117 protein-coding genes and 2 tRNA genes (1 of these 119 running past the window's edge) are annotated in these 115,343 nt (G+C 40.7%); 39 read left to right on the top strand and 80 right to left on the bottom strand.

From position 1 onward, the window contains the following. The first annotated feature begins 323 nt into the window (after positions 1-323). Entirely contained in the window at positions 324-1,109 is a 786-nt protein-coding gene (locus EZJ28_RS01460) for a DUF3050 domain-containing protein (protein ID WP_207388421.1), read from the top strand. A gap of 133 nt (positions 1,110-1,242) precedes the next feature. Here the strand turns inward: EZJ28_RS01460 and EZJ28_RS01455 are convergent, their stop codons facing one another. The 7 genes from EZJ28_RS01455 to trmB all read right to left on the bottom strand — a co-directional run bounded on the left by EZJ28_RS01455 (position 1,243) and on the right by trmB (position 5,906). Beyond that, positions 1,243-1,578, bottom strand: a complete 336-nt coding sequence (locus tag EZJ28_RS01455) for a 2Fe-2S iron-sulfur cluster-binding protein (RefSeq protein WP_131394125.1) — start codon at positions 1,576-1,578, stop codon at positions 1,243-1,245. 83 nt (positions 1,579-1,661) lie between these two features. Beyond that, on the bottom strand, positions 1,662-2,723 hold the full coding sequence (locus EZJ28_RS01450; RefSeq protein WP_131394123.1) for an NAD(P)/FAD-dependent oxidoreductase: 1,062 nt from the start codon (positions 2,721-2,723) through the stop codon (positions 1,662-1,664). Positions 2,724-2,749: 26 nt separating this feature from the next. Further along, positions 2,750-2,992 carry a NifU family protein gene (locus EZJ28_RS01445; RefSeq protein ID WP_131394121.1) on the bottom strand — a complete coding sequence of 81 codons (243 nt, stop codon included), beginning with the start codon at positions 2,990-2,992 and terminating at the stop codon, positions 2,750-2,752. Then, positions 2,993-4,126: an Mrp/NBP35 family ATP-binding protein gene (locus tag EZJ28_RS01440; RefSeq protein ID WP_131394119.1), complete on the bottom strand. Its 1,134-nt coding sequence runs from the start codon at positions 4,124-4,126 to the stop codon at positions 2,993-2,995. Between the two features lie 141 nt (positions 4,127-4,267). Beyond that, complete coding sequence (locus EZJ28_RS01435; protein ID WP_131394117.1) at positions 4,268-4,600, bottom strand: MGMT family protein; 333 nt, start codon at positions 4,598-4,600, stop codon at positions 4,268-4,270. A 1-nt stretch (position 4,601) separates the two neighbouring features. Continuing rightward, positions 4,602-5,225, bottom strand: a complete 624-nt coding sequence (locus tag EZJ28_RS01430; protein WP_131394115.1) for a LysE family translocator — start codon at positions 5,223-5,225, stop codon at positions 4,602-4,604. Positions 5,226-5,231: 6 nt separating this feature from the next. Next, positions 5,232-5,906, bottom strand: a complete 675-nt coding sequence (trmB, locus tag EZJ28_RS01425; RefSeq protein ID WP_131394113.1) for a tRNA (guanosine(46)-N7)-methyltransferase TrmB — start codon at positions 5,904-5,906, stop codon at positions 5,232-5,234. Positions 5,907-5,970: 64 nt separating this feature from the next. Here trmB and EZJ28_RS01420 point away from each other — a divergent pair, with 64 nt between their 5' ends. After that, positions 5,971-7,035: a glycosyltransferase gene (locus EZJ28_RS01420; protein WP_131394111.1), complete on the top strand. Its 1,065-nt coding sequence runs from the start codon at positions 5,971-5,973 to the stop codon at positions 7,033-7,035. On the opposite strand, the gene EZJ28_RS01415 is transcribed toward EZJ28_RS01420, so the two are convergent. Both EZJ28_RS01415 and EZJ28_RS01410 read right to left on the bottom strand, forming a co-directional pair. Further along, positions 6,973-8,052, bottom strand: a complete 1,080-nt coding sequence (locus tag EZJ28_RS01415) for a cell wall metabolism sensor histidine kinase WalK (protein ID WP_131394109.1) — start codon at positions 8,050-8,052, stop codon at positions 6,973-6,975. The genes EZJ28_RS01420 and EZJ28_RS01415 overlap by 63 nt on opposite strands. After that, on the bottom strand, positions 8,052-8,735 hold the full coding sequence (locus EZJ28_RS01410; protein ID WP_131394107.1) for a response regulator transcription factor: 684 nt from the start codon (positions 8,733-8,735) through the stop codon (positions 8,052-8,054). The genes EZJ28_RS01415 and EZJ28_RS01410 overlap by 1 nt, the downstream gene beginning before the upstream one ends. Positions 8,736-9,324: 589 nt before the next feature. On the opposite strand from EZJ28_RS01410, the gene EZJ28_RS01405 reads away from it, so the two are divergent. Both EZJ28_RS01405 and EZJ28_RS01400 read left to right on the top strand, forming a co-directional pair. Next, positions 9,325-9,663: a T9SS type A sorting domain-containing protein gene (locus EZJ28_RS01405; protein ID WP_131394105.1), complete on the top strand. Its 339-nt coding sequence runs from the start codon at positions 9,325-9,327 to the stop codon at positions 9,661-9,663. A gap of 85 nt (positions 9,664-9,748) precedes the next feature. After that, positions 9,749-10,723 (top strand): acyl transferase, encoded by a 975-nt coding sequence (locus tag EZJ28_RS01400; RefSeq protein ID WP_131394103.1) that lies wholly within the window; start codon positions 9,749-9,751, stop codon positions 10,721-10,723. A gap of 174 nt (positions 10,724-10,897) precedes the next feature. Here EZJ28_RS01400 and tyrS read toward each other — a convergent pair whose 3' ends face one another. Next, the gene (gene tyrS / locus EZJ28_RS01395) at positions 10,898-12,193 is read right to left on the bottom strand and encodes a tyrosine--tRNA ligase (RefSeq protein ID WP_207388420.1); all 1,296 of its coding nucleotides are present in this window, start codon (positions 12,191-12,193) and stop codon (positions 10,898-10,900) included. 169 nt (positions 12,194-12,362) lie between these two features. Here tyrS and EZJ28_RS01390 point away from each other — a divergent pair, with 169 nt between their 5' ends. Then, a complete protein-coding gene (locus EZJ28_RS01390; protein WP_131394101.1) occupies positions 12,363-13,385 on the top strand; it encodes an NAD-dependent epimerase/dehydratase family protein in 1,023 nt (340 codons plus the stop codon). On the opposite strand, the gene EZJ28_RS01385 is transcribed toward EZJ28_RS01390, so the two are convergent. Genes EZJ28_RS01385 through EZJ28_RS01375 form a run of 3 tightly spaced genes read right to left on the bottom strand, consistent with a single transcriptional unit; the run spans position 13,382 to position 15,982 of the window. After that, positions 13,382-13,852: a DUF4296 domain-containing protein gene (locus tag EZJ28_RS01385; RefSeq protein ID WP_165499013.1), complete on the bottom strand. Its 471-nt coding sequence runs from the start codon at positions 13,850-13,852 to the stop codon at positions 13,382-13,384. The two genes, EZJ28_RS01390 and EZJ28_RS01385, sit on opposite strands and share 4 nt — an antisense overlap. Positions 13,853-13,907: 55 nt before the next feature. Further along, entirely contained in the window at positions 13,908-15,251 is a 1,344-nt protein-coding gene (locus EZJ28_RS01380; RefSeq protein WP_131394097.1) for a dihydroorotase, read from the bottom strand. Beyond that, positions 15,251-15,982 (bottom strand): polyprenol monophosphomannose synthase, encoded by a 732-nt coding sequence (locus EZJ28_RS01375; RefSeq protein ID WP_131394095.1) that lies wholly within the window; start codon positions 15,980-15,982, stop codon positions 15,251-15,253. The genes EZJ28_RS01380 and EZJ28_RS01375 overlap by 1 nt, the downstream gene beginning before the upstream one ends. A gap of 100 nt (positions 15,983-16,082) precedes the next feature. Between EZJ28_RS01375 and EZJ28_RS01370 the strand changes: the two genes are divergently transcribed. Next, positions 16,083-16,736: a DUF4271 domain-containing protein gene (locus tag EZJ28_RS01370; protein WP_131394093.1), complete on the top strand. Its 654-nt coding sequence runs from the start codon at positions 16,083-16,085 to the stop codon at positions 16,734-16,736. A 24-nt stretch (positions 16,737-16,760) separates the two neighbouring features. Further along, the gene (locus EZJ28_RS01365) at positions 16,761-17,507 is read left to right on the top strand and encodes a uroporphyrinogen-III synthase (protein ID WP_131394091.1); all 747 of its coding nucleotides are present in this window, start codon (positions 16,761-16,763) and stop codon (positions 17,505-17,507) included. Positions 17,508-17,599: 92 nt separating this feature from the next. Here EZJ28_RS01365 and pckA read toward each other — a convergent pair whose 3' ends face one another. Together pckA and EZJ28_RS01355 are read right to left on the bottom strand one after the other, a co-directional pair. Further along, entirely contained in the window at positions 17,600-19,198 is a 1,599-nt protein-coding gene (gene pckA / locus EZJ28_RS01360) for a phosphoenolpyruvate carboxykinase (ATP) (protein WP_131394088.1), read from the bottom strand. Between the two features lie 78 nt (positions 19,199-19,276). Continuing rightward, a complete protein-coding gene (locus tag EZJ28_RS01355) occupies positions 19,277-19,666 on the bottom strand; it encodes a DUF423 domain-containing protein (RefSeq protein WP_131394086.1) in 390 nt (129 codons plus the stop codon). 67 nt (positions 19,667-19,733) lie between these two features. Here EZJ28_RS01355 and EZJ28_RS01350 point away from each other — a divergent pair, with 67 nt between their 5' ends. Beyond that, positions 19,734-21,107, top strand: coding sequence for a saccharopine dehydrogenase family protein (locus EZJ28_RS01350; RefSeq protein WP_131394084.1), 1,374 nt, complete (start codon positions 19,734-19,736; stop codon positions 21,105-21,107). A gap of 49 nt (positions 21,108-21,156) precedes the next feature. Further along, positions 21,157-21,627 (top strand): Lrp/AsnC ligand binding domain-containing protein, encoded by a 471-nt coding sequence (locus tag EZJ28_RS01345; RefSeq protein WP_131394082.1) that lies wholly within the window; start codon positions 21,157-21,159, stop codon positions 21,625-21,627. 47 nt (positions 21,628-21,674) lie between these two features. Here the strand turns inward: EZJ28_RS01345 and EZJ28_RS01340 are convergent, their stop codons facing one another. Next, on the bottom strand, positions 21,675-22,367 hold the full coding sequence (locus tag EZJ28_RS01340; protein ID WP_131394080.1) for a zinc metallopeptidase: 693 nt from the start codon (positions 22,365-22,367) through the stop codon (positions 21,675-21,677). A 200-nt stretch (positions 22,368-22,567) separates the two neighbouring features. On the opposite strand from EZJ28_RS01340, the gene pyrH reads away from it, so the two are divergent. From pyrH to EZJ28_RS01300, 8 genes are all read left to right on the top strand, one after another. After that, entirely contained in the window at positions 22,568-23,275 is a 708-nt protein-coding gene (gene pyrH, locus EZJ28_RS01335; RefSeq protein ID WP_131394078.1) for a UMP kinase, read from the top strand. Positions 23,276-23,299: 24 nt separating this feature from the next. Next, positions 23,300-23,851, top strand: coding sequence for a ribosome recycling factor (frr, locus tag EZJ28_RS01330; RefSeq protein ID WP_131394076.1), 552 nt, complete (start codon positions 23,300-23,302; stop codon positions 23,849-23,851). A gap of 104 nt (positions 23,852-23,955) precedes the next feature. Further along, complete coding sequence (locus tag EZJ28_RS01325) at positions 23,956-26,418, top strand: DUF5686 family protein (protein WP_131394074.1); 2,463 nt, start codon at positions 23,956-23,958, stop codon at positions 26,416-26,418. A gap of 76 nt (positions 26,419-26,494) precedes the next feature. Next, entirely contained in the window at positions 26,495-28,906 is a 2,412-nt protein-coding gene (locus tag EZJ28_RS01320) for an RND family transporter (RefSeq protein WP_131394072.1), read from the top strand. 75 nt (positions 28,907-28,981) lie between these two features. Next, the gene (asnS, locus tag EZJ28_RS01315; RefSeq protein ID WP_131394070.1) at positions 28,982-30,424 is read left to right on the top strand and encodes an asparagine--tRNA ligase; all 1,443 of its coding nucleotides are present in this window, start codon (positions 28,982-28,984) and stop codon (positions 30,422-30,424) included. A 48-nt stretch (positions 30,425-30,472) separates the two neighbouring features. Further along, a complete protein-coding gene (locus tag EZJ28_RS01310; protein ID WP_131394068.1) occupies positions 30,473-31,345 on the top strand; it encodes an RluA family pseudouridine synthase in 873 nt (290 codons plus the stop codon). An 83-nt stretch (positions 31,346-31,428) separates the two neighbouring features. Continuing rightward, on the top strand, positions 31,429-32,886 hold the full coding sequence (gene rpoN, locus EZJ28_RS01305; RefSeq protein ID WP_131394066.1) for an RNA polymerase factor sigma-54: 1,458 nt from the start codon (positions 31,429-31,431) through the stop codon (positions 32,884-32,886). Beyond that, on the top strand, positions 32,886-33,524 hold the full coding sequence (locus EZJ28_RS01300) for a hypothetical protein (protein WP_131394064.1): 639 nt from the start codon (positions 32,886-32,888) through the stop codon (positions 33,522-33,524). The genes rpoN and EZJ28_RS01300 overlap by 1 nt, the downstream gene beginning before the upstream one ends. Here EZJ28_RS01300 and EZJ28_RS01295 read toward each other — a convergent pair. The 13 genes from EZJ28_RS01295 to EZJ28_RS01235 form a co-directional block, all read right to left on the bottom strand. Next, the gene (locus EZJ28_RS01295) at positions 33,487-34,203 is read right to left on the bottom strand and encodes a porin family protein (protein WP_131394062.1); all 717 of its coding nucleotides are present in this window, start codon (positions 34,201-34,203) and stop codon (positions 33,487-33,489) included. The two genes, EZJ28_RS01300 and EZJ28_RS01295, sit on opposite strands and share 38 nt — an antisense overlap. Before the next feature lie 86 nt (positions 34,204-34,289). Then, entirely contained in the window at positions 34,290-34,772 is a 483-nt protein-coding gene (locus tag EZJ28_RS01290; RefSeq protein ID WP_131394060.1) for a biopolymer transporter ExbD, read from the bottom strand. A gap of 34 nt (positions 34,773-34,806) precedes the next feature. Next, positions 34,807-35,415, bottom strand: a complete 609-nt coding sequence (locus EZJ28_RS01285; RefSeq protein ID WP_131394058.1) for a biopolymer transporter ExbD — start codon at positions 35,413-35,415, stop codon at positions 34,807-34,809. A 2-nt stretch (positions 35,416-35,417) separates the two neighbouring features. Next, positions 35,418-35,855 carry a hypothetical protein gene (locus tag EZJ28_RS01280; protein WP_131394056.1) on the bottom strand — a complete coding sequence of 146 codons (438 nt, stop codon included), beginning with the start codon at positions 35,853-35,855 and terminating at the stop codon, positions 35,418-35,420. A 13-nt stretch (positions 35,856-35,868) separates the two neighbouring features. Further along, positions 35,869-36,672, bottom strand: coding sequence for a MotA/TolQ/ExbB proton channel family protein (locus EZJ28_RS01275; RefSeq protein ID WP_131394054.1), 804 nt, complete (start codon positions 36,670-36,672; stop codon positions 35,869-35,871). Between the two features lie 68 nt (positions 36,673-36,740). After that, a tRNA-Ser gene (locus EZJ28_RS01270) sits at positions 36,741-36,828 on the bottom strand. A 64-nt stretch (positions 36,829-36,892) separates the two neighbouring features. Then, a complete protein-coding gene (locus tag EZJ28_RS01265) occupies positions 36,893-37,921 on the bottom strand; it encodes an asparaginase (RefSeq protein WP_131394052.1) in 1,029 nt (342 codons plus the stop codon). Next, positions 37,911-39,047 carry a 1-acyl-sn-glycerol-3-phosphate acyltransferase gene (locus EZJ28_RS01260; RefSeq protein WP_131394049.1) on the bottom strand — a complete coding sequence of 379 codons (1,137 nt, stop codon included), beginning with the start codon at positions 39,045-39,047 and terminating at the stop codon, positions 37,911-37,913. Before EZJ28_RS01260 ends, EZJ28_RS01265 begins: the two co-directional genes overlap by 11 nt. A 49-nt stretch (positions 39,048-39,096) precedes the next feature. Then, positions 39,097-39,864 carry a TatD family hydrolase gene (locus tag EZJ28_RS01255; RefSeq protein ID WP_131394047.1) on the bottom strand — a complete coding sequence of 256 codons (768 nt, stop codon included), beginning with the start codon at positions 39,862-39,864 and terminating at the stop codon, positions 39,097-39,099. 118 nt (positions 39,865-39,982) lie between these two features. After that, positions 39,983-40,435: a ubiquinol-cytochrome c reductase iron-sulfur subunit gene (locus tag EZJ28_RS01250; RefSeq protein ID WP_131394045.1), complete on the bottom strand. Its 453-nt coding sequence runs from the start codon at positions 40,433-40,435 to the stop codon at positions 39,983-39,985. Positions 40,436-40,462: 27 nt separating this feature from the next. Beyond that, the gene (locus EZJ28_RS01245) at positions 40,463-41,374 is read right to left on the bottom strand and encodes a DUF5777 family beta-barrel protein (RefSeq protein ID WP_131394044.1); all 912 of its coding nucleotides are present in this window, start codon (positions 41,372-41,374) and stop codon (positions 40,463-40,465) included. Beyond that, positions 41,371-41,910 (bottom strand): YceI family protein, encoded by a 540-nt coding sequence (locus EZJ28_RS01240; RefSeq protein ID WP_165499012.1) that lies wholly within the window; start codon positions 41,908-41,910, stop codon positions 41,371-41,373. The genes EZJ28_RS01245 and EZJ28_RS01240 overlap by 4 nt, the downstream gene beginning before the upstream one ends. A gap of 123 nt (positions 41,911-42,033) precedes the next feature. Further along, positions 42,034-43,083 carry an NAD(P)/FAD-dependent oxidoreductase gene (locus tag EZJ28_RS01235; RefSeq protein ID WP_131394040.1) on the bottom strand — a complete coding sequence of 350 codons (1,050 nt, stop codon included), beginning with the start codon at positions 43,081-43,083 and terminating at the stop codon, positions 42,034-42,036. Positions 43,084-43,175: 92 nt separating this feature from the next. Here EZJ28_RS01235 and EZJ28_RS01230 point away from each other — a divergent pair, with 92 nt between their 5' ends. Then, on the top strand, positions 43,176-43,949 hold the full coding sequence (locus EZJ28_RS01230; protein WP_131394039.1) for a creatininase family protein: 774 nt from the start codon (positions 43,176-43,178) through the stop codon (positions 43,947-43,949). 3 nt (positions 43,950-43,952) lie between these two features. On the opposite strand, the gene EZJ28_RS01225 is transcribed toward EZJ28_RS01230, so the two are convergent. Continuing rightward, positions 43,953-44,450 (bottom strand): DUF456 domain-containing protein, encoded by a 498-nt coding sequence (locus EZJ28_RS01225; RefSeq protein WP_131394037.1) that lies wholly within the window; start codon positions 44,448-44,450, stop codon positions 43,953-43,955. 177 nt (positions 44,451-44,627) lie between these two features. Here EZJ28_RS01225 and EZJ28_RS01220 point away from each other — a divergent pair, with 177 nt between their 5' ends. The 5 genes from EZJ28_RS01220 to EZJ28_RS01200 all read left to right on the top strand — a co-directional run bounded on the left by EZJ28_RS01220 (position 44,628) and on the right by EZJ28_RS01200 (position 48,780). Further along, positions 44,628-44,993 (top strand): BlaI/MecI/CopY family transcriptional regulator, encoded by a 366-nt coding sequence (locus tag EZJ28_RS01220; RefSeq protein WP_131394035.1) that lies wholly within the window; start codon positions 44,628-44,630, stop codon positions 44,991-44,993. Further along, positions 44,990-46,510 carry a M56 family metallopeptidase gene (locus tag EZJ28_RS01215; RefSeq protein ID WP_131394033.1) on the top strand — a complete coding sequence of 507 codons (1,521 nt, stop codon included), beginning with the start codon at positions 44,990-44,992 and terminating at the stop codon, positions 46,508-46,510. The genes EZJ28_RS01220 and EZJ28_RS01215 overlap by 4 nt, the downstream gene beginning before the upstream one ends. 26 nt (positions 46,511-46,536) lie before the next feature. Next, positions 46,537-47,019, top strand: a complete 483-nt coding sequence (locus EZJ28_RS01210) for a hypothetical protein (protein ID WP_131394032.1) — start codon at positions 46,537-46,539, stop codon at positions 47,017-47,019. A 75-nt stretch (positions 47,020-47,094) separates the two neighbouring features. Next, complete coding sequence (locus tag EZJ28_RS01205) at positions 47,095-48,249, top strand: tetratricopeptide repeat protein (RefSeq protein ID WP_131394030.1); 1,155 nt, start codon at positions 47,095-47,097, stop codon at positions 48,247-48,249. 57 nt (positions 48,250-48,306) lie between these two features. After that, positions 48,307-48,780: a hypothetical protein gene (locus EZJ28_RS01200; protein ID WP_131394028.1), complete on the top strand. Its 474-nt coding sequence runs from the start codon at positions 48,307-48,309 to the stop codon at positions 48,778-48,780. Between the two features lie 96 nt (positions 48,781-48,876). Here the strand turns inward: EZJ28_RS01200 and EZJ28_RS01195 are convergent, their stop codons facing one another. The 3 genes from EZJ28_RS01195 to EZJ28_RS01185 form a co-directional block, all read right to left on the bottom strand. Next, entirely contained in the window at positions 48,877-49,089 is a 213-nt protein-coding gene (locus EZJ28_RS01195; RefSeq protein WP_131394026.1) for a hypothetical protein, read from the bottom strand. 62 nt (positions 49,090-49,151) lie between these two features. Then, positions 49,152-49,445: a YciI-like protein gene (locus tag EZJ28_RS01190; RefSeq protein ID WP_131394024.1), complete on the bottom strand. Its 294-nt coding sequence runs from the start codon at positions 49,443-49,445 to the stop codon at positions 49,152-49,154. Between the two features lie 36 nt (positions 49,446-49,481). Continuing rightward, positions 49,482-50,624, bottom strand: coding sequence for a glycosyltransferase (locus tag EZJ28_RS01185; RefSeq protein WP_131394022.1), 1,143 nt, complete (start codon positions 50,622-50,624; stop codon positions 49,482-49,484). Between the two features lie 96 nt (positions 50,625-50,720). Between EZJ28_RS01185 and ruvC the strand changes: the two genes are divergently transcribed. From ruvC to EZJ28_RS01135, 10 genes are all read left to right on the top strand, one after another. After that, on the top strand, positions 50,721-51,272 hold the full coding sequence (ruvC, locus tag EZJ28_RS01180; RefSeq protein ID WP_131394020.1) for a crossover junction endodeoxyribonuclease RuvC: 552 nt from the start codon (positions 50,721-50,723) through the stop codon (positions 51,270-51,272). A gap of 64 nt (positions 51,273-51,336) precedes the next feature. Continuing rightward, positions 51,337-52,464, top strand: a complete 1,128-nt coding sequence (gene hemW, locus EZJ28_RS01175; RefSeq protein ID WP_131394018.1) for a radical SAM family heme chaperone HemW — start codon at positions 51,337-51,339, stop codon at positions 52,462-52,464. 96 nt (positions 52,465-52,560) lie between these two features. Further along, on the top strand, positions 52,561-53,310 hold the full coding sequence (locus EZJ28_RS01170; RefSeq protein WP_131394016.1) for a cyclase family protein: 750 nt from the start codon (positions 52,561-52,563) through the stop codon (positions 53,308-53,310). Next, entirely contained in the window at positions 53,310-53,660 is a 351-nt protein-coding gene (locus tag EZJ28_RS01165) for a DUF4260 domain-containing protein (RefSeq protein ID WP_131394014.1), read from the top strand. The genes EZJ28_RS01170 and EZJ28_RS01165 overlap by 1 nt, the downstream gene beginning before the upstream one ends. A 1-nt stretch (position 53,661) precedes the next feature. Continuing rightward, positions 53,662-54,288 (top strand): DUF4230 domain-containing protein, encoded by a 627-nt coding sequence (locus EZJ28_RS01160; protein ID WP_131394013.1) that lies wholly within the window; start codon positions 53,662-53,664, stop codon positions 54,286-54,288. 77 nt (positions 54,289-54,365) lie between these two features. Then, entirely contained in the window at positions 54,366-54,725 is a 360-nt protein-coding gene (locus EZJ28_RS01155; protein ID WP_131394011.1) for an MmcQ/YjbR family DNA-binding protein, read from the top strand. Next, entirely contained in the window at positions 54,725-56,503 is a 1,779-nt protein-coding gene (locus tag EZJ28_RS01150; protein WP_131394009.1) for a DNA mismatch repair protein MutS, read from the top strand. Before EZJ28_RS01155 ends, EZJ28_RS01150 begins: the two co-directional genes overlap by 1 nt. 53 nt (positions 56,504-56,556) lie before the next feature. After that, complete coding sequence (locus tag EZJ28_RS01145) at positions 56,557-57,561, top strand: metal-dependent hydrolase (RefSeq protein ID WP_131394007.1); 1,005 nt, start codon at positions 56,557-56,559, stop codon at positions 57,559-57,561. Between the two features lie 74 nt (positions 57,562-57,635). Then, complete coding sequence (locus EZJ28_RS01140; protein WP_131394005.1) at positions 57,636-58,211, top strand: alkylphosphonate utilization protein; 576 nt, start codon at positions 57,636-57,638, stop codon at positions 58,209-58,211. A 74-nt stretch (positions 58,212-58,285) separates the two neighbouring features. Then, complete coding sequence (locus EZJ28_RS01135; protein ID WP_131394003.1) at positions 58,286-58,507, top strand: VF530 family DNA-binding protein; 222 nt, start codon at positions 58,286-58,288, stop codon at positions 58,505-58,507. 348 nt (positions 58,508-58,855) lie between these two features. Here EZJ28_RS01135 and EZJ28_RS01130 read toward each other — a convergent pair whose 3' ends face one another. Together EZJ28_RS01130 and EZJ28_RS01125 are read right to left on the bottom strand one after the other, a co-directional pair. Next, complete coding sequence (locus tag EZJ28_RS01130; RefSeq protein ID WP_131394001.1) at positions 58,856-60,925, bottom strand: dihydrofolate reductase; 2,070 nt, start codon at positions 60,923-60,925, stop codon at positions 58,856-58,858. Positions 60,926-61,059: 134 nt separating this feature from the next. Then, complete coding sequence (locus EZJ28_RS01125; RefSeq protein ID WP_131393999.1) at positions 61,060-62,451, bottom strand: dipeptidase; 1,392 nt, start codon at positions 62,449-62,451, stop codon at positions 61,060-61,062. A gap of 313 nt (positions 62,452-62,764) precedes the next feature. Here EZJ28_RS01125 and EZJ28_RS01120 point away from each other — a divergent pair. Together EZJ28_RS01120 and EZJ28_RS01115 are read left to right on the top strand one after the other, a co-directional pair. After that, positions 62,765-62,846 (top strand) — tRNA-Leu (locus EZJ28_RS01120). Positions 62,847-63,114: 268 nt separating this feature from the next. Then, positions 63,115-63,855 (top strand): energy transducer TonB, encoded by a 741-nt coding sequence (locus EZJ28_RS01115; protein WP_131393997.1) that lies wholly within the window; start codon positions 63,115-63,117, stop codon positions 63,853-63,855. A gap of 16 nt (positions 63,856-63,871) precedes the next feature. On the opposite strand, the gene EZJ28_RS01110 is transcribed toward EZJ28_RS01115, so the two are convergent. After that, complete coding sequence (locus EZJ28_RS01110) at positions 63,872-65,929, bottom strand: ATP-binding protein (protein WP_131393995.1); 2,058 nt, start codon at positions 65,927-65,929, stop codon at positions 63,872-63,874. 272 nt (positions 65,930-66,201) lie between these two features. Between EZJ28_RS01110 and EZJ28_RS01105 the strand changes: the two genes are divergently transcribed. Together EZJ28_RS01105 and EZJ28_RS01100 are read left to right on the top strand one after the other, a co-directional pair. Continuing rightward, the gene (locus EZJ28_RS01105; protein WP_131393994.1) at positions 66,202-67,815 is read left to right on the top strand and encodes a hypothetical protein; all 1,614 of its coding nucleotides are present in this window, start codon (positions 66,202-66,204) and stop codon (positions 67,813-67,815) included. Between the two features lie 116 nt (positions 67,816-67,931). Then, complete coding sequence (locus EZJ28_RS01100) at positions 67,932-69,560, top strand: sulfatase-like hydrolase/transferase (protein ID WP_131393992.1); 1,629 nt, start codon at positions 67,932-67,934, stop codon at positions 69,558-69,560. A 5-nt stretch (positions 69,561-69,565) separates the two neighbouring features. Here the strand turns inward: EZJ28_RS01100 and EZJ28_RS01095 are convergent, their stop codons facing one another. The 35 genes from EZJ28_RS01095 to EZJ28_RS00925 form a co-directional block, all read right to left on the bottom strand. Further along, a complete protein-coding gene (locus EZJ28_RS01095) occupies positions 69,566-70,771 on the bottom strand; it encodes an MFS transporter (RefSeq protein ID WP_242670044.1) in 1,206 nt (401 codons plus the stop codon). Positions 70,772-70,894: 123 nt separating this feature from the next. Beyond that, positions 70,895-71,524 carry a trans-aconitate 2-methyltransferase gene (locus EZJ28_RS01090; RefSeq protein WP_131393990.1) on the bottom strand — a complete coding sequence of 210 codons (630 nt, stop codon included), beginning with the start codon at positions 71,522-71,524 and terminating at the stop codon, positions 70,895-70,897. Positions 71,525-71,658: 134 nt separating this feature from the next. Continuing rightward, positions 71,659-72,297, bottom strand: coding sequence for a fasciclin domain-containing protein (locus EZJ28_RS01085; RefSeq protein ID WP_131393988.1), 639 nt, complete (start codon positions 72,295-72,297; stop codon positions 71,659-71,661). A 242-nt stretch (positions 72,298-72,539) separates the two neighbouring features. Next, positions 72,540-73,496 carry an MBL fold metallo-hydrolase gene (locus tag EZJ28_RS01080; protein ID WP_131393987.1) on the bottom strand — a complete coding sequence of 319 codons (957 nt, stop codon included), beginning with the start codon at positions 73,494-73,496 and terminating at the stop codon, positions 72,540-72,542. A gap of 12 nt (positions 73,497-73,508) precedes the next feature. After that, complete coding sequence (locus tag EZJ28_RS01075; RefSeq protein WP_131393985.1) at positions 73,509-74,228, bottom strand: CPBP family intramembrane glutamic endopeptidase; 720 nt, start codon at positions 74,226-74,228, stop codon at positions 73,509-73,511. 141 nt (positions 74,229-74,369) lie between these two features. Continuing rightward, on the bottom strand, positions 74,370-74,549 hold the full coding sequence (locus tag EZJ28_RS01070; RefSeq protein ID WP_131393983.1) for a hypothetical protein: 180 nt from the start codon (positions 74,547-74,549) through the stop codon (positions 74,370-74,372). A 287-nt stretch (positions 74,550-74,836) separates the two neighbouring features. Beyond that, positions 74,837-76,285: an aminotransferase class V-fold PLP-dependent enzyme gene (locus tag EZJ28_RS01065; protein WP_207388419.1), complete on the bottom strand. Its 1,449-nt coding sequence runs from the start codon at positions 76,283-76,285 to the stop codon at positions 74,837-74,839. Between the two features lie 106 nt (positions 76,286-76,391). Further along, complete coding sequence (locus EZJ28_RS01060) at positions 76,392-77,708, bottom strand: M20/M25/M40 family metallo-hydrolase (RefSeq protein ID WP_131393979.1); 1,317 nt, start codon at positions 77,706-77,708, stop codon at positions 76,392-76,394. Positions 77,709-77,843: 135 nt separating this feature from the next. After that, positions 77,844-78,275, bottom strand: a complete 432-nt coding sequence (locus EZJ28_RS01055; protein WP_131393977.1) for a hypothetical protein — start codon at positions 78,273-78,275, stop codon at positions 77,844-77,846. 102 nt (positions 78,276-78,377) lie between these two features. Beyond that, on the bottom strand, positions 78,378-79,004 hold the full coding sequence (locus EZJ28_RS01050; protein WP_131393975.1) for a chloramphenicol acetyltransferase: 627 nt from the start codon (positions 79,002-79,004) through the stop codon (positions 78,378-78,380). Between the two features lie 23 nt (positions 79,005-79,027). Next, positions 79,028-79,768 carry a subclass B1 metallo-beta-lactamase gene (gene bla, locus EZJ28_RS01045; protein ID WP_131393974.1) on the bottom strand — a complete coding sequence of 247 codons (741 nt, stop codon included), beginning with the start codon at positions 79,766-79,768 and terminating at the stop codon, positions 79,028-79,030. Between the two features lie 57 nt (positions 79,769-79,825). Beyond that, entirely contained in the window at positions 79,826-80,227 is a 402-nt protein-coding gene (locus tag EZJ28_RS01040) for a hypothetical protein (RefSeq protein WP_131393972.1), read from the bottom strand. A 130-nt stretch (positions 80,228-80,357) separates the two neighbouring features. Then, the gene (locus EZJ28_RS01035) at positions 80,358-80,921 is read right to left on the bottom strand and encodes a DUF4256 domain-containing protein (protein ID WP_131393970.1); all 564 of its coding nucleotides are present in this window, start codon (positions 80,919-80,921) and stop codon (positions 80,358-80,360) included. Between the two features lie 22 nt (positions 80,922-80,943). After that, entirely contained in the window at positions 80,944-81,573 is a 630-nt protein-coding gene (locus EZJ28_RS01030) for an intradiol ring-cleavage dioxygenase (RefSeq protein WP_131393968.1), read from the bottom strand. 37 nt (positions 81,574-81,610) lie between these two features. Then, the gene (locus tag EZJ28_RS01025; RefSeq protein WP_131393966.1) at positions 81,611-82,762 is read right to left on the bottom strand and encodes a porin; all 1,152 of its coding nucleotides are present in this window, start codon (positions 82,760-82,762) and stop codon (positions 81,611-81,613) included. Between the two features lie 281 nt (positions 82,763-83,043). Further along, positions 83,044-84,018: an alpha/beta fold hydrolase gene (locus EZJ28_RS01020; protein ID WP_131393964.1), complete on the bottom strand. Its 975-nt coding sequence runs from the start codon at positions 84,016-84,018 to the stop codon at positions 83,044-83,046. Positions 84,019-84,187: 169 nt separating this feature from the next. Continuing rightward, entirely contained in the window at positions 84,188-85,570 is a 1,383-nt protein-coding gene (locus EZJ28_RS01015; protein WP_131393962.1) for a S41 family peptidase, read from the bottom strand. A 198-nt stretch (positions 85,571-85,768) separates the two neighbouring features. Continuing rightward, the gene (locus EZJ28_RS01010) at positions 85,769-86,866 is read right to left on the bottom strand and encodes a permease (RefSeq protein ID WP_131393960.1); all 1,098 of its coding nucleotides are present in this window, start codon (positions 86,864-86,866) and stop codon (positions 85,769-85,771) included. A 185-nt stretch (positions 86,867-87,051) separates the two neighbouring features. After that, positions 87,052-88,188 (bottom strand): S9 family peptidase, encoded by a 1,137-nt coding sequence (locus EZJ28_RS01005; RefSeq protein ID WP_131393958.1) that lies wholly within the window; start codon positions 88,186-88,188, stop codon positions 87,052-87,054. Positions 88,189-88,334: 146 nt separating this feature from the next. Beyond that, positions 88,335-89,867, bottom strand: coding sequence for a glycosyltransferase family 39 protein (locus EZJ28_RS01000; RefSeq protein WP_131394836.1), 1,533 nt, complete (start codon positions 89,865-89,867; stop codon positions 88,335-88,337). A gap of 108 nt (positions 89,868-89,975) precedes the next feature. Then, complete coding sequence (locus tag EZJ28_RS00995; RefSeq protein ID WP_131393956.1) at positions 89,976-90,995, bottom strand: Gfo/Idh/MocA family protein; 1,020 nt, start codon at positions 90,993-90,995, stop codon at positions 89,976-89,978. Between the two features lie 160 nt (positions 90,996-91,155). Next, positions 91,156-92,811, bottom strand: coding sequence for a serine hydrolase (locus EZJ28_RS00990; RefSeq protein ID WP_131393954.1), 1,656 nt, complete (start codon positions 92,809-92,811; stop codon positions 91,156-91,158). 101 nt (positions 92,812-92,912) lie between these two features. Further along, positions 92,913-93,722: an alpha/beta hydrolase gene (locus EZJ28_RS00985; RefSeq protein WP_131393952.1), complete on the bottom strand. Its 810-nt coding sequence runs from the start codon at positions 93,720-93,722 to the stop codon at positions 92,913-92,915. Positions 93,723-93,862: 140 nt separating this feature from the next. Continuing rightward, the gene (locus tag EZJ28_RS00980) at positions 93,863-94,945 is read right to left on the bottom strand and encodes an SMP-30/gluconolactonase/LRE family protein (RefSeq protein ID WP_131393950.1); all 1,083 of its coding nucleotides are present in this window, start codon (positions 94,943-94,945) and stop codon (positions 93,863-93,865) included. Positions 94,946-95,127: 182 nt separating this feature from the next. After that, positions 95,128-95,922 (bottom strand): class I SAM-dependent methyltransferase, encoded by a 795-nt coding sequence (locus EZJ28_RS00975; RefSeq protein ID WP_131393948.1) that lies wholly within the window; start codon positions 95,920-95,922, stop codon positions 95,128-95,130. Positions 95,923-96,309: 387 nt separating this feature from the next. Next, positions 96,310-96,861 carry an SHOCT domain-containing protein gene (locus EZJ28_RS00970; protein ID WP_131393947.1) on the bottom strand — a complete coding sequence of 184 codons (552 nt, stop codon included), beginning with the start codon at positions 96,859-96,861 and terminating at the stop codon, positions 96,310-96,312. Further along, on the bottom strand, positions 96,858-97,334 hold the full coding sequence (locus EZJ28_RS00965; RefSeq protein ID WP_131393945.1) for a hypothetical protein: 477 nt from the start codon (positions 97,332-97,334) through the stop codon (positions 96,858-96,860). The genes EZJ28_RS00970 and EZJ28_RS00965 overlap by 4 nt, the downstream gene beginning before the upstream one ends. A 166-nt stretch (positions 97,335-97,500) precedes the next feature. Further along, positions 97,501-99,756 carry an ATP-binding protein gene (locus EZJ28_RS00960; RefSeq protein WP_131393943.1) on the bottom strand — a complete coding sequence of 752 codons (2,256 nt, stop codon included), beginning with the start codon at positions 99,754-99,756 and terminating at the stop codon, positions 97,501-97,503. A gap of 174 nt (positions 99,757-99,930) precedes the next feature. Beyond that, positions 99,931-100,824 (bottom strand): carbohydrate kinase, encoded by an 894-nt coding sequence (locus tag EZJ28_RS00955; RefSeq protein WP_131393941.1) that lies wholly within the window; start codon positions 100,822-100,824, stop codon positions 99,931-99,933. A gap of 22 nt (positions 100,825-100,846) precedes the next feature. After that, the gene (locus EZJ28_RS00950) at positions 100,847-101,254 is read right to left on the bottom strand and encodes a GNAT family N-acetyltransferase (RefSeq protein WP_131393939.1); all 408 of its coding nucleotides are present in this window, start codon (positions 101,252-101,254) and stop codon (positions 100,847-100,849) included. Positions 101,255-101,320: 66 nt separating this feature from the next. Continuing rightward, positions 101,321-101,764, bottom strand: a complete 444-nt coding sequence (locus tag EZJ28_RS00945) for a DUF4440 domain-containing protein (RefSeq protein WP_131393937.1) — start codon at positions 101,762-101,764, stop codon at positions 101,321-101,323. Between the two features lie 33 nt (positions 101,765-101,797). After that, positions 101,798-102,235 carry a hypothetical protein gene (locus EZJ28_RS00940; protein ID WP_131393935.1) on the bottom strand — a complete coding sequence of 146 codons (438 nt, stop codon included), beginning with the start codon at positions 102,233-102,235 and terminating at the stop codon, positions 101,798-101,800. A 68-nt stretch (positions 102,236-102,303) separates the two neighbouring features. Next, entirely contained in the window at positions 102,304-103,023 is a 720-nt protein-coding gene (locus tag EZJ28_RS00935) for a DUF72 domain-containing protein (protein ID WP_131393933.1), read from the bottom strand. Then, positions 103,023-103,805, bottom strand: coding sequence for an Fpg/Nei family DNA glycosylase (locus tag EZJ28_RS00930; protein ID WP_131393932.1), 783 nt, complete (start codon positions 103,803-103,805; stop codon positions 103,023-103,025). The genes EZJ28_RS00935 and EZJ28_RS00930 overlap by 1 nt, the downstream gene beginning before the upstream one ends. Before the next feature lie 96 nt (positions 103,806-103,901). Then, positions 103,902-105,656: an SLC13 family permease gene (locus EZJ28_RS00925; RefSeq protein WP_131393930.1), complete on the bottom strand. Its 1,755-nt coding sequence runs from the start codon at positions 105,654-105,656 to the stop codon at positions 103,902-103,904. A 177-nt stretch (positions 105,657-105,833) separates the two neighbouring features. Here EZJ28_RS00925 and EZJ28_RS00920 point away from each other — a divergent pair, with 177 nt between their 5' ends. After that, positions 105,834-106,277, top strand: coding sequence for a hypothetical protein (locus EZJ28_RS00920; protein WP_131393928.1), 444 nt, complete (start codon positions 105,834-105,836; stop codon positions 106,275-106,277). Positions 106,278-106,368: 91 nt separating this feature from the next. Here EZJ28_RS00920 and EZJ28_RS00915 read toward each other — a convergent pair whose 3' ends face one another. The 9 genes from EZJ28_RS00915 to EZJ28_RS00875 all read right to left on the bottom strand — a co-directional run bounded on the left by EZJ28_RS00915 (position 106,369) and on the right by EZJ28_RS00875 (position 113,348). Further along, complete coding sequence (locus EZJ28_RS00915) at positions 106,369-106,794, bottom strand: hypothetical protein (protein WP_131393927.1); 426 nt, start codon at positions 106,792-106,794, stop codon at positions 106,369-106,371. 26 nt (positions 106,795-106,820) lie between these two features. Next, entirely contained in the window at positions 106,821-107,732 is a 912-nt protein-coding gene (locus tag EZJ28_RS00910) for an amidohydrolase family protein (protein ID WP_131393925.1), read from the bottom strand. Between the two features lie 156 nt (positions 107,733-107,888). After that, positions 107,889-108,938, bottom strand: a complete 1,050-nt coding sequence (locus EZJ28_RS00905) for a serine hydrolase (protein ID WP_131393923.1) — start codon at positions 108,936-108,938, stop codon at positions 107,889-107,891. A 96-nt stretch (positions 108,939-109,034) separates the two neighbouring features. Then, the gene (locus EZJ28_RS00900; RefSeq protein WP_131393921.1) at positions 109,035-109,547 is read right to left on the bottom strand and encodes an SgcJ/EcaC family oxidoreductase; all 513 of its coding nucleotides are present in this window, start codon (positions 109,545-109,547) and stop codon (positions 109,035-109,037) included. 290 nt (positions 109,548-109,837) lie between these two features. After that, the gene (locus tag EZJ28_RS00895) at positions 109,838-110,827 is read right to left on the bottom strand and encodes a 2-hydroxyacid dehydrogenase (protein ID WP_131393919.1); all 990 of its coding nucleotides are present in this window, start codon (positions 110,825-110,827) and stop codon (positions 109,838-109,840) included. Between the two features lie 222 nt (positions 110,828-111,049). Next, positions 111,050-111,448: a hypothetical protein gene (locus tag EZJ28_RS00890; RefSeq protein ID WP_131393917.1), complete on the bottom strand. Its 399-nt coding sequence runs from the start codon at positions 111,446-111,448 to the stop codon at positions 111,050-111,052. Between the two features lie 173 nt (positions 111,449-111,621). Then, on the bottom strand, positions 111,622-112,149 hold the full coding sequence (locus EZJ28_RS00885) for a GNAT family N-acetyltransferase (protein WP_131393915.1): 528 nt from the start codon (positions 112,147-112,149) through the stop codon (positions 111,622-111,624). A 238-nt stretch (positions 112,150-112,387) separates the two neighbouring features. Beyond that, entirely contained in the window at positions 112,388-112,864 is a 477-nt protein-coding gene (locus EZJ28_RS00880; RefSeq protein WP_165499008.1) for a cupin domain-containing protein, read from the bottom strand. A 16-nt stretch (positions 112,865-112,880) separates the two neighbouring features. After that, on the bottom strand, positions 112,881-113,348 hold the full coding sequence (locus EZJ28_RS00875; RefSeq protein ID WP_165499007.1) for an SgcJ/EcaC family oxidoreductase: 468 nt from the start codon (positions 113,346-113,348) through the stop codon (positions 112,881-112,883). A gap of 300 nt (positions 113,349-113,648) precedes the next feature. On the opposite strand from EZJ28_RS00875, the gene EZJ28_RS00870 reads away from it, so the two are divergent. Continuing rightward, positions 113,649-115,343, top strand: the 5' portion of a protein-coding gene (locus EZJ28_RS00870; protein ID WP_131393909.1) for a family 43 glycosylhydrolase. It continues 111 nt past the right edge of the window; only the first 1,695 of its 1,806 coding nucleotides appear in the window; the start codon lies at positions 113,649-113,651; the stop codon falls past the right edge of the window.

The raw sequence follows: 115,343 nt of genomic DNA, 5'->3' as shown, positions 1-115,343 counted from the left end.
CTTCGGCCACTGAGAGGAGGTAGCGAAGTATTAAAGAAGATCAAAACAGGGGCAGCGCTTACAGCGTTTGCCCTTTTTATATTTTTCGCAGCATTCCTTTTTCAAAGGCTTCGGTTTTTTTGCGACAACGCCATCTACTCTAAGAAAATCCTTGGATTTCTTTGAATAAAAAACAATCACGCCAGCAATATTAGCATTTCCAGATACCATTATTTTAAGTTAATTCAATATGCTGATAATCTGAGTTAAACAAGCATTAAAAACTCCCTAAGATTTTATAATTCCTACTTCAGCTTTTACCTTTGCAAAAAAATTGAATCTGTATGATTAAAGAGATAAACGCAAGTTTAGAACCTCTCACCAGTCAACTCATCCATCACCCCCTTTATAAAAAAATCAGTACTCCTGAGGACCTGCAGATCTTTATGGAGTATCATGTATTTGCAGTCTGGGATTTCATGTCTCTATTGACCGCCCTGCAGGAAAGACTTACCAAAACTACAAATCCGTGGTTGCCGGTTGGAGACCCGGAAACCAGGTATCTCATCAATGAAATTGTATTAGCTGAGGAAACCGATATCAACATACATGGTAATAGGCAAAGTCATTTTGAGATGTACCTTGATGCCATGACTGCCGCGGGAGCAGACAAAAAGAAAATCGAGGATTTCCTACTTCATGTCAATCACGGGACCGATATTTTCCTGATCATTGCCACCAGCAGGCTTCCTATAAGTATCAAGCAATTCCTCAAGAACACCTTTGAGGTGATTTACAGCAATCAGCCTCATAGAATCGCTTCAGCTTTTACTTTTGGGCGTGAAGGTTTGATTCCCGCTATGTTCTCTTCTATTATCGAAAAAGTTCAGGAGAATTTCCCTAAAGAAGACCTTAGCCTTTTTAAGTATTACTTTAACCGACACATCGAACTGGATGGTGACGAACATGGACCTATGGCTTTCAAAATGGTTGAAGACCTATGCGCAAATGATCAGGATAAATGGGATGAAGTTATGGAAACCGCAGAAACATCATTAAAAAGCAGGCTTGATCTCTGGAATGGGATTGAAGCTGAAATTCTGGCGAAAACTGAATTTGTCTCGGTGTAAGATTATTTAATTGAATACTAAAGTCGGCTGTCATCTCCACCAAATGGAGAAATCCCTATCCGGATTTGAAATATAAAGAGATTTCTCAGTCGCTGCGCTTCTTCGAAATGACGAACAAAACTTTAAAAGAGTTTTATTCAGAAGTTGGAGCTATCTTCACTTCAAGACCATCAAGTTCTTCGGTAATAGGGATCTGACAGCTAAGCCTGCTGTTATCATCAACAAAAAAAGCCTGATCCAGCATATCCTCTTCTTCAACACTTTTTTCAGGAAGCATATGCTGAAAGTTAAGCATATAGCACTGACAGGAAGCACACATGGCCATCCCACCACAAATACCTATAGTGCCTTCAGGAGCCAGCTCGTATGAACGAATAACTTCCATTAGGTTCATATTCATATCAGTAGGAGCATCCACAGTATGAGCCTCTCCTTCTCTATCTATAATTGTGATCTTGATATCCGACATAATTCCTCTAATATGGCCCAAATATCGTTATTCTGAATTTCTTACAGAATTTATCGATTATGAAATAAACTGGGATTTAAAATTTACTCTATATTCTTTATTACTTCTCGCTTAGCTTCCTTCCTGCTCCCGTCAAATCCACTAACCCCACTTACAGTCGTGTATTTCATAACGTATTTTTTATCAGGATTGATGCGCTGATACGCACTCTGGCACATAATGGCCGCTTCGTGGAAACCACACAGGATAAGTTTAAGTTTTCCCTTATAGGTATTAACATCGCCAATGGCATAAATACCCGGAATATTAGTCTGGTAATCGTATGAATTATCCACCTTGATGGCATTTTTTTCGATCTCCAGCCCCCAGTTGGCAATAGGTCCCAATTTAGGAGACAGTCCAAAAAGAGGTATAAAATAATCGGTTTCCTTGAGTTCTTCTCCCCGGGCTTCGTCTTTATGTCTTATAAGGACAGATTCCAGTTTATCTTCACCTTTCAAATCCACCACCTCTGCATCTGTCACCAGATTTATCTTTCCTAACTTAGACAATTCCTCTACTTTTTCTACAGAGTCAAGAGCACCTCTGAAATCCTTTCTTCGGTGCACCAGAGATACCTCTTTTGCTATTTCAGCAAGATAGATACTCCAATCCAGCGCCGAATCCCCGCCACCGGCTATAACAATCTTTTTATCACGGTAGATTTCAGGATCCCTAATAATATAAGCCACCCCTTTATCTTCATAATCTTTTATTCCCGCGATTGGGGGCTTTCTTGGTTCAAAGCTTCCAAGGCCGCCGGCAATTACAATAACCGGAGCATGATGCCTGGTTCCTTTATTAGTGGTAACGATAAAACTTCCGTCTTCCTGCTTATCTATGGTCTCAGCCCTTTCTCCCAGCGTAAAGCCAGGCTCAAATGGTTTTATCTGTTCCATAAGATTATCAACAAGATCACCCGCCAGAATTTCAGGAAAACCCGGGATATCATAGATAGGCTTCTTAGGATAGATCTCAGAACACTGACCTCCCGGCTGAGGAAGAGCATCGATAAGGTGACACTTGAGTTTCAACAAACCTGCTTCAAAAACGGCAAAAAGGCCAGTAGGCCCTGCACCAATTATTAGTATGTCTGTTTTAATCATGTTTAGAATTAAGTTAAAGACAGGTCTTATTTCTCAATATTTACCACTTCTTCTATCTGTGGTACATATTTTTTGATGGTCATTTCAACCCCGCTTTTCAGGGTCATCTGGTTCACACTGCAACCCACACAAGCACCTTCAAGCTGAACCATGACCCGCCTGTCGTCTTCGATAGACACCAGCGAGATATTACCCCCATCACTTTCCAGAAATGGACGAATCTCTGCCAGAGCCTTTTCAACATTCAATTTTATTTCCTCGCTTGTCATCTATTTTTTATTAACAGCACTGCATCCTGCCATTGTTGTGATCTTTATAGCTTCGGTAGGAGGCAGATTCTTGTTTCTGTTCACGGTTTCCTGAACCATATTTCTGGTGATATTCTCAAATGCTGTTTCTAAAGGAGTGGCCGTTTGTAAAGCAGCCGGCCTTCCTATATCGCCGGATTCCCTCAGACTTTGTACCAAAGGAATTTCACCAAGGAATGGAACATTAAGATCTTCAGACAGATTTCTGGCTCCTTCCTTACCAAATATGTAATATTTATTATCAGGCAGTTCTTCCGGCGTGAAATACGCCATGTTCTCTACAATTCCAAGTACTGGTACGTTGATACTTTCCTGCTGGAACATCGCGACCCCTTTCTTCGCATCTGCAAGAGCTACATTCTGCGGTGTACTTACTATCACAGCACCTGTAACAGGCAGAGACTGCATAATGGAAAGGTGAATATCCCCCGTGCCAGGAGGCAGATCTACAAGCAGGAAATCCAGTTCTCCCCAGGCTGCATCAAATATCATCTGATTCAGTGCCTTTGCTGCCATGGGGCCTCTCCAGACCACAGCCTGGTTAGGTTTGGTAAAGAATCCAATAGAAAGTATTTTCACCCCGTAGTTCTCTACCGGTTTCATCTTGGACTTACCATCTACCTGCACTGAAAGAGGTCTTTCAGCTTCCACATCGAACATGATGGGTGCAGATGGTCCATAAATATCGGCATCAAGAATACCTACCTTGAATCCCATTTTACTTAGAGTAACGGCAAGGTTGGCAGTCACTGTTGACTTACCTACACCTCCCTTACCGGAAGCGACAGCGATCACATTCTGAATTCCAGGGATGGATTTTCCTTTGATCTCAGGTTTCTTCTCCGGAGCCTGTACTTTAACATTGACCTTCACCTTGGCTTTCGCATAGACCTTTTCATGAATCACCTTCATCACGTCTACTTCAGCTCGTTTTTTAATATGAAGGGCAGGGTTCTGGAGTACCAAATCCACTACCACTTCATCGCCAAAGGTCATTACATTCTGTACCACGCCGCTTTCTACCATATTCTTTCCTTCACCCGCAACAGATATGGTTTCCAGGGCTTTTAATATATCTTTTCTATTTAATTTCATAGTGCAGTTTTAAGCAGATTTCAGCTTATATAGATTGATTCTAAATGCAAATATAATTGGAAAAGCTAAGAATACGAAGAAATTAGTATTATTAGATTTATAGCTTAATAACAGGAAATTATAGAAATTCAAATCCTGAAATCAGGTGAGTTCCTTCCCCGGATCCCAGAAATATTTATTGAAATCCTGAACCTGCAGATTCTTGACAGGAACTCCTTCTTCCTCCAAGAGCTGCTGCATGGCATCACTGCCTCCAAAATGACTTTTACCTGTAAGTAGCCCATTGCGGTTAACAACACGGTGAGCAGGAACATCATCCATATTCCCGGAAGAGTTCATTGCCCAGCCAACCATACGGGCACTACGGGCTGCGCCCAGATATTTTGCAATGGCACCGTAAGATGTCACCCGCCCCTCAGGAATAAGCCTGCATACCTCATAAACCCTTTCAAAGAAACCCTCGTTAGCCTTCATCCTAAAGATTATACATCCTTACAAGAGTAATAACAATAAGAACCATCATAAGGCTTGCCATGAAGTAATTGGAATACTTTGCAAAAGAATCTACTTTCTCCTCAATTTTAGCAAACGAAACCACGTACAGGTACAGGGTTGAAAAACTCCCCAGGGCAGCCGCTAATGAAAATGAAATAATCATGGACCAGTCATAAGTGACCGTATTTGTGAGGTCCATAGCTCCTGCAATGGCAACAAAATAAGGAATGGGGAAAAGATTGAGAACAGCAACCAGCATACCTTTCCAAATGCTATGTGCATTGGCCTGTTTTGCGGAATGTTCGAATTTTTTCTTTTTCCTGGCCTTCAGGAAGAAATACACGAAAAGAATTGAGAAAATAACCAATCCCGCCCGTAAAAGCATCCTTCTTACAAACGGATGTTCAAAAATATACTTGGCAAGCAATGCGGCTATGATTGCCTGGATTAAAACCACGATGGCAGCTCCAAATGCCACATACATCCCATTTTTCTTGCCTCGCTCCACACAGGTCTTAGCCACCGTCATGTTCACCAGACCCGGAGGAACCACCCCCAGGAATGCAGCAAAGTAAGTTATCAGGAATAGTTTTGTTTCTTCCAATACCCCTTATTTAATCTTGAACCGAATATACGTAATAGGTTTTCCTTTTTCAAGATACTGTTTTTCATAGAAAGTCTGTATCCCTGTCACCTCTTTTGGTGAATATTCATTTCTATAGATATCATGATGCGCATACAACACTTCGTGCCCCTCACCATGCAGAAGACCAAGAGTATAACCATGCATGAATTCCGAATCGGTTTTAAGATGTACCACTCCGTCCTCTTTCAGAATGTTCTTATATCGCTGAAGGAAATCAGTATTGGTGAGCCTGTGCTTGGTCCTTTTGTATTTAATCTGCGGATCGGGAAAAGTTATCCAGATTTCATCCACCTCCCCGGTTTGAAACACATGTTCAATAAGTTCAATCTGTGTTCTTACGAACGCGACATTGTCAAGGCCGTCTTCCAAAGCAGTCTTCGCCCCGCGCCAGAATCTGGCACCTTTTATATCAACTCCAATATAATTTTTATTTGGATCCTGTTTTGCGAGTTCAACGGTATACTCTCCCTTTCCACAACCAAGTTCGAGGATCACAGGTTTATCATTTTTAAAGAATTTCTCCCTCCACTTACCTTTAAGTTCAAATGATCCATCCAGCAATTCCTCACGGGAAGGCTGGATCACATTTTCAAATTTTTCGTTTTCCTTAAAGCGTCTGAGTTTGTTCTTACTTCCCACAAAAATTAATATTTTGGTAAAATTAAAGAAAATCGAACACCTGTAGACAAGAAAACGGGCTATTATGCAAAAGAAGAGAATACTGGTAGCTGCGTTAAACTGGGGACTGGGACATGCAACCCGATGTATCCCCATCATCAGAAATCTACAAAAACATGATTATAAACCCGTTATAGCCTCAGATGGGGAAGCCGGCGAACTGTTGCAAAAGGAGTTCCCTCATTTAACCTATATAGAACTTCCCTCCTATAATATTCAGTATTCCACAAATGGAAAGTCTTTAAAATGGAAACTGATGATGAGGACTCCCGGAATCATCAGGACCATTAAGGCCGAGAAAAAATTAACTGAGAGGCTGGTAGATACCTATGACCTGGCCGGCATCATTTCAGACAACCGATGGGGAGTAAAAAGCACAAAATTCAAAAAGAACATTTTTATAACCCACCAGTTAAATGTACTCAGCGGCAGCACTTCTTTCCTGAGCAGCTTTCTGCATCAAAGCTATATAAGGAAATTTGATGAATGCTGGGTACCCGACCTGGAAGGGGAAAAAAATCTCAGTGGTCGTTTAGGCCATCTTGAGAAGAAACCTGAAAATGTAAAATATATTGGGCCGCTTAGCCGATTTAAAAAAACAAAAGCCTCCCAAATCTATGATTATCTAGTATTATTGAGCGGACCCGAACCTCAGCGCAGCATTCTAGAATCCATTTTACTCCGGGAACTGCAACAAACCGAAGCCAGCATACTTTTTGTAAGAGGTGTGATCTCTGAAGAGGTCACGGATATAAATCAAAATCCTAATATCAATATAAAAAACTACCTGTATGGGAGCGCACTTCAGGAGGCTGTAAACTGCAGTAGACTGATAATAAGCAGACCAGGCTATACTACTTTAATGGATCTTGCAAGACTTGAAAAGAAGGCTTTCTTTATTCCGACACCGGGTCAGGATGAACAACAATATCTTGCACAGAGGATGAAAAAGCTGAAAATAGCCCCTTTTTGCCAGCAGGATGATTTCAAATTATCAAAATTAGATGAGATCAAACAATATGATGGGTTAAGGGATCTCGGGGTTCACACTTGCTTCAGGGATCTCTTTGCTTTTTTCGAGGGTGAATGAGAATTCACTGCCTACTCCAAATACACTTTCAACATAGATCTTTTCCCCATGTGCTTCCAGGATATGTTTTACTATAGACAATCCAAGGCCTGACCCCCCTTCTTTGCGTGACCCGCTTTTATCAACGCGGTAGAATCTTTCAAAAAGGCGCGTGATATTCTCCTGTTTAATTCCTTCACCATTATCGGTTACCCGAATAATAACTTTGTTCTTTATCAGGTTCTCTATGCTTATTTCGGTAGTACCACCCTTCTTTCCATACTTTATGGAATTCACGATCAGGTTGGTGAGCACCTGCTGAATTCTTTCCTTATCTGCCCTAACCATGACCGGCTCTACATAGTTCATATCAAAGATTAGCGTAATATTCTTTTTAGCCGCCTTCATTTCAAGCAAATCAAAAGACGCCTGTATAAGCTTTACAATATCGAAACTCTCATGCCTTAAATGAAGATCCCCGGTTTCCAGTTTGGTGATCATATCGAGATCCTTTACTATATAGATAAGCCTCTCAACACCTTTACTTGCGCGGTTGAGATATTTCTTCCGAACCGCTTTGTCCTTATATGCACCGTCCAGAAGCGTAAGTATATATCCCTGGACGGTAAAAAGAGGAGTTTTAAGTTCATGTGATACATTTCCCATAAACTCTTTCCTGTAAGCCTCCCTCACTTTTAAGGTTTCGATCTCGAGCATCTTATCTTCTGCAAATTTTTTCACCTCCCTGGTAAGGCTGGACATATCTGTAGTGATCTGGTTAGGACTGAGCGTCTTAGAATCCAAAAGGGAAACATTATCGTAAACCTTTTTGATGCGCCGGTATATGAACCTTTCTACTCTATACTGAATGATAATGAAACAGAAAAAATAACAGAGCAACACAAAAAGAATAAGCCATGTAGCCGAAAAATCGAGATCCAGATACATAAAGACACTCACGAGCCCTCCCAGAAAGATACTAATGTATAAGGAGGTTCGTAAAGCAAATCTATATGAGCGCCTTAACTTTTCTGACATTAAATTACAAACTTATAACCTACTCCTTTAATGGTCTTTATTTTCTCGTTACCAATTTTTTCGCGTAGTTTTCTGATATGTACATCAATAGTTCTTCCTCCTACCACGATATCATTTCCCCATACTTTACCAAGGATATCTTCTCTTTTGAAAACCTTACCTGGCTTTGAGGCCAGCAAAGAAAGCAATTCAAATTCCTTTCGGGGCAGGGCCTTTTCCTCTCCTTCCTGAACGATTTTATATTCTTCGTGATTAATGGTAATATCTCCTAATTTAACGATATGAGAAGAAGCGGAATCTTCCCTGTAACGACGAAGTAAAGCTTTAACCTTACTCACCAGTACTTTTGGCTTAATTGGCTTGGTGATATAATCATCTGCTCCGGCATCGAATCCGGCCATCTGTGAATAATCTTCGCCCCGGGCTGTAAGAAAAGTGATGATGGTATCTTCCATATCCGGAAGTTTCCTGATCTTTTCACAGGCCTCTATTCCATCCATCTCGGGCATCATCACATCCAGAATGATCAATTGCGGCTTCTTTTTTTTTGCCAGTTTAACTGCCTCTGTCCCATTGTTGGCCGTTATAACCGTATAACCTTCTGAAGAGAGATTATAACCAACAATTTCCAGGATATCTGGCTCATCATCAACCAGCAAAATTTGAATGTCCTTTTTTTTCATAGTGATCCACGCTATGTTAAGCGCCATAAAATTAACCATTAATTTCAATTTAAAGGCCTTCTTACAAATAGTAACCTTAAGCTAACATTATAATGACAAAGGATTAATCTTAAGGTAATCCAGGCTTTATACCATTGGGAACTTCTCTACTGCAATTGAGGTTAACGGAGAAAACAGGAATCCAAGTATCGTTAACCTCACTGCTGTTTCTGAAACCAGGGGGACTGCCATTCAATTCAAGAAGAATTCAGGCGCCACCATTACGAGGCTACCCCTTAAAGGCTACGATACGGTACTCGATATTGATGATGAAAACAGAACTGATCTTACCGAAATTAAGATAGTAAGGTGTTACTCCTTCTTTGGAAGCCACCTACGAGGTGGACGCTACTGTAGACTTGGGCACATTTAACAGGGCAAACCAACAGTAGAATTACTCTAATAATTTGAATTTCAGCCAATAGACCAAAACCGGGTTTTTAGTATCAGTCCGGTTTTTTATTTATATAATTTTTAAACTTTATAGTTTTTTATTGGCAGGATTTTTGAAATTTTATTTGTAAGTTTGTTGAAATCTCTATTGCGAAGAATGAAGAAAAAGTACTTAATAACTTTTTTACTTGTTGGTTTTCTGATGGTTGCGGCTCCCGCAGTTGCTCAGGAATCTTCGCGTGTTCCACAGCGAACAGAGACTCCTATAGAAGGTCTATCCATTTATCCTAACCCGGTTACCGGAGGAAAAGTTTATATTTCTTCGTCGAAGAATCAGGATAAGGTGATCGAGATTTTCAATGTACTTGGTAAATCTGTTTACAAGACCCGGATCAGGGGAAGAGAGATGGACGTATCATCCTTAACTCCAGGTATTTATATACTTAAAATTCAGGAAGGAACAGCTAAAGCTACCCGAAAGCTGGTGGTAAAATAAACCTGTATTCCTTCTTATTTTTAATCAGCTTCTGTTTCAGAGGCTTTTTTATTGCTTAATTTTGGAATAAACTTGCTTCTCCTCTATGCTTCAAGAACAAATTTTCCGGATCTCCAATGAAGATGAATTCGAAGGCCTGTGCATGGAGGTATTTCGATACCAGTACAATAATAATAAGGTCTATAACCAGTTCTGTGCGCTTCTCCAAAGAACTCCCGACTTAGTGAATTCTCTGGCAGAAATACCCTTCCTTCCCATAGAGTTCTTCAAAAACAAGACAATTATTTCAGGGAATCAGCCTTCACAGATCACTTTTACAAGTAGTGGTACTACCAGCGCAAATACCAGCAAGCATCATGTTACCGATCTTCGGCTTTACGAAAAGAGTTTTCTAACTGCTTTCCATAACTTTTATGGTGACCCCCGGGAATATATATTTCTGGCGCTACTTCCGTCTTACCTTGAAAGAGAGGGCTCTTCCCTTATCTATATGGTGGATTCGCTTATTAAAAATTCTGACAGTCCTGAAAGCGGATTCTACCTTCACAACCTTCACGAACTTGCAGAAAAATTAAGAGAACTGGATAAAAAGGACAAAAAGGTTTTCCTAATAGGGGTATCTTTCGCCTTGCTGGATCTTCTGGAAGAGAACACCTTTCACCTAAAGAATACTATTGTAATGGAAACGGGAGGAATGAAAGGCAGGCGCAAGGAAATGATAAGAGCAGAACTCCATCATCACCTTAAAAAAGGCTTTGGAATAGACGCCATACATAGCGAATATGGAATGACCGAATTGCTTTCGCAGGCGTATTCCAAAGGAAATGGTGTTTTTGAGTGTCCTCCATGGATGAGGATCCTTATCCGGGATCCGGAAGACGCACTGTCGTTTCAGGACGAAGGAAGAACCGGAGGTATAAATGTGATAGATCTAGCCAATATAAATTCGTGCTCATTTATTGCCACCCAGGACCTTGGAAGAAAAAAAAATAAAGAAATTGAAATCCTCGGAAGGTTTGATAATAGTGACATTAGAGGTTGTAACTTGCTTTTATTATAATTTTTTAAAAAAATTATTTAGAACGATTGTAAAGAAGAAATGATTTTTACGACACAAAAGATGCAGATATCAATGATGCACAGATCATTATCTGCAGGCTAAGTGAAATTTTTCATATTAGATTGGTTAGTTAGTTGCAAACCCCTTAGGCGCTCGCTTAAGGGGTTTTGTATTTTATACCGCTCTGATAATGTAAGTATTCTTTTTACCCTTGTTCAGGATCACATATTTATCATTAATAAGGTCTGAAGTGGTGATGGTGTAATCTTCCTTAACTTTTTCCTTATTTACCGATACCGAATTCTCCTTCAGTGCTCTCCTGGCTTCCCCATTGGAATTCAAAAACCCGGTTTTGGCAGCAAGTGCGCCTATCATATCCAGACCGTTCTCTATCTCGTGCTTTTCAACCTCAGCCTGAGGTACTCCCTCAAAAACATCTAAAAAAGTAGCTTCGTTCAGTTTCCTGAAATCATCTGCCGTACTCTTTCCAAACAAAACTTCTGAAGCGGTCACGGCGTTCTCATATTCCTCTTCATTATGAACAGTTATAGTAACCTCCTTTGCCAGTCGCTTTTGAAGTTTTCTCTCATGAGGCGCCTCCTTATGCTCAGCAATAAGACCCTCTATTTCTTCCTTATCGAGAAAAGTAAAAATCTTGATATATTTTTCAGCATCCTCATCGCTCGTATTCAACCAGTACTGGTAAAACTTATATGGGGAGGTGCGTTTTGCATCAAGCCAGATATTTCCGTCTTCACTTTTACCAAATTTACTGCCATCGCTCTTTGTGATCAAAGGACAGGTAAGCGCATAAGCCTTACCTCCTGCTTTTCTTCTAACCAGTTCGGTTCCCGTGGTTATATTTCCCCACTGGTCACTACCTCCCATCTGTAAAGTACAATCCATCTTATCAAACAAATGATAAAAATCGTAGCCCTGCACCAGCTGGTAAGTAAACTCCGTAAAAGACATACCTTCGGTTCCCTCTCCGGAAATACGGTTCTTTACCGAATCTTTGGCCATCATATAATTTACGGTAATGTGCTTACCCACATCACGAATAAATTCAAGGAAACTGATCTCTTTCATCCAGTCATAGTTATTCACCATCACCGCATCATTCTCTTTCCCGCTTTTGAAATCAAGAAATTGAGAAAGCTGATCCTTTACACATTCCTGATTATGCCTTAAGGTTTCCTCATCAAGCAAGTTTCTTTCACTGGACTTTCCACTGGGATCTCCTATCATACCGGTTGCCCCCCCCACAAGGGCGATAGGCTTATGACCGCTTCGCTGCAAATGTGCCAGCAGCATAATGGGCACCAGGTTCCCAATATGTAAAGAATCGGCAGTTGGATCAAAACCAACATATGCCGCTCTCATTTTTTCGTTTAGATGTTCTTCGGTTCCGGGCATGGCATCGTGTAACATTCCACGCCATCTAAGTTCTTCCACCAGATTCTTAATCATATTTCTATATTTTCCTTACTTCGGCTTATATCCTCAACCCGGTGAAAATCTTCATTTTCTGAAAGATTTCACCGCTATTTGATTCATAAAAACTCAATTCTTTTTAAAAACAGCCGTAAAGATACCATAAAGCTTTATTTTTCCTAAGTGCTTTAGCTATATTTACTGCATGATTCTGGTAACAGGCGGAACAGGTTTAGTAGGCACCCATCTCTTATATGAACTCGCACGAAAAAACGAAAATATTCGGGCGACCATACGTCCATCCAGTGATATTAGGGAGGTTAGAAAGGTGTTTGGATATTATTCTGAAAAGGCAGAAGCAGATAGACTTTTCAATAAGATAGAGTGGGTAACGGCAGATATAAATGATATCCCGGCTCTTACCGAAACCTTCAAAGATGTGGACTTCGTTTATCATTGTGCCGCGCTCGTTTCATTTGATCCGGCCGACGAAAAAAAACTCCGGAAGATAAATATTGAAGGAACAGCCAATGTTGTAAACCTTTGCATCGCCAAAAAGGTTAAAAAGCTTTGCTATGTAAGTAGTGTGGCCGCCATAGGCACTGGCCAGGGAAATGCTGAAATAGACGAAAATGCAAAGTGGAATCCCGAAGAGAATCATAACGACTATGCTATCTCAAAATACGGAGCAGAGATCGAAGTGTGGCGTGGCACCCAGGAAGGTGTCAATACGGTGATCGTAAACCCGGGAATAATCATAGGCCCTGGTTTCTGGAACACTGGAAGCGGAAAAATTTTCACACGAATTGATAAAGGCTTAAAATATCATTTCCCTAAAGTCAGCGGATTTGTTGCCGTACAGGATGTTGTCAAGGCAATGCTCCTGCTTATGAGTTCAAACATCAGCAATGAACAATTTATCCTGGTAGGAGAAAATTTAAGTTTTGAGCATGTTTTAAAGACTACGGCAGAATTTATGGATAAACCCAAACCATCCAGGCCATTAAAAAAATGGATGGTGAAAATGGGCTGGGTAGTTCAGAAAATTGGCAGCTTTTTTGGCATGAAAAGAGCCATTACAAGAGACTCCGTCAAAACTCTTTATACCAAAACCTACTACCGGAATTCTAAAATTCAGGAAGCAACAGGCATGGAGTTTACTCCAATTTCCCGCGTGCTTAAAGAAAGTTCAGATCTATATTTAAAAGAGACCGGACAGAAGAACTAATTCATCGAGTCCATCTTTTTCCTCATTAAAGCGGGAGGAGGTAAAAGACTATCTGCTCTCAGCTTCTTTTTTTCCTTGATTTCAGATCTTAACGAATCAGTGTCTATACCCAGAGAATCCAATACTTTCAGGGAATCTTTTTCAGCCATTTTAATACTGTCCTCCCTTTTAACCTCCACTTCCCTTAACGAATCCAGCCGAGTTTTCATTCTCTGTATCCTCACTTTTACACTATCATAGATACGCTCGTAATCGGTATATTGCTCTGCATAAAAGTTATTACTTCTTTCAAACTGGAGGCTGTCTATATTAAATTTCTCGTAAATATATTCTTCCGGTCTTATCCCTGTTTCCTCAAGCTTGGACCTGTTATAATTTCGTGCTGCATGAAGAAGGGATAATTCAGTAAGCACCTCTATCATCTTATCTTCGGGGATAAGATCATCGGGCTTCTCTGTCTTTTTCAAGTCCTGACAGGATACTGAAAAAACCACTAACAGTAAAAGAATAATATTTTTAGCCTTAACGATCAAAAGTGAGTCTTTCTGCAGTGTTAGAAAACGGCTGATGTTTAAAGTTCTTGTACACCAATCTACCATTCACAAAAGTATGGGTAACCCTGGATTTAAAGGTTGTTCCTTCAAACGGAGACCATTTACATTTGGAAAAAATATTATCGGGTTGTACTGCCCAGGGAGAATTAAGATCTACCAGTACCAGGTCTGCCTTATATCCCTCTCTTATAAATCCTCTCTTCTCTATCTGGAAAAGGATCGCCGGGTTATGACAGGCTTTTTCCACAATCTTTTCAAGAGAAATCTTGCCCTGATGATACATCTGAAGAAGAGCCGGAAGAGCGTGTTGAACCAGCGGACCGCCACTCGGCGCCTTGGTGTAAGGATTTTTCTTCTCTTCCTTAGTATGAGGAGCATGATCTGTCGCAAGCACATCAAGATGGTTGTCCAGAAGACCCTGTAATAAAGCTTCCTGATCCTTTTTCGTTTTTACCGCAGGATTCCATTTAATTAAAGTACCTTTTTTCGCGTAATCGGAATCATTGAACCAAAGGTGATGAATACATACCTCGGCAGTGATCTTCTTATCTTTTAAAGGTTTCTTATTGTTAAAAAGACTGAGTTCCTTTGCTGTGGAAATGTGGAAGACATGAAGCCTGGCACCGGTTTTTTGTGCAAGTTTAACCGCCTTTGAAGACGATTTATAACAAGCTTCCTCACTTCTAATCTTAGGATGCATCTCAATTGGAATATCATCCCCGTACTTTTCCTTATACTCGGCGAGATTATCCTTTATGGTCTGCTCATCTTCACAATGTACCGCTATTAATACAGGTGATTTTTTAAATATCTGCTCCAGTACCTTTTCATCATCTACAAGCATATTCCCTGTGGAAGAACCAAGAAAAAGTTTCAGGGCAGCTACCTTCTTAGGATCTATTTTCTCTATTTCGGCAAGATTATCATTAGTCCCGCCAAACATGAAAGAGTAATTGGCATAAGATGTTTTGGCCGCGATATTGAACTTATCTTCCAGCAACTCCTGGGTAGTGGTCTGCGGAAGGGTATTGGGCATTTCAATAAAGGAAGTGATCCCCCCGGCCACAGCAGCCATGGAGCCAGTTTCTATACATTCTTTGTGAGTAAGGCCTGGTTCTCTGAAATGAACCTGATCATCAATAAGACCCGGAAGCAGATAGGTACCCTCAGCATCATAGATACTTAAATCGGGTGATTTGGCGCTAATGCTTTCAGACACCTCTGAAATGATGCCATTTTCAATAAATACATCTCCTTCTGTAATCTTTCCTTCGTTAACGATCTTAGCGTTCTTAATTAGTATTTTTCTCATCAGACTTTTATCCTGTTAAACAGACTTTTCAGCTTCATTTTAATTACTCCAAAAGCAGCTTCCGATATTATGGAACTACTCATTTTGGAAGTCCCCCGGGTCCTGTCAGTAAAGATAACCGGTACTTCAACTATTTTATAACCCAGTAAATGGGATTTGAACTTCATCTCTATTTGGAAAGCATAACCTACAAACTGAATCTTATTAAGGTTAATGGCTTCCAGTACTTCTCTTTTATAGCAAACAAAACCGGCAGTGGTATCCTCCACATCCATTCCTGTTATGAACCTTACATATCGCGAAGCCAGCCAGGACATTAACACACGGTTCATGGGCCAGTTAATGACATTTACTCCGGTTATGTATCGCGATCCTATAGCAACATCGGCTCCGTCTCTTTTGCAGGTATTGTACAACCTTACCAGATCATTAGGATTATGGGAAAAATCAGCATCCATTTCAAAGATATAATCGTAATCCCTGTTAAGAGCCCATTTAAAACCATGAATGTATGCGGTTCCCAATCCCTGTTTTCCTATACGCTCTTCAAGGAAAAGACGTTTAGGAAACTCGGCCTGCAAGGTTCTCACCCTTGTAGCGGTCCCGTCGGGAGAATTATCATCTACAACCAGAATATGAAATTTACGCCTTTGAGAGAACACATTTCTTATGATGCGTTCAATGTTTTCAATTTCATTATAAGTGGGTATAATAATTATCCCATTCGTCATTCCCGAAAATTTTGCACAAATGTAGGCAAATTAAATCTTCAAAACTTTATCTGGGGCACCGCTAATAAGGGCCAAAATTTTAAATTTGTAAAAAAAATTTATGCAGGCTGTTGAAAGAATCTCCGAATATCAAGATTGGATCACGTTGGTATTTCTGGCCTGCTTTATACTTTTGGTCTTTGCAAAATTATGGTTCCCTCAGCGCTTTGAAGAATTTATTTCACTTTTGAATTCGGGTAAATTTATAGCCTTTAAAGGAAAGGAGAACAAAGCTTTTCATCCTTTTAACATTTTATTGTTAGGTGTTCAGGCCCTGGCTGTTTCCATCTTTCTTTTTATTACGTACAGGTATTTTGTTGAACTCATTCAGCCGGCCTGGATAGTATTCATCAGGATTTTTACAGCCTACCTTTGCCTTCTACTTATAAAGGCAGGAGTGGAAAAAATCATTGGCAACATCTTTGAAATTGACGAAAAGATCGATTATTACCTTTTTCAGAAATTCAGCTATCGCAATTTCATTTCCCTGTTCCTGCTTTTTGCCTCCCTTTTCCTGATCTACAGCCTGAATCCCACAGCACTGATAATAGGCCTGATAGGAGGTATCGCCATAACCGCTAACTCTATAGCATTATTTATTATTTACAGAAGAAATCAAAGTGTGCTTAGCGCCAATTGGTTCTATTTTATTTTGTACCTTTGCGCACTTGAAATTGCCCCTTATATTATTTTGTACAAGCTTATTACAAACTAAAGAGGATCTAATAAAGTTTTATATATGAAAGTGAAAACAATTTTGGTTTCTCAGCCAGAGCCTAAGGTCGAAAATTCGCCTTATTTTGAGCTGGAGGAAAAGCAAAAAGTAAAAATTGATTTCATACCTTTTATTCATGTTGAAGGCGTGCCGTCTAAAGAAGTGAGACAACAAAAAGTAGATCTCACAAATTATACGGCAATTATACTTACCAGCCGTAATGCTGTAGACCATTTCTTTAGAATTGCAGAGGAAATGAGATATAAGGTGCCCGATACATTGAAATATTTTTGCCAGAGCGAGGCCGTGGCCTATTATCTGCAGAAATATGTGGTTTACCGTAAAAGAAAGATCTATGTGGGCCAGAGAACTTTTGCTGAATTAGCGCCGCTGATCAAAAAATATAAGAATGAAAAGTTTCTTCTCCCATCTTCAGACATGTTGAAGCCGGATGTTCCCAGAACGCTGAACAAACTTGGAGTTGAATGGAAGAAAGCAGTATTCTACCGCACAGTGGTAAGCGACCTTTCCCATCTTAAAGATGTCACTTACGACATCCTGGTATTCTTTAGCCCAAGTGGAATTAAATCCCTTTTTGAGAATTTCCCGGATTTTAAACAAAATAATACAAGGATCGCTGTGTTTGGCAACACTACTATAAAGGCAGCGAAAGAGCATGGACTGGTGGTGAATATCAAGGCTCCAACGCCCGAAACTCCAAGTATGACCATGGCAATCAGTAAATATATAAGCGAGGTAAATAAGAAATAGCAATATCCAGGTGTGGAGATTTGAATGAATAAAAAAATCCGGTCAGACACTCTGACCGGATTTTTCATTTACAACATCTAACAATTTAAAAACTATTCTTTTGGTGCGCCATTCATTATTTCTTCATTGGCATAAGTCTCGAATTTACTGAAATTCTTTCTGAAGAAATTAGCCAGCTCTTTTGCTTTCTTATCATACGATTCTTTATCCTGCCATGTATTCTTTGGATTCAGGATCTCTGAAGGTACTCCTTCACAGGATTTTGGCATTTGAAGACCAAAGATCTCGTGCGTTTCATATTCCACATTATCCAGCTTACCTTCCAGTGCCGCGCTAATCATTTCCCTGGTGTATTTAAGCTTCATCCTGCTTCCCACACCATATGGCCCACCGGTCCAGCCAGTATTCACCAGCCATACATTCACTCCGGCAGCTTTCATCTTGGCACTTAGCATTTCAGCATATTCAGTTGGGTGAAGCGGCATAAACGGCGCTCCGAAACAAGCTGAAAAACTCGGAATTGGCTCCTCCACCCCGGCCTCTGTACCAGCTACCTTGGCAGTATAACCGCTAATAAAATGATAAGCGGCCTGACCCGGCGTAAGTTTACTTATAGGAGGCAATACCCCAAAGGCATCTGCTGTAAGGAAAAATATATTCTTTGGATTCTCGCCTGCAGAAGGCTCCTGAATATTATGAATATGATGTATAGGATAACTTACCCTTGTATTTTGGGTAATCGTGGTATTCTCAAAATCAACATTCCCTTTTTCGTCTAGCACAACATTTTCGAGAATTGCTCCTGGCTTAATCGCCCGGTAAATGTCTGGTTCGTTTTCTTCAGATAGGTTGATCACCTTTGCATAACAACCTCCTTCAAAGTTGAAGATAGTATTGTCTGGAGTCCAGCCGTGCTCATCATCACCTATCAGTTTCCTTTCAGGATCGGCAGATAAGGTGGTCTTACCTGTACCTGAAAGTCCAAAGAATATAGCCGTATCACCATCTTCCCCCACATTAGCGGAACAATGCATCGGCAAAGTATTTTTATATACAGGAAGTATAAAGTTAAGGGCTGAAAAGATTCCCTTCTTAATTTCACCGGTATAGCCGGTCCCACCAATAAGAGCGATCTTCTTAGAAAAATTAAGAATGGCAAAATTCTCCTGGCGTGTTCCATCTACTTCAGGATCGGCTTTAAAGCCGGGAGCATTTATAACAAGCCAGTCCTCTTTAAAATTCTCAAGTTCAGCATCCCCGGGACGCAGAAACATATTAAAAGCGAACATATTGGACCAAGGATACTCATTGACCACCCTTATATTCAAACGGTAATGCCCATCTGCACAGGCAAATGCATCACGGGCATATACTTCCTTGCCTCCAAGATAAGCGACAACTTTATCGTATAGTTTATCAAATCTTTCCGGATCAAAAGGAATATTGATCTCGCCCCACCACACTTTATCTTTAGTTACTTCATCTTTTACAATAAAACGGTCTTTCGGAGACCTTCCGGTAAAATTCCCGGTATTCACGGCAAGAGCCCCAAACGAGGTTTCTACTCCCTGGCCGAGCCTTATTGTTTCTTCATGAAGTTCCTGTGGAGATAACTGGTAATGTACTTTGCCATTAATGATCCCGTAATCCTCTAACGAAATCGTTTTCGTAATTTGGGTGTTTTCGACCATAAAAAAATCAATTCTGTGGTTTGTTTAGGCATACAAAATTAAAAATCTTAAACAGATAAATAGCCAAACGTCCTCAAATTATTTCTTTTTTAACGTTATGAATTCCAGCAATAAGACAATCCAGGCGATGATCAAAAGACTGCCTCCCACAGGCGTAATAAAGGCTATACGGGTAAAGTCAAATGCAGTAAGAGCATTTGTTGCTAGTAAAAATATAGATCCAGAAAACATGATCACTCCCACTACTATCAGATAAAATATCCACGTAAGTTTTTTTGTCTTCCCTTTAACATATCCTCCAAGAATTAACAATAAGAATGCATGATACATTTGGAATCGAACACCAGTCTCAAAAGAATCCAGAGAATTATCAGAAATCACCTCTTTTAATCCATGAGCTGCAAAAGCTCCCAGTATTACAGCGAGTAACCCAAAAATGGCTCCGGCGATCAAAAATTTTCTGTTCATATTTTCAATTTTATTTGATGCAAAGATTTAATACATTCGTTTGCACTACACAAAACTAACTTAATTTATGCGACAAATATTAATAGTGGGGGCTGGAAAATCCACCTCTGTCCTCATTGACTACCTGTTACAAAAGGCTGAAGCCGAAAACCTTTATATTAGAATTGGTGACTTAGACATCGATAATGCTAAAAAAGCCTGTAAAGACCATCCTAAATGCGAAGCGTTTAGCCTTGATGTCTTCGACGCTGAAAGCCGGGAGCCCGCCATTCAGAAAGCTGATCTCGTAATCTCAATGCTTCCCGCACGATTTCATATTGAAGTAGCCAGAGACTGTGTGAAATTTGGAAAGAATATGGTAACCGCTTCTTATATAAGTGATGAAATGAAAGCCCTGGATGCACAGGTAAAGGAAAAAGGCCTTGTTTTTATGAATGAGATAGGCGTAGATCCCGGAATAGACCATATGAGTGCCATGCAGATCATAGATAGAATACGAGATAAAGGAGGGCAAATGTTGCTTTTTGAGTCTTTTACCGGAGGCCTTGTGGCCCCTGAAAGCGACACCAACCTCTGGAATTACAAATTCACCTGGAATCCGAGAAATGTAGTGGTAGCGGGCCAGGGCGGCGTTGCTGAATTCATTCAGGAAGGTAAATACAAATATATACCTTATAACCGTCTGTTTCGTCGTACCGAATTCCTCGAAATTGAAGGTTATGGAAAATTTGAAGGTTATGCTAACCGCAATTCATTGAAATACCAGAGTATCTATGGCCTTGAAGATGCTCTAACACTCTACCGCGGCACAATCAGAAAAGTTGGTTTCAGCCGTGCCTGGAACATGTTCGTCCAGCTGGGGATGACAGATGACAGTTTTGTTATGAAGAATTCGGAAGAAATGAGTTATCGTGACTTCATCAATTCATTTCTGCCCTACTCCCCCAGCGATTCTGTAGAACTCAAAACCCGTCATAATCTTAAGATAGATCAGGATGATATCATGTGGGAGAAGTTGCTGGAGCTTGATATTTTCAATCCTAACAAAAAAATAGGGCTTAAAGAAGCCACTCCGGCGCAGGCACTCCAGAAGATATTGATGGATAAATGGTCTTTATCTCCAGACGATAAGGATATGATCGTGATGTACCATAAGTTCGGTTACGAGCTTGACGGAGAGAAAAAACAGATAGATTCTACAATGGTTCATATTGGGGAAGATCAGTCGAAAACGGCTATGGCTAAGACCGTTGGGCTACCTGTGGCTATGGCTGCGATCATGATCCTCAATAAAGAAATAACCACCCCTGGGGTTCAGCTCCCAATTAACAGGGAGGTATACGAACCTATTCTCAAAAAACTTGAGAGTCATGGTATCATATTTAAAGAAAAAGAAACGGAATATCTAGGCTACAACCCATTTGGTGAAGTAGGAAATTAAAATTGAAAAGCATTTTTATTATTTTAGCTTACTTATCAAAAAGTAAGCTATGAAGATCATAAACGAAAATGTTCAGCTGGACGGAATCGATAAAACCATTCTTAACTTCCTGATGGAGGATGCCAAAAAACCTATCCTTGAGATAGCAAAGAATATTGGCATAACGGGAGCTGCGGTGCATCAGCGCTTAAGAAAACTTGAAAAATCAGGCCTGATAGAAGGTTCGCGTATGATACTGGACGCACGTCTTTTAGGATATAAAACCATGGCCTTTGTTGGAGTATATCTGGACAAGGCAGTCAGTAATCCACAGGCAGTAAAGAAGCTTAGCGAAATTCCGGAAGTAATAGAGTGCCATTACACAACCGGAAACTGGTCTATCTTTATTAAGATACTTTGTAAGGACAATGAGCATTTAATGCATGTGCTTAATAAGAATATTCAGGCCATAGAAGGGGTGTCAAGAACTGAAACCTTTATATCCCTTAATCAGCAGCTCAATCGTCAGATCAAGATATAAAAAAGCGGCCTGTCGGGCCGCTTTTCATTTATTTTAAATAATCTCTATCAATCTCTTCCCATATAAAGACTCAGGAAATAGAGCAGTGTAGCCAGTGAACCAATAGCAGCCACCACGTAGGTTCTTGCCGCCCATTTTAAAGAATCTTCAGCCGCATCATGTTCAGAAGCGGTAAGCATATTCTCATTCTCAAGCCATACCAGGGCACGTTTACTGGCATCATATTCTACAGGTAGCGTAATAAAACTAAATAAAGTTCCCATAGCATACATAATGATACCAAGCAGTAAAACGGTTTGACCAATTCCAGAGCCGACCATCACCATTAGCATGATACCACCAAAAATTGCCCATTGTGACAACTTGGAGGCCACGCTCACCACCGGCACGAGCTTACTTCTCATTTGCAGCCAGCTGTATGCTTTTGCGTGCTGTACAGCGTGACCACATTCGTGAGCAGCCACGGCAGCGGCTGCGGCATTTCTTTGTGAATAAACTCCTTCACTAAGGTTCACGGTCTTCTTTGAAGGGTTATAGTGATCGGAAAGCATTCCAGGTGTCGAGATAACCTCTACATCGTGAATACCATTATCCCGTAACATTTTCTCTGCGATCTCTTTTCCGCTCATCCCGTTTTGAAGATGAACTTTCGAATATTTCTTGAATTTGCTCTTGAGCTTATTGCTTACAAACATACTCACAAGAAAAATAAGTCCCGCTATTATATAATATCCCATCATAGGTTTAAAAGTTTTTTCTGTTTCAGCTATCAAATATATCAAAAATCCGGCCACGGTATTCTTTCTGAAATAATTCGGAAAAACCCTGTCACTCCCGTCATTTTTTCGGAATTATGCGCATCAACTCCCACATTTACCGGCATTATATTTCTCAAATTCAGATATTGGTTATATTTGCAACGATTACCTAAAAATCAGCTATGCAATACAAAAGAATACTTTTAAAACTATCGGGAGAAGCCTTAATGGGAAACCGCCAATATGGCATTGATCCGGAGCGCCTGGCAGAATATGCACAGGAAATAAAAACGGTAGTGGATAAAGGTATAGAACTGGCGATCGTTATTGGAGGAGGAAACATCTTTAGAGGTGTGGCAGGTGCAAGCCGTGGAATGGATCGTGTACAGGGCGACCACATGGGAATGCTGGCTACAGTGATCAATGGCCTGGCTTTACAGAGCGCCCTTGAAGATGCCGATATCCAGACCAGACTGCAATCTGCCATTAAGATCAATGAAGTTGCCGAACCCTTTATAAGGAGAAAAGCTATCCGCCACCTCGAAAAAGGTCGTGTGGTAATTTTTGGAGGCGGGACCGGGAATCCATATTTCACAACAGATTCTGCAGCCGTACTAAGAGCCATAGAGATTAAAGCAGATGTTATTTTGAAAGGTACCAGGGTAGATGGTATCTATACTTCAGATCCCGAAAAAGACAAAGCTGCTACCAAGTTCGATTTTATTACATTTGAAGATGTTATTAAAAAAGGACTTAAGGTGATGGACACCACAGCATTCACCCTTAGTCAGGAAAATGAATTACCTATTATAGTTTTTGACATGAATAAGCCTGGAAACCTATTAAAAGTAGTTACTGGCGAACGTGTTGGAACCAAAGTGAACCTATAACCTGAAATTGTAAATCATATTAAAATGGATGAAGTTGAATTAATTCTAGAAGAAGCAAAGGAAGGAATGGAAAAAGCCATTTCGCACCTTAAAAAACAGCTTTCTAATATTCGTGCCGGAAAAGCCAATCCAAGTATGCTTGGAAGTGTGATGGTTGAATACTACGGGGCACAGACTCCGCTTAACCAGGTGGCCAATGTGAACACTCCTGATGCGCGAACCCTTTCTATCCAGCCTTTTGAAAAAAGCCTTATCCCTGAGATCGAAAAAGGGATCATGCAGGCAAATCTGGGCTTCAATCCTATGAACAATGGTGAAAGTGTGATCATTAACGTTCCGCCTTTAACCGAAGAAAGAAGAAAACAACTCTCCAAGCAGGCCAAAGCCGAAGCCGAAGACGCCAAAGTAGGTGTTAGAAACGACAGGAAACAGGCCATGCATGATCTTAAAAAAGTTGAAATTTCAGAAGACTTGCTGAAAGATTCTGAAAAGGAAGTTCAGGATCTAACCGATAGTTATATTGAAAGAATCGACAGCATACTTGCTACTAAGGAAAAGGAGATAATGACGGTTTAATGTCATCTCACTTAGAATTTAATGCCGGTTGAAGTCTGAAGATACTCAGATTTGATCCGGCATTTTTATTTTAATTAAATTCCCTGACCAAAAAACCAGCCTGAATGCGAAATTCCTTACTAATATTACTCTTTCTGTGCAGCCTGAATTTACAGGCACAGAACCTTATTCCGGGAAGAGTGATCAATAAGGAAAACAGAAAACCACTGCCATACGCCAAGATCCACACTGGCCAGGGTCAACAGATACTCACAAATATTGATGGTAGTTTTAGACTGCCTCTTAACCGGGACACCCTATCCATCACAATTTCTTATGTTGGTTTCAAACCGGTAAAAACAATCGTCAATAAAGCGACCCGGTATGTACAAATAGGGCTCAGTCCTTCCTATGAAAGATTAAACACTGTAGTTGTCACCTCTGCCCCCGATCCGGCAAAAAAACTAATAGAAAAGGCTATCCAAAAGCGGGAAATAAATGATCCTGAAAAAGCCCTGGATGGTTTTTCGTATAAGTCATATACCAAATTCATCATAGATAATGAATACGATGAATTAGAACTCGATGTGGACTCAACTTCCGCAGCCATTGAAACCATCATTGAAGAAGGCCGGGCCTACCTTTCAGAAAAAAGTTCTGAGCATTATTATCTGAAGCAAAAAGCCCGGCATAAAGAAATAGTGAAAGGGATCCAGACCGCAGGTTTTGAGGAACCGATATATAATGTACTCGCAATGGAGGTGAATCCCTTCTCTCTTTATAAAAATGATTACCAGCTTTATAAAACAGAATATGCCGGTCCGCTTGCTCCCAATGCGCTGAAGAATTACGAATATAAAATACTGGACACCACTTTAGCAACACGACCAGCCTATGTAGTGTACTTCAAGCCCAAACGTGAGAAGGTGGTGGCAGGTCTGGAGGGTATTCTCTACCTGGACACTCTAAGTATGGCTATCCAGAAGGCCAAAGCCCAGTTACTTGGTGCGGTACGACTTGAAGTTGTGCACGATTACAAGTATTATCCCGAAAAAGATATCTGGTTTCCTTCGAAACAAACCACTACCATAAGGCCTGGCTCAGGAGGGAAGGAAATTGCCGTTTTTGGCGGCACCGTTTCTGTAGGCACCGTGCAACAGAAGCAAGGAATTCTAAGTCTGGTCTTTGGATCTGAAAGTATCCCGAACGATCTTTACCTTACATCTGTTACCAGGAATTATAATGTTGATCTGGATTTTGAAAATAAGCTTCAGAATCCCGGAGCCGAAATCGAGGTCACTGCAATGGCAGCAAAACAGGATTCTCTTTTTTGGCAACAGCACAGAAAGCAAAGATTCACAAGACGGGATGTGGCTACCAGGAAAAAAGTAGACAGCCTGGTTAAGGCAGGAAATGTAAAAAGAAAATTAGAGATTAAAAGTGCTATTGCCTCAGGATATTATCCTTTGGGATTCTGGGACCTTGACCTGAGCAAGATATTCAAATTCAATAATTATGAAGGGATAAGACTCGGATTTGGCGGAAAAACAAACGATCGTGTTTCGGATAAATTCAACCTGAATGGTTATACAACCTATGGTTTTAAGGATGAAGTACTGAAATATGGAATAGGAACACAGATATATCTAAATAAAAGAAATGGAACAAATCTCAATTTTTCCTTTTCCCGGGATATCCGCGAAATAGCCTCCTTTGAGTATCTAAAGGGGCAGAACACCTTCTCTATTCTGGAACCCCGCTTTGTGAACATTAGTAATTTCTTTAACTATCGCAGCTGGTGGACCAGCCTTGAACACCAATTAGGTCCGAAATTGAATACAGAGTTAAGGATAGGGCGTGAAGAGATCTGGCAAATTCAGGATTATAGCTATTTAAACGGGACTACAGAATACCATGATTATGATCTGAGTTTGGGGACGTTCTCCTTCCGTTGGCAACCCTTTTCAAAATTCCTGAGCACGCCCGAAAAAAATATTCTTGTTGAAAAGAGATTTCCCCAGTTCACAGGGCAGATCCAACAGTCATTTAATGCTGTTGGTGGAGACCTGAATTTCACCCGACTTGGATTGAAAGCAGAGCACGAAATCAAGCGTTTAGACCAGTCCCGAACTGAATTTATCCTGGAAGGTAATTATGGTTTTGGTGATCTGCCCTTAACTCACGCCTTTCATGCGTATCCCAATAACCCCAACAGGCCAAGGATATTCAGGCGTTTTTCGGTTGCAGGAAGAAATAGTTTTGAAACCATGTATTTCAATGAATTCTACAGCGATCGCCAGGCAATGCTGCATATAAGGCACCAACTGCGACCTTTCAGATTAGCAGATGGTTTTTCGCCTGAACTGGTTTTGATCTCCAGGCATGCCATTGGTGATTTCAGCAACAGTGAGCAACATAAAAATATTAATTTCAATACGCTGGAAAACGGCTATTCTGAAGCCGGAATTGAGCTTAATAAGATCCTGGCGGGATTTGGGTTAAGTGCAGCCTACCGTTATGGTGCATATCACCTGCCGAGCTTTGAACAAAACTTCTCATTTAAATTCACCTTGCAGCTTCAGTTATAAATACGCTAAGATTAGTGGCTTAAGACCAACCGATTTACAAGAGCTTTTTTTAACTTTGCGCCGCTAAAATACTGCCATGCATAAGATTTTTAGCTTTGGATTCTGGAACTCCATCGCCCGCCTTATTTTACGAAACCGCATCACCATCATCATTCTGATAGGGATCGCAACCTTTTTGCTTTCTACGCAATGGAAGAACATGCGTTTTTCCTATACCGAAGCAAACCTGATGCCCGATGATCATGAGGTAAACGTCAAATACAATGACTTCCTGGAAAAATTTGGTGAAGAAGGTAATCTTATTCTTTTAGGAGTGAGGGACTCGGCCCTGTTTACTCCGGAGAAATTTCAAGCATGGAATAAGCTCACCGATAAACTTCAGGAATATCCGGAGGTAGATCATATTATCTCCCCGGCGAGTCTTCAGGAACTAAGAAAATTCGAAGACCCAAAGCGCTTCGAAATGCAACCCATTCTGGAAAAGAATCCGGACAGTCTGGAATTGAAAGAGTTTGAGAACAAGCTCTTCACCGAACTGCCTTTCTATGAGAACCTGGTTTTCAGTTCACATTCCAATACCATCCAATCGGCTCTTTACCTCAACAAAGAACTGGTTAATACCAAGGCTAGAAAGATCTTTGTGCTGGAAGAGCTCGATCCTCTGATTGAAGAATTTGAAGAAAAATACGATATAGATGTCAGGGTTTCGGGGATGCCGTATATACGAACTCTCAACTCACAGAATATTGTAGATGAGATCGGGCTGTTTATTGTTGCTGCTCTCTTTGTGACCTCGCTTATCTTCTTCTTTTTCTTCCGATCGGTAAGGGCCACATTAATCTCCATGTTCACCGTATGCATTGGTGTGATGTGGGCGTTTGGGGTGATTGGGCTTTTGCATTATGAGATCACCATACTTACAGCCCTTATTCCCCCACTGATTATTGTAATAGGAATCCCAAACTGCATCTTCCTTATCAATAAATATCAGCAGGAGATAAAGAAACACGGGAATCAGGCCAAATCGCTTCAAAGAGTGATCACCAAAGTTGGAAATGCCACCCTTATGACAAATGTGACCACCGCTTCAGGTTTTGCAACTTTTATCTTAACAGATAGTCAGCTACTTCGTGAATTTGGTGTAGTGGCATCTATAAATATCCTGGCGATCTTTATCCTCAGCCTTTTGATCATTCCGGTAATCTACAGTTACCTTAAACCTCCAAAAGACAGGCACCTTAAACATCTCACCAAGAGATGGATCGGCGGTTTTGTTGATTGGATGGAAAAAATGGTAAGGCACCACAGGATCGCTATCTATATTTCTTCGGTTATCCTACTCGCAGCGAGTATCATTGGGATATATACCATTAAAATTTCCGGGAGTCTTCTGGAAGATATGCCGCAAAGCACCCAGTTCTATAAGGATGTAAAGTTCTTTGAAAGAGAGTTTGACGGGGTGATGCCCCTGGAAATATTTGTGGACACCAAACGACCTAAAGGAGTTTTAAAGCTTTCCACACTTAAGAGGATCGATGAACTCGAACAATTCATTCAGGATATCCCGGAACTCTCAAAACCTCTTTCGGTGACCAGACTGGTTAAATATTCAAAACAGGCTTACTACAATGGTAATCCCAAATACTACCAGTTGCCTACCTCCCAGGAACGGAATTTCATCATGCCCTATGCTAAGAACCTGGGCTCCCAGGAAGGTTTGATGCAATCTTATGTTGATTCTACAGGTCAATATGTGCGAATTACCACATTCATGCAGGATGTGGGAACAGAAAAAATGGAAAGCATAGAAGAGGATCTCATCCCTCAGATCAATAAGATCTTCCCCGAAGAAAGATACGAGGTCTCTCTTACCGGTAAGGCCCTTTTGTTCCAAAAAGGTACCAACTATCTCGTAAGAAACCTGATAATTTCTCTGGGACTGGCAATTTTCCTTATCGCTCTGCTCATGGCATGGATGTTCAGAAGTTTCAGAATGATACTTATATCACTTGTACCAAACCTGTTACCTTTACTGGTTACAGCAGGAATGATGGGCTTTCTGGGAGTCCCCATTAAACCATCCACCATTCTGGTATTTAGTATTGCTTTCGGGATTTCGGTGGATGATACCATCCACTTTCTGGCCAAATACCGGCAGGAGCTTAAAGCCAATAACTGGAAGATAAAAAGATCTGTTTACGCTGCCCTTAGGGAGACCGGTGTGAGCATGTTCTATACTTCAATCGTGCTATTTTTTGGATTTTCAGTTTTCATGATAAGTAGTTTTGGAGGAACTGTCGCACTTGGAGGTCTTGTCTCTGCGACCTTATTATTCGCCATGCTGGCAAACCTACTATTACTACCCTCCTTACTATTATCGCTGGAGCGCAGTATCGCCAATAAGAAAGTACTGAAAGAACCTGCGATGAACATTATTGAAGAAGAAGAAAATGAGCAGGTAATAGAAGAAAATAATCCGAACAATTAACAATATTTAATAAAATAGCCTGCTTGGTAAGCTTCAGGCTAAAAACTATCTTTGTTTTTTCTAAATTTTGACTAAATGATACAAGCAAAAATCGCTGAAATACTGGAAAGTGATCAGTTTTTACAGGAATACCATGTTAAAGGTTGGGTTCGCTCTTTTAGAAGCAACAGGTTCATAGCCCTTAATGATGGTTCTACCTTGAAAAACCTTCAGTGTGTTATCGATTTTGAAAATACCGATGAAGAGCTGCTGAAAAGAATAAATATAGGTGCAGCGATTTCCGTAAAAGGAACTCTTAAGGAGAGTATGGGAAGTCAGCAAAGAGTGGAGATCGAAGTGGAAGAACTCGAGATCCTGGGAGATGCCAATCCAGAAGAAGTGAAGTACACCATTCTTTCTCCTAAAAAGCACAGCATGGAGAAGCTTCGTGAACAGGCACATCTGAGAGTTCGGACCAATACTTTTGGTGCAGTAATGAGAGTTCGCAGTAAACTGTCTTTTGCCGTACATAAATTCTTTCAGGATAAGAATTTCCATTATGTGAACACGCCTATTATTACGGGAAGTGATGCCGAAGGTGCGGGTGAAATGTTCAGGGTAACTTCGCTGGATATGCAAAACCCTCCTAAGAATGAGGATGGCAGCATTAATTACAAAGAAGATTTCTTTGGAAAAGAAACCAACCTAACCGTATCGGGTCAGCTGGAAGCTGAAGCATACGCGATGGGTCTCGGACAGGTTTATACTTTTGGTCCTACCTTCAGGGCTGAAAATTCCAATACTTCCCGACATTTAGCCGAATTCTGGATGATAGAGCCGGAAGTGGCGTTCTGTGATCTTGACGGGAATATGGACCTTGCGGAAGAATTCATCAAATATGTATTGAAATATGTGATGAAACATTGTAAGGAGGATCTGGAATTCCTTGCAGAAAGGCAGGCAAATGAAGACAAATTAAAGCCGAAAGCTGAAAGAAGCGAGATGGGGCTTCTGGAAAAACTTAATTTCGTTCTTGAGAACAACTTCAAAAGGGTTAGCTATACTGAGGCTATCGAGATTCTTAAGAATTCAAAGCCAAATAAGAAGAAGAAATTCAACTATATAATTGAAGAATGGGGCGCCGATCTTCAAAGTGAACATGAAAGATATCTTGTTGAGAAGCATTTCAAATCACCGGTGATACTTTTTGATTATCCCGCCAGCATCAAGGCTTTTTACATGAGACTGAATGAGGATGAAAAGACCGTTAGAGCCATGGATATTCTTTTTCCTGGCATTGGAGAGATCGTTGGAGGAAGCCAGCGTGAGGAGCGTTTAGAAGTCTTAAAAGAGAAAATGAATGCTCTTGATATTCCTGAAGAGGAACTCTGGTGGTATCTGGATACTCGTAAATTCGGGACCTGCGTGCATAGTGGTTTTGGACTCGGTTTTGAAAGACTGGTACAGTTTACCACGGGTATGACAAATATACGGGATGTAATACCGTTCCCCCGTACTCCGCAGAACGCGGAATTTTAGATAAGACCGACTTCACAAGTTTATAACCTGTGAAGGTTAATTTTCTACATGAAAATAAAAGAAACTCATATTGTTCCTGCAGTCACTAAAAAAGTCAGACTGCAGGAATATGCGGTTTCCATCTTTTCCTCAATCCGTACCCGCAGCGGAATTAAAAAAGCCATAAAGAAAGGGCTCCTTCTTATCGATGGTAAAAAGGCTCATACTTCCCACTGGATCGCGGAAGGCCAGAAAATTGAACTACTACAGCAAGAAATTCCCCAAAAAAAGATCTTCAGGTTAAAACTGAATATTCTATTTGAAGATGAACATCTTGCCGTTGTCCATAAACCTTCAGGATATCCTACCAGCGGCAATTACTTTAAGACCATTGAGAATGCCTTGGCTTTTAATCTGAAGCCCTCGCATATGGTGGATGCCCTGATGTATCCTCTGCCCGTCCACCGGCTGGATAACCCTACTTCCGGAATACTGCTCTGTGCCAAGACCAGAACCGCCCTTACAGGTTTGCAGGATGCGTTCAGATTAAAAGCTGTGAAAAAGACCTATAACGCTCTGGTAAAAGGAGAAATCCCGAAACCAAAAGTGATTTCTTCCGATATAGATGGTAAAAATGCCAGCACTAAAATTTCCCCGCAGGAAATTCTGAAAATAAAACATCGAAAATATACTTTGGCAGAAGTGATTCCGTTAACAGGTAGAACGCATCAGATAAGGATTCACCTCGCAAGGAATAAGACTCCGATAATTGGCGACAAACTCTATGGCAAGGAAGAAACAGAGGATTTCTTTAGTAGCAAAAACCTTTATCTTTTTGCAGTAAAGATATCCTTTGCGCATCCAGTTAATGAAGAGCAAATGAATTTCGCTATCAGACTTCCCAAGAAAGTGCGGAACCTTTTATCAAACAGGGTGGATTAACAAAATTTTACCACAATCATGGGGCATGCCAAAGGGAGTATGGTCTGGATTTTCCTTATTTTTGTTAGAGAAGCTGTTTATTTATGCTAAAGCAACAACTAAATCTTAAACTTTCTCAGAAGCTGTCTCCTCAGCAGATTCAGCTTATGAAACTCATTCAGCTGCCTACCCAGGCATTTGAACAGAGGATCAAGCAGGAACTCGAGGAAAATCCTGCACTGGAAGATGGAAAGGAAGAAAGGATAGACGAATATGATGACCTGAGCAATGAGAATTCTGAGGATGATTATGATAGCGAGACTATAGAGACCGAGATCGATGTTGACGAGTATCTGAGTGACGATGAAATTCCCAGTTACCGGCTTCAAACAAACAATTACAGCCCTGATGATGATGACAAGCGCGTGCCATATGCAGCCGGAACCTCATTTACCCAGCATCTAAAGACACAGTTAAGCACATTCAGGTTCAATGAAACTGAGCAACAGATAGCAGAATTCCTGGTGGGTAGCGTTGATGAAAGCGGATATATCAGGCGGGGCGTTCAGGATATAGTTGACGATCTGGCTTTCACTCAAAACGTCTACACTGATGAGGAAACGGTGGAAAAAGTGCTTCAGAAGGTACAAAAGCTGGATCCTGCAGGGGTTGGAGCCCGCAGCCTGGAAGAATGCCTGCTTATTCAGTTAAAAAGAAAAGAGCCAACCAAACAGGTGACTTTGGCAACAGATATTATTGAGCGTTCCTTTGACCATTTTAGCAAGAAGCACTATAAAAAACTGCTTTCCCGTCATGACATCAGCGAAGATGAGTTACGGGATGCAATAGAGGTCATAGAACATTTAAATCCTAAACCGGGAGGCGCATATTCTGGCAATACCCGTATAGTTGAACATGTGATCCCAGATTTCACCATAAAGATCGAAGATGGGGATCTCCAGTTAAGCCTTAACGGAAGGAATGCGCCTGAAATGCATATCTCCAGGGATTACAGCAATATGCTGAAAGGCTATAAAGAGTCAAAAGAAAAGACCAAAGCGCAGAAAGACGCTGTAATGTTCATCAAACAGAAACTGGATGCCGCCAAATGGTTTATCGAAGCCATAAAGCAACGCCAGCAAACCCTTATGGTGACCATGAGCGCTATCATGAATTACCAACAAGAATATTTTCTTACGGGAGACGAGCGTAATTTAAGGCCCATGATCCTGAAAGATATCGCCGATGAAATTGAAATGGATGTCTCAACCGTTTCCCGGGTAGCTAATTCAAAATATGTGGATACTCCTTACGGAACAAAACTGATCAAGGAATTCTTCTCCGAATCAATGAAGAATGACCAGGGCGAGGACGTTTCTACAAGGGAGATCAAGAAAATACTTGAGATGTCTATTGAAGAGGAAAATAAAAGAAAGCCGCTTACAGATGAGAAACTGGCCAAAGTACTCAAGGAAAAAGGCTATCCCATTGCACGTAGAACAGTGGCAAAATACAGGGAACAGCTGGATATTCCCGTTGCGAGATTACGTAAAGAAATTTAATGAAATTAATCCTTAAGCTTGCCTCCTACCTGTTCCATCCACTATGGATGCCTTTTGCCGGAAGTCTGTTTTACTTCCTGTTCATCCCACGTTATTTTCCTGGTGAGATAATTAAAGCGAAGCTACTTGCCATTGCAATTATTACGATTTTCATCCCGGTGGTATTTCATTTTCTGCTTAAGAACCTTGGGAAGGTAAATACAATTTTCCTGGAGCAGGTGGACGAACGTAAATGGCCTCTTTTTTTCTTTACCATGTTAAACATCATGGTTCTCTCTCAGATACTTAATATCTATAATTATCCGGGGTTGTATTACTATTTTCTGGGAATACTGATCTCTTCAGCGATTGCATATCTGCTCACCTGGTTTAAAATAAAGCTCAGCCTTCATATGGTTGGGATGGGTGGTCTTCTCATGTTTGTAGCCGGATTTTGCATTTACTTTCACCTCTACTTCATTTACACCATAAGTTTCCTGATAATTGCAACGGGACTCACGGCTTCATCAAGGCTCTTTCATAAAGCTCATACCAACTGGGAAATTGTGCTTGGTTTGCTCACCGGTCTTATTCCTCAACTTTTGGCATTCAATCTCTGGTTTACAGAATATAGAATGTCAGACCTATTTTCAGGGTAGACAGTCCCAGCTCCCTCTCATCTACTACTGCATCCTTGAAGAATGGATTAAGTGCATAATAGAACTGGAAATTAAAAGTATTATATCCAAAGGTAAAGGTAGATCCAAGCCGAAACCTGTTAAGTTCATCAAGATCATTAACGATCACCTGGGTGTCTGTATCTTTATAGTTACTTCTAAAGTGATACACATAACCCAGCCTCAATCCGGCATAGATACGCCAGAACTTATATGATTGAGGGGTAGAAGTACGCCAGCGGAATTCTATAGGCGCTTCTACAAGCTGAGTGGTAAATCGGTTAGTATCATAATCCTCATTATCCTCAAGACTTCTAAACAGGCTTTTTCCAGAGGAATCCTTTCCAATAAAAAGATTATGACCATAGCTGTTTATAGACCAGCCAATACCCAGACCAACTGCCGTGTTTCTTCTTTCGTTAAGCGGAAAGTCTCTTATAAATCCAAGATGCAACCCGCCGGAAAAACTTTCCTGGGAAATTGAAGGTGGCTTGTTAGTGACAAGATTAAAACTGAAACCCGCATAGAACTGATCTTCCCTGTAAAGGCTGTCTATAGTAAAAGGCACAGTATCCGGGATCTTATACCGATCCTCTTCCTGAGCCTGAATAAACAAAGGTATAATTACGATAAAGATAGCAAAGTGATTTTTCAAGCCCATAGCACTCAGATCTAGAGTCTAAATATAAAAAAACATCCTGTCTGGTCTACCCAAACAGGATGCTTTATATAATAAAATTGAAAAGATTATTCTACATTTTGCATCGCATCTCCAACTACAGTGGTGTAGTTGATTTTGAGAGCTTCAGCCTTTCTTAATTCCTGTTTGATATCTGAAACAAGACCCATGTTGGTCTCTTCATCAACCTTTAGTGCGGTAGTAAGATAAGGAATAAGCTCCTCTCTTTTACTTTCCCGCTCAGAATATATAAACTGCTGCACTTCTTCAACGCTAGCAAACTTATCATTTAATTGTATACGGGCTTCAGTCCCGTATTTAGACTGATATCTGGGACTTGGTTTTCCTGCATAGATATACATGATCAAATCCTTCTTATCAAGTTTTTCAACCTGATCGGCGAACGGTAACTTATTCTCAACCATCAGTGTATTCTGACGCATTACCGTAGCAACCATAAAGAAAAACAGAAGCATGAAAACGATATCAGGCAAAGACGCCGTACTAATCGCAGGCAGATCTCCAGATTTCTTCTTTTTAAATTTAGACATAATTTTAAAGTCGTTTTCGGTTTGTAAAGCTCAATTAGCTCGTAGGTTCGGCTTCAGACAACTTCTGTGGAATCATATCGGTAATCACATCGATCTTTTCCTTTAGTGCATCTTTATCACCATTATAATTTGGATCGTTGTAATTCTTCTCCATCTGAGTGAATGTCATCCCATACATACGTTGTGCTTCACGATCTCTAAGCTGATTGTATGCAGCAACAAGTTCGTTCTGTACAGCGATATAAGTACCGTATTCCGTTCCACGGTTATTAACCAGTGAGATAATAGCCTTTTGAGGGTTGACCGAAGAATTCGGATCTTTAGCACCCTGGCAAAAGCTACAGGCTTCATCACCGGTTCCCGCTCCGTTATCCAAGAACTCTACAGCGGCTTCCCGTAGTTCAGAAAGCTCCATTTCTTCATCTTCTACTAGTAACTGGTTGTTACTATTCACCAATACGGTAAAGATGTTACGTTGTTTAATAACCGGAGGCTCAACGTCTTCTGGTTGCCATTGTGGCAGCTTTCTACTAATCCCGCTATCTGTTTCAATGGTAGTGGTTACCAGGAAAAAGATTAAAAGCAGGAAAGCGATATCTGCCATGGAACCAGCGTTCACTTCCGGTGCTGATCTCTTTGCCATAATTATTTAGCCAATTTTTTAATTCCAGAGAATATCATTGATGCTACGGCAATTCCGGCAAGGATGTAGAAGGTAATTAAACCTGCTCCCACCCAGTGATCACCAGATGCTGAAAGCATACTACCGTCCTTAAGTTCCCTTGCAGTACCATCACTCAAAGCATAGGCAATAAATACTATTACCACGAATGAGCCAACTGCAATTAAAGTCGTCTTAATACTACCTCTAAATAAACCTACAATCACAAATATTGCCACTAATACAATAACTGCAAGCAAAACCAGGTATGCGATCCACATATACGGATCTAGATGACTGGCCTGAAGGTCTGCCGAGGCTTTAATGGCATCGTCACCGGTGGCGATAATCCTTCCCAGAAGGATCAGTCCTATCACACCTATAACAAGTGCCAGATATTTTAATACTTTATGTAAGGTCATAATTTATTGTGTCTTAGATTCTTTTTTTATTCTTATAAGCTACTAACATATCGATAAGAAGGATAGAAGCATCTTCCATATCATTTACGATACTGTCTATCTTAGCGATAATGTAGTTGTAGAAAATCTGAAGAATAATTGCAACGATCAAACCAAATACTGTAGTAAGAAGTGCTACTTTAATACCTCCTGCCACAAGTGATGGCTGCATATCTCCTGCTGCCTCGATACGGTCAAAAGCCTGAATCATCCCGATTACAGTACCCATGAACCCAAGCATAGGAGCCAGTGCGATAAATAAAGAAACCCAAGATACGTTCTTTTCCAATTGTCCCATTTGAACACCTCCGTAAGCCACAACCGCTTTTTCAGCAGCTTCAATGCTTTCATCGGCTCTATCAAGACCCTGGTAATAGATAGAAGCAACAGGTCCTTTTGTATTTCTACAAACTTCCTTAGCTGCTTCAATTCCACCACTGTTAAGAGCATCTTCAACATTCTGAGCCAGCTTTCTTGTATTAGTGGTAGAAAGGTTTAAAAAGATAATTCTCTCTATGGCAATTGCCAGTCCAAGAATTAAACATAAAAGAACGATTCCCATGAACGCAGGACCTCCCTCGATGAAACGTTTCTTAAGCTCCTGATGAAACCCAAGTTCTTCCTCCTCAGCTTCTTCACCAGCGGCCATTTCTTCGTCATCCTGAACATAGTTAACAATCGTTCCTGGCATTGTATTCGCGCTATTAGCCGCCTTTAGATTATAGGCCCCAAGAACCGTAATCGCGGCGATTACCAAAATAGAAAATAATCTTTTCATTACTGTTTGTCTTAATTTAATTAGTTAAAGGGTTAAAGATATAAATTATTTTTAATAAAAACACTTAGCAGAGAGGAAGGGATTCGAACCCTCGATACGCTTGTGACGTATACACACTTTCCAGGCGTGCGCCTTCGACCACTCGGCCACCTCTCTGTTTCTCTTCGGGGCGGCAAATAACAAAAAAAAAACATTCCCGTCAAGTATGACGGTATTAATTTTATGACATTTCTCCTCTAAGCGAAGTTTCAAAGATTGTTCTGAACACTTTTGGAGAAAGATCTTTACCCAGAAGATACATTAATTTAGAGATAGCAGCCTCTGTAGTAATATCCTTTCCAGACACCACTCCAACCCTTTTTAAGCCAACGCTGGTTTCATATTGCCCCATCATAACACTACCGGCCACGCACTGAGTTACGTTCACCACACTAATCCCATTTTTGATCTTTTCTCTTAGCAAATCAAGGAACCACGAATCATTAGGAGCATTTCCACTGCCATAGGTCTCGAGCACCACCCCCCGAAGATTCTTTTTAGATAAGATATGCTCCACAGTACTCTCACTTATTCCAGGAAACATCTTTAAGATGAGGATCTCATCATTAAAATCGGTATGAAGCTTGCGTTTTTGTTTGCGATTAGGCTTCCATAAGGCTTTATGATTCACCGAAAGATATACCCCAGACTCGGCTAAGGCCGGATGGTTCATGGATGCAAAAGCCTGAAAATGCTCTGCATTGATCTTGGTAGTTCTGTTAGCCCGGTAAAGCTTATATTCAAAATAAAGCCCTACTTCTGAAATCACAGGTTTGCCGTTCTTCTGAAGTCCGGCTATCTGAATACTGGTAATAAGATTCTCTTTGGCATCGGTACGCAGGTCACCTATAGGCAATTGAGAACCCGTGAATATGATGGGCTTGGTAAGATTCTCAAACATAAAGCTGAGAGCCGAAGCGGTATAAGACATGGTATCACTTCCATGAAGCACCACAAAACCATCATAATTATTGTACTGCTCATCAATGATCCCGGCGATCTTAAGCCAGTATACCGGATTCATATTAGACGAATCGATAGGCTCATCAAAACTGAGAGTTTCTATCTCATGTTCAAGAATATTAAGTTCGGGTATGTTATGAAGTAGTTCGTCAAAATTAAATGCTTTCAGGGCCCCGGTCTCATAATCCTTTATCATACCTATGGTTCCGCCCGTATAGATAAGTAGTATCCTCGCCCTATTCTTCATCAAGTGACATTTTATTGATTACGGGATTCGCATACATCAATAAATAACTATTCAGAGCAAGAGGATTCTTCACATCCACTCTTCGGCTTATACGGCGTTCAAATTTCCTCTTCTCCTTTTCAGAATAAAATTCGGCGAATCGTTCTTCATTCTTCAAAAGATCGTAGGCAATATAATTAGCAGGCCACAATTCATAATTGCGGTAGATACTACGGTCTATCAAATTCGCCACTTCTTTCAACTGATCGTTGACTGACAGATCGTTTTTCCTGATTTCCGCAAAATCGGCTTTGGTAAGAATATCCCCAGCGGCAAGGTGAATTCGTCCCTTACTCCCCAGGGCCCCCTGCATGATACTATTAAAGTCTTCATTAGCGGTTTTCTTATACTCCTCTTTCATTCTCTTTGCAAGCACCTCGGGCATTTTCAGCATATCAGTAGGATCAAACTCATAGGAGATAGCAACGGGAACAATCTTTATTTTGGAGAAATAGTCAAGAATATCGGTCTTTTCCTTCGCCATAGCCAGCATTTTCAGAACCCCTTGCTGCGTATGATCATTACCGTCTTTAGTTCTGCCTTCCCTTTGCGCCATCCAAACCGAACGACCTTCATCCAGCAATAAATACCTTATATATTCTGAAAGTTTCAGTGAACTTTTCAGCATCTCTCGCGGAGATTGGTTTCTTAACACCAGAAAATTCCTGTTAAGCCTGGAAAGGGCCATAAGAAATGGCTTTTGCACAAGGTTATCACCTATAGCCGAAGCTGTCATCACCAGATCGTGATTATACAGGGTATAATTGATAAGTGATGTATCAAGTATAATATCCCGGTGATTGGAAATATAGAAGTAGGATTCAGAAGAATCTAATTTATCAAATCCATTATCGGTGAGTCCCTCGCTGGTTTTGTCAAGCACCTTGTCCACCGTGAGATAAATGATCCTGGTCTGGAATTCCTGAATGGAATTGCAGGTCATCACCACCTCCTGGATCTCACTGTATTCCATATCTGGAAAAGTATACTTAAGCAGAGCCTTGATCATGGGATGCTGAATGTACTCCTGAAGGGCAGCATTCACCTCTCCATCATTATAAAATCTTATATCATCAAAATTTCGCACCTATATTCCAATTATTTTAACAAATGAACAAAAATTCTGCGTAACTACTTTAAATTCCGAAAATTTCCCGTGAATTACGAGTGGTAATTTCTGCAACCTTCTCTTTACTAATCCTATATATATTAGCAAGTTTTTCAACCACCCGAAGTATATAGATGGGGTCGTTACGTTTGCCTCTGTACGGTGCAGGCGCAAGATATGGAGCATCGGTCTCCAGAACGATATTTTCAATCGGGATCTGATCCATAAATTTATCTATCCCGCCATTTTTAAAAGTCACCACGCCACCTATTCCTAATTTCATATTATAGGAAAGAGCCCGCATGGCCTGTTGCTGGTTCCCTGTAAAACAATGAAAAATCCCATAAAGCTGCTCGTCCTTTTCAGCTTCCAGAACATCGAAAATCTCGTCAAAAGCTTCGCGACAGTGAATAACAATTGGCAACTCATATTGTTTTGCGAGCCGTATCTGCCTTTTAAAAGCTTCTTTCTGTATATCCAGAGTTGACTTATCCCAGTAGAGATCTATCCCTATCTCTCCTACCGCGTAAAAGCTTCTTTTTTCAAGTTCTGCCTCCACATGTTTCAACTCTTCTTCAAAATTCTCTTTAACATGTGTGGGATGAAGCCCCATCATTAAAAAGACATTATCCGGATACTTCCTCTCGAGCTCATACATGCTTTGAGTATATTCAGAATCTATAGCCGGAATAAAAAAACGTTTGATGTTATTTTCTATCGCCTTTTTAATCACTTCATCGCGATCATCTTCAAAGGCTTCACTATATAAATGAGTGTGAGTATCGGTTATTATCATAAATGCAAAAGTAAGAGAAGATTGCAGAATGGTAAAAAGACCGCATCTTAAAAAAAACCAATATCAGGCCTTTTCAGAATTAACCTGAATTAATTTTGCTGTATGAAGGAACACTCTATCAAGGGATGGTAGCAATCAGATTCCCATTACTAATTGTAAGAGAATAAGTCACAAGGTCTCTGGTAGTGCCTTCGGCCCCCTGAGGCTGCCTGATAGTATCTCCATCGGGTTCATATCGTGAAAAATGCAACTGACATTCTATATAGCCATTATCCTGCTCCCATTTCAGGGTTCCACCCTGATGCGGACATAGAGCTTCGGTTGCGACAAATGAACTAACTGTATCTCCTTCAGCGATCCTGAAAAAGAGAACCTCACTCTTAGTTGTCTGATCCCCCACCTGACTTAAAGTGGACAGACTTACACTAACTGTTGAAGGACCATTCCCTCCATTACCAGGCGGCTCATTACCGCCATCATCTCCGGAACTACAGCCGGCCAGGACACAGGAACCCGAACACACTAACAATACTCCCTTCCCCGCTGAAATTAAAAATTCTCCTCTTTTCATAATTGTGATATTTAGTTAGGTAAAGCTTTAATAATCATCTCTTTCTCTGGGGCCTAAATTGAAATTTCTCGAGATTGCGAATCCGAACCGCACCCCACCATCAGACCAGCTTTTAGTTGTATTAGGAATAAAATTGTTCGCCGTGATGTACCGTGAATTTTGAAAATTCAGACTGAATACATGTCCACCTGTTTCGATTTCCACCCCAACCCCAAAAGGATTATGATATTCTGTTTCAAGATCGTCCGGGCGGCTCAGACCATTAACAAAAGTGTAATCTGTAATAATCGACACCCGTTTCAAAACCTTGAAACGCCCACCTATGCCCAACGCGAATAAATTCTGCTCATCACCAGCATCCTGTACCTGAGCCTCAGGCCTGAATAAATAACCGGGGCTTATCATCAAAGAAATTCCAGGAGTGAATTTTCTGGCAACAATCGCCTGAATCAAATGATTTATTCGATCCCCCTCATCCTTAAATTCGTTATTCGAAAATGGCTCTCTGGTTATCCAGCTACTCTGCCCAAACAAAGTAACCGAAAAGGGTAAGCCTTTATCTTCCTGCCACAGTAGCCTGTATTTTACCAGGGCACTATAAGACTCGTTGAACTTACTTCTTCCTGCACCTACAGTGAGGGCATCTGTTATTCCATAATCAAAACCCAAATAGAGATCAGTAGCCAGGTCCAGCCCGTAGAGGGTATGTGAACTCCCAAATTCACCACCTATATCACCAAATCTGTGGCCCACCCAAAACGCCAGATTTTTAGCCTTCTGAGTTTCGTTGGTCTGGAGTAGAACCAGACGCGGACTTTTAAACGTGGCCTGCACCTTGTAATCCTCCTGTTCAGAAAGATTTGCCATGATGCTATCTACATCCTGGGCATAGCCAGATGCAAACATTGCGACAAAAAGGATCAGCAATAGTCTTTTCATTTTGATATGATTTTATATTCTGCGTTGACATACACGTCTATTACTTCTGCGATATTTTCCCATAAGATCTTGGGAATTTTAATATCATGATCTTCACATTTAACCCGGAACTCAGAACTAAGGGACATGATTTTGCCGTCATCACTCATCTTTATTATCACTGGCAGCTCGCGCTCCTTACTAACGCCATGCACAGTAAAGACCCCCTTGAAAACTACTTTTTGAGTCCTGCCGAATGTAGTATCTATCGGCCCTATACTTTTACCCTTGAAAGTAGCATCGGGATATATTTCACTTTCCACATAGTTCTCATTGAAATGCTCCTGCATTAATGCCTTTTCAAACCGAAATGATCTCATTTTAACCTTAAAGGAGATATCACCATTTTTTGAATTTATAACCGAAATACCTTCTTTGGAAATGGCCTCAATATCCTCTACAGGCGCGGAAGAATAGAATCTCACCGAAGCAGAAGTGGTCTGATAGAACTGTGCCCGAACTGTTTCAGTAAAACCTATCCACACAATGAAAATCATGATATGATTTAAAATCGAACGCATCGCATACATATATTCAATAAATAAAAAAGGTATAGTTTTAACCTATACCTTAATAAATTTACACAATAAATGTTAATTACCAATCACATAGTCAGCATTTTAACTGTTATTCGAATGGGTTTTAATGTAGCTGTATAAGTACTGTGCGTCTTTTTTTATTCCTCCAAGAGTGGCAGAACCTCTGGTATGTAACCATGGTAGACCTATAAAATATAAACCCTCAATATTACTTACTCCCCTATAATGTTTGGGATATCCATCTTTTGATAGTTCCTGGCCTTCTATCCAGTTAAAATTAGGTCGGTATCCTGTAGCCCATATGATATTTCTAAGATCAGTTAGTCTTTTCTTTTCTGTCACCACGATTTTTCCTTCAGCATTTTTAGTCTTACCTACCGCTTCAACATTAGGCCTATTTAAAATCGCTTTCACATCTGTACCTATCACTGGCTGTCTTGATCTACTTAACCTCCTTCCAAGCCAGGTATCCCGGCTAAAACTAAGAAAACCGATTTTAGTGAACCACCACCACAATGTTTTTCCTAATATCTCCTGCGGAAGGACTTTCACATTAGTAGTTCCTGAAAAATAAACTTCGCGATCCCCTTGGGAAACCTCATCCAGGATCTGAAATCCACTATCTCCGGCCCCAACTACCATCGTCTTTCCTTCCTGTAATTGCGCAGGGTTTTTGTAGTAATTACTATGTATCTGAAAAATACTTTGATCTATTTTCTTTGAAAAAGGCGGTGTATATGGAATATGAAATGGCCCTGTAGCTATCACCACATTTTTTGCTCTGAGCTCCCCCTGGGGACTTTTCAGAATAAAGTGGTCACCTTCTTGAGAGATATTTTCAATAAACGTATTAAGCTGGACTGGAATATTAAATTTGGCAACATACTCTTTAAAATAATCGGCAACTTCGGTCTTTGAAGGATAGTGCCCTTTTTCTGCCGGAAAGACCATTCCCGGCATGTTATTGAATTCAGAGGGAGTAAACAAAGTAAGGGAATCCCATCGGTTTAACCACGAAGCCCCAATCTTGGCCTCCTTATCTACCACCAGGTAATCCTTATTAAGTTTATTAAGGTAATAAGCCATGGCCAGACCGGCCTGCGCTGCACCCACTACAATAAAATCGAGCATTTCAAAGAATTTATGCAAAAATAAGATTATTAACGGGGCTACCTAAATCTCTCAAACTTCCTTATTTTTAGATCAGTTTAAAAAACAGGGACATGAAGAAAGCAATAAGACCATATGTACTGGCAGACACTAATTGGAAAGAGGTAAAAGAACAAAACTACACTGTAGCGGTATTGCCGTGGGGTGCGACCGAGGCGCATAATTATCACCTCCCGTACGCTACAGATAATATACTGGGAGAAGAATCGGCTATTCGCGCAGCCCAAATTGCATGGAACAACAATGCAAGACCAATAGTTCTCCCCACAATTCCTTTTGGAGTCAATACTGGCCAGCTGGATGTAAAGTTATGCATGAACATGAATCCAAGCACCCAGTATGCAGTGCTAAAAGATGTGGTTCAGGTTCTGGATCATCATAACATACATAAATTAGTTATTGTTAATGCTCATGGAGGGAATAATTTCAAACAAATGATCAGAGAGCTAAGCCTTGAATTTCCCAGGGTTTTTGTTTGCACACTTAACTGGTGGCAGGTTGAAAATTCAAAAGAATATTTTGATGAACCGGGAGATCATGCCGGCGAACTTGAAACAGCCGCCGTAATGCATTTGAGACCGGAACTATGCCTCCCCCTTGAGGAAGCCGGTGACGGAAAAGCAAGGACCTATAAACTGAAAGGCCTAAAAGATGGCTGGGTAAGTGCTCAACGAGAATGGACCAGGGTTACGGACGACACAGGAGTAGGCAATCCAAAGGCTGCAACGGCAGAAAAAGGCCAAAGGTTCTTTAATAAGGCCACAGAGATGATAGCCGGGTTTCTTCAGGAATTACATGAAGCAGATCTTGAAGATCTGTATGAATAATTCCTAAAATATGATCTCTTTATAGCTCCAGAATTGGTAAAGAAATAAGATAAGGAAGGCAAAAGTAACAATGAATTCCATAAAGCTGGAAGCCAGAAGCCCTATAAAAGACCCGAATGCCGCCTTCCCTGCAGTTCGGGAATCACTTTTATTCAGGATCTCCCCTATAAAAGCTCCCAGGAATGGACAAATCAGTATCGCAAATGGAAACGGTGCAAAGATCCCGATTATCAGACCTATCGTGGCTCCAATCATTCCTTTTCGGCTACCGCCGAATTTCTTTGTCCCAAGGGCAGGGACAATAAGATCCAGTATATATATAAGAATGGTAACCCCCAGGGTGATCCCAAGAAATAGATAATTGACACCTATCCCAGGAATAAGATAAAAGATCAGCAAACCTATCCAGCTAAGGGGCACACCTGGTAATACCGGAAGAATACTTCCAGCAATTCCAAGTAGCATAAACAATCCGGCGATAATAAAAAGAATTACTTCCATTTATAATTTTTAAAGTGATACAAGTCAGCCTGTTCCTTAATTACCATAACAAGATGTTGAAAAAGAAATTCTAATTTCAGATTCGTGACGAAGATAAACAACTTAATCTTTATTTTTTAACTAAAATATTAGTTTAAACTAATTATTTAGTTTATATTAGCTGACAAATTCATCATTATGAAACAACTCACAAAGGCCGAAGAAGAGATCATGCAGATCTTATGGGATCTCAAAGAAGCGAATGTAGCGGGAATTATTAAGGAGATGCCGACGCCGAAACCAGCATACAATACTGTTTCTACAATAGTAAGAATACTGGAGAGTAAAGGTTTTGTAAGTCATCGTCAGGAAGGAAAGGGCTACATATACTTCCCGGTACTCGAAAAGGAAACCTATAGCAACCAGAGCATCAACCAGCTTATGAACAATTATTTCAATGGTTCTTTTAAGAGTATGGTTTCATTCTTCATGAAAAAGAACGATATGAGCATGAAAGACCTTGAAAGTATAATGAAGGAAATAAATAAAGAAGAGAAGAAATGATATTTGACTATATTTTACAGGTAATATTCTTTCAGCTAGCATTCTTACTTATTTATGAATTCTGGCTACAAAAAGAGACTTTTTTCAACCTTAACCGTATCTATTTACTGGCAACTCCCGTAATTTCTTTTTTAATTCCATTTATCAGAATTAAAAGTTTACAGGAAACCACTCCTGCCGTGGTCTTTCAGAATATATCTGACAAAACGGTTATATGGCTGCCCGAGGTGTTTATCGGCGGAGAAAAAACAGCTCAAACTAACGTAATAGCCTCAGGTACAGATTCCGGTTTAAACTGGTGGCTTATCCTCTATCTTATTGGAGCAGCTATAGCTTTGGGTATTTTTCTTTATAAGTTTTACCGACTTGAAAAGATATCGAGGAACAGCAGGCCTGTCTATAATAAATACTTCCACATTTATGAGATTCCTGATTCTAAAGCGGCCTTTACTTATTCTGACCGTTTATATATAGGTGAAAACCTTTCTGAAAAAGAAAGGGAACAGATCATCAACCATGAAATGGTACACTTACATGAGAAACACGGGGTAGACCTTATGATCTTCGAATTCATGAAGATAGCTTTCTGGTTCAACCCGCTTATCTATTTATTCCAATCCAGGCTCGCCACCCTTCATGAATACATCGCAGATGAAGACACCGTGAAAAAGTCAGGCAGGAAACAATATTTCGAGCAATTGCTTAATACAGCATTCGATACGAGTAATATCTCATTTACGAATCAATTTTTCAATCATTCATTAATCAAAAAACGAATCATCATGTTACAGAAAAACAAATCAGGAACTGTTTCAAAATTCAAATTTCTAATCATCATTCCCTTAATGCTGGCTATGTTAACATATGTGGCCTGTTCAGAAAAAGAAACCGAACAACAAGTTTCAACCCTAACCGGGGAAAGTTTTTTAATGGTAGAGGTAAATGATCTTTCAAACCGCACCGATGAAGAGCTCCTGGAAATTGAAGAGGCCCTCACCACCCTTAAGAATAGTGATGCATATGCCGGATTAAAAATAAAAGGCCAGGAGAAAATTTTAATTTACAGCAAAGATCAGGCTACCGGTGAGATGGAGATCCGGATAGAACGTACAGACGGGAAAGTTTCAACCCCTAAGAAACAGGTCGAGGAACCACTAAAAATTGTCCCTTACGCCGCTAGTGATATGACCCCTTCTTTTCCGGAATGCTCAGATCTGGATCGCGAAGACCGAAAAAAATGTACTTCAACAGAAATAGCAAACTTCGTGAACAAGAACTTTGATACCTCTTTAGGTAAAAAACTTGGATTAACCGGAATCAACCGTGTGGTAGTTCAATTCAGAATTGACGAAACCGGCACCATAGCTGATATCAAGGCACGTGCGCCACATCCTGAACTTGAAAAAGAAGCTGAAAGAGTAATTGGCAATCTTCCGCAAATGGAACCTGGAATTCACCGTGGAGAAAAAGTAAGCGTGATGTATTCCCTTCCGATTGTCTTCAAGGTTTCTGAATAATAAATGTATAACCCAAACCGAAACAAATGAAATTTAAATATATACTCACATTCCTTTTCATCAGCCTCATGTACTGGCAGGGAATATCTCAAAACACGACAGATATCAGGGTTTTCGACTACGAGGACAGAACGGAATTTTCCCAATACGAACAACTCAACCTGGATAAGGATCATCCTAACCTATTGAATCCCGAGATTTCTAAAAATGAAATGGATAAAGTCATAGCGTCCTGGACCGAGCTACATCAGAATATTGGACAGTATCTGCAGGAAAATGATTTTGAATGGCAGGTGGAAGATTCTGAAATAATGATCGTCCATAAGTTCTATTTTAACCCGGACGGAAGTATTCACAGTTACTTTTTCAAGATGCTGAATGAAGGTATTAGTGCTTCGCAAAGAAAAAAATATTCCGAACTGGTCACTGAATTTGCCAAAACTCAAAAGATTGGCTTAACAAAAGATTTCCAGTTCGCTCAATGCGGAAAGACGAAATATCCGAATTAAATAAAAAGGTCATAATTCACTAACCGGTAAGGTCAAAATAATATTTTGACCTTACTTTATTTAAGAATTAGAAACATGAGCAACCTAAAACCAGGTATTTTAATTATTGTCTTATTATTTCAAACCTGCCTCACGCTCGCCCAGGAGGAAACGATTAACCTGGCAGACAGCCTTTCTGCAGTGGGAAAACAGAAAGAGGCTATTCGACTTCTTGAGGATATCCATCCAAAGACTGACAAAGTCTATTTAAAACTCGCTAAAAATCAACGGGCAGAAGGATTGACTGACGAAGCTTTGGAGAGCTATACAAAAGTACTTGCAAAAAACCCACATCGTATCCTTACTGCTATTGATTATGGGGAGCTGTTGATCGAAGCCGGCAGGCTAAATAAAGCTGACAGTCTTTTTAATGATCTTATAGTAAAGTATCCCGATAATGCCAATTTCAGATATCGAATGGGACTCATCAAAGAGAAACAACATGATAAAATGGCTGAGTATTTCTATTACCGGGCTATTGCGCTTGATTCAACTCATCAGGCAGCAATATATAAGATCGTTAAAACACAACTAAAGAGAAAGCAGTTCAGTAACGCCATTGAACTAAGTAATCTAGGCCTGGAAACCAAACCAAATAACGTCTCGTTATTATCGGTACTGGGACAGGCATATTCCGCCTCAAGCCAGTACAAAAAGGCGATCCCCGTCTATGAAAAACTACTGGGCTTAGGCCAGGAATCGGCCTTTATATATGACAAGCTCGGGTTTGCCTATTACCGCATGGATGATCTCGCCAAAGCTGCCGAAAATTTCAAAAAGTCTCTGGAGATAGAAGACAGAAACAGCGCAACCCATTATAACCTGGGAAAGATCTATAACCAAACGGGAGATCTCGAAAAAGCAGAGCAGCATTTACTAATGTCTATTCTGATCAAAAAGCAGCCGGTTGATGCAGAATTCTTAAGTCTTGGACTTACTTATAAGGATCAGAAAGATTACAAAAAGGCGATGGAATATTTCGAAAAGGCACTGGAAGAAAACCCGGAAAATGAAAGAGCACTACTGGAAAGAGCAATTGCTGCAGATGCCTATTTTGAAGATAAAAGATCTGTACTTAGTTATTACCATAGTTACCTGGATAAATATGAGACTATAGGTAATGCACAGATGATAGCCATGGCAGAATACAGAATAAGCGAATTAAAAAAGGAGATCCACCTTTCTGAATAGTATTTTTTCCTAAGCTGCTATATTTCACTATTTTTGAAATCCGTAAGCGGATTGTCAATGAGAAAATCTTTACTTCCTGTACTAATTCTTATCATCGCTTCCTGCAATTTTGAAACTAAAAAGATCTCTTCAGAAGAGGTTTTAGAGCAGGAAAGCCGTTCCTTGAACTGGAAAGAGGTAGATGAATACCCTGCATTTGAAGAATGTAAGAACCAGACCGAACTGGCAGCTGCCAAGAATTGTTTTGAAAACAAGATAGCCCGCACAATCTATTCTTTTCTTGCGAGTCAGCAACCGGTAGTGACCGAAAGCATCAACGACACTCTTTTTATTTACCTTGAGATCACTAAAGAGGGAAAGCCACAGATTGATTCGGTAAAAATAGACACCACGGTAACCAACCAGCTGCCAGACATTGAAAAATGGCTACACCAGAGCATAGACTCTCTTCCAAAGATCTACCCTGCCAGCAAACGTGGAATCCCCGTTTCCACCGTCTTTAAAATGCCGGTGGTGGTCAAAGCGGAATAAACCGAAGTAAGAACTGAGAAGGACGAAGTTAGAAGTACGATTTCCAATGTCACCTCGAGTACTTCGGCTGCGCTCGGCACTGGCTCAGTCGAGAGTTTATTCCGAAGGAGGGTATAGACCTGAGAATTCCATTTCACACAGATTTCTCCCACTGCCCGAAATGACCCCTATGTCAAACCGGATCAAAGGTTTCTTCCAGAGGTTATTCCGGGCAAAGAGACTGCTTTTCTCGATGGCTATCGGAATTGATTCAGGGTCTACAATAAGTACTGAAACAAGTTCAGCATGACGTAGTTTAGAAATCTTCATGCTTTGCTCAAGACTGTCAATCCGAGCAGAGTTGAGGAATCTTTAAAAATGAAGATCCGGTTTCAATAATTTTCAAACTTACTCCCCACAACCGCATTCCATTTCCTTACTTTCCATTCCTTGATCAGTCCGTTTTTCACATAAGGATCATTTTCCGCAAAATTACTCGCAACACTTTCATCCACTCCCCGAAAGACAAGAACCGCTTCATCTGCAGGATTGTCCAAGGCGCCTCCCAAAACCAGCTCTCCTTTCTCAGCTGCTTCTTTGGCTAGTCCCAGATGTTCTGCACGATACTGTCCTCTTTCCTGAAGATAGTTCTCTGTTAGTTCGTAAAATAGTATGTAATAATTCATATTCAATTGTATTAATTATACATTGTCAATTACCAATTACTTCCTGAACTTTCTACCTTTCCATTCATAACCACTAAAAAACGAAAGTCCGGCCACATAGACCGAAAAGAAAGGATAAACAATACTGCACCAGAAATAACTTCGCATCAGGCTTTCCCTGTCAAAGAATTTGGCAGCTTTATAGATCAGAATAAAATCGGAATTGAACTTCAATAAAAAGGCAAGCATCACATATTGATAGGATACCAGATCAAATAAAGCGAGACCGGCATACATGATCAAAAAAAGATTCATTAAGAAAACAGTCACTCCGCTAAACTTTCCAAAATAGCTTTTATAGGCAGAGGCTTTGGCTGCCCATCGAATTCTCTGACTGATCAGTGAGCCCAGTGTTTCCTGAAATCCAGTATACACAATCAGCCTTTCAGATTTAAGGAATGACACTTTTACCCCCTTTTTTCTCAAACTCTGAAGCAGGAACACATCATCTCCACTGGCAATATTCTCATTTTCAGAAAAACCGGCATGATCAACAAAGACCTGTTTTTCGTAGCAGAGATTCGCTGCATTGCACATAAAAGGTTTTTCGATTCCAAAGCTGCCAATGGTTGTCGACTGCAGACTCATAAAATCCATCTCCTCGAATTTCTGAAAAAGAGGTTTTTTAAAGCCTGCATTCTGCATAAAAGCTACCGGTCCCGCTATTAGTTTGGATCCATTTTCGGATATCTCCTGATCAAAAGCTCTAAGCCAGTTAACCGGAATTATACAATCTGCATCTGTAGTCGCAATAAAATCAAACGCTGACTCATCAATGCCAGTCTGTACAGCGTCCTTCTTCGGCGAAACTGATCTTCGAATATTCTCCAACAATCTGATCTTCATTTCAGGAAAGCTTTTTTGAAAATCTTCGCACAGAGTTTTTGAAGTATCAAGAGATTGGTCATTTACCAGTATGATCTCAAATTTCTCAAGAGGGTAATGCAGACCTGATAAGGATTTAAAGAGTGCCGGAAGGTTCCCGGCTTCATTCCTGTAGGGAATTATAATGGAAAATCCTGTTTCAGCATTTGTCTTATGAAGACTGAAATATGGCAGCCTTTTCCAGCCATAGATCAGTGCGGCTATCAATCCCAGATAGCAGGCAGTAACCAGTACGAGTAAAATAACTAAAAGCATGACCGCTTAGTTTGATGCTGCCAAAGCAGAATTATGTAGCTTTGTGAAGTCCCAAATTAGTTAAATTTAGTGAGTAAGTCTTTGAAAAAATCAGATTTGAAAAGCGAAAAGATCATTCTTGGTATCGATCCCGGGACCACGATCATGGGGTTTGGCCTCATCAAGGTGGAAAATAAAAAGATGAGCTTTATCCAGATGAATGAACTTCAATTGACCAAATACAAAGATCACTACGTAAAACTGAAACTGATATTTGAGCGAACCATCGAACTGATCGATAATTATCATCCTGATGAGATCGCGATCGAAGCACCTTTCTTCGGAAAGAATGTGCAGTCTATGCTTAAACTTGGGAGAGCCCAGGGGGTGGCGATGGCGGCCGGACTTTCACGGCAGATCCCGATCACCGAATACCTCCCGAAAAAGATCAAAATGGCCATTACCGGAAACGGAAGCGCCAGCAAGGAACAGGTAGCAAAGATGTTACAGAGCCAGTTGAAAATTGGCAAGCTCCCCAAGAACCTGGATGCCACCGACGGCCTCGCCGCAGCGGTATGTCATTTCTACAATTCCGGGAAACCCGATATTGGAAAAAGCTACACCGGCTGGGACGCCTTCGTTAAACAGAACCCGAAACGATTAAAATAATTAGCTAATATGAAAATTTGAGAATTAGATTTTCAAATTGAATAATTTTCAAATCTTCAAATTAATGTCTGGAATTTATATACATATCCCTTTTTGCAAACAGGCCTGCCACTACTGTGATTTTCATTTTTCAACTTCGGTAAAGAAAAAGTCACAGCTGGTAGATATGTTATGTCGTGAACTTGTATTGAGGAAAAATGAACTGAATTCCGCAGAGATCCAGACTATCTATTTTGGGGGAGGAACTCCTTCCTTGTTATCTGAGGAGGAACTGGGGAGCCTCTTCGATACGATTTATCAGAATTTTGAAGTTTCAGAAAATCCTGAGATCACGCTGGAAGCCAATCCCGATGATCTTTCTGAAGAGAACCTGAAAATACTGAGCCAGTCACCGGTCAACAGGCTGAGCATAGGCGTTCAATCTTTCTTTGAGGAAGATCTGCGACTTATGAATCGTGCCCATAATTCTGAAGAAGCCCTTGGTTCTTTAAAACTTGCAAAGAAATATTTCGAAAATATCTCCATTGACCTCATTTATGGCATCCCGGGCCAAAGCAACGAACAATGGAAACAAAACCTTCAGAAAACCCTGGAGCTGGATATCCCCCATGTTTCAAGCTATGCACTAACCGTTGAGCCCAAAACAGCGCTGGAAAAATTTATAGAGAAAGGCAAAATAAAGGCGGTGGATGATGAGCAGTACCGCCAGCAATTTGAGATCCTTGTAAGTACCCTTACTTCAAATGGTTTTGAACATTATGAATTCTCTAATTTCGGAAAATCTGGTTATCATTCCCGAAACAATATGGCCTACTGGATGGGAAAACCTTACCTCGGAATAGGACCTTCAGCACACTCCTTTGATGGGAGTTCCAGGAAATGGAATATCAGCAATAACAGTCTTTATATAAAATCCCTTGAAAAAGATCAGATCCCCCAGGAGACCGAAGAGCTTACCACCACTGATAAATATAACGAATTTGTAATGACGCGGCTCCGCACAAAGTTTGGGGTTAATCTTAAAGACATCGAAGATAATTTCGGTCAAAAATACGCCGAACATTTCCTGACATACACCTCAGAATTCCTGCAAAATGGGCTCATGAAAAATGTTATGGGAAGTTTTCATATTACCCAGAAAGGCAAATTTCTTAGCGACGGGATAGCTTCCGAATTGTTTTATATAAATTAATGTGCTCTTCGTAGCAATTAAGAAACATTATTCCTGAAATAGGATTATTATTTATCAACTAACAATCATAAATTTGTGTTGACCAATCTAAATTAAATGCTTGCTACTATCAGCCATAATGGTAATTCCTATGAAATAGATTTTTCCCAGCCGCTGGATATTTCCATAAGTCTTCGGGGAGATGATAAGAATCCCATGGCCTGGTACCTGAAGCATCCCGAGATCACTCCTGTACACGATGCTAATTTTGTTGGAAAAGTAAGCAAGGGCTCTTCGGTTAATTTCAACAATATCTGGTTTAATCCGCATGCTCACGCCACACATACCGAATGTGTGGGTCATATTACAAGTGAGTTTCACAGCATTCAGCAACATTTAAAGACCTTCTTTTTTAAGGCAAAACTTATTTCTGTTGAGCCTCAGAAAAAAGGAGAAGACCAGGTTATTACCAGATCAATGCTGGTTAAGAAACTGGATAGCCTGCAAGCTGAAGCCCTGGTGATTCGATGTATCCCGAACTACATAGGCAAGATCTCAAAACATCATAGCCATTCCAACTGGCCTTATCTGGAAGAGGATGCCGCGATCTTCCTTCGGGAAAATGGAATAAAACACCTGCTTATAGATCAGCCCTCGGTGGATAAGGAAAAGGATGACGGTAAGCTACTGGCCCATAAAGCTTTCTGGAACTATCCGAAAAAAACCCGTTTCGATGCCACGATCACAGAACTGATCTATGTTCCGAATAAAATAGAGGATGGAGATTATTTTTTGAATCTTCAGCCAGCTTCTTTTGAAAACGATGCGGCTCCCTGCAAGCCGGTACTTTATAAAATTCTGAAATAATGAAATTCATTCTGAAACTGGAAGAACTTGCCATGCTATTACTGGGAGTCTGGGCATTTAGTTTACTTGGCTATAGCTGGTGGTGGTTTGCAGGATTGTTCTTTGTTCCCGATATTGGGATGTTTGGGTATCTCATTAATAATAAACTTGGAGCGGCCGGCTATAATATTTTTCATCATAAGGGAATTGCAATAGTCCTGGGAATTCTGGGTATCTTATTCAAAATAGAAGCCCTGCAACTTGCGGCAGTGATCCTGTTAGCACATTCAAGTTTTGACAGGATACTTGGATATGGCCTTAAATATGAAAAAGGCTTTAAATTTACCCATCTGGGAGAAATAGGAAAATAATATGGAGTTATTGTTTATAGGACTGGCAGTTGGTGCCGTGGTGGCATTTTTCATCTTTGCACGTTTCAACAAGGAGCGCTCAAGAATGAAGACCAGCGAGCAGTCGGTTGTTCTAATGGACAAGATCAAAAGTGTTTGTAAGTTCATCACTGTTGAAGGTGACTTTTCAGAGATCTACCATTATGAGAATATGAAAGAAAAATACCTGAGTCTTTTCCTCGGAAAGAAAAAAGCGATCGTACTGGTGAATGCCAAGGCCCATGTTGGCTTTGATCTAAGTAAGATAAAAATGGATAGTGACAATCAGCAGAAGAAGATCATTCTTACCAATTTCCCGCAGCCGGAACTTTTAACGGTGGAAACCGATTTTAAATACTACGATAAACGGGAAGGCTGGGCCAATCCTTTTACTACTTCAGACCTTACAGACATCAATCGGGACGCAAAGAACTATATTGTAGAGAAGATCCCTCAAAGCGGACTCATGGACCAGGCAAGAAAAGAGGCTTTGGATACCATTATTCTGATGGAAAAGATCGTGGAGACCATAGGCTGGAAACTGGATTATACTGCCCTGACCATAGAGGAAAAAAATTACAGAAAGATTGACGATCCTACTAATAATTAGTTGCTGAAATAGTTCAGCATGATGGAATATTATTCAATTTTAAGCAAACCCGTTTCCCAGGCTATTAAATCGAAAAAATGAACATTGACAGTATCAGAGATTATTGTTTGGATAAGAAAGGCGTGACCGAAGGTCTTCCTTTCGGGCCTGATGTACTCGTGTTCAAAGTGATGGGAAAGATGTTCGCCTTAGTTTCCCTTGATGAAGTCCCGTTAAGAGTAAATTTAAAGTGTGATCCGGAACGTGCCATAGAGCTTCGGGAAGAATATGACGGCGCCATCCTTCCCGGTTATCACATGAACAAACAGCTCTGGAACACCCTCATCCTCGATCACCGCCTGGACCCAAAACTTGTTTTTGAACTGATAGACCATTCCTATGACCTGATCGTGGAAAGTCTGACCAAAAAACTTAAAAAAGAACTAGAAGACCTCTAATGACCAATCCCACTGAATTTTATAAAAACCGGAAATCAAAATATATTACAGCTGAAAAGCAGCTGAATAAAAAACTGATATTTTCCAGTACTCTTAGATTAATTGTTTTCCTAACGATCTGTTTTTCGGCCTATTTTTTCTTTGGAAATGCCACCATTCTGATCCCTGCCGCTATCGCTTTAATAGCGATCTTCCTTTTTTTGATTTCCAGACATACCGATCTTAAAAAGGAAAGAGAGAAAGTAAGGGCTTTAATATATCTGAACGAACAGGAACTCATCATTCTTGAAACAGGTGATTTTTCAAAGCTTCCGGATGGAAAAGAGTTCGATGTGGAAGGCCATGAATTTAGCAGGGATATAGATCTGTTTGGCAGGAAATCCTTTTTCCAGTACCTCAACAGAACCGCTTTACAGGAAGGGAAAGCAAGACTTGCAAAGATACTGCTGGCCAATAAGACAGACCGCATCGTTCGCAAACAGGAAGCGGTAAAAGAGCTCGCTTCAAAAGCCGACTGGAGACAGCAATACAGTGCGACGGCAAAACTGGTGAAGACAGAAACCGATTCCCTGACTATCCTTAAATGGATAAGGAATTATCAAAGCTTTGTACCCAAATATATGAAGTGGTTCCCGGCGGTCTTTTCGGTCCTGTCGGTTGGCGTTTTTCTTGCATATTATTTAGGGCAGATTGGCGCTTCACAGGTCTTACTGTGGTTTGTAATAGGCGTTATGATCACCGGATTTTTCCTGAAAAGGATAAATAATCTTTCTTCTAACGTCAGCAAGGTGCAGGATACTTTTCAGCAATATCACCAGCTTTTAGCATTTATTGAGACTGAAGAATTTGAATCGGAATTGATGAAAAAGTTGAAGAACTCCATTAAATCTGAATCGAAAAAGGCCTCTGTCATACTCAGGGAATTCTCCAAAGCGATTGACGCCCTGGACCAGCGAAATAATTTCCTTTTCGGCATCTTCGCGAACGGATTTTTTCTGTGGGACCTGAGACAATGCTACCGACTCGAAAAATGGATAGAACATCATCATGAGGCCGTGGAACACTGGTTTGAAGCGGTTGAAAGAACCGATGCCTATAACAGCCTGGGGAATTTTGCCTTTAACCATGCGCATTATCATTTTCCGGAGATACTTCCTGAAAAGCAGGGAATAAAAGCTAAAGATCTTGGCCACCCGCTGCTCGATCCAAAGAAAAGAGTGAACAATGATTTTGAAATAGACGGGGAGCAGTTCTTTATCATTACAGGGGCAAATATGGCCGGGAAAAGTACCTTTTTACGAACCGTGGCTTTACAGATCGTTATGTCTAATATCGGTTTGCCGGTTCGTGCCGAAAGTTGTAGTTATTCCCCGATAAAGCTTATTACCAGCATGCGTACCAGTGATTCACTGGGAGATGATGAATCCTACTTCTTTTCGGAACTGAAGAGACTGAAATTCATCGTGGATAAGATCGAAAAAGAGAATTATTTCATCATCCTCGACGAGATCCTGAAAGGGACGAACAGCACTGATAAGGCCATTGGTTCAAGGAAATTTGTGCAGCGGCTGGTTGGAACCAATTCTACCGGAATTATCGCTACTCACGACCTGAGCCTTTGTGAGATCAGCAATGAACTGGAACAGGTTGAAAATTTCTATTTTGATGCTGAGATCGTGAACGATGAACTTCATTTTGATTACCATCTCAAAAACGGAATTTGCAGAAATATGAATGCTTCCTTTTTGCTTAGAAAGATGAAGATCGTGGAAGAATAAACAGAATGCTGAAGCAGGTTCAGGTCTCTGGAAAAGAAAACTATCTTTGTCTCATGGACTCATTATCCCAGATCGTATTAGGAGCTGCCGTAGGTGAAGTTGTGCTTGGCAAAAAGGCAGGCAACAAAGCCATGCTTTACGGAGCTATTGCAGGGACAATTCCCGACCTGGATACCTTTGTAGGTAACTTTTTTGATACCATTACGGCTATCGAAATGCACAGAGGTTTCTCCCACTCGATCGTCTTTTGTGTTCTTTTCGCGCCGGTATTTGGCTGGCTGATCTCAAAAATAGAAAGCAATAAAGAAATCACCTGGAAGAACTGGTCCTGGCTAATGTTCTGGGGGCTGTTCACCCACCCGCTACTGGATGCACATACCACCTGGGGAACCCAGCTATTCTGGCCATTTGACATCCGCCTCGCTTACAAAAACATTTTCGTGATAGATCCCTTATACACCATCCCGTTTGTCATTTTTCTTGTTCTGGCAATGCGGAAGAAAAAGGATGATCCCAAACGAAGAAAATATAATCGGCTTGGAATAATTGTTAGTTGTATCTATCTACTCATCATAACTCCGGCTTTGAAGCTCTATACCTACCAGAAGTTTGAAAATGCGCTGGAAGAACAACAAATTGATTACCTGAGAATGGACACCCGTCCCACTCCGCTAAATGCAGTTCTGTGGTCTGCCAATATAGAAACCAGGGACGCATTTCTGATTGGCGATTATTCCATTTTTGATACCGAACCAATAAGTTTTTACAGGGTACCAAAGAATTATACCCTGGCGGGAGAATGGAGGGATAATGAAAACCTGCACAGACTTATCCAGATTAGTAAAGGCTGGTATACTTTATCTAAAGAAGAACAGGAATTATATTTTAACGATCTGAGATTCGGTAAAATGGACGTGACAAATCCCGAGGCGCCTTTCGTGTTTAGTTATAAATTATCGGAAGAACATGGTGAGCTGGTGGCCACCGAGACCGAAAAGGAACTTGAGGATGCCGAAAAGCTGCTTCCAAAACTCTGGGAAAGAATGCTGGGCAATTAATTATGGGCCAAAATTTCAATAAAATGCTGTTCAACCTAAAGTTAGACCTACCTTTACCCTCAAACTCAACTTAAATGGATATCGAAAAAAATTTGAGAGAACGCAGTGATTCTACTTGTGAATTATGCAGCACCAAGGATAATCTTAGTGTCTATGAAATTCCCCATTCTCCTGAAGAAGGATCGGAAAACAGAATCCTACTCTGCAATACCTGCAGGGAACAGATAGAGGACCCGGAAAAAGTGGATTCGAACCACTGGAGATGTCTTAACGATAGCATGTGGAGTACGATCCCGGCCGTACAGGTAATGGCCTGGAGAATGTTAAACAGGCTGAAAGCTGAAGGCTGGCCCCAGGACCTTCTCGATATGATGTATATGGAAGATGAAGTAAAGGCTTGGGCAAAGGCCGGTATTCAGGAGAACACAGAAAATACTATAATCCACAAAGACAGTAATGGTGCTGTTATCGACGCAGGTGATACGGTGGTTCTTATCAAAGACCTCAACGTTAAAGGATCAAGCCTAACCGCCAAAAGAGGGACCGCGGTAAGGAGAGTTTCTTTAGTTCATGATAATCCGGAACAAATTGAAGGTAAGGTTGAAGGACAGCAGATCGTGATACTCACCAAATTCGTGAAAAAAGCATGAGTTCTCAATTGAGAATTGACGATCTATGGGGAGATCCCTTCACTTTGTTCGAAACGAGAGATTATTAAATAGATATGGAATCACAACCAAACAATCCCTTACACGGCGTAAAACTTGCTACTATTGTAGAAAAGTTACATGCCTATTATGGCTGGGATGGGCTTGCTGACATGATCGATATCAACTGTTTTAAAAGTAATCCTTCGGTTAAATCCAGTCTTAAATTCTTGAGAAGGACTCCGTGGGCGAGAGATAAAGTAGAAAGGCTTTTTTTGAAGACCTTCATTAATAAATAGTAGCAGCTATTCAATAATAGTCCCTGGGAGTGAGGAACGACCGAAGCAGTATCTATAGATCTGGATATGAATTGCAGGAGATTCCTTCGGCTCGCCTGAGCATGACCAACACCGTAACTTTTATATAGAATTTCGTCAGGCTGAACTCGTTTCAGCTTCTCCATCCAAAGGACCTGAAATAAATTCAGGGTGACGTGACTCATTTTAAGGTCATTCCGAAAAAGTAAAACGACTGAGAAATCTCCAAATAACCATTGCTTCAAAAAAAGATTTCTCCCTTCGGTCGAAATGACTACAAACAAAAAGCGCGACAAATTGCCGCGCTTTGGTGATTTTATAAGATAAGATTTACTGCACTTCAGCAGCTTCCATCTTTTCTTTAACTTCTGCCTTCTTTGTTAGATAGCTGTATTCTCTGGCATAATCCAGCATCTGCTCTTCAAATGATTCCGGCTGGGTCACTTTTATAGAAGTGATCTCTCCATTCTCATCAGACTCCGGAACAAGTACCGGATTGATGAATCCGCTATATGGAGCAGATTTAAAGGCTTCATTTCTTGCCAGCACCTCTTTATGTAACTCCTGGTCTACTTTCACTCCGTAATTCTCTACAAGGTTCTTTACCGCTTCGTAGTCACCTTCAGATTTTATCCTCTGGGTTTCTCTCAATAATTCTCCAAAGAGTTCTCTCAGCTTCTGGTAATCCTTGATATCGTAATAGGTCTTTCCGTCTTTCTGAACCTTCTCTATCACTCCTTCTTCCTTTCCTTTCTCGAAAACCCATGCACTAACCCACTGGCGGTTTCTCATATGAGCCTCTTCAATATCGGCTCCCTCTTCGATCCTTACCAGCTGGGTCATCAACCCGTTCCTGATATAATCGTTATAAGCTGCTTTCCCTAGCTTTTCAGCATCATCGGTAAGACCAAGTTCTTCAAGCTTTGGATCCATCAAGTAATAAAGCCCTACAAGATCGGCACGACCTTCCTCCAGGGTAGAAGCATAGCTCTTAAGGGTTTCCTTGGTAGTTCCAACTCCAGGATTCAACTGTCCTGAGGCATGCCCAACTACTTCGTGAAGAGCTGTATGAAGCTTATCAGCTTCCTTTCCATATTCCTTGGAAAGCGCGATCTCTTCCTCATCGTGAGCAAATTCCTTAAGTTTATCAGACCCGCCTGCATTCTCATAGGCATTGATGATATTGCCTAAAGAAACCGATTTACTTCCGTGGTTCTTTCTAATCCAGCTTGAATTGGGCAGGTTCACTCCAATAGGCGTGCTTGGAGAAGCATCCCCGGCCTCACCGGCCACGATCACAGTCTTATAAGTCACTCCTACTACAGAGTCCTTTTTGTGTTCATCCATGATTGGTGCATTATCCTCAAACCATTGTACGTTCTTTTCCAGAACGCTCATCTTTTCAGACATATCAAAATCCTTGATCTGAACAATGGTTTCATATGAGCCGGTATAGCCCATAGGATCGTTATACACTTCAATGAAGCTGTTGATATAATCTATATCTCCCTCGGTGGCTTCTACCCAGGCAACATTATAGTCATCCCAGGTCTGAAGGTCCCCGGTCTTATAATATTCGATTAGTAGACCAAGCGCGTTGGCCTGTTTTTCATTCTCTGCCACCCCTTTAGCTTTTTCAAGCCAGAAAATGATCCTGTCTATCGCTTCTCCATACAGTCCGCCGCTCTTATACACCTTTTCAACTAACTGGCCATTTTCCTTTACCAGTTTTGTGTTGATCCCAAAAGCAAGAGGCTTTTCCGGATTTGGAGATTTTTTGGCCGCATAGAATTTGGTCACTTCATCGGCAGTGATTCCTTCTCCATAGAAGTTCACAGCAGAACCTTCAACAAGACCTTTGGCTTCATCAAGGTTAACTTTCTTCATATCCTTATCGTTAAAGATAACTTCGTAAGGCTCCCCGCTTAATTCGGTACCGGTCGCTTCTAATAGACTGTTGAAATATTCTTTATCGAATTCAGGTTTCAGCTTATCGTTGGAATAATGATGATGGATCCCGTTGGAAAACCAAACCCTTTTAAGATAGGTTTCAAAAGCCTCCCAGTCTTCTGATGACTTATCGCCATCATAGTTGACGTAAATATTCTCAAGAGCCTGACGTATCTCAAGATTATGCTTGTAATTCTGATCCCAAATGATATCCCTCCCGGCAAGTCCGGCCTGGGTTAGATAGTAAACAAGGGTCTGTTTTTCAAGGCTAAGGTTTTCCCAGCCCGGGATCTGATAACGAAGTATCTTCAGATCTGCGAACTCATCTGCTTTGTATTCAAAGTTTTCGGAAGATGTAACTTCCTTTGGTTCCGCATCCTGCGAATCGTTATCACAGCTAATAAAGGTCATTGCCGAGGCCAGCAAGACCATACTTAATATTCTCTTCATGGTTTTAATATTTGTTGTTCAAAAATAAGAAAACAGAAAGTCAAATCTTAATAAATTCGACTCTCTGTTCTATACTTAATTACTTAAAATGAAACTTTTGGTTTCCTCTTATTTTCCTAAAATAATTACAGGGATTATTTTGTACTCATTTCGGTAAAATACTTGTAAAACCATGGAATGGTTTCGATCCCCTTCAGGTAATTCCAAACCCCGAAATTCTCGTTAGGAGAATGTATGGCATCGGTATCCAGACCAAAGCCCATTAATATGATCTTGCTTTCCAGTTCCTTCTCAAAAAGGGAAACTATCGGGATACTGCCTCCGCTCCTCTGAGGGATCGGGGTTTTACCAAATGTTTCCTCATAGGCCTTACTGGCAGCCTGATATCCAATGGTATCGATTGGGGTCACATAAGGATAACCTCCATGATGCGGTTTCACCTCTACCCTTACTCCTTTAGGAGCAAGGCTTTCGAAATGTTTTTTAAAGAGTTCTGTGATCTCTTTCCAGTCCTGGTCTGGCACCAGCCTCATAGAAATCTTCGCATAGGCTTTTGATGGCAAGACTGTTTTGGCTCCTTCGCCAATATAACCTCCCCACATTCCATTTACATCAAGAGTAGGCCTGATTGAACCTCTTTCAAGGGTTGAATAAGCTTTCTCCCCATACACATCATCAATATCAAGTTTTTCCTTGTATTCCTCAAGATCGAAAGGGGCTTCCGCCATTTTCTTTCTTTCCTCATCGCTAAGGTTTTCAACCTTATCGTAAAATCCGGGAATTGTGATATGGTTATTCTCATCGGTAAGTGAAGCGATCATTTTGCTTAACACATTCAACGGATTTGCCACCGCGCCCCCGTATAGACCTGAATGCAGATCCCTGTTCGCGCCGGTCACCTCAACTTCCACATAGGAAAGTCCGCGTAACCCGGTAGTGATAGAAGGTACATCTTTGGCGATCATCCCGGTATCCGAGATCAGGATCACATCATTTTTCAGCCGGTCCTTATATTCCTTTATAAACCATTCCAGGTGTTCGCTACCAACTTCCTCTTCACCCTCAATCATGAATTTCACATTACAGGGAAGTTCGTCATTTTTGGTCATGTACTCCAGGGCTTTCACATGCATGTACATCTGCCCCTTATCATCACAGGCACCCCTGGCAAAAATCGCCCCTTCAGGATGTATCCTGGTTTCTTTGATCACCGGTTCAAATGGCGGGGAATCCCAAAGATCAAGCGGATCTGGCGGCTGGACATCATAATGACCATAGACCAGAACGGTTGGAAGGTTCTTATCAATGATCTTTTCAGCATACACCACCGGGTGACCGGGAGTTGAACAAACCTCTGCGAGATCGCAGCCTGCGTCAAGCAGTCTATCTTTGACTACCTCAGCCGTCTTTAACATATCAGATTTGTAAGAAGAATCAGCGCTGATGGAGGGAATCTTCAGCAATTCCCTGAGCTCTGCTATAAAGCGCTCCTTATTATTTTCTAAATATTCTTTAATTGAATCCATGAATTTAATTTCAAGTTTGGGTAAAGTTACTAAGATAAGATGGGAATTCTATGCGCATAGATAAGAGCCATTCCTGAAATTTCAAATGGATATTGAATGAATCAAAATTTTATAAAAAAGTCATTCATTTGTGAATGACCTAAAAATCAATACACTGAAAATACCAGGGCGATAAAGAACATTTTTTTTCCGCATTTTTTTCAATATTTCTTACTAACACTATTTGATATTTAAAAACTATATTTATATTTGCACCCGCTTAAGTAATTAAGCAGGTATCACAATGAGTCCTAAGTGTTGTGAAACTTAAAATGCGGGCGTGGTGGAATTGGTAGACACGCTAGACTTAGGATCTAGTGCCGCAAGGTGTGAAGGTTCGAGTCCTTTCGCCCGCACTTAAAGTCCCTGATAAAATCAGGGACTTTTTTATTTCCCAAAATCGCATTTTCCATTGAAATTCTTTGATTCTATCTCTCGTTAGACGCTTAACATTTCATTGGTTTTGAAACATTCCTAATCCGGAACTTTATATTTCTAAATAATTCAAAATTTACCTGATAGATCTGTTTTTTCAGAGTTTTAATGACATCCGTCATGATTTTTCCTGAAAGGCTTTCTTAACTTCAAAGCGAAACCATGGGTTTTAGCCTTAAATCTGCCATTATGAGAGCTAAAAAGAACCCGAATGCCGATCTTAACAAATTCAGGCTCATTTTCCTTCAGTTAGGACTCATAATAAGCCTGGGGATAACCTATTTTGGGATCGAATGGTCTTTCCAGGAAGGTTCAGATCAGCTTAATGAAAAACTAAAGCTCAATATGATCGTGGATGAGCCACCTCCCGTGACCGAAATGAAACCCCAAACCGTCCCACCCCCACCACCTCCGCCAATCCCGGAAGTAATAGAGGTAATAGATGACCAACTGGATGTAGAGGAAACCCACATAGAATCTACAGAGACCAGCCTGGACGATCCTATGGAAAAAGTAATAAAGGTCGAAGCCATAGTAGAAGAAAAGATGGAAGAAAAAATAGAAGAAGTTCCATTTATACTTATCGCTGATGTACCCGTATATCCCGGTTGCGAGAATGAAGCAGATAACGCAAGCAAGAAGAAATGCATGTCGGCCATGATAGAGAAACTTGTTAAAGAAGAATTCAATTCCAACCTGGGTGCTGAACTTGGACTAGAGGGTATCAACCGAGTTATAGTGGTTTTCACTATAGACCATAAGGGCTATGTAACCAATATAAAAGTTCGGGGACCCCATAAGGCACTTGAAGAAGAAGCCATAAGGGTGGTTAGTCTAATTCCTCATATGACTCCGGGACATCAAAGGAACAGACCTGTGAATGTTACTTATACCCTGCCCATCGTATTTGAAGTACGACCAGGGATCTAAACTGATACGGCCCGGCCTATACTGAATTTTGATTAAGCCCCACTGGCAGGAATTTCTTCAGGATTTCAGCGAGTTTGCATTCGTCTATGGGCTTATTGATATATTCATTAAAACCTTCACTAAATACAGTTTCCTTTAAACCGTTATGAGCAAAAGCGGTCTGGGCTACAATAGGAATATCTTTATTAAAACTTCTTATCTCCCTTACCGCTTCAATCCCACTTTTTACAGGCATTTTCACATCCATAAGAATGAGACTTATCCTGTCATCATTTTTAGCGATCTCAATAGCCTCCTCTCCATTCCTGGCCCTCACAGCTTCAAGACCAAGTTTATTCAGGATCTTGGCAAGTAGAATATAACTGATATTGTCATCTTCAGCTACCAGAATACGTTTGTGTTCAAATTTTATTTTTGGAAGAGTTTTTTCCTTTTTCTTTTCAGAGGACACCAGATTATAAGGGATGGAAAAGAAAAAAGTACTCCCTTTTCCTATTTCCGTATCAACCCACAATTTCCCTCCCAGGAGATCCACATACTCCTTCACAATTGCCAGTCCAAGCCCTGAGCCTTCATACGGCCTGCTTATTTCCTGGTTTCCCTGTACGAAAGGATTGAAGATGGATTCCAGCCGCTCTTCCGGAATTCCTGTCCCTGAATCTTTTACATAAAAAACGAGATTTTCATTCTCTATATAATTCCCAAAGAAAACCCCACCCTTAAAAGTAAACTTAACCGCATTATTAATAAGGTTGGTAAGGATCCCATCCAGCATATTACGGTCGGTTTCAATTATAGCTTCCTGTCCTTTTACCTGTTTTTCTATCCCGATTTTTATATCCTTTTCTATAGCAAGCGTTTGAAAAAATTGCTGGTGATATTCCATAATTTCTTCGACATTTACTATTCCGAGACTGGTTCTAACCAATTGCGAGCGGATCTTGGAAAATTCCACGAGATTATTAATAGTGGTTAACAGCCTCCTACCACTTTTTCTCACTATACTAACATATTCCTTACGGGTTTCTCTGTCCAGGTCATCTTTATCTATCAGTTTCATGAAACCAAGTATCCCATTCATGGGAGTTCTTATTTCGTGTGACATATTTTGCAGGAATGCCGTCTTCAGTCTTTCACTCTCCTCAGCCTTTTCCTTGGCCAGAGTAAGTTCCCTGTTTCTCCGATATAGCTGTTTTGTTTTGAGCTTCACCTGGCGGCGCAGCATTATATTAAACACAAAAATTATAATAAAAACTACCAGGAAACCAATTATGATCCATTTTAAATATCCTGCCAGAGGATTGCCTAAATCGCGATTAAGCCATGTCTGGAGAATCATATAATATTCAGAACCTGAATCATTTCTTAAAGCTGAAAGATTCTTATCAAAAACATTCACAACATTTGTATCCATATTTTCCGAAAATGCCAGGTATAGGTTCGTAGGCCGTAAAACCACTCCCGTAGAAACTATCTCCTCATCATTGGAGTTGGAAAAATGAAAAAAACGATCGGCCAGCACGGCATCGATCTCTTCTTTAATAAGAGCTTCAATACTTGATGGATAATCAGCATAGGTAACCACGCTATAGTCTATAGAAAAATCTTTTCTTAACTCATTTTTTAAATAATATTCCTGGACAGAACCTTTTAACACCCCTATCCTTTTATCGTTCAGATCACGTACAGACCTGATATCTCCGGCCGGTATCGAGTATAATTCCAGCCAGGACTCAATAACGGGAACGGAATTAAACCTAATTAAGGAATCCCTTCTGGCGGAATAGGCAACATCCGGCAACAGGTCAATTTTTCCTTGTTCCAGGGAATCCAGTAACTGAGCCCAGGTATTGTGAACATACTCGACTTCAATATTTTCCTTATTAGCTATATGATCAATAAGGTCTATAAAGATTCCTTCCGGCTCACCTTTTTCATTGCTGAATATTTTAGGAGGATTCTCATAGACACCAACTTTTATCTTCGCAGATTGGTCCTGGGAATAGACATTTAAAAGGCCTATCAGATAGAAAAGGGAAAATTTAAGTAAAAGGAATCGTGATTTTACTAACATTAGTTTAATGGCATTAATTCATAGTAATCACATGCTAAAACGAAGACAAGCTTAATCCATAACAAGGCCTGTAAATATACCAATTATTTCCAGTCTCTAAATATCATCTTATTCAATATCAGTAACTAAAGAACAAAAACCGGGGTTTTTACCCCATCCTTATTTTTTATATGAACCTATAAATTTGATAGAACTACATATCTACGTTGCATTTTTTTCGCTCCGGTTTGCCATAAAAAAGAAATAACTAATCTTTTATAAACCACTCTGTGATGAAAAATTATAATCTCCAGCAGGTTTGCATTATGCTTTTCCTGCTTTTCTTCTTTTCCTGTAGCCGGGAAGAAAGTGAAACTACTATCCAACAAGAAGAACCCGTTCAGTTAAGGTTTAACACCGTGCTCCTGGATATGATGAACCGATCCAGCCAGAAACAGTCTATTTCAGATATTCCTAACTGTTCAGATGACACTCCGTTTTATGTTGAAATAATTATAATGCAGGGGGATACAGAAATGCTGGGAGATCCCACCACCCCATTTAGAGCTGATCTGGAACCGGGACAGCTATTCACTAAAGATATACCTCAACTAAAACTACCTCCGGGAACCTACGGCCTGGATCATTTTGCTGTTTATACCGAAGCTGGAGAACTGTTATGGCTGGCTCCACGAATAGATGGGGACATGGCCGCCTATTCTGATAGTCCTCTGCCTATGAGCATTGAATTAATGGCTGGAACCAAGCCTTATATGGATGTTCCGGTCTTATGCTACGACAACAGGGATGTTAACGAATATGGCTATCTTTTCTTTGAGCTGGATGCTATTCCTCTGTTTCAGTACTGTTTCTTCGCTAATTATTGTGATGATAATGGCAGGCATTACCCTGCAAGGTATGCTGTTGAAATAAGTATAGGTGATAATATACTGTATGAAGAAGAAATAAATGTTACCGGCACTAATGAAAATGGAGAATATTATGCCGATCCTCTATGTGTGGTTCTACCCCACCTGGAGATCTATGATGACGATGAAGAATATATAGATTACACCCTGACCCTGTTAGAATGGGAAGGAGTTTATAGCATAGAAGAACAGGTCGAGATAAGCGGAAGTCTTAGCCGGGAAGATATCGAAGACCAGTTTGAGGGTGACGAAAATGTGGAATATGAGCATGTCTTCTTCAATTGTGATGCAGGTGATTCAGAACCTCCCGAAGATCTTCCGGATATAGAGGAAGCAGTATTTTCAGATCCTACTAACATTACCAATCCGTATTATGGGCCACCAGCAGGTCATATCTATGAATATCAAGGCTACGAACTTGAAGATGGAGAACAGCCTGATGAACCTTCAGAAGTGATCTTTATAGAAAGAAAGACCGAAACTAAGGTTGTAATGGGAGTCACCACGATAATTCAGAGGAATTATGTGATGGAAGATGGAGTGATCATAGAAGATACCGATGACTGGCTTGCTCAGGATGATGACGGAAATCTCTGGTATTTCGGTGAAGACTCTAAAAATTATGATGAGGAAGGAAATTTCATCGATAATGAAGGTTCATGGGAAGCCGGAGTCGATGGAGCCTTACCTGGTTACTGGCTACCTGCAGATCCTTTTGTTGGTCAATTCTATTACCAGGAATGGTATGCGGGAGAGGCCGAGGATTTTGCTGAAGTGATCGCCATAGATGAAACAGTGATAACAGACCTTGGTACTTTTGAGAACGTACTGGTCACAAGGGATGTAAACCCCTTTGAAGAAGATGTATACGAACTGAAATACTATGCTCCAGGCATTGGATTGATACTCGAGGAAAAATATGAGGAAGATGAACTTGTGGAAGTGGTTTATCTTACCGGAATAATAGTCATAGATTAATTTTCAGTCTCATTTATAGGAACGGGTGGCACTGCTGAAGCGTCACCCGTTTGAGGTTTTCAGTCACTCCAGATAGCTGATTTTTCATATTTTTAAGTCTTAATTTTTGAAAAATTATGAAACCCCTGCACTATACATTATTTTTCCTGCTCTCCCTGTTTTTTTCCTTTAACGCCAAAAGTCAGAAGAACCCCGATAAATTACCGAATGTTGTCTTTATCCTGGCCGATGATGTGGGCTATGCCGACCTGGGAATAGATGGAGGAACTGTGCCCACTCCAAACATAGACAGTCTTGCCATGCAGGGAATGCGATTTACAGATGCACATTCTCCCGCCGCATTATGTGCTCCTTCACGTTTTAGTCTGCTTACCGGCAGTTATCCCTATCGCAACGGCCGTCCTGGCGGTTCATGGGATGTAAACAATAGTTCAGGCTTTAGTTTTAACGGAGACCGCACCAAAGCCGGAAGGCATATCACCGTAGGAGAGATCATGCAGAATGCAGGATATAAGACCGCCTTTTTCGGGAAGATGCACCTTGGTGGAAATGTATATAATGAGGAAGGTGAAGTGATACGCCGGAAGAATAATCTGAACACCATGGATTATAGCCGTGGCGTTGATGATGCCCTTAGCAATCACGGTTTCGATTACTGGCTGGGACTGTTAAGCGGAATTCAGCATGAACCTTATGCCTATTTTGAAAACGGGAAATACAGGCCGGTAGACCTAAGTAGCCCGGCAACCAACGAAAGTACTCGGTTACTTAAAAATGGATTTTACAGGGTTAGCGATAACGGACTTTCGGAAATAGTTGAGGCGGGAAATGTTCCTGCACGGGGCGATGTGAATTATGACTCCAGCCAGGCAGGGATCATACTAACCAATGGAGCGGTTGAATTCATTGATCACCATGTAAAGGAGCACGAGGATCAGGGAAAAGATCAGCCTTTTCTATTATACTTCGCTTCCCAGGCCATACATGTTCCCCATACTCCTCCTTTCGATTTTGACGGAGATCCTGAAACCATAGATGAACAGGTGTATGGAAAAACAGGCGCGGTTACTTCAGACATGCTGTATGAACTGGACCTGCAGGTGGGAAAGATCATAGAAAAACTGAGGGAGGAAGGTCTGCTTGAAAATACCCTCATCATTTTCACCAGTGATAATGGTGCACTCTGGCCGCGGGTAACCCATTACGGAGATCCCTCCCATGACAATAATGGCCCGCTTCGGGATTATAAAGCCTCTATTTATGAGGGCGGGCACCGGGTTCCCTTTATTGCCAAATGGGGAGACGGGACCGAGGTCGGCTCGGTCATAAAACCGGGAAGCGTCTCAGACCAGTTGATCGTAGGCCATGACTGGGTTGCCACCATGTATGAGCTTACCCGGCAGAACATGCAGGAAGACCAGGCAAAGGACAGCGCTTCATTATTACCAATCCTTACCGGGACGCAGCCCGAAAACGCACCCCTGCATGAATTTGTACTTTACCAGGCAGGATTTGCCCTGGACGGGGCCATTCGTGAAGGCGACCTGGTACTTATGGTGAATCGTAAGAACCAGGCCACAGAACTCTATGATCTTTCAACCGATCTGGGACAACAAAACAACCTTATAGACAAAGAGGAATATCAGGAAACTGTAAACCGTCTTAAAGCGAAATTCCTGAAATATAACGATCACAATGCTGAGACCATTGAGCCTCGAACTACCAGGGCTTACAAAGTGAAATAATCATATCAGACAGTCTGGACCTTACTTATTCTTTGTGCATTAAGAATGATAAGAGCAAGGACAGCTGCGGTGAATAAAAGTATGGTCTGGAACTCGATCCCCATATCCATCAGGGTTCCGAAGATCAACGGTCCAAGCGCGGTACTCATTACCATGAACATGGTGAACACACTGCGAATGGTTCCCAGTTTCTCAACACCAAAAACTTCAGCAAGAACTGCCGATTTTACGGTTCCTGCCATTCCCACACTTATTCCGGCCAGAATAAGAAAAGTGAGCGCACCAAAAATACTGTCGGAAACAGCAAAAGGAATAAGACCCAGAGCAAAAGGGATAAGGTATAACCTGAACATTTTTTTGCCAGAATACTTATCTACCAGTACTCCGCCAAGAATGGAAAAAACCACCCTTGTTATAGCATATGCGGTAAAAAAACCGGCATAAAGTGATACCGACCAGCCTTTATCTTCAACAACCACATACTGATAGAAAAACACCGCAGTAATGGTAAAGCTTAGCGCGAAACTCACCGGCATAAGAATAAAAAACACCTTCTTTTTCAGCAGGTCTTTATAGTCTTTCAAAAGAGAAAGTGCTGAAGGCTTTTTTACCAAGGCCAGATCCTTATCAAAGTATTCGAGATCCATAAAATAAAACCTCAGCAGATATAAAAATAAGAATGCCGCACTTGCCATTGCCGCGATTTCATAATCATACCAAAGGATTAGTGTGGAAATGAACAATGGAAAAACGGCCTCGCCCACAGCGTAACCAAGTGAAGCTATGCTAAGTGCCTTCCCCCGGTCCAGATCATAATGCCTGGACATGACCGTAAGACTAATATGGCTCATTAAACCCTGCCCGGTAAGCCTTAATCCTGTAAGTGCAATAATGAGTATGGCAATGCTAAGATGGGACATTCCCAGCAGCAAGGACGAAACGGCGAGACCTGCCAACGTAAGGGCGGTAACTCTTTTAACCGGTTTATGATCAACCATATGGCCCACGGAAAGCATTATCACCGATGCGGTTACTGTCGCTACCGCATAAATACTCCCAAAAAGGCCATTTGAAATAGAAAAAGTCTTGAGTATCTCAGGCACATAGATAGAAATAAGAAAGGTTTGTCCAAAACTGGATAGAAAAGTCAGCATCCAGCCAAAACCTACCTCCTTTCGGTTCTTTCTAAAAAAATTAAATAGTCCGGTCAAGGGAATTGGGATTTATTAGTTCTTATAATCAGTTAGATAACTTCTTCCTGCAAAAATATAATTACAAATTAGAACGACTCTTTATAAAGATCTTTTGTACGATCCACCCAAGCGAATAAAAGGTTATTTAGAAGCAATAAAAACCAGATCGTTTATATGAGATTGGTTATTAGAATTCGCAATCCTACATACTTTGGTTATCTCAAAATTATTGTTTCCCAAAGCTTCCCGCAGGTAGGAGGCTTCATGATAGTTTATATACAGCTTTTCATCATTTGAATCTGAACCTTCATATCCCGACCTGTTATGATCAGCCTCCATGGTACTTAAATAAATCACTCCACCGGGATTCAACAAGGCCGAAATATCATCTATGAGTTTCAGGGCTTCTTTCTTCGTTAAATACGGAAGACAAAAGCCACAGACCACCGCGTCATATTTATCCTCCAATCCTTCTATTTTTCGGCAATCCAAAACCCGGAATTCTGCCCGGGGGTTATTGTTACGGGCCAACTTTATCATCCTTTCCGCAATATCGATTCCCAGGATCTTCAGATCCGGCCGCTGAGTAATAAGGTAAGTGGTAAGGTTTCCGGGACCACATCCAATTTCGAGGATCCTGGTTTGCTTTTCATTTAAATTTTCGCAAAACAAATTGAGAGAATCATGATAGAGGCTAACATCCATATACTTATCCTGATACCCTTCAGCATATTTATTGAATATTCTCCTGGTGTTCTCCATTTCTTTCATTTGATACCGCTTACTAATATCAAGTTAAAAAGATATAGAATTTAATTTCTCAAAATCTGCAAAACCTCATAAAAAAAGACTATCCAAAAAGGATAGTCTTCCTGATAAAAATAAAATGAAAACAATAAAGGGTATTAATTTATAGGCAATAGCACTGCATCAATAACATGTATTATTCCATTAGAAGCTGAAACATCAGGCGCAATTATCTGGGCAGTACTACCTATGGCCATTATCTGCGCATTTGTATTGACCTGGAACTCTTCTCCAAGAAGGGTGGTGATATTCTTATAATTTCTTGGAGGTACCACGCTATTCGCAGCTCTTCTACCATCGGTTACATGGTAAAGCAGTACGTTCAACACAAGTTCTGCTGGAAGATCAGAGATCTCATCCACAACAGCCTCTTCAGTACTAAGTGCAGCGTACAGAGCCTCAAATGCATCATCGGTAGGTGCAAAAACGGTGTACTGATCATCATTACTACTGAAAAGATCTACGAGACCTGTACCAAGTTCGGTATCTACATAGACAAGAGCCGAAACCAACTCGTCAAAACCACCCTCGTCAGCGATCACAGCAATGGGTTCATCTCCTTTTTTAGGAGCCCGAGCTTTACCATCATCGTTCAGACCGGTATAAAGGTCTATCACTTCATAGATAGCGAGATCAGGACTATTAAGATCTGTGGCTACGGGATCATCCTTTTCACAGGCCGTAAAAACAGCTAAAGAAAGGATCAGTAAAACGGAATTTAAAATAAACTTCTTCATAACATTTTTATTTTCAATTGATTATGGCATAAAGATAAATATTATTTTCATTTTGTTTAATCTTTTAACTTTTTTTTTAAACAAAAAAAAGAAAAGGAGATGCATAAGCTTGTCAAACCCCGGCTATAGATTTGAATAAAAAATGGAAACTAAGCTTAACCAAAGAAGATAAATGAAAGAGTTGATCAGATCTGTTTAATCCTATACATTAACCGGATCATAGAAGGCTATACTCCTACCTGCTAAAGTCTAAATTCATCATAGATGCGCGCCACATTAAAGCCCTTCTCAAGTATTCTTGAATATTGCTCGCTGTTTACATCTAATGCAGGATTAGTATGATTCATATGTATAAAGTATATTTTCTTTTTTTCATCTGCAGAAAGATCTTTGAACAGCGACATGCTCTCAATAATAAAAGGATGGGGAATCTCGGAAATATCCCTGTTATTAATTTCGGCAGCATCGTAAAAGGTGGCATCCAGGAATGCATAATCTGCTTTCCCAATTTCAGCTTTAATATCCCTTTCCCATTTATGCCATTTGTTGATATCGGGAATGAATAAGGCTGTTTTGTTCGGTCCTGTGATCCTGTAACCTACCGTTTCAGAATATTCATCACGGTGGGGAACCTGTAGCGGTATCACCTTTAAATGTGAAGAAAGACTTATTTCCTCCTCTTTCCCTATGGGGGTAATCATGATATTTCCATTTGATACTAACTGATCCCAGGGGCCGTTATTTTCAAGAAAGCTTTTCATTTCCGGCATAGCGAAGACCTTTACTCCCTTTGCTCCCATAGCTTCCTTCCCCAAATACATAAGCCCCGTATAATGGCCAATATGCGCGTGAGTAAGAAAGATACCGTCCGGCACTTCCTGTTGAGGCGAGGTGCTCCTCTGTGCCAGTGCTTTCATTTGGAAGCTAATATCAGGTGTAGCTTCAAAAAGATATTTAGCGTCATTCAAAGCATCCACGACTCCCAGGGAAACCACCTTCCTGTTCCTATCAGGCTCTTCAAAAAGACCTGCACAACAGCTTTTGCTACAACCAATATGAGGCGAACCTCCATCCTGGACGGTTCCAAGAATAATTAAAGAAACATCAGCCCGGACCGAATCATTACGGCTATTCAAATTTTGAGAAGTAATTCCCTGTGATATGAATATTAAAAAAAAGAATAAGTTGAAGATCTTCATTAGATGTATTTTCTATTGTTGAATTTTAGGTACCGATACCTCCCTGTCCGAAAATATAGAATTGTCCTGAACTTTAGGCATCCAATATATTACGATTAAAAGAACTATTACCGGTACCAGCAAGAGGCCGATAAGCGAATACCAGTCACTTATAGCCTGACCACCTTCGGTTAGAATAAGGCCTTCCCCTAAGGGACCGTTGGAAAATATACTATTATAGAAAAAGTTCCACCCCAGATGAAGTCCCAGGGGCATGATGATGGATTCAGTCTTATAAAATGCAAGCGCCCAGGCATAACCCATGAGTCCGGTTCCTATAAAGATCACCAGCATCGGCATAAAATTCCCAAATATGCCGAAAGAAAACCAGTGATAAACACCAAATGCAATAGCAGATAACAGAAGGGCTCCTGAAGCCCCAAATTTTCTTATTAAAACAAACAGAATGGCACCCCGAAAGACCAATTCTTCTGTTAGGACAGATCTGAAATCCCACCAGAACATTTCCAAAAGCATAGGGAAAGCAGCAATATTTATTTTCCATTCAGCAGAACTTATCAATACTTCCATATACTGAACTCCGGCACATAACAAACCGGTTATGAGAAAACCCATTAAGAATTGTCCCGCTCTTATAAGAACAGGCAGAAAACCCAAAGCTAAGAGGCTCCTCCTTTCAAATACGTACAGGATTAACCAGGAAACCGCCAGGATTATTATAATACCTATCATACACTAAGTTATCCTTCGATAATTTTAAGGGACTATAAACATAGAAAAATTAGAGATTAGCTAAGAGGGTGGTCTGAAACGACCTCCTGGTGTTTGCATTCCAATTAAAAAGATCTTAACAGACTTTAAGATCTCTTATTTCTATTCCGCCGGAATTTTTCTGTTTCTTGATCTCACATGCAGCTTACCGGTAATTAACCAGCCTGCTCCAAGACCAATAAGCATCCCTGATAACATGTAGGCGCCAGTTTCATGAAAGAAAAATCCTGTGAAAATACCAGTGGCAATAATTCCCAACCCGATGATACGCACTTTGTTCATCTTTAAAAGATTTAGTGATCTCAGCTCACACGAATAGCGGAGTAGGGAACGCATGTAGGCCAAGATTAGATTTGGTAAGTAAACTTACATATTTTTTCAAACCCACGGTTTCTTTATTTTAAAATATTACATGAGAATTTCATATTAGAAAAATTGAGCTCCGTGTAACGGATCGTGTGTTGAATTTAGATCCTCCTGGCGACCTTAGCATTACAAATATTCTTTTATTTGAGATTTAGTTGATAGAAACCAGACCTGAAATGCCAGGTTTTCAAGATCAGGATTCATTATTTCTTCTTCTCTAAGCCCATAATTTTTTCTTGAAGGATTTGCAGTAAGAGTTCCACCTGGCTCAGGTGAGTGCGGTAAATAAGTATAGCCACCCTTATCCAGAACACACCCTTAATAGAAGTTGAGGAGAGGAATATCCTTCCATCATTTTTAAGTTCTTCCAGAAGTTCCTTATTAATCTCATTACTCCTGCTGCCATTTTCCGGGACATACCGAAACATGGTCACCGATAGTTCCGGTTCCGGCCCCACTTCAAAACCTTTTACTTTCTGTATCTCCTGATGAAAATAACGGGCCAGGTATACCTTCTCTTCCAAAGCAGCCCTGAAAGCTTTAAGTCCGAACAATTTAAGCGGAAGCCAGAGTCGCATTCCCCTGAAATGCTTGGTAAGTTCTGGCGAGATATCTGCCGGGGATAATTCTTCGTTTTCCGAGCGTGTATCCTGCATATAATCGGCCAGGTAATGATGAACCTCTAAAAGCGCCTTCTTATTCTTTACCAGTACTGCACCGGTCCCGAATGGCAGGAAAAGTGATTTATGCGGATCCAGGGTAATGGAATCTGCCCTCTCCACCCCTTCGAATTTATCCTGTAATTCCGGAACCAGTTTAAAGAATCCGCCATATGCCGCGTCAATATGCAGCCATAATCCATATTTTTCTGCAATATCGGCTATAGAATTAACCGGGTCCACGGCGCCGGTGTTGGTTGTCCCTATCGAAGTATTTATAAAGAAAGGAATTAGACCAGCCTCCTTATCACGGGCAATTTGCTTTTCAAGCTCTGCGGCTGAAAGCCTTAAATTCCCGTCCATAGGAATATATCTTAAATGAGCTTCAGCCATACCGGCAATTCTAATGGCCTTTTGAAGCGAATGATGAGCCTGTTCAGAAAGATAGATCACAGCATTTTCAAAATCCCTTGCCTTAAGCCCATGAGCTTCCCGGGCTGTCACTATAGCGATAAGGTTTGCAATAGAGCCTCCGGAGGTAAGATTCCCTGCTGATGTTTCAGGAAACCCCATAAGCCGACACATCCACCGTAAAAGCATATTTTCCAGGCGTACGGCTCCGGGAGCAGCAAAAAAAATACCGGCATATTTATTACTTACCGCTGCCATATAATCGCCCAGTGCCGAAGGGTAGAGCCCACCCCCGGGAATATATCCCAGATATCCCGCAGAAGCCGGATTGATTCCCACCCTGTCTATATTATCCTCCACGGCCTCTATGAGACTATCCAGTTCTGTTGGCTCTTCGGTAATATCAAAATCATATATACCTTTTCCTTTATCTGCGGAAGAATAATAGGCCTTATCCTTATCCAGACCGCTTCGGAAGGTTTCAGCATACTGCAAAACCCGTGAATTCCAGTTAGCTCTTTGCGCGGCAGAAGGGCTCAGAACCCCGGATAACTTTTCCAGTTCTTTTATCTTTTCGATCATTTTAATGGCTTCTGAAATTCAAAACAAGATGAGGTTTTTCAGGGACGATCTCCTTTTACAGCTTATTTACCGATATCTGTACATGGCAGATCCTCAGTTTTATTTCTTATTTTTCAAAACGGCTGTTTTTCGAGAGCCTGTACATAAGAATAGCAGCTCTTTTGGCCTGCCGGGAAACCATATTCAGGTTTCCGGTTTCATTCACCGTGTGATCATCGGCCCCGCTAAGTCCGAGTCCGTCTACCGCCATTTCAACATGCCCTGTAGTAAAGGAAATATCAGCTGCTCCTGCGTTTCTAGGGTTAACCGCATATACTTCACCAAACCCCAGGTCCTCACTTATTTCAGTATAATATTCGAGTAGTTGCTTATTGCCATCTGCAGGTGCAAGAGGAGGATATCCGCCATCATCAAAGCTAAGTTTTGCAGCGGTCTGGGGATAATTGTCTGCCACGATCTTATTCATAACAGTCTTTGCCCTGTCCAGCTGATCTAACGAAACTGCCCTTATATCTCCGCGTACTATCGCCTTTTGCGCGACCACATTGGTTTTCCCAAGAGCAGAACCACCGGTACCATCTTCTTTTGTATCCACCGAGGTTCCACCAAGAATGAAACCTGGATTGAAAGTAAGGTTCTCTTCTGAAGAGAGCTGAGTGTAGAATTCGTTCAGGATGCGCGAAGCTTCATAAATGGCTCCTGCTCCCACCTTTTCTGTAAAAACCTGCGATGAATGAGCCGCATTACCGCTCACTTCCAGTTTCCAGCTTGAAGAGCCCCTTCGGGAGATCACAATAGTCTCCGGATTCCCGTCCCCGTTCTCGAAGCCAAGGGCTACATCGGCCCATTTTGCCCCATCTACCAGATCTTTCTTGGAGAGCTCTATAGGATCCCCGCTTTTCTCTTCATCTCCGGTCATTACTATCTTCACTGACATCTCATCCAGAACCCCTGCTTCCTTAAGTGCACGCATGGCAAGTATGATCACCACATCACCGCCTTTCATATCGGCTACTCCGGGCGCCTTCATTATGGAATCATTTTCCATGCTTGAATCCTGGAAAGGACTATCCAGTTCAAAGACAGTATCCAGATGCCCGATTAGCAATAATCTTAAACCCGGTTTCCCTTCATGGGTTGCGATGAGATGCCCGGCACGGCCATATGCCTCTCCTGAAGTAAGTTCTGTTTTAAAGCCAAGTTTATCAAGTTCAGCCTGAAAAAGCCTGCCAACTTCCCGAACGCCTTCAAAGTTCATCGTACCACTATTGATATTCACAGCCTTTGTAAGCAGTTCGATAGATTCTTTGTTATGCTTATCGACCGACTTTACGATCTTTTTTTCAACTCTATTAAGCTGTGAAAAAGAAAGCAGGGGTAAACTAAAGATCAGAAGAAAAAGACAGGTTTTAAGTAATTTCATATTGATAGCTGAATTAAGGTACATTATTCCTTTTAAGCTTAATCGCAAAAAAAGGAAGGTTTTCAATTCCGATAAAAATACAAAAAAGCTAACGCCTAATTCCTAAAACCGATTTTCTGTCAGAATGATCTGTGCTTAAGCTCCATAAAGCAAGGCAAAGACAAATGGAAGTGTGATCATTGCCGAAATGATCGCGGGTTTATGCCAGCTTTTTTTCTCGTATGGAGTATCGCTGCCAATAGAACGGTTCCAGAAGAATTCATTAAGGATAACCGCTCCCAGGATATTCAGAGGAATTCCCAGGTTCATCTGCAACTGAACCGTAGTGAGTGTGATCGCGGTTCCCACGGTAAAAATGATCCCAAAGAAAAGCACTTCCCACCTGGCCTTGTTATCGTTCACCTGCTTAAGGTTGCTCATCAGGATTGCCGCTCCGAAAATGGTGGAAAATATGATCGAAAATGCATAGATCACCCGTTTGGAATAAAGTTTTGGCAAAGCTTCCGGTTTTTGCTTGTTCATTTCCGCTGAGCCACTTACCTGAGGATCATTATCTGTCATCTTCATTTAAAATTTTAATACGGAGTGCAAAAATAACCATTTTTACCGGCAACCAAATTAAGTTTTAAAGATATCCCGGGGTACATACCCTGATACGGATTCCAGATTTTATCCTGCCATCAGGCTTTGGAACTCTTCCATGAACCTGGCGATATGAATCCCATCTACGAGGCCGTGGTGTGCCTCTACAGAAACACCCATTTTGCGGGTTGCCCCATCAAGAAAAGACTTTCCGAAGGTGATCTTGGGAACACTTTCGCCGCTATTATGGTTCTTGGCATGGGAGACTCCCGTGATCCTGAACCAGGGTAATGTTGAATAGTGAACCACGTCAAGCCTTTCCGAATTTTCACCAACTCTTAAGCCGGTGGAGTTTTTAACCGCATCTATCTGAAGTTTCAGTTCATCACTGAATTCCTCAAAATTTTCAGAAAAATTCACATGAGAGAAGCCAAAGGTTCCATCTTCCCTGCCAATGGTAGTTGCCGCGTGTATCTCATCAAAGCTCATTACCTTTCCATCAACAAGACGAAGTTTTAATTCCGGCGTTCGGTTAACAGCCAGCAAAGACCTGTGCAAATACCAGGCGAAGAAGGAAAAGTTGTTCTTCCTTGCAAGTGCAAAGGCCTCTGTACAATCGACCTCGGTTACAATGCCAAAAAAAGGATTATCATATTTGGAAAAGAACTCAAAGTGTTCCTTCCTGTTCCAGTTCTTATAATCTATCTCTTTCATTTTAATTCAAATCCCGGTTTCGTTCAATTATTTTTAAACAATTCAATAGTATAATCCAGCAACTCTGCACCGCCTTCTTTTCCGTGACCGGGAAGTACCAGTTTAATATCAGGTAATACTTCCCTGATCTCTTTCACCGTGAGGGCCCACTGGTCAACATCGGCATCCTCAAGATTTCCTTTCCCCGCGTTCATCTGCTTGATGAGACAACCTCCGAACAACACTTTTTCTTCGGGAATATAGCCTACAACATTATCCCTGGTATGTCCCGTGCCGAAAAATATTGTTTGTGTTTCCTTATCGCCGACCTTTATGTTTAATCTTTTCCGAAAACTACTTTTCGGCAAGACCGCAGTCTTTTCCCTGGCAAGGGCAATCGTTCTTTTATGTGCATATGATCGAATCCCATGCTTGTGAAATTCCCCGATTCCACCCAGGCAATCCGCGTGAAAATGACTTATTACAACAGCTTTGATCCTTTTTTGCTGAATGTTTTCAATCCAGTTTATTAATTCTGCAGAAACCCCATCTGTAGTTGGTGTATCATATACTATAGCCTCATTCTCATCTATAAAGATCATCCCGTTACAGGCCACCTTACCATAGGCCTCAGTTTCCAGGTAAGAAACATGTTTGAAGACATTATCGCCTATCTTTTCAATTTTCAAAACATCAGAAGAATAGGATACAGCATCGGAATCCTGTGCTTTAGTTGCGCTGGTAAAAACAAACAGGCAAAAGACTAAAAAAATGTATTTTCTCATGAACATGAGGGAAGTATTTTTTGAAAGCTTTGAACAGCCCTCAAAATTGCATGGTATTTAAGAATTACTTGAAGTAAAGTCCTGCTTTTTTCTTTCATAGGTAAGTTCCCAGAGTCCGTACAAAAGTAGCCAAAGCGGTAAATATAAAACCCACCATCCGGAGGAAAGATCAAAATAGGCAATGCTCACGTAGATGATCCCCAGCGAGAAAACGATAGCGAAGACCCCGTTGTATATATGCAGAAAGGCCTTTGTTTCCTTTTTCATCAGCTTACTTATAACTATTACGAGCATGGAAATCACAAAGCCGAGTATAAAGATCCCTGCAAGAATAGATGCTACATCCAGGTCTTCATTTAAATAGTAAGTGATGGTACTCGCAAACAGCAGTATGAGGATTACACGGGTGATTACCCAGAAGGAATAGGTTGATTTAAAAATTTTATATAATAGCTCCATATTTTCTTAATTCCTGAAAAGGCAGAATTGATCTGACACCTCTTCCCTGGCTTACGGAACGTGAAATTAGTTATTTTCCTTTACTTCCTTACTCCTTTATGGCGCTAAAGTTAAGCTTTGGAGATGGAATTTAGATTCTCAATACGCCACGAAACCCCCTGGATGCGTAGTAAGATTGTGCTCCGTTATGATAGATAAATACCGTATTGTATCTGAAGTCTCCAAAGATGGCCCCACCAAGTTCCCTGATCTCTGAAGGGGTCTTAAGCCAGCTGGATGTCTTGCTGTCAAAATCGCCAAGCCGCTGCAATTCGCGATACTGTGCCTCTGTAAGCAGTTCTATTCCCATCTCGGTGGCCATATCTACCGCATTGTATTTGGGTCTATGTTGTTTCCTGGCTTCCCATGCCTCACGATCGTAGCAGGTACTCCTTCGCCCTTTAGGACTCTCGGGAGCACAATCATAGAAAATAAATTCGTCCGTATCTTCATCATGACCAAGCACATCGGGCTCGCCACCAGTTTTTTCCATCTCATTAAGAGACCAGAGTTTATCTGTATTCTCTTGCAGTTTGGTCTGCACCTCTGGCCATGAGATACCCAGATGGCGCTCCCTGTATTTTTCAAAACGGGCTTTCAGAAGCTCGATAAATTCCGCTGCCTGTTGGGCCGACAATTCCTTTTTACCTGGCATAATTATGATAAATCACCTTTTCCTATTCATAACCGGGTATATTCTTACCGAGTATAATATCCCGTTCTCCTACCCAGATATCACCCTGCTTTTCCAGGTTTAAAAGGCCTGAAGTACCTCCACGGGGAGATTCGGGATCGGTTTCATTCCTGGTGAGCAGGCTGTCGCCCTTAAAATGAACACTGCCCAGCCAGTAATATTTTCCGTCGGGCTCCAGGATGGTATAATGAACATGCGCAGGTTCCGATCGGCCGGGATAAGGTGCAGGCTTCAGGGTATAAAAAGTATAACGGCCATTTCTATCGGTCCTGGCCCAGCCCCTGATATAGCCATGTCTCCTGCCCCAGCCTTTTTCATCTCCACGGGTTGGGTATATTCCATCCTGATTGGTATGATAAATATATACCACAACATCCCTGGCCGGGGTCTTCCCATCATTCTGGTAAACCGTTCCCGATAATTTCATCCTTCTCCCCTCTTCCTCAAAATCGGGAAGGGTATCCACTGAAGTCAGTTTGGTCTCATATTCAAAAATGGCTTCACAACCTTCGCAAGGGCCACCAACAAGCCTGTGTTCTGAAGTCTGACCTTTACACCCCAGGATCATTACAGGCAGGAATAACAAGATGATTATTGAACAAGTACGTCTCATAATAATTGCTTTTTTTACCGTGATAGGGTCTATCCAATTACAACAACAATAGTGGAGCCATAAAGCCAAGCCTTACCTCATTTTTATTATAGCTGGAAGCTCCCAGTTCTATAGCGTAATCTGAATAATCATAATAACGGCCTATATAAGCCAGGTAAAAACGTACATCCAGATTTTTAAAGGGGCTGTAATAGAGCGTAGGGATCGCACCATAGCTGGTTCGCATATACTCCTTACTGGTTTTAATATTATCATAGGCACTACTCGTCATAAGGGTCAACAAACCTTTGAGCTTAGGACTGAACTGGTACTCTGCCCTTAACCAGTTTTCAATATACATTACATCTTCGGCTATCTCCTTATCGCTAATGAGATTGGTCACGATGCCTTTTGTATCCACCTCTTCATAACTGTAATGAAAGTCGTACATCAGGCTGAAGTCATTTGTCTGGTACTTATGCCCCAGGGTTAAAAAAGTGGTCCCCATTTTCCTTACTTCATACGAATGACTCAAGCTGTAGATCGTCTGGAATTTCCCGCCGAAAAAATTTCCCCTCCAGTTCCCCACAAAGGCCACCGGCCAGTCCGGTTCCTGGATATTTTCTGCAACTATATCACCGTAAAGATCGTCGTAATGCATGGTCCGCGAGTTCAGCACCTGTAACCCGAATTTATGATCCTCTGCGGCCTGCAAGGTAATTCCTGCACCTGTCACAAAAGCAAGAGCATTGCCGTAGATATCATTATATTCAAGGACGTCCATACCACTGAATTCATATTCAAAACCCCCATAGAAAGCAGTCATTTTTCCAAGAAGCAGGTTAATTGACGGACTCACCTTAACGTTAATATAGGCCAGCTCAATATCGCTGCCAAGCTGATCCAGCGTCTGCACATCACTGTTCTTATTAAAGCGGTTCCTGAATCTAAAATCCAGCCTTTCATGTATCTTCCCTGCTATTCCCAGGGCTGTAAAACCGTTCTCGAACTGTATCCCGTTATAATAGTTGTCCCCACCCCTGAAAGTGTATGCCTGGAAATCCATTCGCATATCAAAGGTGATATCTATATTCTTTAAAAGCTCTACCTTTTCTGCCGGGATGATGGGTTTTGCAAGGCTGTCTCGATCCTGTGAGAAAATGCACAGAGGAGTTAATAAAAGTATACTGATTAATAGAGATTTCATCATAATATAGCAGAGGTTTATGATTAAAATTAGTGAGGTAGCTCCGTTAAGAGCCACCCTGGATGCATTCAATAAGCATACTTGCTTTCTGAAGAATCCTTAGAAATTTAGTGAATTTTTATGGAAACGGGAGTATAAGCTTCAATATTAAGAGACCCTAATATGCTGACAGGCAACAAATAGCAACTCTGAAGCCCCCGTATGTTATCGGCGGGGAAATTAATGCAGATCTGTAAATTCCCAGCGTGCCGTCACTATTCGGTTTGGCCTCTTGTCACAGAACTCTAATCCCTTATTTTCTTAATAAAGGACCGCATGTATTCAATTCTCCATTTCAAATAATCCTGCAGACTGTCTTCATAGATGTCCATCTCAGAGACATGGACGGTTTGTAAATTATTTCCAAAAGCACGCCTCATTCCATTTTCGATAGCGGCAGACTTATCACAGCGTTTCACCGTTTGATGGAGTTCCTTTAATCGTAGGGTATCCTTCACCAATTCTTCCAGGTAGGCAATTTCTTCCTTACGATCCGGAGTGGACTCCGGGATCCATTTATTAAGCAATCCTGTTTCTATCAGACCAAGGTTTGGATTGGGCCAGTTGTATTTAGGGTCAATAAAGCGCAAAGCAGGGATATCTATCCGGTACTCCGGATCATTCAAAAAATGGGGTCGCCAGTATAAACGGGATAACATCACCAGTTTTTGTTTTTTCTTTTCAAAATCCGGTGCAAGAACACTCCAGTTTTCTACAAATTCAAGAACCGCCCGTTCATAGCAACCCGCTAACACAATGGGGTTTCCATCATAGATGAGTCCTGATACCCGCTCTGGATGATGCTCTGCGATCCACGTCATATCCTGGCTGGCGGCGGAACGACCATACATTACGGCTTTTTCGATTCCCAGGGCATCCATCAGGCGTAACAGGTCGGTTGATTGTGTGGCCACATCATAACCCCACCCGGTATCTGTGCTCTCTCCATAACCCCTCCTTATGGGAGCCAGCACACGAAAATCCTTAGCCAGTTCCTTGAAAATGGGATAATATGTTGTGTCGCGATAGCGGCCATCAAAATAATTATGAAAGTCCTGCATCCAGATCAGTGCCGGACCCTCTCCTCCAAAGTCCATATACTGCAGCTTTATATCTCCCAGATCGGCAATTTTACTCTTATAGTAAACACTACCCTGGCTAAAAATGGAAAGAGAAATTAATAACAGTATCCCTGATAGCAAGCTCTTTACTGCATTCATATTTATACATTTTTAGTATAGGACAATCTTCCGGATGAACTAAGTTACTGAGTAGGGGGTTCGAACTTAATGACCTGGACCGTGGCTTGTTAATTTAGGTATTTTATTTTATTCCCGTTGAAAGAGCCATGCCTGCCACATCAGGCCTTTTATAATTCTACCTGCAGGCTTAATTTTTCTCTTCAAGCCTCCTGAGCAGACCGTTAAGGATCTCATCATTTTCATCAAGCAGATGATCCCTGATGTGGATATCGGGAATCACTCCTTCCTGCTTTTCGCTCCCGTTCACCCGAACGATATATCCCTTAGAGATATGTACAGGTATACCCGTTTCGGGGAGTTCATACTGAAAAATAGAAGCATACAGGGATGGATAATCGCCGGTCTCTTCTCCCACTATAGTACCAAAACCATAATCCTGGATCTGTGCGGCAGTTACCGCAGACTGGGAATGTGACTGCCTGTTCACCAGCACATAAACATTTCCCTTAAATCTTTTTTCCGGAACCTGGGGCTCATAGGCATCAAAAACATAATCGTAGATCTCCCCGTTTTTATGGGTAAGAATACTCTGCCAGTAAGCAGTGGTCGTATCACTTTTCTTTCGCCCGTGCTCTTTAAGAATTTCACTGGTTTTGAGCGTAAACCTGGAATTCCATTTAAAGTCCTTATCTGCTATATAAGACACCATATAATCACTGAAAGCATCGTCTCCACCCGGATTGTTTCTAAGGTCTATGATAAGATCCCTGCTATTCCCGGCATTTATTTGTGTAAAAGCCGAATCGATGAACTTTTTATACCTGTTTTCATCTCCTCCAAATCCGCCGGGATTCAGGTAGGCCACAGCTCCCATGAATTCCAGCTTCATCTCAGGACTTATTATTTCCGTTCTTTTTGTCTCATAATCCTCAATCACATCTATGGCATCCAGGCTATATTTTCCGGCTGTCCCATTGGAAAGTATTTCAACCTGGAAATTATCCTGCTTTCCAAAGACCTGCCAGTAATACCTGGGAAATGAAAACAACTCGAGCTTGGCTTTTTTGAAATAGGGGCGTTCGGCAGAAATCTGAGGATAGATCTCTGAAAGGATCTCCTTAATGCTCCGCCCGTTAATGCTCAGTATCTCTGAACCTGCTTTGATGTTATCATTAGCAGACCAGTTCTTTCTTACCAGGGCCTTATCATCCTCCAGAGCGACCTCCAGGGGAAAGAGAGTTCCGCCTGCCTGCGCATAGGCAATATAGGACTGAACCGGGAAATCAACCGAGGTATGGCCATTATCCACCGCTGCGGCCAGTCGCTGGTACAGGCTGGTAGCTTCCAGTAAGCTTAAGGAGTCTTGATCCACAGAACTTCTGGCTGCCTCATAGGCCAGCTCAAACTCCTCTCTAGAAGTATAGGCGTATAGATCGTAATGAGCAGTTTCCAGTGCTTCCCTTAGGCTTTCCAGGTCGGCTAAAACCTCCTCTCTGGAGAATTCAGGTTCCTGGGCATAGAGATTAAGAACCAGAAAGTATAAGATAATGCTTAAGTAATTCGAATTCATTTTTCAGGTTTTTCAATCCAAAGACGAAGCGGAACACTAAGCGTTGCAGATATACTATTTTAATAACTACAACCTCATCGCTTAAACGTCTCAAAAGCAGCCTAAGTTACTTATTTTTTCCCTGAAGGCTGCACGGTGTTTAAACTATGCTTTGAAGCGCAACCAACCAGGCGAATATTATTTTACGATGTTCCTGCTTTAATTTATCAGATTGAACAATATCCCAAATATCAGAGAACCGGTCAGGGCAAAAGACACATACATGATGAATATCTTTTTTCTCACGATCCCCCAGACAGCAGCCATTGCCGGCAGGGTGGTGATTGGTCCCGATATCAGGAAGGCTAAAGCGGCTCCTTCACTCATTCCCAGTTCCAGCAGACCGCCAATTAAAGGCAGCGCGGTAAGATTACTTGTATAAAAGGGAATTCCCACCAGGGACGCGGTTATTATGGACATAAGCCCGTTACCGCCCAGGATGTTTGAAATTGATTCCTGGGGTACGTAAAACTGGATGAGAGCATTTATAATGAAAGCCAGCGTCATGAATTTGGTCACCATAAGCGTTGCCTTCATTGTTTCCCTGGATACTTTATTCCAGACAGATACCTTCTCTGAGGAGCAGGTTTTAGAGCTACAGGTTTTTGTTTCCTGGGTTTGACCACTGGTTACAGGCTCAGAGTCTAAATCGGTTGCTGAAACACAACAGTTCAGCGTTGCGGTATTATTCCCGTTTGCCACTAACTGCACTTCTCTTTTCGCTACACTATCTCCTGCAAAGATCATCTTCAGGCTTTCCCATGCCTTTTCAGTGGCAACTTTCAACGGACTTTTAGCAGATGTTGTCATATCCTTTTTCAGAATATCGGCTCCAAGCCAGCCTTTTACCATACATACATGGGTAATGTAACCTGAAAGCAGACTTATAAAAAGTGTTGCAGCAAGTCTCCAGACAGATAGCTCCCATCCAATGGTAGCCGTACTCAAAAAGAAGATCTCGGGATCCATGGATGGGGATGCGATCCAGAAGGACATCACCGGTGCCAGAGGCACGCCCCCGATAAGTAAGGATGCAATAACCGGAATAACTCCGCAGGAGCAAAAAGGGCTAAAAGCGCCAATGATGGTGGCCAGTAAGACCGAGACCAAAGGTTTTGCGTCTACAATTCGGTGGATCCTTTTTGACACTCCAGATACATTTACAAATACCGCAATGGGAATCGTAATCACCAGGTAGGGCCAGATATGAATAAATGAGTCAACAACAAATTCTGCGATTCTAATAACTTGTTCCATTTTATCTCTTTTAATTAAACATTTCGAAAAAGCTCTTTATATAGAGACGAAATGAGATTAAAAAAGACGCAAATTTTTTAGCAGGAATCAGAATAACACTGAGAAGTGCCTTTGAAAAGCGTTATTTATATACTGAATATTGAAAAAAGATTGCTTTTTCAACATCTTGATGACCGTTGGAAGTATCAGTTTTTATTGCAATTAGTAATAATCCAGTCAGAGTATGTCTTTAAATATTCTTTTACAAAAAATGGTGGAGGAATACCTTCCCCAAACTTCCATTCGAGTAATGAATGGTCGCCTTTATCAAATTTCACAACTTTTATATTCTTATATCCCTCAAAGTTTGAAATTGTTTCTAATGGTGGGAAGGATTGATTGTCATTTCCAATAAGAACGAGAATATTGGTATCTGTTTTGTCTAAATATTCCTTTGGATTAAAGTTCATTACCTTATGCCACCATGGGTAATAGTAAAGTTCAGTAGAGAAATCTTCGCCTGCCTCGAACCAGGCTTTATGCTGTGATTCCATGATCTTGTTTTCTAATTGTACACGCTTTAGCGAATCATTATCAAATGCCAGAATTTCCTGATAAAGACTTTTAGCTTCCTCAACATCCTGATCGCTGAAATTCTTTCTTTCCAGCCGGTAAGTTAATTCCCGTAAGCTTTGTTGAAATGGAGAGGTGCCGGAAGCCGATACCATTAAAATAAAATCTATTTTCTCTAAGGAATCCACAATAAGGCTAACCCATTCACCTTCACTTACGGCAAAAAGTCCCACCTTTTCAAAACTATTTTGAGATTTTATCTTTTTAATTGCAGAAATAGCGTCATTAGCATAACCGCTATAACCAACTTCATAAGTTTCTCCCCCTGATTTCCCGCTACCTCGTTTATCGTAAGTAAAACTGGCAATTCCCTGTCGGGCTAAATGACGGGCATGAAAAGCATATTCTTTTCTTGTTTCACTTCCTGAACCATGAATAAAAACTATTACACATTTACTTTTTTTAAACTTTGGCTGATAAAGAGTCCCATAGAAATCCTTTCTATCATTCTGAAAAGTAATTTCGCTCTCATCGTAGAGGAAATAATATTCCCTAACAGAAAGAATCAATAAAATGAGAGAGAGGAATAATGTCAGGTAATAATATGGTTTTCTTTCTTTTATGAGAAAGTAACTGAAAATTGAAACTAGAATACCAGACAGGATTACTACAAAGAATCTAGTATCTACAATCACCCCTATTGCAGTGAAATTAGCCCAAAAAAGCAGATAACCTAAAATCAAAAAAAATATGATCAGCAACTTTCTCATATAAAAAATTAATGCCAACGGCCTCACATAATACAAGCTGGCTGATTAGGGAGCGTGGTCACGATAGTTATCGGGATGACCGCTTATTGTTTTGTCGATTAGTGTTCTAAGTTAGCAACTTTGTTGAATGCCATGTATTGCCCTCATTAATCACTGGTGGCGATAGATCTTACTTCTTCAATTTCATTTTCTAGTCTTTCATTTACATCAATTTTAGCGGTTGTAAAAACGAGGATCGTTGCTCCATATTCCCGGGCATACCGGTTTGTTATGGAATCGGCTATAATTCCCGATTCAAAATACTGACTTGTATCCTTAAGCTCCTTATCTTTTTCATCGTATGATTTGATGCGAATAAGGTTTTTATATGGTTGATCAAGCTCAAACCAGTTTATATAATCCGCATTAAAAGAAACCGCCTTTATTCCTTTCTTTGAATAATAATTTATTGCTCCCGCCTGGCCATAATTATCACAAAGTACGAGGGTTTGTTCTGAACCTGGAATTAGGCTATATACAGAATCTACTTTTTGGGCAAGTTCTTTCCATCCAAGCATATCGGCATAATCCTGGGGTATTAAATGGTCTTTCCCATCTTCCCATCTAAGCAGTCCTAATTCCCTGTATTTTTCAGAATTAGCAATGATATACTCCGGACTTTTATTAGGGAATGCAATATTGAATATGGGAATAAATAATAATACAGGAACTGCAATAGCAACCGGTTGTAAAAGGCTTTTTCTCCCGTCCTTTAACAGCTGTCCCAGAAAAACCGAACCAAATGAAATGTAGATTGGATAAAGACCAATGGCGTAATAGTCTTTAGCTCTCAAAATCATAAAGACAGCCAGTGTAAAAAAGAACGCCCAGAAAAATAATCTGAATTTTTTGAAAGGCTTATAAAAGACTAATGCGTAGAGGGCAGAAATGATCACAAATAAAGAACCTATAAAGAAAAATACCTGTGACTTTAAGAAGTCAAGCTTGTTCACATGCACCAACTGCCTGTTTGCCAGTTCGTTCATATGGTGAATAACCGGGAAATCATTCTGGTACTGCCAGAGAAGGTTTGGAGCAATTAGCAACAGCCCCAGAATTGCGGCTATATATAATTGCTTTAAACGGAAGATGCTTCGCTGTTCAGTTAATAAGATCGCAGGAATCAGGCCTATAACCAGAAAAACAATGTTGTACTTATTAAGGAATCCTAAGGCAAAGACCAAAGCTGCCATGTAGATCCATTTTGAATTTTCAGAATTGATATATCGTATAAGAATATAGTAGAACAGCGTCCAGCTCAATACATCGAAGCTGTTTGGCTGATATAAAGTGTTGAGCCTTAACAGTACCGACAATAGAACACAGGTCGCTCCCAGGATCAAAGCGAACAGGTTCCCTTTTAGTTGCTCAATACTTTTCCATACTACTACAATCGTCAATGCTCCGAAAAGGGCCGGGAAGAATTTGACCCAGAAAACAGAATTCCCCAGAAGATAAATTATTTTCGAGACCCATGCGATAAAGGGCGGAACGGATAAATATCCCCAGTCAAGGTGGTTCCCTAGATCGAGATGTAAGTATTCATCTCTTTGAAGATCGTATTCCGGACTTATTAAAATATATTGAAGTAAGAATTTTACCAATATAAATCCGAATAAGATCAATCTTTTTTTTGACATCATTTCCTGAATTTTACTCCAAAAAAATTACCGCCATCAGGATGTCGGCTTAAAACCCGGTGTACGGGTGAAGATAATTATTTCCTTTTAAAGCCTGCCTCCTGTTTATTATGCTTTTTCAGGCAGGGTTTTGTATACCTTATCAAGTAGCTTTTGATTCACCAGGGCATCTTTTAAACCCGGAAATTCAAAATTATCCTTCCCTTCCAAAGCCTGTTTAATTCTTTGTCCCAGGAAAAAGCTCCCGATCGTAAAAAGGTTATTATCAAAGCCCGTAAACAGACTTTGGTCATAATTTAAATCCACCTTTTTAACTGAATTATCATTCTCAAGGAGAAGTTCGTTGTTCTCAAGCTTTAATTTACCGCCGGATCCTTTTACTTCAAACAGAAGTTTTTCTTCTTTATCACTCATCTGACTGATAAAGATTTCACCGAATACTTTATCCGGATACTCCAGTTTCAGATATGCCTCATCATCAGCAGTCACTTCTCTTAGACGCCCCTTATTATCTTCTTTTTCCGGTTGATAAATATGTAGCTTAGTCTCTATTATTTTCTGGTAATTCCCGAAAAGATAATTTCCCAGATCAATAAAATGTCCCCCAACCAGGTTTAAATATCCTCCACCCAGTTGTAGGTCATTAGACCAGTCCCATTTTATTTCTTTGTTGAGGGCGCTATTGTTCAAGTATTCAAAATGGAAAGACTCTACACGTCCAATTCTGTTTTCTCCAATAAGATCTTTCATCTTAATGAAATGGGGAGTAAACCTTAATTCATAATCAATTATCTCAAGCTTATTTTTCCGGGAGATTAGATCTTCTATCTCTCCGGCTGATAAAAAAGGTGCCTCACAAATGAAAGCTTTACCAGATCTCCTGGCATACCTGATAACTTCAGAATGCATGAAGGTGGGTAAAACGATACTTACAAGATCAATCTTAGGTGATTCGATCAATTTTTTCCAGTCGGTATAAATTTCCGGGATCGAGTATCTATCAGCTATGGCTTTTGCCTTGTCGTAACTTCTGGAAAAAATGGCCTGTGGGATAAGTCCGCTCTTTTGAAAAGCTTTGATCTGACCTATATCGGTCCAACCCGTTCCAATGAATCCAATTTTAGTCATTAATTCTCTTCAAAATGTTGTCTAAAGGTCCCGGTTATCGAAAGTTGCCAGACCAGGAACTCGGTCCCGACCGCTATCGGGAGGTCGGTTTAAGACCTGTTTGGGTGAAATTACTTATTTTCTTTCTAAAGCTGCCGTTATGAGCTATTACAACCAGTAATTATTTAATAGTCTTTTTAAAATATAAATGCAGAACCCTTCCGCTATTAATTTCAAAACCTACAATTTTTCCTTCTTCGTTACGATCAAATATTATGTTTTGCATCCACCAATGAGGGCTTGTAAACTGATTAATAGTAATAGGTTCAAGTTTAACATCTTCATATTTCTTATGCTGCAAAATTAGGTGATCGCCATTAGATTTAATTTTATATTCAGAGTCCAACTCATCATTTTTAAAGCTCCCAACATATTCTTCATTATCTATTGCAGTCGAATCAATTGGCGTATATTTTTTTAATAGTTGCTTCTCATCAAAAGAGTAAAATTCAAAAGAATTATGATCATCACTGCTAAATTTCACTTTCCCATTACCATTAAATATTGAAAATGTTGATTCAGACAAAGGAATTAATTGTTCCGCTCCCCAATTAAATTTCAAGAATAAATCAGTGCTATCAATTAATTCGCAAGTCAATCCCTGATCACTGTAATAATTCCCGATTTTCTTTTTACTTAAACTTTGCTCATATTCTTTAGCGTTATTTTCCTGTTTCTCTTCAGGCAGAAATATATCTGCAATTTCCATTGCTTTTCCATAAGCACTTATATCTGCAAGATTGCTAAAAACAATAATCCCTAAATCTTCTTCAGGGAACCTAACCACAAATGACCTGAATCCGGCATCTGAACCACCATGACCAATCATTTTCCTTCCTTTGTATCTTTCTATCGAAAGTCCAAAGGCATATGTCAAAGTATCTCCAGAATTGAGCACCCCTAATTCATGCATTTGATTTACAACTTCCATTCCTCCTACTTTCCCTGTGTTTAAGTTATTTAACCATTTCGCTTCATCTTCAACCGTCGTAAATAAACTAGTTGCCCCCACGGTAGAGTAACTTAGTATGCTCTTTTTAAAAGAAGTACTGTCTATTGAATTATATGAGTAAGCCCGGTTTTTAACTATTTCTTCATAATTGTCGTGGAAGTGAGTGTTGTTCATATCCAGGGGCTTAAAAATCTCCTGTTCGGCAAATTCTCTCAGAGTATTTCCACTTACTTTTTCAACTATCTCTGCCAATAAAGTATATCCGGTATTACAGTAAAGATGCCTTTCTCCGGGGTCAAAGTTCAGCCTCTTTTGATTTTCAACAAGTTTAATGATATGATCCTGTTTTATCACATCATCTATACGTGTGCCGCTTATAGCAAGCAGCTGCCATTGATCTCTTAATCCACTGGTATGATAAATTAAATTCTTTATAGTTATTTTTTTTCCGAAGTCGGGCACGTAAGGAAGGTGTTTGCGAATATCATCTTCCAGGGAAAGCTTACCTCGTTCTGCTAATAAGGCGATACAGTAATTTGTAAACTGTTTGGATTCTGAGGCAATGTGAAATATTGTATTTGTTTGTATGGGAATATCATATTCCAGATTAGCCATTCCATATCCTTTTTTGAAAATAACTTCTCCATTTTTAACAACTGCAACCGCAACTCCCGGTGTGGAATCATTGTTCCATTTTTGAAAAATGCTGTCTATTTTTGTTGTAAGTCCTGTATCCGATTCAGTTTCTAATCTTTGTTGACAGGAGCAGAAGAGACCAAGACAAATCAAACTGAATAAATAAAATAAAGAATTTAAGTTTTTCATTTTTCTTTTATTGATTGTAAAACTTAGGATTATCGCAAGTTGTCGGAGCAGAGATGCCGAGCCTATACCCTTTATTTAGGATGAATTCGTGTTGTGTACAGTTAATTATTGGTTTGAATTATGCCTTTATAAAAACTATCTAAAAACAGGGAATTATGAGTGTCATTTTCATAAAATTCTTTTGTCAGGATAATTGATTCATCGCTCTCAAGTACTTCTATAAATTCTTCTACCTTAATCTTGTGGAATTCGGGTTCTGGTTGATACGTTAGATGAATTTTTAAGCTTTTAGATGATTTAGAGTCTTTGAATCTCGAAATCACTTCCCCATTACTATACCAAATCGAAGGGTCATACATGTGCAGGACTTCAAAAGGATGATCTAGGGATAGGATGTAACTACCAAAGTAACCTCCATAAGAATGGCCTATCAAGGTTTCATGTTTATTGGTAGAATATTTATCATTTACTTCTGGAATTAATTCTTTTGTCAAATAGGAATAGAATTGCATTCCTTTGCCAGAATTGGAGTCATTATACCAAGTAGAATCTACTTTTTCACCATCATACTCGATCCTCGAATTACTAAAAGTTAAGTCTTGTCCTCTTTTATTTTCCCAATCAATATGAGGTATGCCAATTACTATAGAATTCTCTATTTTTTTATGTGCTCCCAGATCAAATGTTATGTTTTTGATTAAATCAAATCTCCATTCAGCATCCAAAACATAGATGACAGGATACTTTATAGAATCAGAATACTTAAGAGGTAAACTAACCCAATAATCTCTATCCTCATTTAAATATTCAGACTTAATAGTGTGTCTGATCATCTTATTTACGCATAAAGATTCTTGTGCTAAACCATTTAAGGTGAGTAAAAAAAATATGATTATTATACTAGGTCTCATTCTTAGATTAAATTTCACATAACATTATCATCCGGATAGGTATCGGGAGGTTGATTCATGATTTGGTCTTTGGCCAAGATAATTATTTTCTTACTAACGGTACCGTCTACTGGCGATTAACCGATGTAGTACCACGTTTGTTAGTTCGGAGCTGGTTGAAAAGGATATTTTAAAACTTTGGACCCAAGTCCGGTAAAATAAATTTCATTTTGATCATAAGACCAGAATAAACCAGTGAGTGGACCGGTTAAAGGATTCCACATATCAGGATGTCCAATATCAATTACTGATTCTCCCAAATGTGTTTTCCTTACCCATTCCTTTTGCTTTTCTTCATTCATTTCAGATTTTGCAGAAAATACTTCATGTCTGCTTTTGTCATTTTTGTCGATTGCAAAAATTTTATTTTGCATTAATGATGCTACCCAAATATTGCCATTGGGACCTCTCTCTAAATTATCAGGTGATAGAATAATTGAGTACTGTTCTTTATTTCTAAGAGTGTCTTTACTCACTTGAAATCTTATAATTCTATCCATTCTGAATTCTGCAACATATACATGTTCTTCACTTTCATCCATCGTGATTCCATTCGCAAAAAACAGGCTATCTGCCATCATTTTTGGTTTAAATGAATTGCTATTTTTCTCTTTTTTTAAACGATATAATGCTCCGGTAGGGATTGGATTTGCAAATGCTTCATCAAGAGCTTCTGTAGTACCATTTGGGTTTTCTGCTGATTGCGTAAACCAAATATTTCCTTCTCTGTCTTTGTAGATATTGTTAATTCCGTAATTGTGTCGATAAATAATTTCCGAAGTTTCTTTTTCAATATTAATACGATAAATTTCTCCGGAATTCACACATGATACAAGAATATGTTTTCCATTCCTTTCAAGAAAGACCCCTCTGGCTCCACCATCAGAATATCCTGCTTTTTTCATATTCCCGAATGATTTTGTTGATCCGTCTTCTAATATTACATGCAGCCCATCTTCATTATCAGCTACGATTATTCTTCCATCCGGAAGGCCCGCACCATCTTCAGGAAGGTATAAATCTGCGGAACCTGGTATTGAATTTTCAATTGAATAAGAATAATTCGGAAAGCTTTTCTGAACAACTTTCGGGTTTTTCTCCTTTGAGTTATTCTTTTCCTGATTAAAGGAGCAAGAAGTAACTATTAACAAAAGAAAAATTAATGGTAATTGGTAATTTTTCATCAATTATACCTGATTTAACCTTGAAAAAAATGCATTACAACGTTCTCGCATAATAACATGCGGCGCAGAATTATGGATGCGGATTTGTCGGCTTAGTATTAGTTTGTTGTTCAAGATAATTATTTTCTTTCTAATGCTATTGCTTATTGGCGATGAACCGTTTTTTATGCATCAATTTTAAATTATTTCAAGGTCAATATATGGGCAGACATATTAAACCTAACTTTTTGATCATCATCAACATATTGATAAAGCTTTTTTTTAGCTTCTCTTTGTAAGCTGGAATATTGTTGATCAGTTATTTTATCTGCTATTGGTGATGCCTTAACATCACAATCAATCCAGTGTTCTATTGATGGGAATTCAACAAAGCTTTGAATAGTCTCAAGTTCATAACCCGGAGTTTTACTCAGTTTAAGAATTTTGTCAATTAGATCTTTATCCCCCAGGTTAAAAGGAGATCTGAGAATGAGGCCTAAATCCTTCCCTCCAATATTTTCTACTAGTTGTAAAAGGTCAAAATAGCCTTCATTGGCTTCAACTTTATCCCAGATGGCAATAATGATTTTTCCATTTTTTCTTTTAACTCTATTCATTTCCATTATTGCTTTGACCGGGTCCTTAAAAAACATAAGCCCAAACTGGCAGCTTATCTTTTCGAATGAGTCATTTTCAAAGGGTAGGTTTTCAGCATTTCCTTTTACCCAGTTTATTTCAGGATCAATTTCAGAAGCAACTTCCAGCATCCCTGGGTTAATATCACATCCTGTTATTTTTAAATTCTCAATTTTTTTATCTCTTGCAGTCCGGGCTACAATTCCGGTTCCACAGGCTACATCTAATAGATGATCTGACTCTTTCAGGGATAATTTTTGGACGCTTATTTCTGCCCATTTTTGAAACAGCGATGGGACAAAATTCTTTTCGTAGAACTTTGCTCCCTTTTTTTGTAACTGGTAAGTATTATTATCATCCATCCCGAAATTCTTTTTGCCAGGAGCATACAGGTCTCATATATGAATACGAAAAAGCGGGAGACGTAGGGCCATATTCCCAGCCACTGGGGGGATCACCCTGCCGGGAAGTATGTTAACACCGGGTGTGTTTTAAGTTAGTGATTTTCCTTCTAATCCTGTCCCCTTTTCGCGATAAATGTAGGTGAAACTACTGTCAATCCTATATTGACCTAAATACATAGACCTGGAGAAAATTAAAAAATACTGATATTCTCAATTTATTTAAACTTCAATAAAAAGACGTTTCAAGGGGCAAGCTTATCGCGAGGGGCAGGCTTAAGACCTGGTTCGCTGGGCAGGTTAATTATTTTTTGCTAACGGTGCCGTCTATTTGAGTTATGCGTTGTTCTACGCAGTTTTTTCTCTTACTTTAATTAGTTTTTGCTGATACTCATCTTCTGAAATTATACCTTTTGCCTTTAGACTATCTAATTCTGATACTAATTTTTTAATCTCTCTTTCTTTTATTTGCTTAGCTCTCTTTTCCAATCCTAGATTCTTTGCATACTGAATTTTCGCCTGATACTCGGATTCTGAAATTATGTTTTTTTGTCTTAGTTTTTCTAAATTTTTGGTAGGATCTTTTTTGTTCTCATTAGATCTAACCAACATAAATACAACAAGAATTACAACAAAAAATCCTCCACCTCTCTGCAGTATTTTATTGTTTTTCTCTTTTCGAACTATTTCTACTGATAGAATATGATTAGCACCAAAAGCAAAAGGTGATACACCTAGATCCTTCTCATCTTTATAGTCTCTAAGGTCATTAATAGGAATCTGTCCGTTTTTTAGATCCTCAATAATAGATTTAGCTCTGTTCTCATTTTTAATGAAAAATAAAATTGTAATTCCAATGACAGTCAACATTATTATCATCAAGATTTGACTCACTTTCATAAAATACAGTTTAGTTGTTTTCCTATAATATCATTGTTTCTTTTAATCTGAAATGTTCTATACATATCCTCGTTTGAAAATTGGAATCTAAAAGAAGAAAGATCTCGGATTTTTAGAAGTTCCACGTCCTTTTCAGTCAGATTAAATTTTGCATGACAGATTTCACTTCCACCAATGTAATCTTTTTGACTGTCTATTAATTTAAGAGTTAATGTTTTTTCATCGTTTATGAAAACTAATAAATCCGAACCTATTGTATTCGATTTTTCCGTAAATCGTACTGTCAATATCAGTGAAATATCATTATATGTGGAGTTTATTGAAGCCCCAACTTGATATGTATTGTCGTATGCCACTAAAGAAGGAGTGCATTGTTTTGTTTCTACGTCGGAAATAATTTTTGTTGCACAATTACATTGTCCGTAAGTCAGGAAAGAATTAAAGAATAATAGTATTATCAGATTTAATTTCATCGATGGTTTTTTTTAAAATTGCGTAGAACGGTTTCGCTTATCGCAAGTTGCGGGAGTAGGGATGCGGACTTGTCGGATTAACCATTTTCTTTTCTGGTTTCTAAAATTACACTTTTTCGACAGTACCCGTTATTTGCGATGAACCGATGTTACCAGCTGGGCTTTCTTATTCTTTAAAAATATATTTTCGATCATTTAGTTCAACTATGACAGGTTGTTTTAATTTCAAACCTCTTCCAACAGTTATAGCCCACCTCTCTTCAAGAGTTGGTAAGATGTCAGCATAATCTCTTCCAAAATAATTTTCTAAGAAATTTTTTCCAGTGTCATCAAATACTCTCATCGCGAACATGGTATTACATTGATTCAAAATACTTTTTGAGACATTTGCTGTTCTCTGAGTTATTACGAAAGATCCTAAACCATATTTTCTACCTTGGAGAATCACTTTTGAAGTTCCATTCACAGCATATTTATCACTATCATTTGCAACGGAATTCCATTCTGGAATCAATGTATGTGCTTCCTCATAAACTAATAATAATCTTGCCTCATCTGTAATTCCTAATTCTTTACATATTTCTAATGATATTTCTGATATAACTCTATTTACTTCGGCAACAGTAAGTTCTGAAAATGGAGCATACATTTCCCATTTTCCATCTTTATTTCTATTCTTAGCATTCTCAGTTTGTTGAATTGCAATAATTTCATCAGGATTAATAATCCTAATTTGGTTATCGGAATCCATAAAACTTTTGAAATCTGCTTTTAAAAGGCGTTGTAAATCATGGATGTTCCCCCCATCTTGTTTTGCGTCAGCAACTTCAAAATTTATTTTATCTAGTTCCTCGTTAATATCCCTTACGCCCTCAACAATTTTAGTTTCGTCAAGATATTTAGGCAATCCTTTCTGGTCATTATTATACTCGTTGGTAACATCAATACATATTACTTTAATATTCTCTTTTACAATTTTTGAAATTAATTCATACGCGAGACATGATTTTCCGATGCCTAAAATTCCCAAAATAGCTGTATTGTGAGTTACTAATGAATTGAAATCCTTAATTGGTAACTGAAAATTCGAATTTGGTAATCGACCTATAGAAGATTTTGCTATATCTATTAATTCTGTTTCATCTAAATCTTCATTAGAAGAATAGTATATAGGAGAATATATATTTGGAAGCCATTTTTTTACATTCAACTCCTTTTCTTCAATATCATATTTACCTAATTTTCTTGCAACCCCGTTTGTAAACCCCTTAAAATCTAAGTTTTCAAGATGTTCTCTCTTAGTGTTTGCATTAATTATTTGAAACTGAGTAAGATCATCATAAATAGGTGTTTCTATTATACATCCTTCTGTTGGTTTTTTACCATTTGCACCTTCGATTATTGTAAAATTGACTTTTTCGATATTTGAATCTCTATCAACATAGCCAATAAAATCGCTCTTCTTTTGAAACAAGTTCGTATTGGAAATCCAATCTTGTATTTCGTGGCTTAGATGATCTACTTTCAGTTTATAAACTGCATTTTGTTTGGAAAAAATTGATTTAGGATCAGCAAACTGTTTTTTTAATTTTAAGGAGATAGTTAATAATTCTTTATTGGGTTTTTGAAGTAAGTATATTGAAATCCATTCTTTGTTTAAAAGCTTCCATTTAGAAACAATTATGCCAATTGCACCTACATTTATTTCTGTCTCGATTGCGACAACATCTCCAATTTTAGCATCACTAGTTTTTTTCTTTGTTCTATCTATCTCTACTCTATAAAAAAGGGGGTTTTCACATCCTATTGCAGTACCTAATTCTTCGGATATTTTATCACCTATGAGTGTCTTGAATTTTTTAAAGAAGCTTATTATGTGACCTACAATATCAAAGAAGATTAAACAGATCCATAAAACCATCATCAATATAAAAGGAACCAGTTTACCCTCTAAACCAAAATATGAAATTGCTGCGGATATATAAAGGAGTGAAAAAATCACCTTATTGTGTCCTAAATTTGTACTAGTCCAATAACTGAATTTCCCTATTTTTAAAAGCTTCTCATTGTTAGAATTTGAAAAAAATATTGATATAACGCTTAGCAATAAAAGGAAAACAGCATAGTAGAAAATAAATGAGTATCCTATTAGAGCATTTTTGTCATCTAAACCTAAAAGGGCTACAATAATCACTACTGAGTTTATAATTATATTCGAAGGTTTACTAAAGAAAGGTTCTGCAATGTAAGCGCCTAATACAATTAGCAGAGCTCCAGAATAGAACCAAATGCTTGAATCAATGCTTTGTCCAAATATTACATTTGAAATATTTCCTCCGATTAATGAAAATATTCCAATTAATGCAATAAGATAAATTGTTGCAGCTAAAATTCTTTGTTTTTGATTGAGGTTAGGTTGCATAAATTTTTGGTTAGATAGATTTCGTTAAGCCTTGCTGGTAACTCCTTATAGCAGGCCTTTTACTCTCCTTCCTGATATAAAAAGCCAGGATAGACTTAATTCTTCTCTAAAATAATGAGAATAATCGAAGACTAACGTTTAAGTATAAATTTTTCGATAAAAGGACTCCTCCCTTTAATATGGATTGATAAATGCCTGCAGGCTTGGGGCAGGAATATCGGGATTGGCGCCTTCCCTGGCCGCTACCAGGGCTCCCATGGCACAGGCCCTGTCCAGTGCGGTTTGTGGCTCATCCCCCTGTAGCAAACCGGCAATAAGCGTGGCCAGGAACGAATCTCCCGCGCCAACGGTATCCTTAACCTTTACCCGGTACCCGGAATTATAATACAATTTCTTATCGTGCAACACCACCGCGCCATAGCCTCCTTTGGTCACGCAGATAGACTTTGCATTCGATTTAACGGCAATAAAAAGCAGGTTCTGCTCCAGTGAATTGTATTTGGAACCCATCATCCCGGCGATCTCAAAAAGCTCGTCATCATTGAACTTGATGAACTCGGCATGCTGCATCAGCTCCAGGAGCAGCTCCTTTGAATAATGCGGTGGCCTGAGATTAAGATCCAGCACCCTGAACTTCGCTTTCGGGATAAGATTAAACAACGTATTGCGGCTCACCTCATCACGGCATACCAGGCTTCCGAAGATAAAGGCATCGGCATTTCGTACAGAATCCACCATGGCATCGGTAAGTTCTATCTTATCCCAGGCTGAAGGATAGGTGATATCGTAGGTGGCCGAGCCGCCGGCAGATAAACTAACCTTCACCATCCCGGTGGGATGATCGGCATCTTTCGCGATATTTCCGGTCTCCACCTTTTTGGATCTCAGGTAAGAAAGCAGTTCCTCCCCTTTTTCATCGGTCCCTACCCTGCTTATCATTTCGGTCTCCACGCCCAGGCTACTCAGCCTGCTCGCTACATTGAGCGGAGCACCGCCGATACGTTCACTGTCCGGGAACACATCCCAGAGGATCTCACCAAAACAAACCGCCTTTATTTTTTTCGCCATGCCTTTTAAATTTCAGATTTTATCATTTCCTGAGCTTGTTCATCCCGGGCCTTGAACTGCCGCGTTCCAGGTAGCCGAACCTCGTATAGAAATCCTTCACTCCTTCCGCCGCCATCAAGCCTATAAATGAATGCCTGTAGGTATTCTTATTAAGCCATTCTTCCAGTTCTTTCATGATGCGGTCTCCTATTCCCATTTTCTGAAAGGCCGGCATCACGATCACATCCTGGATATAGAAATAGATGGCGCCGTCTCCCACGATGCGCCCAATACCCACGGTTTGTCCGCCGGCAATGGCACAGACCGAGAACAGCGAGTTTTCCAGGCCTTTTTCCACCGTGCTGTCGTCAAGTTCTTCCCAGCCAGTGGAACCTCTCAGGATCTGGTATTCTCTAAGTGTAGGATTTCGATGTTCTATCCCGATGTTCATTCTTAAACTTTTTCAGCTTTCAAGATAGAAAATACTAAGCGATTTATTGAGCAGACCGGCATAAGCTTAATCCCAGACGAATTTCCACTCGCCGTCCGGCTGTCTTTTCCAGACCGTATGGAAAATGCCTTCGGAAACATTCTCGTTTCCAAGGGAATCTTTGACCCTGTATTCATATTTTCCATAGGTATAGGCCATATCTCCCGAAGCCGATACATCTACGAAATCTGGCTTCCAGGTGAGGCTTACATTATCCTTCTTTTCAAGACTGGGATAGCTCTGTCTTAAGGCGTCCTTTCCCAGGATAAGTCTTTCATCGCGCAGCAGGGCCACATCTTCGGCAGCATAATGAAGAAAAGCTTTTGGAATACCTTCTTCAGCAGCCATTTTGGCAAATTGGGCTTCGGTCTCCATGATCTCATTTTTCCATTTTTCCCCGGATCCATTCTCATTGGTACCGCATGAAAAAAGAAGGAGCAGTAATAATATCAAAGACAGTGTATTTTTCATCTGATGAAATTTAAAAGTTAAGCTGAATCCGGCTCAATCGAACATTGTCATGTTCTCCATTATCAGGTAACTAAGGAAAATAAGACAAAGGAAAGCGCCTGAAATTATTAAAAGGAGATTGATCCATTTATAGCTCATACTGAAACTGGCTGATCTCCTGTACTCAAAAACAAAAAGGAAATTGATAAAGAAAGCAAGGAACGGGCCTCCCAGTAAAAGAAATCTGATGATCCAGTTCACCGGGGATGTATTTCCATACTTCTGATCTGAAAGGATGATCCATTCATATACCGAAGTGAAGATCCACAGATCGGTTTTCAGATAATGCTTAAAGATTACACCTGTAAGAAAAAGTAATGGCAGGATAAGTAAAACAAGACTTGTGATCGTAGTGATTTTGCGACCCTGGCTTCCCGTTCTTAATTTGAAAAGCCTATGACTCCTGTATGAGGAATGACTTTTTTTCATCATCCTGAATTGCACATTCAAGTTACGAATTAAAGCCTTCAGAATCAATATAAAATAGGGCGCTAAAACATTCAGGCAAACATCTCCATTAAGTACCTCGCATTTTCAGGTGCATTTGCAGCCGTATCATTATTAAAATAGACATAGACCTCCTCTGCCCCGCAATTTTCAATCTTCTTCTTCCAGGATTTCAGTTCGCTTTCAGAATAATCATAATCATACCATTTCTTGCCCTTCCCGTGCATGCGCACATAGGCCACTTTGCCGGTGACTATCATCTCTTCGGGAAACTTCGGGGTGGATATGGAACAGAAACTTATTTTATGCTCGTCCAGGAGATCATATACCTCATCGGTGAACCAGCTTTCATGCCGGAATTCTATTACGTTCTTATTGCTTTTCTTAAGCGCTTTACAAAAGCTCCTCAGCTTTTCATCGTCCCGGTGCAGGCTGGGTGGTAATTGCCAGAGAACACAGCCCAGCTTGGTCTTCATGACTTCAGCGGCGGATTCAAATTTCTCAATATTCTCCTGCGGCTCAGTGAGCTTCTTCATATGCGTGATATACCGGCTGCCTTTCAGTGTGAAATTGAAATCTTTACGGTAAGCAGATCTTTTCCATTTCTCTAAAGTGGAATCCTTCGGCAGCCTGTAAAAGGTCGCATTCACTTCCACCGTATTGAAAATGCTCATGTAATGTTCCAGCCAGTTCTTCCTGGCAAGGTCTTCGGGATAGAACTTCCCCTTCCAGTCCCTGTAATTCCAGCCTGAACATCCTATGAACAACTTCATTATTTCTCTTTTTGGCAGGAAGGACAAAAATAGGTGCTCCTCCCCGATACCTTGATCATTTTGATCTTCCCCTTACAAACCGGGCAATCGCTTCCTTCTTCCCTGTTCCCGGTGAGATAGGTGTCCGGGAGTCCGTCTTCCTTCTCCTTACTTTCAATAAGGGTTTCCAGCACCTCTTCCATTTTATTGAAGATCTTATCAAGTTCCTTTTCTGAAAGATCACTAACAGCGGTCTTTGGGTGGATCTTTGTCTGGAAAAGGATCTCATCGGCATACATATTTCCAATTCCGGCAATAAGGCTCTGATTGGTGAGTGCTCCCTTAATGCTTCCTCTTTTCTTATCCAAAAGTTCCCGGAATTCGCTCTTATCGATCTCCAGCGCATCTTTTCCCACGGAATGCTCCTCTAAGAAATCTTCCATCTCCTGCGCCAGGTATATCTTGCCAAGCTTGCGCGGGCATATGAAGAAAAGCTTTGAAGAATCCTCAAAAGTGAGATAAAATCTGGTATGTTTCGGCGGATCATCTTCGTGGGAAAAGTCGAATTTCCCCGTCATTCCAAAGTGAAAGACCAGAAAACCATCATCTGAAGTTTTAATAAAAAGGTATTTCCCGTGCCGTTGGGCCTGTACCAACTCGGTTCCCACAAGCCTGTCTTCGAACTCTTTTTTAGGTGCCTGCAAAATTTCTGCAGTGCTCATTCCCACCATTTGGATCTTCTTATGTAATGAGGTCGCATCCACATATTTCTTGTAATACGTAACTTCCGGTAATTCTGGCATGATCACTAGTATTTTCAGTACACCCTAAAATACTGAGACCAAAGCGAAAATTCTTTTAAGACTATGCTAAATTAAGATCATCTTTTCCTAATATGATCACATTTGCCAGAAGACGGGAACCAGCAGAAGTATGATGATCACAAGGATGATGGTAAGCGGAACCCCTGCCTTTATAAAATCCATGAACTTATATTTTCCCGGCCCGTACACCAGGATACAGGAAGGTTCAAAAGGGGTGATAAGCGAGACCGAAGCTCCCAGCATGATCGCAATGGCAAAGCTTCTTGGATCTGCCCCCAGGATCCCGGCAGCATCCATAGCCACGGGAAGGATAACGAGGGCAGCGGCCGCATTAGACAGTGGCTGGGTTAGGAGGATCACCAGCACCACAAAACCGGCAAGCACCCAGATGGTGCCCAGGCCTCCCAACAGGCCTATGATATTACCGGCAAGAAATTCTGATGCGCCCGAATTATGCATGGCCGTTCCAAAGGCGCTCATCCCGCCAATAAGAATGAGCAGTTTCCAGTTCATGATCTCATAGGCACGCTCTACATGGATCGCGCCCACCATTACCGTGACCAGGGCAGCCGTTAGGAATGCCACCGAAAGCGGCACTATATCCAAAGAACCTGCGATGATCGCCAGTAAAAAGGCCAGGGCGGCCATGATACCTTTTCTCTCCTTGAACATATTCACCCTGAAATCTCCCATCACCGAAAATTCGGTAGAGTTCCTTACTTCATCAATGAGCTCTTCGGTTCCCTGCACCAGTAACACATCCCCGATCTTCAGCCTGATGTCACCGATCTTTTTAGAGACCATTCCGTCAAAACGATGTATTGCCAGAACCACGAGACCATAATTCTGCCGGAACCGGGCCTCCTTCAGCGTACGGTCTACCAGCCTTGAGCCGGGGGTGACCAGCACCTCCACCAGCCTTACCTTATCGCTCTGTATCTCCTTTTTCCCGATGGTATCGGCCAGGACATGCAGGCCAGCATGTTCCTTGATCTTTATAAGATCGTCTACCTTACACTCCACAAGCAGGATATCCTCCGTCTCCAGGATCGTGGCAGGGGTGGGAATTATCTCGTCCCTTCTGCGAATCACCTTAATGATCTTTACCTCCCAGTGCGCGAGCTCTGAAGTGAACGCATATTCTCCAATAAGACTGGAACCCTGGGGGATCACGATCTCGGTAAGATATTGCTTGATCTTATACTCCTCGGTAAAACTGCCTTCCTTTCTATCAGGTAACAGTTTCCGCCAGAATGCCAGCATAAAAAGTATCCCCACCGTGCCCAGGATAAGCCCTATCCAGAATATCTCAAAGAAATGAAGGGGTTCCAGCCCCACACTGGCAATGTACCCGCTAACCGCCACGTTGGTTGAAGTCCCTATCAGAGTGCAGGTCCCGCCGAGTATAGAGGCATAGGCAATCGGGATGAGTACTTTTGACGGGCTTATCTTCAGCTTACGGCACATCCCAACCACGGGGCCCGTTACCAGTGCCGTGACCGTGGTATTGTTCATGAATGCTGAAAATGACCCCGTGATAAGCATGGTATAGGCAATGAACAGGGACCTGCTTCTTATACCCTTTATAAGTTTGGAACCCAGCTTATCCAGTAGTCCGGTTTCTGAAAGCGCCCCCGAAATGACGAATATGGAAGCCAGGATGATCATAAAATCACTGCTGAAGCCTTCAAATGCTTCACCCGGGGTGAGCACCCCGCTTATCATAAGTACTACCAGCAGCCCGAGGGTTACGATATCCACCGAAAAGGTTTCTGTAGCAAAAAGAATTATGGCTATCACAAGCAAACCTAAAACAAGAGCTATTTCCATAATTCAACCGGTTAGATAGAACTTAAATATAGCTAAAATACCCGCCAGTAAGTCTGAAATTGTAAATTTTGGGTGGAACATATACAGCCGGAAGAGGGGATCTCCAATTTTTTTTAATTAAATACGCAACCATTCCGGGTGTGTTGCATCTTCCTTGTAACCAATCTTATCTAAATCATGAAAATTAAGACCTTTATTATCCTGTTATCCTTTTTAATATCCTTTTCCTGCGCCGAGGAAGAGAGTATTATGGTAAAGGATTTCGAGGCGCATTCATATCCTCAAACCTGGAAACTGTACAAAATGACGGGGAATTTACCCGATTCTGAAACTACCGGGGAAGATATGGCCTGGCAGGAAGAATACAGGTTCAGTTCTGACGGAACTGTTGTAAAAACAAGAAAAGATGATGGTGAAAGCTTAAGCGTCACCGGCAGGTATGAGCTTTTTCAGGAAAATGATCTCAAGGGGATCGTAATAGAATATGAAGAAGAGAATGAGATCATAGCAAGTTGCTCCGGCAAGGTGGAGGATCTCTTCTTTAAAAATGAAGAAACAGAGCTGTATGGCAGCTGGTGGGCCTGTGACGGACCGGGCCTGTTCTATAAAAGACAAAAATAACACTCAATAGCTAACCCACTAATCTGACAGGTGAAACAGGCCGCGTATTGGGGTAGCGGCCTGGTTAGCTATCTAACAGGTATTTTCAAAACTATAAAGGTCGGTTCTTTGCAAGCTCTATCGCTTTCCTGCGCATTCCGATATTTCTTCCTCTTACCGACGCTATCACAGAGAATACCCATCCCACTGCGAAAGGCATGAGAATATTGGGATTACCTTCAAAATAGTTACCGATTCCCGCCAGAAGCGTGATCGCATTACAAACTACCGGCGTATACCAAATGCTTTTGGGATGTGCTTTACAGATAAAAAAACACATTACCGCAACCAGAATACCGGTACAGAGATAAGCTATAAAATTACCAAGCTCTTCATTATGTCCTCCCAATAATAATCCCGCTAAATATAATATTCCGGCAAAAATAAAAGGGAGGAGTAGTGAGATCGCAGCTGTAATAATGCCAAGTATCAGCGGAGGATACTTAGAAAAAACGAATATGTTCTTTAAAGTTTTCATTGCTTTATTGTTATAGCCGATAAGAGCTATTTCTCTTCCAGCCTTAAAAATCGTGCGGCGTTATTGTACAGAATATCCCTCTTTTCTTCTTCTGACAGAAAATCAGCATTTTCAATGGCTTCGATCCCTTCCCCTATCATTTCGGGCCATATCATCTGGTCTGAACCGAACATGAGGCGTTTTCCCAGTCCTGCATTCATAAGCTTTTCCAGGTAATCATAGAAGCCTCTTCGGGAAATGATCCAGGTGATCGTGGAAATATCTCCGTAAAGCTGTGGATACTGATACATCATAGTCACCATTTCATCCAGATAGGGAAAACCGGAGTTTTCCACATAGATCCTGAGTTTGGGATGCTTTGTGAGAACCTCCTCAAGTAAGAGAGGGCTCCCCGCAGACGATCGGAAATCCGGTAAGGGCGGGCCAATCCCGGCGGTATGTATAAGCACTGGGACATCAAATTCTTCTGCCATTGCAAAAAATGGTTCCAGGCGCGGATCATTTGGAGGTATACCCCTAAGCTGGGCTCCTATTTCGCCTATTCCCTGGAATTCGTTTGCCTCCAGTTTCTTACGGATAAGATCTTTATCGGCCTGGGCAGGGTCAAGGATAAAAGGTGAAAGAATAAACCTTTCCGGTGCCGCAGCCTCCCATTCAGGAAGCAATTCCAGATCAAGATCACCCAGAAATCCCAACACCACATTGTATTCATCCATCATCTCCAGGGTCTTTCTAAGGTTGTCCTGTGCACCTGCAGTGGCCTTTCCCTTTCCTGTACATGGATAAGGCAGGCATGGCGCCGGTGCACCCGCGGGGATGTCAAGGGGCACTCCTATATGCATATGCATATCAATAACGGGTAATCGTTCCTGTGATCTTAAATGCACAGGCACTATAAGCAAGAGTAGGAAGCAGAAAAGAACGTTTAAGGTTTTCATTGCCTTTGATTTTAATTGTTCGCTTCTAAATCAAAGACCTCCCAGAATTACATAATAGTTTGTTTTTCCATCAACTATACAAGTTACGATTTATCTGCCTTTTTTATACGTTATTTGATATAAAACATTGAGGCAAAGAATGTTGCGTTATTGATATCATTGTGCAGCTCCGGTGATCTGTTCCCCCAGAGAGAGGTGGTCATTGATAAGTTCGAAAAAAAGCTGATTTCCGTTATCGCCATTCGTAAAAATAATGACTCCTTCTCCGGTCTCAGGTAGTAGCATGATAAGGGTATTCACTCCCCTGTCTCCACCGGTATGTAAAACCGCATATTCCTCATTCTTAAGATCAGGCAGCAGTTCCCAGCCCAGTCCAATAACGGTCTGATTCTCTACTCCATTACCACGGGTGACCATTTCCTTATACAGGACTTTTTCTTCGGCGATCTTTTCCAGGACATATTCAGCGAATTTACCATAATCACCAATAGTGATTAAAAGATCATCGGCGGCACTGGCAGACTTATCTTTTACCACACTATAGGAATTGTTCCCTTCGCTATCATGCCATTTCGCAAACTTTTCTTCTTCTACGGAATCATTCCAGTAGAACCAGCTATGCTCCATATCCAGGGGTTGAAAGATCAGTGAATCGGCTAATTTCTCCAGTGGTTTCTGAAATTTGCTTTCCAGTGCGTTCTGAAGGTATTCAAAACCTTCTCCCGAATATCCATAGCCTTTCCCGGGTTCAAACTTAAAGGCAAGCTTATTATCCTCATTTTCCCATCTCCAGTTAGGAAAACCCGATTGGTGGGTAAGGATATGTCTTGTAGTGAGAATCTTACTATACCGGTACTCTTTAACATCCGGATCTACCCAGTAAGGATGCAGTGGCTCATCCAGTGTCCAGTCCCCATTTTCCACCAGCTTTAAGGTAAGCATGGTAACTATGGGCTTGGTAAGGGAAGCGACGTTAAAGATCGCATCTTCAGGCGCAGGTTTCCCCTCATAAAGCTCCCCGTAAACCTCAGCCCGGCTTACCCGGCCATTCTTTAGGACCACAAGCCCCAGCGCAGGAACATTCATTTCCTTTAAACGGGATTCAATGGTGAGAATTTCTGTAGAATTTTCTGCGTTCTGCGCAGCAATACTTGAATTAAAACTGATAAAAAAGGGCAATAGAAGAGCCGCTATAACTTTTCGCATTTCGAATTTTGATTGATGATTAATGTTACAATAAAGATGGATCGAATATGGAATTGTTACAGTTTTATTAGAACTAAGGCTATATCATAATTCAAACTAGTCTGAAGACAGATTGGAATTGAAAATATCCCTGAACAATTTCCATTGGCCATCCTCTTTCTTCCAGAGCACCATATATTTTCCACGGTCTACTTCAACTCCTTCCCTGTATAAGGTAAGCTCGCCTTCCTCTACCACCATGTCTTCATCACCCCAGACCTCGATCGTTCTAAGATCCACCCTGGAAATCCCTGAATTCTTTATTCCGGCTATGGCCGATTGAATATTCTCCCTTCCAGTAATTGCAGGGGAACCTTCCATCATAAATTTGGCATCGTCAGTATATAAGTTTGCCACACCGGTAGAATCCCCTTCGTTAAATAAGCTGGCAAATTCTGAATTTGCATCGATGATCTCGGTTTTAGCTTTTTCAAGACTGAACGTATCCTTAGGAGTGGTCGCTTCCATTTCTTCCTTCTCCTCCGGTTCATTTACCTTGTTGTTGCAGGCAGAAACTGATAAAATTAAAAGTGCTCCGGCCAATACTGAATAAAATGCTGATCTTTTCATTTTTCATTTTTTTACTAATGCCTACTCTGAACGGTTTTCGGTTTCCCCGTTAACTTCTCATTACAATGAATCTCTGGCCTGCGCTAAAAGCCGGATAGATTATAAAAGAAAACAGCAATAAAGGAGGTTACGTATTTGGAGAGCCAGGAAAGTTTTGACGAGTTGATGATCCAAAATCCCCCACAGGAAATTTACAGGAATGTCGTTATAACAAAGATACCAAAATATTCACCACAAGAACACAACGCACTAATAAACAGTTATTTAAAAACAAATGATGTATTTAAACATCAAACCACTTCATTGGTCAGGCTTCTCCCCTCTTTAAATTCATGGATATTATTCAGCGTGGTATGGGTGATCTCTTCCATCGCTTCTTTAGTGAAAAATGCCTGATGTGAGGTGATGAGAACATTCGGAAAACTGTTAAGCCGCAGGAGCATATCGTCTTCAATGATGCTTTCAGAGAGGTCCTGGAAGAACAGGTTCTCTTCCTGCTCATAGACATCTATACCCAGATAGCCTATTTTCCGGCTGCTCAGGCCCTTAATGATATCAGCAGTATCTATAAGTCCTCCCCGGCTGGTATTGATGATCATCACGCCGTCTTTCATTAGCGACAGCGAATCCTTATTGATCATATGCCTTGTATCGGGAGTAAGCGGGCAGTGCAGGGAAAGCATATCGGCCTCCTTAAAAACTTCATCCAGAGGTTTATATTCAACTCCAAGTTGCTTCAGTTCATCTGATTCATATTTATCAAAAGCAATGATCCTGCATCCAAAGCCTTTCATTATATGGCAAAAGGTCGCGCCTATCTTTCCGGTGCCTATTACTCCTACCGTTTTCTTATAAAGATTGAAACCTATAAGCCTGTTCAGGGAAAAATTCCCTTCCCGAACCCGGTTGTAGGCCTTATGGGTTTTCCTGTTCAGGGTAAGGATCAGAGCCACGGCATGTTCAGCTACTGCTTCGGGAGAATAGGCGGGCACCCGTACTACTTTAATATTATGCGCCCTGGCCGCCTCAAGGTCAACATTATTGAAACCGGCGCAGCGCAAGGCAATCAATCCCACACCGTGATTAGCCAGGGATTTTAGCGTCCTGCCATCTACCTTGTCATTCACAAAAACGCATACAGCATCAAAGCCTTTAGTGAGATTTGCAGTGTGGTGATTGAGGGAAGCCTCAAAATAGATGAATTCAAGATCCTTCTGACTTCTGTACCTTTCAAAATATTCTTCGTCATAAGGCTTGGTACTAAATACGGCTACTCTCATATCATTCTGATTTTAAGCAGACTAAAAACGATTGCAGCATTAGTCAGATTCACATAAGCCTGCCTCGTGAAGTTAGTTATTTTCTATGGAAATTTAAGTGGATATTCCTACTGTGTGACCCTATATTTGAGGTGGTGGAAACAGGTGCAAAATATCCACTTACAGACAGGAAAATACCGGTTTATTTTGCAATCCCGGATAAATGGAATTCGGCCGATAATCTTAAGCTTCTGTCTCAAGTACATCGCAGGGCAAAAACTGCCTTAAACAACTTGCGTGATCATCAAGAAACTCCTCGACTTCTTCAAGAAAAGAAGCATCCTTTTGCTCACGGTTTATGGTAAGATGAATGGTGACGGTATCCGGATTGGGAGGAAGGTCTGTTGTGACCGTCCAGGCCAGGGCATTGGGGCATTCAAGTAATGCAAAGCGAAGGCCGCCTTTAATTTTACTTCGGCTTAAGGTGAACTCTCCCCAGATACCTCCAATCTCAGCTGCCTCTTCGTTATGCCCGCCAATAAGAAAAATGTCATTGCTCAGGGAATCCAGTTTATTTAAAGTTAATGCCTCGTGTAAACAAGCTTCACTGGTATTTATTTTAAGGCTGCGGAAAAACTCCATAGGTAAATTGTTTGATCTGGGTTAAAGCCTGAGAGCCTCCATTCTTATCGAATCAAAATCCAAAGGCCCGACTTGAAATTATTTCAAGTCTAATTTAGTTATTTTCACTGAACTTTACCTTAGGAGAACCTTGACAAAATGGATTCCGGGTCAGGAAAGCCTAACTCCCGGTTTTAAATTTTCTCCCACTCCCTTTTTAATATGGAATAAAAGTCAACGTCTATTGATTCTCCATTCTTAATTTCGCATTCCCTCATGGTCCCCTCGTAAACGAAATTGATCTTTTCCAGTGCCTTCTTGCATTTAGTATTACCGCTGTCTACAAAACCCTCTATCCTGTTCAGGCCAAGTTGGGTAAAGCCGTTTTCGAAAAGTTTAGGCATTACTTCACTTAAGATCCCTTTGCCCCAGTATTCTTTTAAAAGCCATAACCCGATCTCTGCCTTTCTATGCTGCTTATCCCTGTCGTTAAAACCGCCGGCACCGCAGAACTGATCATTCTTTTTATCATAAATTCCCCACCAGATGCCTTTTCCTTCTTTTTTCAGATTGCGATACCACTCCATTTGTTCCTCGGTTTCCTCAAGGCTGGAAAAGTGAACACCATAGAATCTTGTGATTTGAGGGTTGGATAAACCCTTGTGGATATTATCTATATCAGAGTCCACAATCTCTTTTAATATATAATTTTCCGTTTCCACTTATAAATTATTTGCCCATTTTACATTCTTAAACTCATGCCAGGGAATGCAAATATATCAGAAATAGTTTGTATGGTTTTCTTTGGGAAAAGAGGGATCGGCTGGCTTTCATTTCCATTGCTGAACAGGAACTCTTGAATTAGTTCATGTCTATGCAGACCCACGTTACAGAAACGCTGGAGCGGGAGCAAATACTCTTTCCATTTTAAGATGTAGTGAGATTAGGTAAAAGCGCCTGTTACTCTTCAATAAATTTAGCCTGCCAGGGTCCTATCCCGGTGATCTGCAGAATACAGTCTGAGTCGGCCCAAACCGTGTGAACCGCATCCCGGGAATTGACATAGTAATCTCCCGGGCCAAATTGCCGTGCCTCTTCGTGTGTAGCTTCCCGGCCAAAGGCAACCGAAACCTTTCCGCTTATCACAGTTACTCTTTCATCCCTGGGATGTGTATGTGACGGCATTTTGAAACCTTCTTTTACTTTAAAACGGATGGTAAAAAGATCCGGACTTTTAGGATCTCCTTCCAGAACCACAATTTCACAGCCTCCGGGCAAATTCGGCGGACAGGGTTTCCACTGAATATCCTCAGCCAGAACTACATGTTGCACGCTGCCTTCAGGAAATTTCATCTCCCCAACCTGTGCAACTGACTGGTTACCTCCTATAAGAAAGAGGCTTAGCAGTACCATTGGAAAAGTGCATATTTTATTCATTTTAAAATAATTTAATTTACTGTTCATTACGGGCCGATTCATGGATCAGGACTATTTTCCACTCTTCATCCATTTTCTTAAAGACATAGGTAAGTGCCCCGTCATAGTTCGTGGTCTTGCCATCGGTTGCTGTGTACTGCCCGTCATACATATGGGAGAAGGTCACCACATTATCGCTTAAGACCTGGACCTGATAGCTGAGTATTTCATGTATATATTCCGTCATGGAAGGCAGCATTTGTTCCAGCAGCCTGTCAAAGTCCTTTTTACTGGTGGGACCCTGTGATCCATACCAGTAATATAAAATATCATCTGCATGATATTTTGAGATCTCCTCTATATCCAGGGATTCCCAGGCCTGATTATACTTTTCGGTTATGGCCAGGATCTCTTTTTCAATTTCAGCCTGTTGTGCATGGCTAAACTGCCAGACAATAATGATAAGAAAGAATGAAATGATTCGGCGAAGGTTCACTGTTCTCATATTTACTGATCGTTTAAGTAAGATAAATATAAACATTTACACAACGCATTCATATATAGCTGTTTAAAAGCAAAACTGCCTGTAAAAGACAGAGCAATTCATTAAAGAGGATAGAGGCGGGAAATGGTAAAGCCAGTCAGTACCAAGACCATTTTTCTTATCCATTTAAGGCAAAATTTATGGCTATAACCTTATTTCTAACTTATTCAATTACCCTAAATTTATAGCCCGAAATCGCCCTGAAAATGTTATTTCACAACATTGGGAACCTGAAAGTAAAATTCATTAAAAACAAAGTAAATGCACCCTACAATTTACAAATTCGCTCTACTGATTCTATTTCTTAGCCCTCACATTCAGGCGCAGGAAGTAGTACCGGAAACCTATATAAATCCGCTGGATATAGATTATACCTATATGGTTTATAATTCGGCTAACAACATATCCTACCGCTCGGGAGCCGATCCGGCTGTGGTGGAATTTCGCGGTGAATACTTCATGTTCGTCACCCGCTCTTTTGGGTACTGGCATTCTAAAGACCTTGTAAACTGGGAATTCATAAAACCTGAAAAATGGTTCTTTGAGGGCAGTAACGCTCCAACCGCTTTTAATTATAAGGATTCGCTGGTATATTTTGCCGGCGATCCGGCCGGTTACGGAAGCATACTGTATACCGATAATCCTAAAAAAGGAGACTGGACGCCTGTGGCCTCCATCAGTAACAATATACAGGACTCGGAATTATTCATTGACGACGATGGGAAAACCTATCTCTACTGGGGCTCTTCCAATGTACACCCTATTAGGGTAAAGATGCTGGACAAGGACGACCGCATGCTCGAAACCGGAGTGAAAAAAGACCTTATCAACCTGGTTGAAGAAGAACATGGCTGGGAACGCTTCGGCGAAAATAACTTTCATCCTACCCTAAAGGAGGGCTATATGGAAGGAGCCTCCATGACCAAGCACAACGGTAAATATTATTTACAGTACGCCGCTCCGGGAACCCAGTTCAATGTATATGGGGATGGGGCCTATGTTAGCGATTCTCCGCTCGGGCCATTTGAATATATGCCGAATAACCCCATGAGCTTTAAACCCGGTGGCTTTACCAATGGTGCCGGCCACGGTATCACCGTAAAACAGACCAACGGGCAGTACTGGCATTTTGGTACCATGGCCCTGGCTTCCAATTCACACTGGGAGCGACGACTTTGTATGTTCCCAACTTATTTTGACGAAGACGGATTAATGTATTCCAATACTCACTATGGTGATTACCCCCGTTATGCACCGAGTCACCCTACAAAAGCCGGCGAGCATAATGGGTGGATGCTACTTTCTTATAAAGGAAAAACAAAGGTTTCCAGTTCTATGATGCAGATCAGGAAGAGCACATCAACAGATGGCCAGTATGATATTACCGAAATGCCACTAAAGACAACCGCTGACGGGGAGATCATTTCGGAGGTATTAACCGATGAAAGCCCTAAATCATTATGGGTGGCAGAGGCCAACGACGATAAACAATGGGTGGAGATCGAGATGCTTTCTCCCGGAAATATCTATGCCCTTCAGCTGAATTATCATGATCATGAATCGGGAATTTACACCCGTACCGAAGGATTAAAGCATAGATTCACCATAGAGGTTTCTGAAGATGGTGACAACTGGAAGACAGTGATAGACAGGAGCGACAGTTATGAAGATACTCCCAATGCATATATAGTATTGAACCAGCCGGTACAGGCCAGATATGTACGCTATAACAATATCAAAGTGCCGGGAAATAATTTCGCCTTATCAGAGATAAGGGTCTTTGGTAAAGGATTGGGTAAAAAACCTGCCCGGGTCAAAGATTTTAAGGTCATTCGCCAGACAGACAGGAGAGACGCAAGTTTTTCCTGGAAACCGGTAAAGGGAGCGCAGGGATATAATATTCGCTGGGGGATTGCTCCGGATAAACTATATCAGTCATGGCTGCTGTATGATGTG

It is taken from the genome of Gramella sp. KN1008 (genome assembly GCF_004332155.1).
In the GTDB taxonomy this organism is placed as follows: domain Bacteria; phylum Bacteroidota; class Bacteroidia; order Flavobacteriales; family Flavobacteriaceae; genus Christiangramia.
The sequence above is the reverse complement of the archived record's forward strand: the minus strand, read 5'-3'. Positions and strand labels throughout refer to the sequence as shown.

Coding starts and splice junctions, on each gene's coding strand:
- EZJ28_RS01300 (WP_131394064.1), top strand. CDS start 32,886: ATGAAATTAATCCTTAAGCTTGCCTCCTACCTGTTCCATCCACTATGG.
- EZJ28_RS00905 (WP_131393923.1), bottom strand. CDS start 108,938: ATGCGAAAAGTTATAGCGGCTCTTCTATTGCCCTTTTTTATCAGTTTT.
- EZJ28_RS00935 (WP_131393933.1), bottom strand. CDS start 103,023: ATGAAGTTGTTCATAGGATGTTCAGGCTGGAATTACAGGGACTGGAAG.
- EZJ28_RS01320 (WP_131394072.1), top strand. CDS start 26,495: ATGCATAAGATTTTTAGCTTTGGATTCTGGAACTCCATCGCCCGCCTT.
- asnS (WP_131394070.1), top strand. CDS start 28,982: ATGATACAAGCAAAAATCGCTGAAATACTGGAAAGTGATCAGTTTTTA.
- EZJ28_RS01370 (WP_131394093.1), top strand. CDS start 16,083: ATGCAGGCTGTTGAAAGAATCTCCGAATATCAAGATTGGATCACGTTG.
- EZJ28_RS01455 (WP_131394125.1), bottom strand. CDS start 1,578: ATGTCGGATATCAAGATCACAATTATAGATAGAGAAGGAGAGGCTCAT.
- EZJ28_RS01290 (WP_131394060.1), bottom strand. CDS start 34,772: ATGTCTAAATTTAAAAAGAAGAAATCTGGAGATCTGCCTGCGATTAGT.
- EZJ28_RS01230 (WP_131394039.1), top strand. CDS start 43,176: ATGAAGAAAGCAATAAGACCATATGTACTGGCAGACACTAATTGGAAA.
- EZJ28_RS01060 (WP_131393979.1), bottom strand. CDS start 77,708: ATGAAATTACTTAAAACCTGTCTTTTTCTTCTGATCTTTAGTTTACCC.
- EZJ28_RS01005 (WP_131393958.1), bottom strand. CDS start 88,188: ATGAGAAAGTTGCTGATCATATTTTTTTTGATTTTAGGTTATCTGCTT.
- hemW (WP_131394018.1), top strand. CDS start 51,337: ATGTCTGGAATTTATATACATATCCCTTTTTGCAAACAGGCCTGCCAC.
- EZJ28_RS01160 (WP_131394013.1), top strand. CDS start 53,662: ATGGAGTTATTGTTTATAGGACTGGCAGTTGGTGCCGTGGTGGCATTT.
- EZJ28_RS01135 (WP_131394003.1), top strand. CDS start 58,286: ATGGAATCACAACCAAACAATCCCTTACACGGCGTAAAACTTGCTACT.
- EZJ28_RS01240 (WP_165499012.1), bottom strand. CDS start 41,910: ATGATTTTCATTGTGTGGATAGGTTTTACTGAAACAGTTCGGGCACAG.
- EZJ28_RS01195 (WP_131394026.1), bottom strand. CDS start 49,089: ATGAAGATTTCTAAACTACGTCATGCTGAACTTGTTTCAGTACTTATT.
- EZJ28_RS01295 (WP_131394062.1), bottom strand. CDS start 34,203: ATGGGCTTGAAAAATCACTTTGCTATCTTTATCGTAATTATACCTTTG.
- EZJ28_RS00985 (WP_131393952.1), bottom strand. CDS start 93,722: ATGAGACCTAGTATAATAATCATATTTTTTTTACTCACCTTAAATGGT.
- EZJ28_RS01255 (WP_131394047.1), bottom strand. CDS start 39,864: ATGATAATAACCGATACTCACACTCATTTATATAGTGAAGCCTTTGAA.
- EZJ28_RS01090 (WP_131393990.1), bottom strand. CDS start 71,524: ATGAAAGAAATGGAGAACACCAGGAGAATATTCAATAAATATGCTGAA.
- EZJ28_RS01275 (WP_131394054.1), bottom strand. CDS start 36,672: ATGAAAAGATTATTTTCTATTTTGGTAATCGCCGCGATTACGGTTCTT.
- EZJ28_RS01130 (WP_131394001.1), bottom strand. CDS start 60,925: ATGAAGAGAATATTAAGTATGGTCTTGCTGGCCTCGGCAATGACCTTT.
- EZJ28_RS01345 (WP_131394082.1), top strand. CDS start 21,157: ATGAAGATCATAAACGAAAATGTTCAGCTGGACGGAATCGATAAAACC.
- EZJ28_RS00875 (WP_165499007.1), bottom strand. CDS start 113,348: ATGAGAACAGTGAACCTTCGCCGAATCATTTCATTCTTTCTTATCATT.
- EZJ28_RS01200 (WP_131394028.1), top strand. CDS start 48,307: ATGAGAAAATCTTTACTTCCTGTACTAATTCTTATCATCGCTTCCTGC.
- EZJ28_RS01280 (WP_131394056.1), bottom strand. CDS start 35,855: ATGACCTTACATAAAGTATTAAAATATCTGGCACTTGTTATAGGTGTG.
- EZJ28_RS01030 (WP_131393968.1), bottom strand. CDS start 81,573: ATGAGACGTACTTGTTCAATAATCATCTTGTTATTCCTGCCTGTAATG.
- EZJ28_RS00915 (WP_131393927.1), bottom strand. CDS start 106,794: ATGAAAACTTTAAAGAACATATTCGTTTTTTCTAAGTATCCTCCGCTG.
- EZJ28_RS00965 (WP_131393945.1), bottom strand. CDS start 97,334: ATGAAATTAAATCTGATAATACTATTATTCTTTAATTCTTTCCTGACT.
- EZJ28_RS01245 (WP_131394044.1), bottom strand. CDS start 41,374: ATGAAAAGACTATTGCTGATCCTTTTTGTCGCAATGTTTGCATCTGGC.
- EZJ28_RS01410 (WP_131394107.1), bottom strand. CDS start 8,735: ATGAAAAAAAAGGACATTCAAATTTTGCTGGTTGATGATGAGCCAGAT.
- EZJ28_RS01375 (WP_131394095.1), bottom strand. CDS start 15,982: ATGACGAATGGGATAATTATTATACCCACTTATAATGAAATTGAAAAC.
- EZJ28_RS01185 (WP_131394022.1), bottom strand. CDS start 50,624: ATGCTTTTAGTTATTTTACTCGTACTGGTTACTGCCTGCTATCTGGGA.
- EZJ28_RS01050 (WP_131393975.1), bottom strand. CDS start 79,004: ATGAAAGAGATAGATTATAAGAACTGGAACAGGAAGGAACACTTTGAG.
- EZJ28_RS01070 (WP_131393983.1), bottom strand. CDS start 74,549: ATGAACAAAGTGCGTATCATCGGGTTGGGAATTATTGCCACTGGTATT.
- EZJ28_RS01170 (WP_131394016.1), top strand. CDS start 52,561: ATGCTTGCTACTATCAGCCATAATGGTAATTCCTATGAAATAGATTTT.
- EZJ28_RS01460 (WP_207388421.1), top strand. CDS start 324: ATGATTAAAGAGATAAACGCAAGTTTAGAACCTCTCACCAGTCAACTC.
- EZJ28_RS01380 (WP_131394097.1), bottom strand. CDS start 15,251: ATGAGAAAAATACTAATTAAGAACGCTAAGATCGTTAACGAAGGAAAG.
- EZJ28_RS01140 (WP_131394005.1), top strand. CDS start 57,636: ATGGATATCGAAAAAAATTTGAGAGAACGCAGTGATTCTACTTGTGAA.
- EZJ28_RS01400 (WP_131394103.1), top strand. CDS start 9,749: ATGCTTCAAGAACAAATTTTCCGGATCTCCAATGAAGATGAATTCGAA.
- EZJ28_RS01110 (WP_131393995.1), bottom strand. CDS start 65,929: ATGTTAGTAAAATCACGATTCCTTTTACTTAAATTTTCCCTTTTCTAT.
- EZJ28_RS01325 (WP_131394074.1), top strand. CDS start 23,956: ATGCGAAATTCCTTACTAATATTACTCTTTCTGTGCAGCCTGAATTTA.
- EZJ28_RS01035 (WP_131393970.1), bottom strand. CDS start 80,921: ATGCCAGGTAAAAAGGAATTGTCGGCCCAACAGGCAGCGGAATTTATC.
- EZJ28_RS01125 (WP_131393999.1), bottom strand. CDS start 62,451: ATGGATTCAATTAAAGAATATTTAGAAAATAATAAGGAGCGCTTTATA.
- EZJ28_RS01365 (WP_131394091.1), top strand. CDS start 16,761: ATGAAAGTGAAAACAATTTTGGTTTCTCAGCCAGAGCCTAAGGTCGAA.
- EZJ28_RS01145 (WP_131394007.1), top strand. CDS start 56,557: ATGGACTCATTATCCCAGATCGTATTAGGAGCTGCCGTAGGTGAAGTT.
- EZJ28_RS00890 (WP_131393917.1), bottom strand. CDS start 111,448: ATGGAGTTTTTCCGCAGCCTTAAAATAAATACCAGTGAAGCTTGTTTA.
- rpoN (WP_131394066.1), top strand. CDS start 31,429: ATGCTAAAGCAACAACTAAATCTTAAACTTTCTCAGAAGCTGTCTCCT.
- EZJ28_RS00880 (WP_165499008.1), bottom strand. CDS start 112,864: ATGAATAAAATATGCACTTTTCCAATGGTACTGCTAAGCCTCTTTCTT.
- EZJ28_RS01080 (WP_131393987.1), bottom strand. CDS start 73,496: ATGAAGATCTTCAACTTATTCTTTTTTTTAATATTCATATCACAGGGA.
- EZJ28_RS01040 (WP_131393972.1), bottom strand. CDS start 80,227: ATGGAGCTATTATATAAAATTTTTAAATCAACCTATTCCTTCTGGGTA.
- EZJ28_RS01350 (WP_131394084.1), top strand. CDS start 19,734: ATGCGACAAATATTAATAGTGGGGGCTGGAAAATCCACCTCTGTCCTC.
- pyrH (WP_131394078.1), top strand. CDS start 22,568: ATGCAATACAAAAGAATACTTTTAAAACTATCGGGAGAAGCCTTAATG.
- EZJ28_RS01440 (WP_131394119.1), bottom strand. CDS start 4,126: ATGAAATTAAATAGAAAAGATATATTAAAAGCCCTGGAAACCATATCT.
- EZJ28_RS01150 (WP_131394009.1), top strand. CDS start 54,725: ATGACCAATCCCACTGAATTTTATAAAAACCGGAAATCAAAATATATT.
- EZJ28_RS01025 (WP_131393966.1), bottom strand. CDS start 82,762: ATGATGAAATCTCTATTAATCAGTATACTTTTATTAACTCCTCTGTGC.
- EZJ28_RS01205 (WP_131394030.1), top strand. CDS start 47,095: ATGAGCAACCTAAAACCAGGTATTTTAATTATTGTCTTATTATTTCAA.
- EZJ28_RS01405 (WP_131394105.1), top strand. CDS start 9,325: ATGAAGAAAAAGTACTTAATAACTTTTTTACTTGTTGGTTTTCTGATG.
- EZJ28_RS01210 (WP_131394032.1), top strand. CDS start 46,537: ATGAAATTTAAATATATACTCACATTCCTTTTCATCAGCCTCATGTAC.
- EZJ28_RS01390 (WP_131394101.1), top strand. CDS start 12,363: ATGATTCTGGTAACAGGCGGAACAGGTTTAGTAGGCACCCATCTCTTA.
- EZJ28_RS01450 (WP_131394123.1), bottom strand. CDS start 2,723: ATGATTAAAACAGACATACTAATAATTGGTGCAGGGCCTACTGGCCTT.
- EZJ28_RS00970 (WP_131393947.1), bottom strand. CDS start 96,861: ATGAAAGTGAGTCAAATCTTGATGATAATAATGTTGACTGTCATTGGA.
- EZJ28_RS01190 (WP_131394024.1), bottom strand. CDS start 49,445: ATGAATTATTACATACTATTTTACGAACTAACAGAGAACTATCTTCAG.
- EZJ28_RS00910 (WP_131393925.1), bottom strand. CDS start 107,732: ATGAAAACCTTAAACGTTCTTTTCTGCTTCCTACTCTTGCTTATAGTG.
- EZJ28_RS01055 (WP_131393977.1), bottom strand. CDS start 78,275: ATGAAGATGACAGATAATGATCCTCAGGTAAGTGGCTCAGCGGAAATG.
- EZJ28_RS01235 (WP_131394040.1), bottom strand. CDS start 43,083: ATGCTCGATTTTATTGTAGTGGGTGCAGCGCAGGCCGGTCTGGCCATG.
- EZJ28_RS00930 (WP_131393932.1), bottom strand. CDS start 103,805: ATGCCAGAATTACCGGAAGTTACGTATTACAAGAAATATGTGGATGCG.
- frr (WP_131394076.1), top strand. CDS start 23,300: ATGGATGAAGTTGAATTAATTCTAGAAGAAGCAAAGGAAGGAATGGAA.
- EZJ28_RS00925 (WP_131393930.1), bottom strand. CDS start 105,656: ATGGAAATAGCTCTTGTTTTAGGTTTGCTTGTGATAGCCATAATTCTT.
- EZJ28_RS01225 (WP_131394037.1), bottom strand. CDS start 44,450: ATGGAAGTAATTCTTTTTATTATCGCCGGATTGTTTATGCTACTTGGA.
- EZJ28_RS01015 (WP_131393962.1), bottom strand. CDS start 85,570: ATGAATTCGAATTACTTAAGCATTATCTTATACTTTCTGGTTCTTAAT.
- EZJ28_RS00960 (WP_131393943.1), bottom strand. CDS start 99,756: ATGCAACCTAACCTCAATCAAAAACAAAGAATTTTAGCTGCAACAATT.
- EZJ28_RS01355 (WP_131394086.1), bottom strand. CDS start 19,666: ATGAACAGAAAATTTTTGATCGCCGGAGCCATTTTTGGGTTACTCGCT.
- EZJ28_RS00975 (WP_131393948.1), bottom strand. CDS start 95,922: ATGGATGATAATAATACTTACCAGTTACAAAAAAAGGGAGCAAAGTTC.
- EZJ28_RS00980 (WP_131393950.1), bottom strand. CDS start 94,945: ATGAAAAATTACCAATTACCATTAATTTTTCTTTTGTTAATAGTTACT.
- EZJ28_RS00950 (WP_131393939.1), bottom strand. CDS start 101,254: ATGAACATCGGGATAGAACATCGAAATCCTACACTTAGAGAATACCAG.
- EZJ28_RS01265 (WP_131394052.1), bottom strand. CDS start 37,921: ATGAAGAATAGGGCGAGGATACTACTTATCTATACGGGCGGAACCATA.
- EZJ28_RS01065 (WP_207388419.1), bottom strand. CDS start 76,285: ATGATCGAAAAGATAAAAGAACTGGAAAAGTTATCCGGGGTTCTGAGC.
- EZJ28_RS01000 (WP_131394836.1), bottom strand. CDS start 89,867: ATGTCAAAAAAAAGATTGATCTTATTCGGATTTATATTGGTAAAATTC.
- EZJ28_RS01085 (WP_131393988.1), bottom strand. CDS start 72,297: ATGAAGAAGTTTATTTTAAATTCCGTTTTACTGATCCTTTCTTTAGCT.
- EZJ28_RS00955 (WP_131393941.1), bottom strand. CDS start 100,824: ATGGCGAAAAAAATAAAGGCGGTTTGTTTTGGTGAGATCCTCTGGGAT.
- EZJ28_RS00940 (WP_131393935.1), bottom strand. CDS start 102,235: ATGATGAAAAAAAGTCATTCCTCATACAGGAGTCATAGGCTTTTCAAA.
- EZJ28_RS01445 (WP_131394121.1), bottom strand. CDS start 2,992: ATGACAAGCGAGGAAATAAAATTGAATGTTGAAAAGGCTCTGGCAGAG.
- EZJ28_RS01215 (WP_131394033.1), top strand. CDS start 44,990: ATGATATTTGACTATATTTTACAGGTAATATTCTTTCAGCTAGCATTC.
- EZJ28_RS01155 (WP_131394011.1), top strand. CDS start 54,366: ATGAACATTGACAGTATCAGAGATTATTGTTTGGATAAGAAAGGCGTG.
- bla (WP_131393974.1), bottom strand. CDS start 79,768: ATGAGAAAATACATTTTTTTAGTCTTTTGCCTGTTTGTTTTTACCAGC.
- EZJ28_RS01250 (WP_131394045.1), bottom strand. CDS start 40,435: ATGAAAAGAGGAGAATTTTTAATTTCAGCGGGGAAGGGAGTATTGTTA.
- EZJ28_RS01435 (WP_131394117.1), bottom strand. CDS start 4,600: ATGAAGGCTAACGAGGGTTTCTTTGAAAGGGTTTATGAGGTATGCAGG.
- EZJ28_RS01020 (WP_131393964.1), bottom strand. CDS start 84,018: ATGAATGCAGTAAAGAGCTTGCTATCAGGGATACTGTTATTAATTTCT.
- EZJ28_RS00945 (WP_131393937.1), bottom strand. CDS start 101,764: ATGAAAAATACACTGTCTTTGATATTATTACTGCTCCTTCTTTTTTCA.
- EZJ28_RS00895 (WP_131393919.1), bottom strand. CDS start 110,827: ATGAGAGTAGCCGTATTTAGTACCAAGCCTTATGACGAAGAATATTTT.
- tyrS (WP_207388420.1), bottom strand. CDS start 12,193: ATGATTAAGAATCTGGTGGAAGAACTTAGATGGCGTGGAATGTTACAC.
- EZJ28_RS01285 (WP_131394058.1), bottom strand. CDS start 35,415: ATGGCAAAGAGATCAGCACCGGAAGTGAACGCTGGTTCCATGGCAGAT.
- EZJ28_RS01310 (WP_131394068.1), top strand. CDS start 30,473: ATGAAAATAAAAGAAACTCATATTGTTCCTGCAGTCACTAAAAAAGTC.
- EZJ28_RS01220 (WP_131394035.1), top strand. CDS start 44,628: ATGAAACAACTCACAAAGGCCGAAGAAGAGATCATGCAGATCTTATGG.
- EZJ28_RS00920 (WP_131393928.1), top strand. CDS start 105,834: ATGAAAATTAAGACCTTTATTATCCTGTTATCCTTTTTAATATCCTTT.
- pckA (WP_131394088.1), bottom strand. CDS start 19,198: ATGGTCGAAAACACCCAAATTACGAAAACGATTTCGTTAGAGGATTAC.
- EZJ28_RS01100 (WP_131393992.1), top strand. CDS start 67,932: ATGAAACCCCTGCACTATACATTATTTTTCCTGCTCTCCCTGTTTTTT.
- EZJ28_RS00900 (WP_131393921.1), bottom strand. CDS start 109,547: ATGAAAAGATCAGCATTTTATTCAGTATTGGCCGGAGCACTTTTAATT.
- EZJ28_RS01105 (WP_131393994.1), top strand. CDS start 66,202: ATGAAAAATTATAATCTCCAGCAGGTTTGCATTATGCTTTTCCTGCTT.
- EZJ28_RS00995 (WP_131393956.1), bottom strand. CDS start 90,995: ATGACTAAAATTGGATTCATTGGAACGGGTTGGACCGATATAGGTCAG.
- EZJ28_RS01165 (WP_131394014.1), top strand. CDS start 53,310: ATGAAATTCATTCTGAAACTGGAAGAACTTGCCATGCTATTACTGGGA.
- EZJ28_RS01420 (WP_131394111.1), top strand. CDS start 5,971: ATGCAAAAGAAGAGAATACTGGTAGCTGCGTTAAACTGGGGACTGGGA.
- EZJ28_RS00990 (WP_131393954.1), bottom strand. CDS start 92,811: ATGAAAAACTTAAATTCTTTATTTTATTTATTCAGTTTGATTTGTCTT.
- EZJ28_RS01115 (WP_131393997.1), top strand. CDS start 63,115: ATGAGAGCTAAAAAGAACCCGAATGCCGATCTTAACAAATTCAGGCTC.
- EZJ28_RS01340 (WP_131394080.1), bottom strand. CDS start 22,367: ATGATGGGATATTATATAATAGCGGGACTTATTTTTCTTGTGAGTATG.
- EZJ28_RS01010 (WP_131393960.1), bottom strand. CDS start 86,866: ATGGAACAAGTTATTAGAATCGCAGAATTTGTTGTTGACTCATTTATT.
- EZJ28_RS01415 (WP_131394109.1), bottom strand. CDS start 8,052: ATGTCAGAAAAGTTAAGGCGCTCATATAGATTTGCTTTACGAACCTCC.
- EZJ28_RS01075 (WP_131393985.1), bottom strand. CDS start 74,228: ATGATAGGTATTATAATAATCCTGGCGGTTTCCTGGTTAATCCTGTAC.